This window comes from Borborobacter xinjiangensis (genome assembly GCF_047739745.1).
Taxonomy (GTDB): Bacteria; Pseudomonadota; Alphaproteobacteria; order Rhizobiales; family Rhizobiaceae; genus Pseudaminobacter.
Map to the genome: position 1 here is coordinate 56,536 of NZ_JBLLVA010000009.1, position 109,510 is coordinate 166,045.

Sequence of the window (109,510 nt, forward strand, 5' to 3'; positions counted from 1 at the left end):
TGGGCAAGGAGCCGTCCTGACGCGCTGCGTTCCCCGTTGCCAAGCCTCTCAGGCGCGCGAGACGTTCTGCATCACGAAACCGCTTCGAGGGACAGCCGGAAGCCGCCTCATGTCGATGCGCAGGTCCTGCTCCGGCACGTCGTAAGCAATTTCCTCGGTCAGCCCATCGCCGCTTTCATGATCTCTATGGAGATCCATTCGCCCGCGCAGCGGTGCCCAAGATCATGGTCGCCGCCGCCTTGGGGAACAAACGCCCATCCGAGGAATGGTCGCTTCGCTGCCGCGCTGGCCATCAGCGCGCGGCAGCACAAGCTACTCGTCACTGCCCGAATTCGGTCCAGGTGACTCCGCCATCATCGCTGGCGAGGATCTCGCCTTCATGCGACGCGACGAATATCCGCTCTTTGTCCGCCGGATCGACAGCCAGATGGAGTAGGATTCGGTCTCCCCAATCGGCCCCGACTGAAGCGAGGTCCAGTTGCTCCTCGGCTGACCGCATCAGTCCCTTCCCGAGCACGAAGGTATAGAGCGTGCCCTCGGGCGTGACCTCGACAAGGCTGACCGGAGAGCCTTCGACCGCCGCCGCCCACGTGCCCCCCGCATCCTTGCTGACCAGCAGCCCGGATTCGGTGGCGGCGTAGAGCGTTTCCGCGTCCCGAGAGGAGGCCGCGAGGTCGATCAGCCGCTCGGGCAACGGTCCGGCGACGGACCACGTCTTGCCGCCGTCGCGACTGACCTGCAGGCCACCGAATGCACCGTACACGACCATCGGATCAGCCGGGCTCACTGTCCTCTGGTGAAAATCGACAGGACCGCCCTCGCCTGGCGACACCTGTTCCCAATTCGCGCCGCCGTCGGTCGAGGCGATGAAGCCGAGGTTCCCTCCGTCCGCAGGATGGCCGCTGGCGTAGAGCGTGCCCGGATCCGAGGGATGCGGCGTGAAGCCCATGAAGTCCTGCACGACCGAGACGCGCTCCGCCTTGCCGTCCGGGCTGGAACGGAAAAGTCCGTGATGGGTGGCGATCAGGAGGTATTCCGGATTCTGGCGATCCACGGCGAGCCCGTGGATATGGGTCTGCTGCTGGAGCTCCGATACCGGGACAGACTCGGCCCGCGCAACCAGGTCCACTCCGACCGCGGCGGAGAGCGCCAGCCCCGCGAGCACGGCTGTCAATCGGAACCTATTTCGTTTCGTCATTGCTTTCTTCCTTTCGTGCATTCGCATTCGCATTCGGTTTCCGGTCTTCCGTCCCCGCGCCCGCACCCGCACCCGCAGCAGATGATCCGATACGCCTCCCCGGCGGCGCTTCCCTCGATGGCTTCACCACAAAGGCATTCCAGCGCGCAAAGGAGATGCTCGGCGACATCGAGCCTGCCAGCGTCATGCGCATGCCTGAACGCGGCCAGAATGGAACGGTCGAGAGGTTGGCTTGCCTGTCGCATCGCTGTCCCTTTTCTTCATCGCGGGCACTGTGCTCCTTCCAGCAGGTGGAAGGTCAAGGGGCAGTCCCGGCTGTCAGTCACTGTCTGTCCTTCTGGCGCTGGTGGAAGCGGCGGTTCATCTCGTCGTGGCGCTGGCGCACCTGCTCCGGCCATCGCGCCTTGATGAAAGACAGCACGGAAACGATGTCCTCGTCTGTCAAGACGCCTTCGAAGGCGGGCATCCTGGCCTGGTAATCATCGAGCTTGGCCGCTTCCGCTACGCCGAACTTCGTGATGTCGAACAGGAGCTTGTCCGGATGATGCCAGGTGTGTCCCGTCTCGTCGTGCGGCGGGGCCGGCAGATATCCCTGCGCGTCTCGCACCTGCCATTCCGCATGCCCCTCGAGGCTCCTGCCGTGACAGGATGCACAGTGCTCGGCGTAGATTTCGCCTCCTCGCGACACGAGATCGCTGTTTCCAGGATCGAGCAATGCACCCTCCGGGAGTCCTGGCATCCAGGACAGCAGCAGAAACGTCGCCATGCCCGAAGCCGCCGCCGTTCCCGCTGCGGCGATCACGAGATTCCGCCTACCCTGCTGGTCCTTCGCCATCGGTCTTTCCTCGATAGATGCGGTGGTGCGCTGTCACCCAATCCATCATCCTGGGGGCACGAAACCGTTCCTGTCACGAATAGTCCGACCATGATCGTGCCCCATACAGTATTCCGTTCGTACCGCCGAGGATCATTTCTGCCTTCCAACTGAGGAGATAGCGATGGCTAGGAGCTCCAGGCCCTATTCCGCAGCGATTTTCAGGGCTTGGAAGTTTCCAATCGGCGTCTCGGCTACTGTCTGCGTTGGCAACCCCCAGCCCTTCACGATTCCATAGACCGCCGGAATCACAACCAGCGTCAGGAGCGTCGACGAAATCATGCCTCCGATCATCGGCACAGCAATTCGCTGCATGATCTCCGAACCGGCGCCTGTGCTCCACAGTATCGGCAGCAAACCCGCCATGATGGCGACGACCGTCATCATCTTCGGCCGGACGCGCTCCACAGCCCCGTGCATGATCGCCTCATGAAGGTCGGCTTTGCTTATTGAGCGTCCATCGAGCCTGCATCTTTCCTTCACGTCTGCGAGCGCCTGCTCGAGATAGATGAGCATGATGACACCGGTTTCAGCGGCAACGCCCGCCAAAGCGATGAAGCCGACGGCGACTGCAACCGACATGTTGAAGCCTAGCCACCACATCATCCAGATGCCGCCGACCAGTGCGAAGGGTAGCGACAGCATCACGATCAGTGATTCTGTCAGGGCACGGAAGTTCAGGTAGAGCAGCAGGAAAATGAGAGCCAGTGTGAGCGGTACAACGATTTTCAGCCGCGCCTGGGCACGCTCGAGATATTCGAACTGCCCGCTCCAGGCAACCGAATAGCCCGGCGGCAGCTTCACCTCGCTCGCGACAGCTGCTTGGGCCTCGGCGACGTAGCCGCCCAGATCACGGCCGGCGATGTCGACGAAGATGTAGACTGCCAGTTGACCGTTCTCGGTTCGAATCGACGTCGCGCCGCGTGTCAGTTCCACCTTGGCTACTTCGCCGAGCGGGATGAAGCCACCGCCGGGCAGCGCGATCTGCACCTCCCGGGCGATGGCCTGCGGATCGCTGCGCAATGCTCGCGGGTAGCGGATGGACACTCCGTAACGTTCGCGGCCCTCCACCGTCGAGGTGACAACCTCCGCCCCCAGCGCCATTGAAATCACGTCCTGGATATCGGCGATAGAAAGGCCGTAGCGGCCGAGAGCCGTGCGCTCGGGAACGATATCGAGGTAATAGCCGCCGATGACGCGCTCCGCATACGCGCTGGACGTGCCGGGCACCGCCCGCAGCACGGCTTCGATTTGGCGGGCGACAACCTCCATTTCCCCCAGATCTGTCCCGTAGACCTTTACGCCAACCGGTGTTCGGATGCCTGTCGAAAGCATGTCGATGCGGGCTCGGATCGGCATCGTCCAGGCGTTGGAAACACCCGGAAACTGCAGTGCGGCATCCATCTCGTTCTTCAGGCTTTCGACAGTGACGCCAGGCCGCCACTCCGATTTAGGCTTCAGATTGATGATCGTCTCGAACATTTCCATGGGAGCGGGATCGGTCGCGGTTTGCGCCCGGCCCGCCTTGCCGAAGACGGACTCCACCTCCGGGAAGGACTTGATAATCCGGTCCTGCATCTGCATCAGTTCGGCGGCTTTGGTGACCGAGAGCCCGGGCAGCGTCGTCGGCATGTACATCAGCGTGCCTTCATCGAGATTCGGCATGAACTCGCTGCCGAGCTGACGAGCCGGCCAGACGGTGACCGCCAGAGCCACCAGCGCAAGCACGATGGTAAGCGTCTTCGCCCGAAGAACGCCCGCGATAATCGGCCGGTAGACGCCGATCAGCATCCGATTGATCGGGTTGCGATGCTCGGGCACGATCCGCCCCCGCACGAAAATCACCATCAGCGCCGGCACAAGCGTGACCGACAGCAGCGCCGCGGCGGCCATTGCAAATGTCTTGGTGAAGGCGAGTGGTCCGAACAGCCGGCCTTCCTGACTTTCCAGCGTGAAGATTGGCAGGAACGAGACGGTGATGATGAGCAAGCTGAAAAACAGCGCCGGACCGACCTCCGCCGCCGCCTCGATCAGCACCTCGGTGCGTGGTTTCTCGGGCGGGGCGCGCTCCAGATGCTTGTGCGCGTTCTCGATCATGACAATCGCGGCGTCAATCATGGCGCCAATGGCGATCGCTATGCCGCCGAGACTCATGATATTTGCACCGAGGCCCAGGAGCTTCATCGCGGCAAAAGCCATCAGAATGCCGACCGGCAGCATGATGATCGCGACGAGAGCGCTTCGCACATGAAGCAGGAAGACGATGGTGACCAGCGCCACTACGACGCTTTCCTCGATCAAAGTGGTCTTCAGGGTTTGGATCGCAGCCTCGATTAGCTTTGATCGATCATAGACCGGCACAATTTCGGTCCCTTCGGGTAAGCTCCTCTCCACATCCGAGAGAGCCGCTTTCGCATTCTCGATCACCGTCAACGCATTCGAGCCGACACGTTGAAGCACGATGCCGCTCGCGACCTCGCCTTCCCCGTTCAGTTCCGTAATGCCGCGCCGTTCGTCCGGGACGATCTCGATCTTGGCCACGTCGCCGAGCCTGAGCGGTACGCCGCCGACGGTCTTGAGCGCGATGCTCTCGATGTCGGCGACGCTCTTCAGATAACCGCGCCCCCGGACCATGAATTCGAACTCCGAGATTTCGACCGTGCGGCCGCCCGTATCCATGTTGCTTCTGCGGACCGCGTCACCAATCTCTGACAGCGTTATCCCTTGGGCGCGCAGCCGCGCGGGATCGACCACGATCGAATACTGCTTGACGAACCCGCCGACGCTTGCGACCTCCGACACGCCTTCCGCCTTGGAGGCTGCGAAGCGGACAACCCAGTCCTGCAGGGACCTCAATTCGGCAAGCGAGAGCTCCTTGGCGACGACGGCATATTGGTAGACCCAGCCGACGCCCGTCGCATCCGGTCCCAAGGTCGGGGTTACGCCGTCTGGCAGTCGGCTTGCTGCGGCATTCAGATACTCGAGCACGCGGCTTCTCGCCCAGTAAGGGTCGGTGCCATCTTCGAAAATGACGTAAACAAACGAAATACCGAAGAAGGAAAAGCCGCGCACGACCTCCGACTTCGGCACGGTCAGCATCGAAGTCGTGAGCGGATAGGTGACCTGGTCTTCCACCACCTGCGGCGCCTGACCGGGATAATCGGTGAAGACGATCACCTGAACATCCGAAAGATCAGGTATGGCGTCGAGCGGCAAGGTCTTGACCGCATAGGCCCCGGCAGCGGCGGCAAGCGCGGTCGCGAAGAAGACGAGGACGAGATTGCGAGCCGACCAGGCAATGAGCTTCGCAATCATGGCTGCGTCTCCCCGGGTGCGAGCGCGCTGAGCGCCGCCTTCAGGTTGCTTTCGGCGTCGATCAGGAAGTTGGCTGAAACGACCACGCGTTCGCCCTCGGCGACGCCTTCCATGATCTCGGTGACGCCCTCGCCCCGCTTGCCGACTTCGACTTCGCGAGGCTCGAAACGGCCCTCGCCCATGTCGACGATCACGACCTGGCGATCGCCGCTGTCGATCACGGCGCTGTCAGGAACGGCGACGACCGCCTCGCTCGAGCCGGCGACGATTTCCACCTCGGCATACATGTTGGCGAGCAGAAGACCATCGGGATTGGCCAGTTCGATTCGAACACGGGTCGTACGGGTCTGCTGATCGATTTGCGGGTAGATCAGATCGACCTTACCTTCGAAAGTCGTCCCCTGAAGACTCCTGACGCGGACAGTCGCCTTGGCCCCAGCCGTAACTGAGCCGAGTTCGTATTCCGGAACGTCGGCGAGAACCCACACCGAAGAGATGTCAGCGATCCGAAACAAGGCTTCTCCAGGGGCCGCCATCATGCCGTTGACTGCGGCGCGCTCAAGCACGACCCCGTTGCGGGGCGAGGTCATGGTCACCGTGATCGGAACCTTTCGGGTCTGTTCGATCTCGGCGATCGCCTCGGCCGGGACACCAAGATTGATCAGGCGTTGCCGGCTGCCCTTCATAGCATCGCCTCCCGCACCGCTCTTCAGGTCCGTCAGAAACTGCGCGCCGGCGGCGGCGATTTCTTTGGCGTAGAGCCGGACAAGCGGCTCTCCTTCGGCGACCTTGTCGCCCGTGGTCACGTCGGAAACCTCCTCCACGAAGGCCTCCGTACGGGTGGAAACGATATTTACCCGGCGCTCGTCGATCTCGATCTGGCCAGGAACGCGAACAGGGCGTGTAATGACAGCCCGCGTCGCGAGCCCGGTCTTGACGCCGGTGCGCTGCAGCTTCCCGGGCGAAACTTTGACCGTTGAGCCGGCCTCCTCCTCGCCTTTGTAGACGGGGATGTAGTCCATTCCCATCGAGTCCTTCTTGGGAACGGGCGACGTATCCGGCAGGCCCATGGGATTGCGATAGTAGAGAATGCGCCGCTCTCCATCGGCGGGGGGAGCGACAGTCTCAAGTGCGGCGGAATCGTCGAAACTGATGTCAGCGCTGGCGCGAACGGGGATGAACTCTCGCCCATCCTCCGCCCTGACTGGTTCGGCTGAATAGCGCGGCTCACCGTCCGGATGGCGGTAGTAGATGATAGGACCGGAGGGCGCCGGACCGGCTGGTTCCGCCGCTGGGTTGCCCTTCGCAAACGCGTAGGGGGCCACTTCCAAAAGAAAGGCTTCAACCATGGGCAGCTCAACGCCTTGCCGGCCGGCCCAATAAGCTCCGGCCCCGACGCCGGTGAACCCGGCCAGAAGGACCACGCCAAGAAAGAAATGCTTCATGGCGCCGCCCTCAGAACGAGCTCGTTCTCGAGCGTGCCTTCCTCACCTTGGACTTTCGCGGCGAGCGATAATCTCCAGCCGCCCTCCATCACCAGGTTTGTCTTGAAGTTGTAAATGCCCGGCTCAGCCGATGGAATGGCCTCGATGGGGGTCGTCATAGCCGCCATTCCATCCGGAGCCATATCCATCCGGGTTGCGAAAATCACGGCATCAGGCACCGGCTTCCCGGACCTTTTGTCGATCAGGCGAACAGCGACAGTTGCGCCGTCGCCTTTTTTGACGTCGGTTTGCACGAGCTGAAACTCGTAATCCTTGATGTCGGCATGGGCAGTGCCCGCCGCCATAAGCAGAGCTACGACAAGCGCTGCTCCAGCAGCGCGTTTGATGGTCGGAATCATTTTTTTCTCCAGGAACCCTAGGTGGATGGGCGCGCAGCCCATGACGTCGACCGCAGCTGATGCCGCGCGTCGTTGTCTGCGCAGTTCGATTGCGCGCAGACAGTCCAGCGATCTTCGCGCTGGCGGACGTCTTAGGGTTTAGGAGGAGGAGACGGTGGTGCGGAAGTTAGGTGGTCTGCGCTGTCGTAACGCGCGGGGAAGAGGAGATCGGACTTCGCTTGGGCCGTCAAAGTTGCCGACGAACGAGCCGTGTTGCCCAGAAAGCAGCTTCCTATGCAGACCTTCATCAGAGGGCAGGCTCTTTCGCAGTCGAAATCGACGGCCTTCCTTTCAGCCGGACACGGCACCTCGTCGGCCGCCGACATTGTGATTTCAGTTGCCATAGGTGCGGCGCTCATGGGAGCGGCGAACGTGCCAAGCACAAGGCTCAGCACCGTCAGCATCAAAACAAACCCGCGAAATGGAAACCGCTTCATGAAAACATGATCTCACATGTCGCTGCGCAGCGAAAGATCAGGCCCGTTCACCTGTTTTCCAACACACGTGAATTGCCAAGGCAGGAAAAACAAACCTCTTGACCCTTCACGAGACTGACGACCGACGACCTGAGGCGCATTACGCTGCTTGCCTGATGAAGCGTGGTCGGCGCAAGTAGGATTGGCTCCTGCGACGTTCCAACGCCGAGGCGGACCGGCTGTTTCGGCACCGGTTGTATACTGAGCAACGAAAAATTGAATTTGCGTTTCCTCCGGCTGCCGAATGCATGCAGCCATTTGCCGGTTTGGATCCCAGTTAAGCAATTTTCGGGGAATAGGCCATGAATGAGTCTGATTCAGGGCTGGTCCTGACGACAATTTCTCACCGTTGTCGGCGGCTCCTGGGAAGCGACGCTCCGAAGACCATTCTCCGTCGACCCATCAGCAACGCAGCAGCAATATCGGTATGTACGCCGGCGCGGCTTCCAGCTGACGCTCACGTTGCGCCTTCCGGGTGGGCTTACCCATGTCAATGCTGCAGCGACCGTGACTGTCAGCCGGTGCATGGAAAAATCAGTGAAGGACCGGATGGCTATGTCATAGAGGGGACTGGCGAAATCGTCGTTACCAGGGCACCCCGCTTGAAAAACTCTCCCGATGGAGCGTTTCACCTGTGCTCGGCCCCGGTCAACGGAATCGCGCGATTTGCCTGTTGGTGCCGCCGCGATCCTTCTAGCCTATGAACTAGCGCCTAGCCGGCCACCCTCGTCAGTCGAGATCATCCCGCAACGGACGAGCCGACGGCTTTAAACGATGTACCGATCCCAGCCGCCGTAATGTTCCTCGCTGCGGGTACCGCGCGGCAGACTGAGGCCGATCACGAGGAGACCGACAACCACGCTGTTCGCAGCCGCGATTCCATTCGCCCCGGCGAGAAGCCATGGCGCGGCGATCAGCCACAGACCGAAGGCGACGTTAATGAAGCGAAGCGGCCGCGCGACCTCGGCCATCGCGATCACCGCGGTTGTCACGATCAACGCCCCAATGAGATGATCGCTGTCGGCCATCGGAGGTTCCGAGCCGAAGACGAGGCGGCTGAACATGAGCCAGACGCCGAGAACCGCGCTGACGACGAGGGTCCAGGGTACGGTGACGCCGCGAGCCGCGTCCGAAACCAATCTGCGCGGTAGAAGATCGAAGCCGGGCCGCTTCTCGTCCTTGCCGCTCCCGGGCAGCGCGTCGCCCATGAAGAAGGAGCGCCAGAAAGGCTGCCCCCGACGGGTGTTCTGGACGAGGAACTGGCCCATAGCGACGAGCTCGTCGAGCGAGAAAGGAATCATTATCAGCATGGCGAGCGCCGCCAGCAGGCACAGCGTGCAGTAGGTGCCAATCATGATCGGCTGGATGATGATGAAGTAGATCGAGACCACGCCAAGCGGCACCACGACGATGCCGAAGAGAAGCACCATCCATGGCATGGTACGCCAGCGGGCCCGGCCGCCCATGACGCCCATGAGCACCTCAAATACATAGGTGGTGGCGCCCAGGCCGCCGTCAGCGACGGGCCAAGCCTTGGACACGTCGGAGGTAATGATGAATTCGGTGCCGTTCCGGACGGCGTCGCCTGCGAAGAACGGTTCCCACACCCCGTCGATATGCCCCAACTGGTATGCCGCCAGCACGCGCGAAATGACGAAGCCGATGGCGCCGAGTGCAATGATCGGAATCCGCTGCAGGTAGGTGGACGGCGAATAGGTCCATCCGGGCGGCATGTCTGAAGAATCCATCATGCCTTCCATGCTCATGCCCGGCATCATCGGCACGAGGATCGCAAAGGCGATCACCAGCGCGCCGACGAAGGTGTCGTTGGCATAGACGGCCGCGCTCGGAGTCCAGAAGACCAGCGGCGCAAAGAGCAGCCATACCCCGACCGCGGTGTTGGCCCATTGCGCCCAGTTGAACCGGGGCGACAGCGAAAGTGCGGAAAAGCCCATGATCAGAAGACCGCTGATCACGTCGCTCCAGGCGGTCAGGTTATTGCGCAGCGACGGCTCCCAGAGGCCCCTTTCCTCCGTCACGCGCATCACGGCGGCGCTGAACGTGTCCTCGCCGAACGTGCCGAACACGAACGGACTGGTCGCCAGCCACAGCCCGAGCAGCATGTTTAGGAAATGCACCCAGAGCATGTCGAAATGCATTCCCCGCATATCCTGCATGTGCTTCTGCATCATGCCGCGATGTTGTTTGGCGTCTTCCTTCTGCTCTTCCTCTGCGATCGCGACCGTTTCCGCTGCTACCTGCGCGGAGTTCAGCTTGTTGGCCTTGTACCAGCCGACAGGATCGGCCTTGAGCGCGGCGATCATCTTCGGCAGCGTCTCGAGGAGCGAATGCTTCGGTTCCCAGCCGAGCAGCTTCCTCGCGCGCGAAATATCGATCTCGTAGTGATCGTCCGAAATGTCGACCATGTAGGGCTTGATGAAGGGATCCTCGTCGAGAATCTCGCCCTGCACCCAAGCGCCGGTCTTGGCCAAAGCCTTCGGAATTTGCCGCGTCTCCCATTCCTCGCCATGGGCGAGACGGCCGATTTCGCGCTGCAGTTCATCAAAGCTCGGCGTCTCCGTCTCTCCGAGCAGGATGGGCACCTCCGGCGGCAATTCCTTCCGGCGCTCGACCACAAGCAGCAGCGCATCCGTGAGATCGTCGAGATGCAGAAACGGCTGCCCCGCATCAAGATCGCCCGGATAGACGTGACTGACGAGCTGGCGCTCATAGATACGGGCGATCTGCCGGGACAGGAATGCCGAGTGGCACATATCGTCATAGACGCCGGCCGGCCGCAGCATCACCGCAGGAATCGAACCCCGCTGCTCCCGGATTAGTTCTTCAGTGCGGACCTTCGAGGCGCGGTAGGGAAGCTTCGGATCAAGTGGCCAGTCCTCGTCGATCGGCACTCCCTTCCGGCCAGGCGCGTGAACGAGCATCGTGCTCGCGAACACGAACTGCTCCACCTCGAAGTCTTGAAGCCCGCGCAGCAGCCTTTCGGTGCCGCTCACCGTTACCTGCTCGTATTTCGGATTCGGTTCGCCGCTCAGGTCGAAATAGGCTGCGAGATGAACCACCGATGCGATCCGGTCGCCGTGTCCGTTGCGCAGCCGATGGAGCGCGGCTTTGACACTCTCGTCCGATGTCAGATCGATGCAGATGCACTCGGCTTCCGCAGGCGGATGTGGTGGCGTCTCGCGATCGAGGCCGACCAGCGTGAAGCGCGTGGCCAGCTTTTTTATGACGGCCGACCCAATGAAGCCGCTGCTTCCTGTAACGACGACAATATCTTTGGACACGTCCATCCCCTGCTCCGAATTCAGTAGGACCTCGGCCTCAGCGCCTGAGGAATTTGATGAGTGCGGCGATAGCCAGCACAAGCACAATCAGGATTAGAAGCCAGACCAAGCCCATTCCAGCCATCATCCAACCCATCCCCTGCATGCCCATACAATCCATCATCATGATCAATACCGTTTTGGTTCAAAATCCACTGCCGCCCAACAATGCTGCGACACCCTCTCAGAAACAGCGCTGCACCATTGGTGCCGGCTCGCACGAGGTTGTTCCCTGTATGCGAAGGGATCCTGGTCAGAACCTATTTCCCAGATGATGGTTCCAGACTTCGCTTCATTGCCGCCTAGGCAAACGGAAAGGACGAGCTTGGAATGCTCGACCGTGACAACTCTAGACAGATCTCACGTCCGGAAACCCGTGGTTGGCGAGCACGACAATGTGTTTAGAAATGACCTTTCATCACTGCAATTCTAGCTAAAGTGGACGCGGCTTTCTCTGCGTGCAAAACCCTGAAGTAGTTGTCGAGAACAATCCGATGCTGATCAGTCGCCCACCCTTCATCCGTCCCTCGGAAATCACGCCATACGACTGTTACGTCTCTCGTCGAGAACTGCTCATGGGAGCCGCTGCCATGGGATTGGCGGCAGGCTTGCCAAGCTGGAGCGCAGAGGCGGCAGCATTTGAAGCGATCCCAAGTCCGCTTTCTACCGCGGATGAGCCGACCCCCTTTGAGGACATCACCAGCTACAACAACTATTACGAATTCGGGGTTGATAAAGGCGATCCGGCTGCGAACGCCCACACCCTCACGACGAAGCCCTGGACGATTTCGGTTGATGGTCTTGTGGCGCGCCCAACCGAATTTCACCTGGAAGATGTTTTGAACTCGGTAACGCTGGAGGAGCGGATTTACCGGCTGCGCTGCGTCGAAGGCTGGTCGATGGTCATCCCTTGGGTGGGCTTCCCGTTGTCCGCGGTCCTCAGTCGCGTTGAGCCGCTCGGAAACGCTAAATTCGTGGCCTTCGAGACCGTGCTCAGGCCCGACGAAATGGCGGGCCAGCGCGGCTTCCTCCAAGCGCTCCAGTGGCCGTATGTCGAGGGCTTGCGGCTGGACGAAGCCATGCACCCCCTGACCATCCTCGCCGTGGGACTTTACGGAGAGACGCTCCCAAATCAAAACGGCGCCCCGATCCGACTGGTCGTCCCCTGGAAGTACGGCTTCAAGAGCATCAAGTCGATCGTGCGGATCAGCTTGGTCGAAAAGCAGCCGGAGACCTCGTGGAATCGTCAGAACCCGGACGAGTACGGCTTCTACTCGAACGTCAATCCTGAAGTCGATCATCCGCGCTGGAGCCAGGCCACCGAGCGGCCGATAGGCCAAGGAGGCCTGTTTGCGAAGCGAAACCCGACGCTGCCGTTCAACGGCTATGCCGAGCAGGTAGCGGACCTCTACGCCGGCATGGACCTGCGCGTGTTCTACTGACTGGAAGTGACGCAAGACTGAGCATGATGAAAGGCATCTCCGCTACCGCGCGTGTCCGGATCGCGCGCGTTGCCATCTACGGGATCGGTTTTGCTCCGGCAGCCTGGACCTTCTATCTTGGAGTGATCGATCAGCTTGGCGCTGATCCGATGAAAACGCTCGAGCAGACTCTCGGTCTCTGGGCGCTACGTTTCCTGATCGTCACGCTCGCCATCACCCCTGTGCGTGATCTCTTCGGGCTCAATCTCTTACGCTACCGGCGCACCGTCGGTCTGCTCTGCTTCTACTATGCTCTCATGCACCTTCTCACCTATGTCGTACTGGACCAGGGGCTCGATTTCGCGGCGATATGGGCGGACATTCTCAAACGGCCATACATCACTGTCGGAATGCTCAGCTTTGTCATTCTGGTGCCCCTGGCGCTGACATCGAGCAACATGATGATCAGGTATTTAGGGGGACCGGCATGGAATCGCCTCCACCGCTGGGTCTATCTCGCTGCGGCCGCTGCTGCGGTCCATTACCTGCTGGTGGTAAAATCCTGGCCCATGGAGCCGCTGGTCTATTTTGCGATCGTCACCACGCTTCTGGCCTATCGGCTGTTCAAGCGCCTGCGCGGCCGCAGGCGGAGCCGACTCGCTTCCGCCTGAGTCCCCTGCTCGGGAGCCGCAGCGCGATTCGGTTCACATTCAGCAGCATCCTGCGCGCGACGATTCTTCAGTGGGTCTTGAAACGTCGCGACCGACCTGCGCCGTATCGTGCTCGGAAGCATTGCGGGCGATATCCGCCTGCGACACCATCCCACAGCACGAGCCGCTCTCGTCCACGACCGGTACCCGTCTGATCTGGTTGTCCTCGAGGGTATTGCAGCAGTCGTCGAGGCTCGTCTCCGGCGTGACGGTCACGGCCGGGCTCGACATCACCTCGGATACGGGAGCGTCGGCGGCCTTGCCTTGAGCCATGCCCCGACAGGCGATGTCTCGATCCGTGACAACGCCAACCGGCCGGCCGCTGTCGTCAACAACGGGAATCTCGCCGCAATCATGGTCGGCCATCAACCGGGCAGCTTCCTTCAGGCTGGCATCAGCCGTACAGCAGGCAGGATTGCTGGTCATGATTTCCTGTACTTGCATGATCGGTCCTTTCGCTACGGGATGATCGTTTCCGCCGGCTACTGGCCGGCATAAGGGGAAACCATCAAAGAAAAACTCGGTTCCCCCTTTTACTGGGCTTGATGCGCTGCAGCGGCGACCCCCACCGGCGCCGCCGGAATGGGCTATCGTCAGGGGTCCTTACGGACCGAACAACGTCATCCAATGCGGATTCTCGCATCGCTCAGGAATGCATAGGGCGGGACATCCAGATTGCGCGGCGCAGGCCCTTTCCGTACCCGTCCGGAAGCATCGTAGATGGACCCGTGGCAAGGACAGAACCACCCGTTATAGGGGCCCCGGGCATCGTCCTCCTCTTGACCGAGGGGGATACAGCCGAGATGCGTACACACTCCAACCATGACCAGCCATTCAGGCTGCTCGACTCGCGCGCTGTCGGGTTGCGGATCAATGAGACCCGGATCGCCGTCGCCCGCCCGAGCCTGCTCGATCATGCTCTCAGTGCGATGGACGATGAAAACCGGCCGGCCGCGCCACTTTACGGTCACACGCTGACCAAGCTCGATGGGTGAAATGTCGATCTCGGTTGCGGCGAGAGCGCCGACATCCGCTGACGGTTGCATACTGTCGATGAACGGCCAGACGGATCCGGCAGCTCCAACAGCCGCGGCCGCGCCAGTGGCAATGTAGAGGAAATCGCGTCTGCTGCCGAGTGCCGGCGTGCTGTCATCAAACTGCTCGTTATTGCTGCTCATCTTGCGACTCCTTTTTCAGCCGCGATCCTCGATAAAATCGGCAGTGCGTCCGAAGCGCCGTAGCCCGGCCTTCATATCAATGCCCCGCGCAGGCGCTGCCAGTTGGGAACAAACTTCGGCACCTTGTCTCGATACCGCAGGTACCGATCTTCAAACCCTCGGATCAGAGCGACCTCCTCGCGTTTAGCCAGACGCACGTATAGCCACACAATGACCGGCGCGAGCGCCAAGGTGGGGATCGTCGGCCAGTGCACCAGCTGGCCGAACACGATCAGGAAAATGCCGAGATATTGAGGATGTCGAACAAGGCCGTAGACGCCGTCCGTCACGAGCTTCTCACGGGAAAAGTAAACCTTGATCCAGCCCTTGATGATGAGGAGCAGCCCGGTAACGACGAAGATAAAGCCCAGAACCATCTCGACCGCCGCGCCGAGACGGCCATAACCTAACAGGGTGGCCCACAGATGTCCGCTGGGGTGAACAAGTGGGATTTCGAGCGGCAAGACGCTGGTAAGCAAATAGATCGTTAGCGGAAATCCGTACATCTCCGCGTAAAGAGCGATGATGAAGGCCTGCACGAGTCCCGCGCCGGCCCAGTCGCGCCAGCTTGAAGGCGCGAGGAAATGATAGACAGCCCATACCCCCAGAGCGCTCAGGAGCACCGCATAGGGCCAGAGGGTGGTCCAGTTGCCGTAGCCGGCATCCATTGCTCGCTTCCTTGCTCTCAGCCTCCAGTTTTGCCTCTGCTGCAATCAGGAGAAGCATAGTTCAGGTATGGCTGTGGTCTTCGCCGCCGCCGCAGCCGTCCGAAAGGTCCCAGAGTTCCGCTATCTGCTCGCCGGTGAAGCCCTCTTCGCGGATCAGCTTTTTCGCCAGCCCGCCATAAACCTGCCAACGCCAGCACTGGCAGCAGCAGGGGCCCCGCTCGTCGGAATTCGCCATCGCATAATCATACGCAGCCTGCTCCGCCTCGTTCAGTTCCACCGCATAATAGGGCATCAGTTTCTGCGCGAGCCCCGCGGGAATGTCGTACGGATCGCTCGGGATCGCGGAGATGTCCTTGTATTTTCTCAGCCCGTTCACCTGCTCGACATAGCGGTGAGCGTCCATCGGGCTGCAGCACGAGCCCTGGATCAGCGCGGTCGCGGGCATATGCGCGATCGAGTCCATGAATTCGCGGGAACAATTGCTGTTGCCGTTTTCGCTCAGATATTCGAAACGACTCATGGGCGCTTCGTCGCCGGCTTCTTCACCAACCGCGCGGTCCTGAAAGAGCAGGCCGCCTCCGAGCGCAAGGGCAATAGCGACAGCTACTCCCAGCAGCTTGATCTTCAATTGGGATCCTCGATACATCTGGAGTCCTCCTCAGCCGATCTTCGTGAGAATGGGGAACTGCTCGAGCAGCCAGAACGAGAAGGTGGACATGGTGCCGTTGATCATCGCGACCCCCATCACGACCATGATCGCGCCGGCGCCGATCTGGAGAATGCGTCCGGTCCGCCGCATTCCCTTGAGCCGCTTCGCCAGCCCCTCGGTGAAGAGGGCGGACAGGAGGAAGGGCACGCCGAGCCCGAGCGAATAGATACTGAGCAGCGCGATGCCGTTGGAGGCGGACGAGGAAAAGGCGCTGACGGTCAGGATCGCGCCAAGAACCGGTCCGATGCAGGGCGTCCAGCCGAAGCCGAACGCGAGGCCCAGAACATAGGCCCCCACCGGACGGCCTCCGGCCAGATTACCGTGGAAGCGGAATTCGCGCTGAAGCCAGGGCAACCGCACAAGCCCGGTCATGAACACGCCGAACACGATGATAATGGCCCCGCCAACGATATTCGTTTCATAGCGATACGCGAGCAGAAGGCGGCTCAAGGCCGTCGCGCTGGCGCCAAGCGCTATGAAAACAGTGGAGAAGCCGAGAACGAACCAGGTGCTGAGCAGAACGGCCGAAAGCCGACTGCCCACCGGTCGTGACGGTCCACCGGCAACCGCGGCATTTCCTGCCACGTAGGAAATGTAGCCGGGAACGAGCGGCAGAACGCACGGCGAGAGAAACGAGATCGCCCCCGCCGCGAGCGCCGTCATGATGCCGATATTAGAGATCTCGAACACCACTTACCCCTCGGGTTGGTCTCTTGCCTCAGCAATGGAGCGTTGCAGCGTGGTTAAGTCGACGAGGCCGCGAATGATTTCATGGCCGACAACGAAAGTCGGCGTGCCCGTGATACGAAGCTCGTTGGCGAGAGCGCGGTTGTTCTCAATGGCCGCCATGATGGCCGGATCCTCCATGTCCTGTTCGAGCCGTTCAACATCCAGACCGACATCTGCGGCGATTGTCATGGTGGAGGTCTCGTCGACCGATCCGGAATAGGCCATCATGGCATCATGAAAAGCCTGGTACTTGTCTTGCTTCCGCGCGGCGAGCGCCGCTCGAGCTGCAAATTCAGAACCGGGGCCCAGTATCGGCCATTCTTTGTAGACGAATTTCAGGCCTGAATCGGCCGCCAGCGCCTGTTCGATCGTGGGCGCAGCTTTGCGGCAGTATGGACAATTGTAATCGAAGAATTCCACAAGCGTAACGTCGCCGTCCGGGTTGCCGGCGACGGGAGAGGCCGGATCATTAAATATCTCCTGGCCGCGTTCGGCAAGGAGCGTTTCCATCTCGTTTGCCTCCGTCGCCTGACGGCGTTCCTCCAGTTGCTGTAGCGCTTCGACCACAACCTCCGGGTTCGCGAGCAGATACTCGCGCGTCTGCGCTTCGAAGTCAGTCGAGACTCCCGAACTTTCCGCGTCGAGAAAGCCGGTCGCGAAGAGCAGGGCCAAGCCGGACAGAACTGCGGCCAAGGTGGAAAGGATAATCGAGGCGGCGAGGCCCGTATTAGCTTTTGACATGACTGCTCCTCCGGAGGGGAACGATCTTTGCTTGTGCAATCGTTGCCGGATGTTCGGACCTCAACTGGCGAGCCCACCAAAAGGCAATGAGCGGCACGACGACCCATTGCGCGACGGGCGAGAGGCCTGTGTCGATCACAGGAATGATGGGCATGAAATCGGAATAGGCCCAGCTCTCCCGCACAACGATGTTCAGCCATTCGCTGAAGATCGTATAGGAAATCCCAAAGATGATCGTGAGCGCTGCAACCGGTACGTAACGGCGGCTGGGCCAGTTCCGGGTGCCGAGCAGCATGAGAGACAGCACCAGCGATGAGAGGGCGATCAGCACATCGCCTCCGGTGCAATGGACGACGGCAAAGACCAGTTCGCCGGTCGTTCCCTCGCGCCAGATAGTGTAGAGCGGAAGGTGAAGAGTCTCCCAGATGAGCATCCCGCTGACAACGACAAGCAGGTAACGCCGCAGGGTGGAAAGCCACGGCGTGATATGCGGCTCCGTCGGATGCTCAATGAGGGAACCGTCACTGGACATTGATGTCGCTCTTGGCTTCCGCGGCCTTGGTTTCCTGCGAGGCCATATACTGCTTGAGCGCCTCTGGCCCCCTGTCGAAGAAGGTGTAGGAGAGCGTGATGGACTTGATGCCTGCAATGTCCGGATCCTCCAGGATCGCCGGATCGACGAAAAAGGTGACCGGGAACTCCTTTTCTTCGCCCGGCTTCAGCAGCTGTTCGGTGAAGCAGAAGCACTGGATCTTATTGAAGTACTGACCGGCCTGAAGCGGCACAACGTTGTAGGTCGCCGTGCCAAGGACCGGCCGGTTCGCCGGATTCCGACCCTTGTAAGCCACGAGACCCGTCTCGCCCAGTGCGAGTTCGACAGGTTTCGGGGCATCAAAGACCCATGGCATGCCGCCAGCGACGTTAGCATCGAACCGAACGGTGATCCGTTCTTCGGACAACGCTGCCGCCGCTTCGGCGACTTGGGTCGTGCCACCGTAACCCGTTACAGCGCAGAACAAGCGATAAAGCGGCACTGCGGCGAAGCTAAGCCCCACCATACCGAGGACGAGGAGAGCGAGAGTCGCTGCGGTCCACCGCTTTCTATGTTCCGCCGCGCCGGGTGCGGCGCGGCGGAGCAGTTGAGTGAACCGCTTTCGTTGGCTGACCTGTTCCAACACCAGCTCCTGTTGCGTTCGATGGAGTCGGCTATTCGGTGGCGTAGACCACCGGCGGCTTTGCGTCCGAAATCTCGTAAATCTTGAACGGCTCTGGCTTCGGCCCAGGCATACCCGGCGCGCCAGAGGGCATTCCCGGCAAAGCGATGCCCCTGATGTCCGGCCGCTCCGTCAGAAGACGGTTGAGCGTGTCGAGCGGCACCAGGCCTTCAACCACATAGTTACCGACGCGCATCGTATGGCAACCCCCCAGTTCCTCCGGAACGCCCGCCATTTTCTTGATGACCGACAGGTCTTCTGTGTTCTCCATTTTCACGTCGAAACCGTTCTCTTCCAAGTGCTCAGCATAAGCGTCGCAGCAACCGCATTGTGGGTTCTTGTAGAGAGTCGCCTCGATCGGTGGCGCGGCATGTGCCGCTGAGGCGGCCAATCCGGACACGGCGGCCAATAGGGTGATGAAATAGCGCATGATGCTTCCTTCCGTCTTGCTCATGTCAGGGGTTATGTTTCGTCGCAGCAGGAAAGGGTTCTTTGAGGCTTTCCTGCAACTGGTATCGCCGCTGTTCTTCGGTCCACAGCGATTTGAGATAGGTGACCACTGCCTCGATCTCCTCCGGCGCAAGAACTTCGCCGAATGGAGGCATCGTGAGGAGATCCGTCTCGTTGAACGGATCGCGCCACCCCTTGGCGATCATCTCGTACAAGTCGGCGTCCGAATGCCGCCAGGTATGCCCCTCCTGGTTGTGGGGCGGCGGGGGGAGGTCACCTTGCTCATTGGGCTCTCGCCAATCGGATGCTCCTTCGGACTTCGCGCCGTGGCAGGACGAGCAGTTCTGGCGGTAGATGGCCTGCCCCTCTTTGACCCGTTTCGGGTCAAGCACCGGCGGGCCGACCTGCGCCGCCAATACCGTCGTCGAAGCGGCGAGACTCATGCAGACCGCGAGCAAAAGCCTAGCCATTCACCAGCTCCCAGCTTCCGCCTCGATCGGTGCTCTTGAACAGCGCTCCGTTAGCGGTCGCGGCAAAAAGGGCGCCTGACGGCGACATCGTAAGCGCCATCGGAGAATCTTCAGGCGACGGCGCCTCCTTCCACTCCTGCCCGCCGTTTTCGCTTCGGAACAGCCCCTCCTCGGTTGAGGCGTAGAGTTCCTTCGGCTGCCCCGGGTCAAAAACAAGACTGTAGACCGGGCTGTTGAGATCGCCTGCGCCACGCCAGAGGCAGAAGCAGTCCATCGAGACCTTGGCGCCCTGCGCCGTGGCGGCGTAAAGCCACCCCGTCTCCATGCTGCCTTCCATATTGGTATGGATAAGCTGGCGGATGGCTTCCGGGCCGCTATCCATGAGCTGCCAGCTCGCGCCTTCGTCCTGCGTTCGGTAGATCCCCTTCGCAGGTATGTAGAGGTAGAGCGTCTCTGGCAGCGTTGAATGTGCGGCAAGTGAGATGACGTCGGTATTTGGCAGCCCCTCGTTCAGGCTCGTCCAGCTTTGGCCGCCGTCCTGGGTGCGGATCACCCCGATCCCCGGTCCAGAAATATATATGGTCTCGCCGTCCCCAGCCGGAGTGGCTACGCCAGTAATCGTCCCCTGCGCTGACGGCGGCAATGGAATGCTCTCCCAGCTTTCCCCGTCATCGCGGCTTCGGTGAAGAGCCCCCTCAACCACCTTCAGGAGCGCCTCGGTTGCGGCATCATAGGTCAGCACGACGCCGGCATCGCGCGACTGCTCCGATGAGTGCGCATTGTGAACTACGGCGAGCATGGGAAGCATCGTCAAAACGGCCAGCCGAGCCAGCCAAGCCGTCCAACTTTCCTTCGTTCTTTTCAGAGTGGTTTTCATGCTTTTCTTCCGTTTCCAGTGCCTAGAGCATCGAGCGCATCCGCGACCACAAGGAGGGCGCCTCGGGCTCCTTGTGCGGGACGTTTGCGTTGGTCAGGCCGTTAATGAAGAGGACAAGGTTCGTCGGTTCGAAACCGAGGCCGTGAAAGTTCGCGACCCACTGCCCCTTCTGATCGATGATGTGGGTGACGACGCTGTGGATTTGGAGGCCGTCGTCCGTCACCGTAAAGCCGTGGCCGAACTCCTCCGCGAGCTTGCGGGTGGTGTCCTCGGGCCGATCTGGACCGCTCGTCAGGAACATCCAGTTCGTCGTCGGGTCGAGGCCGTGTATAGGGCCATAGGGTTTCAAAACCTCTGGCGTGTCCCGCTCCGGGTCAGTGGTGATGGTGATGAACTGCACCCGGTCCTTCATCGGGGTGTCGTTGACCAGCCGTTGAATGTCGCCAATCCGTTCGGCGTGAAGCGGGCACACGTCGGGGCACCCCGCATAAAGAAAGTGCAGCACCACGACTTTCTCTGTGAGGTCCTGGAGGCGGACGGGATTGCCGTCCGCCTCCTGAAGCGCGAAATCCGGTGCGGGTTCGTCCTTCGTCTGAAAGTATTTTTCTTTTTCGAAGAGATCCTCCTGAACGTCTTCAAGCGAGTGGGCGGACGCAACTATGGGCGCTAAAAGCGCCGCGGCGGTTCCGGTCGCTAGCATTCGTCTTCTGCTAATCATGATGTCCTCTTGTCGCTGGACGGACGCGGGCCGGCCTCTTGCCCGGCCCGCGCTTGATCCATGGCTCAGCCGTTGTTCGGCTGCGCACCTTCGCCGGCAGGCGTTTCCTTGTCCGACTGCATGGCCTTCATCATCTCATTGCAGGTCTGCATCATCTCGTTCATCTGGGTCATCATGCCCATCATGTCGCCGCCCTGCATCATGCCTTGCATCTCGTCAGAGTTCATGGAGGGAGACGTAGGCTGCTCGGTCTGGGTCTGCGCGAATGCCACGGGAGCAGCCAGAATACCGGCAGCCACTAACGACATCGCGATCTTTCGGATCATCTTGTTCATCACATATTCTCCTTTGCTTGGTTGCGGACTCCACCGGATGATCCGGCTTCCGCGTCTTCAGCCATGCTCTGGTCTTGGACAGAGCTCGGGCTGAATGGGGTCGGTGCCGCGAGCGCGGGAACACTTGCGCTCTCGCGCGTCAGCACGTTTGAGGTTGTAGCTCCAGTTGTGTCATCGCTCCGCTCCGACTTCGAACAGGATCCTGCCCCGCCGGAGCCCGAGGACGAACAGGCCTTCATGGCGCAAAGGCCGAGGCCGCACATGATGGCGCAGGGCGCGAGCGCGATCAGAAGTGGCGCCAAGCCAGCGACCACCAGCCACGGCCATCCAAACCAAAGGGCGGGGATGCCGAGTGCGATTGCCGCGATTATTACGCCTCGCCTGCCGCGAAGCTGGTAGCGCACGTATCGCCCAATATCCTGACTCAGTGAGGTCTCAGAAACAGAAGTGCTCATCGAGGGGTCCTTTCATGTTTTCAAGTTGTCGGCTGTGTTGAAAAGCAACTGCTACCCGGAAGCGTTACCCGTCACTGTTGCGTGAACTCCGAGTTCGACCTTCGGATTTTGCGGATCGTTGGTGGCGAATTTGACATTCCGAGTTACGGAACCCTCCACCGGCATCAAGGACGGCTGGTAGATGACCGCGACCACTGCCGTCTCCCCTGGTTGAAGAATACCCTTCCAGCTGTTCGCGTCCGGGGAATTGTGCATCGCCATGTTGAACCTGGGACTCTTCCCGTCGGGGAGCGTAATCTCTGCAAACGTGCACATGCAGGAGGTGCCGACCTGGCTGATCTCCACCGGTTCGGTGCCGGTATTGGTCAGTTTGAAGTCGGCACTGCGCACGTCTTCGACCGAGATGGCGCCGAGCTCGGCTTCCTCCCTGTCGATTTTGAGAGTAGCTCCGGCGACAGGCTGGACCGGCTGAATGCCATTGGACGCGGCCGATGCCGTGTCAGCACGCGGCGCAAGCACGTTGAAAGAAGCTATTCCGAGTCCAGCGAGCATCACGGCGACGACGGCAATCGCGCCGATCGAAAATCTGCCCGCCTTGCGCCTACTGAAATTGGTCTTACTAGCCTTGGACATCGTCGTCCTCCACCTTGGTCCAGTTCGCGCCGGCATCGCTGCTGGAAACCAGCGTGCCGTCGGCACCCACCGCGTAAACTTCATTCGGTTTGGCTGCGTTCACGGTGACGACCGCGTCCTCCACCAGATCCGTGGCCTGCGCCCAGGTCTGCCCGCCATCTTTCGACTTGAAGACGCCTTGGCGCAGACCGGCGTAGAGGACCTTCGAATCGGAAGAATCCACCGCCAGGCTGTAGACCCGGCCGTCCGGCAGTCCAGCGTTGGACAGCCGGTCCCAGCCGCAGAAGCAGTCCGGGCTCTTCATCACGCCGGTATCCAGGGCCGCATAGAGCCAAATCCCGCCCATGCCGGTCGGGTTGTTGGCGGAAGCCAGCGCGCGGATTTCCTGCTTCTTCGGTCCGTCGTCGACTCGCTGCCATGAGGCCGCGGCGTCATTACTGCGGTAGAGACCTGTGCCCAGCACCCAGACATAGAGCTTGCTCGGGTCTTTCGCGTCTATGGCAAAGCCTTCGGTCGACATGCCGTCGAGACCTGCGCTGGCGGCCTCCCAGGTTTCTCCCCCATCGGTGCTTTTTACCACGCCGACTCCGTGGCCGGTCGCGTACATCACCTGCGCATCGGACGGGTCGATGGAGATGGAGGTGATGTTTGCCCGCTCCTCGGTCTTCGGAATGCCTTCGACCGCCTTCCAGGTCTTGCCGCCATCGCCGCTGCGATAGATCGGCCGGGCTCCAAGAAAAAGCTCGTTGGTTTTGGGGTTTACGGCGAGCGCGTGCACGTGTCCGCCAAAGCGGCTGGGAGCCAGCTCGCTCGCCGGTTTTTCGTTTTGCGCAACGACTAGGGCCGGGACAGCAGCGGGTTCCGCTAAAGCCAAGCCGCTGCCGGCCGCGACCAGAGCGACCGCCGAGATGAGAGAGTATCGTAGAGATTTTGTCATGGTGTTGGTTCCTTTGTCTTGATTGCTAGCGATTGCTCGCTGTGTTGATGGACTGAAGCTCCCGCCGCAGAAGCGAAATCATGTCCTCACTGTCCCACTCGGCCGGGCCGATCAGACGGCCCTGTTCGAGACCGGCGGCATTCACAAGCAGCGTCGTCGGAATGCCGACCGTGCCCAGCCGGTAGGCGGCGCTTGCCGACTTATCGACGTAGATGCCGAGCGCCTCGAGGCCGAGTTCATGGTAGAAGGCCTCAACCGCAGGCAGTCCCTCACGGTCGATCGAAAGCGGAACGACCTCGAAGTCGGGACCACCTAATTGTGCCTGCAGCCGGTCGAGGGACGGCATTTCCTCGCGGCAGGGGATGCACCAGGTCGCCCAGATGTTGAGCAGCACCGTCTTTCCCCGAAAAGCGTCGAGGCCCATGGCGCGGCCCTCGCCATCCACAAACTGAAGCTCAGGAACTTGCTTCGGCTGTTCATGCATGGTGAAGACACCCGCGCTCGTGGGTGTTTCCACGGCCTGAGACCGCGATGACGGTTGCGTCGCCGCCTCACGAGCGTTGGTCGTTGCGGAGTGATGATAAACGCCGCCTGCGATGAGGCTCGCCACGCCGGCCGCTGCGACAAGAGGGATGACTATCTTCCAGCGCATGACTGTTGCTCCCCTTACTTCCGCAGCTTTTCGATCAACGGGCCGATCTTTTCCCGATAGACTTCAGGAGTGACGGCGCCGACGTGCTTGAAGGCTATCCGGCCTTGAGCATCGATCACGAAGGTCTCCGGCACGCCGTAGACGCCCCAGTCGATCGAGACCCGGCCGTTCAGATCCGCTCCGGTTCGCGTGTAGGGATCGCCCATGCTATCGAGCCACTCCTCCGCGTCCTGAGGGCGATCCTTATAGTTGATGCCATGGATCGGGACGGTCCCTGTCCTCATGAGTTCCATGAAGACAGGGTGTTCTTCGCGGCATGCGACGCACCAGGAGGCGAATACGTTTACGAGCGACACTTCGCTTGAAAGATCAGCACTCGATAGCCCGAGCGCTCGGCCCTGCACCGGCGCCAGGCTGAACTTCGGCACTGGCTTGCCAATCAGGACCGAAGGTATGACGCGCGCGTTACGTCCCAGGCCCCAGCCGAGTACGACGGCGAGACCGGTAAAGACGCCAAGCGGTAGCAGCACGAGCGCGCGCCTGCGTGATGCGGACGGTAGGTCCCTTGCCTGTACCGCCTCACCGGCGGCACGGGTGTATAGTTCCGCGTCAAAACGAGCGGGTTCGGAAAGCATGATATCGCATCCTCATTCGTTCGCCCCAAAATCCATGACAGTTGGACTGTCGGCTGGGTGGTGCGAAAGGAGTCCCGATGCGCTTAACGCGCTTCGGACCGGACGAGACAGGGGCGTGACCGCGCCGCGGTCAGCCCCGTCTCACACGAGGATGTTCAGTCTGGGAGGGAAAGGTTCGGGATGCCCTACGAGGCCTCTGAACCGCTGTTGGAGCGCAACGATATGACCAGCTCTGCCGGCGTCGAGCTGGATGTTCTTTCCCCAGGCCTCCATAGAGGAGCCTGGGCAACTGAGAACACATCCCGACGCGGACATCGCCATGTCGCCGCCACCGCACCCATCACAGGTACCGGGCACCGACTGATCGGCCGTTGCTTCGATGGACTGCTGGGACATGTCGCCAGCCTGAGCCGAAAGCACTGGCGTCCCGAGGCCTAGGGCCAGGAGCAACAGAACAGCAAATAGGCGGCGCAGGTTTTGCATTGCACGTGAATATAGGGGCGCCGGGCGTGGTTGCCAACCCACAACATGGGCAAATTCGTCGCATCCCGTTCGACGGACCGTCTACTCACGGGTGACGAGTGATCCGGCTTTCGCCCGTGCCAGGGTACTCTTTCCCGATTTCTAAAATTTTTCTATGTACTATTGACCTTCCAGTGGGGGGAAGCCCCACTTTGAGAGGGCGACTTTGAATCGGAGGCAACGTTTGCGTGGTAGCACAGCCGCAGGAGCTGAGACGGGCGTGATGCGGTATAGCAGTTCACCCCATGTGTGGGGCGCGTCGAAAAGGCAATCCGCGCCGTGCTGGGCGTCGCCTCCGTCTCCATTAACCTGGCGACGAAGTGAGCAGACGTCGTCTTCGCGGGCGAGCCCGACGCGGTGGCAGTCGTGTGCGCGATGAATAGGGAGGCTGCGATGCACAGTCGAGACAACCGGACTTGCCGAGACAATGCCGAGCCAGGGACCTGGACCCGGCAGAGTGAAAACTGATGGAGAACCAAAAATGAATATAGGAGAAGCTGCCGCCGCCTCTGGAGTGACGGCTAAAACCATCCGCTATTATGAAGGTACAGGCTTCATTCCTTCGGCGGCTAGAACCGCCGCCGGCTACCGCATCTACAGTGAAGCTGACGTCCACACGCTTCGCTTCATTCGTCGGGCACGCGACCTTGGTTTTTCAACCGAGGAAATTCGCCGGCTTCTGGCCTTGTGGCAAGACAGGAGCCGTGCCAGCGCCGAGGTGAAACAGCTAGCCTTGGAGCATATCGAAGCGTTTCGCTTAAAAATCGCCCATCTCCAGGACTTGCGCAGAGCGCTATTGGATCTCGCTGCCAATTGCAACGGCGATCATCGGCCGGATTGTCCCATCCTGAACGATCTGGCGGGGCAGAAGGCGGCCGAATAACCCACATTACGCATCGGACGTGCGAGGCTGTAAAGCGTTCCATGCTGTGCGGGAGGGCGCCTTAACGGCTACAGCGACGCGAGCCCCGCCTTAGGTATTCCTGTAGGCCATCGTCCCGCACGTCGTGAGGCTATTCCGCACGCCTGACCGCAGATCGCTTGCTTTTTGGTGGAATGGCCATGGGCGTAATGCCAGCGCTGCCCATGAGCTCGTCGCAGCAGGTTCCTCCTCAGAGGGTTCGTGCAAAAACCGTTCAAAACTGAAACTTTTGCGATGATCTGCTGGGCCGCACATTTGCGCGTTGTTCCGCCGGCTTTGCAAACTGCGTCAGGTTGCGTGCGGTGTTGGCGAGCGCCAGATGCGAGAACGCTTGGGGAAAATTGCCGAGCTGCCGCTTGGCGCGTGGATCATACTGCTCGGCCAGCAGTCCGACATCATTCCTAAGTAGTAGCAGTCGCTCGAACAGCCGCCGGGCCTCATCATGCCGCCCGAGCAGGATCAGGTTATCGACCAGCCAGAAGCTGCAGGCGAGAAACCCGCCCTCGCCCGCAGGTAGCCCGTCATCGGCGCTCCTCGTGTCGTAACGTAGAACAAGCCCGTCTGGCATCAGGTGACGCTCGATTGCCTCTACTGTGCCCCTGACCCGGGGGTCCGTCGGTGCCAGAAATCCAACGAGCGGAAGTAACAGCAGGCTGGCATCGAGCTGCTTGGACCCGTAGGATTGCACGAATGAACCGAGTTCCGGGTCAAACGCGCTGCGGCAAACCTCATCATGAATACGTCGGCGCACAGCGATCCAGCGTTCCAGGGGTCCCTCGAGCCCAAATTCCTGAATGGTTCTCACGGCGCGGTCCATAGCCACCCATGCCATTACCTTTGAATGGGTGAAGTGTCGGCGGCCGCCTCGCACTTCCCAAATCCCTTCGTCCGGCTCGCTCCAGATCGTTTCGACGTGAGAGACGAGAGCCCGCTGCAAAGCCCAACCAGCATCGCTGGCGTGTATACCGGCTTGCCGGGCCTGATATAGCGCATCGAGAACCTCGCCATAAACGTCGAGCTGAAGCTGTCCGTAGGCGGCATTCCCGATCCGGACGGGAACAGAACCCTCGTAGCCTGCCAGCCAAGGCACCTGCCACTCGCTCAACCGTCGCTCGCCGCCCAGACCGTACATGATCTGAATCTGGTCGGGACTGCCGGCAACGGCACGGAGCAGCCATTCGCGCCAGTCTTGAGCCTCCTCGTCATAGCCGGCATCCATCAGAGATAAGAGCGCGAAGGTGGCGTCGCGCAACCAGCAGAAGCGATAGTCCCAATTCCGCGCTCCGCCCAACTGCTCGGGAAGCGATGTCGTAGGAGCTGCTACCATTCCCCCAGTTGGCCGGTACGTTAGCGCCTTGAGCACGACATGCGAGCGCACCACCGCTTCCGACCATTCGCCGTCATAGGCGCATCGGTTGGCCCACTCTTCCCAGAAGGCCTCCGTCTCGTGAAGTGCCTTTAGCGGGTCGACCGGATCTAGTTGAGGAAGGTGAGATGACGAGTAGGTGAGCACGAAAGACACCGTCTCTCCTGCAGAGACTGTGAACTCGCCTATTGTCTTGTGATTTTCGCCGTGAAGGCTCACCGGCGTTCGCAGGGTAAGCATGTCCGGTCCGGCAACCGCGCGCAAGGCACCGTCCTCTTGCCGGGTAACCCAAGGCACCACAATGCCGTATTCGAACCGGATAATCAGTTCCGTCCGCATAAGAACCTTGCCATGCTTGCCAGTGACTGTGCGGATTAGGTCCGAGGCTGCGCCGCGCAGAGGCATGAAATCTGTCACGGTGACGACGCCATCGGCGGTTTCGAACTCGGTCTCCAGGATCAGCGTCTGGCCACGATACTTGCGGGCCGTTCTCACCGGGGGACCCGCAGGTCCAATCTGCCACCGACCGTGCTCCGGCCCGCCGAGGAGGGCGGCAAAGCAGGCGCCCGAGTCGAAACGCGGCCAGCATAGCCAGTCGATCGAACCGTTGCGGCCGACGAGGGCTGCCGTCTCGCAATCACCAATCAGCGCATAGTCTTCAATCCGCAATGCCATGGACTATCCTGAAAGGGCCGTTATACGCATCATTTCCCTGAAACCGCGTGGAAAGCCGCGCCGCGCCGACGACAGATCGCGGGGCTAGCAACGCCGTCGCTAGCACACAGCGGTGCTGCCAAATCATTCTGCCGCTCTCTCCGACGTCAACCTTAGGGCGACATAAGCACTACACTGCACCCCTGCGGCACTGAAGCTGGAATAAATGGAACTGTTCCGCTGTCAAAATACCATCGCTACGCGCGCTGGGTGGTAAAATTGAATCCCCGATTCGATGCTTGCGTGCCAAGTCTTCTCCAGTGTCTCCGGTTTGGATGGAATCGGGGCGGGCGACTTGGCTTGGCGCTAATTGGCTTGACCAGGGCTCCGAAATCAACTGCGCCTGGTTAACAGAAACACTGCGGAGGCCAAGAAAGAAAAAACCACCGGCGACGAGTACATGTGAAGCATGATCAAGCTATCATGTTTGGTTATCTTGCAGACAAGCGAGAAGGCCATGTAGGTCACCGCATACGCGGCGGCCGCTCTGACTGCGACGCTAATTACCGTTTCCAACATTGTCAAAGCGCCGAGGGATTGAGGCCGGTTCGGGGAACGATAACCGATCCCCAACGAATGGCCGATCAAGATTCCTTTACCGAACGCCAACGCTGTTCCTGTCCGAGAGGTCGAGGCTCGCATTCGGCGAGTGGCCTAAGAAAACCGATGCCCTCACCGATCTCTATAGGAGATTACCTTTAGTTCCGGAGGAACAGCCCTATTTGGAACGCCGTTATCATTGCGGCACGACAAGGAGCGATTGGAGCGGCCCATGGAGGAAGAGGAAGTTCTTGGCGGCCGGAGGGTTCAGAAGCCTTCCGCGGCAGACAGTCTCTGGCAAGTGCCCGAAGTACCCGTAGTGATCCTTTCATTCGCATTCCACTTCATCTGGGAATTTCTCCAGGTACCCACGTTTGAAGGCATGTCTGAGCGTCCCCATTGGCAGGGCATCAAAATATGCACGGCTGCGACAGTTGGAGATGTCGGGTTTGCGCTTGTCGCGTTCTGGGCGACCGCCGCCGCCTCTCGCTCGCGCCGGTGGATTGCTTCGCCGCAGCTGTGGCAGCTAGGAGTTTTTGTTGGCGTCGGCGTCGGGCTCACAATCGGTTTCGAATATTATTACGTCGAGGTGACGGGCCGCTGGTCGTACTCCGAGCTGATGCCGCGTGTACCGCCCCTAGGCACAGGCCTTTCGCCACTCCTGCAGTGGATATTCGTCCCACTGCTCGTCGCAAACCTGACACGACGAATCATCTAGCATGGCTCTCAAACCGACGTGCATGAGGCCGATCGTCAGTTATGCCACCCACATTGGAGGTCAACGGAAGCGCCGGATCGCCGGATACGGTCACAGGGTCTTCAGCCCTGCTCCCTCCGTTCGATGAACACAGTCACGCGGCTTAACTGCCGCGCCGCCCTTACACGGGGCCAGAAATGACGGCTGCGGAACGCCGCTTTCGTCAAATCCAGAAGACAAGTCCAATCGCAGCTAGTGCGCAGATGATCAAAAGGCCCCACATCTGCCATCCTTCCATCCGGCGGAAGGTGAAGGACTCGCGCGAATACCTATCGTCACGTTTCGGTTTGATTGCCATCGGATCAACCTCGCTTCGGGCACATACCTATCTCCTTTTGGAGATCGGTGTAGGCTCAACGCAAGAGACAGGTCAAAGTTTCGGGCGACCTCGGCGACGGCTCCCCTAGCTACGAACTTACACAAAAGTTCCTAGGTGCCATCGTTCCGCGCTACCTCCAGCGCCTTCGGCCGCGCCAACCAGGAAGCCGGCTTTCCCACCGCTTGCGCGGCGTAAGGAAATGGGGCGGCCGCAAGGCCGCCCCTTCGCATTTTCCGTCGATTCAGCTGCCGCTATTCCCGGTTGCCCAGGAACTGCAGCATGAACATGAACAGATTGATGAAGTCGAGATAGAGCCTGAGCGCGCCCATGATGGCCTTGCGGCCGGTGGCGAGCACGTCGTCGCTTTCCCAATACATCTCCTTGATCTTCTGCGTGTCGTAGGCCGTGAGGCCGGCAAAGATCAGCACGCCGATCGCCGAAATGGCGAACTGTAGCGCCGAGGAGGCGAGGAAGATGTTCACCACCATCGCGATGATGAGGCCGATCAGGCCCATGAACAGGAACGAGCCCATGCCGGTCAGGTCGCGCTTGGTCGTATAGCCCCAGAGCGACAGGCCGCCGAAGGACGCCGCGGTGATGAAGAACACGCGCACGATGCTCTCGCCGGTAAAGACGAGGAAGATCGAGGCGAGCGATAGGCCCATCAGGGCAGCGAAGGCCCAGAAAGTCAATTGCGCCGCCGAAACGCTCATCTTCTCGATGCGCGCGCTCAGGAAAAACACGAAGCCGAGCGGGGCAAGCATGATCACCCAGCGCAGCGGGCTTGCGAAGATCAGTTGGCCGAAGCCGGTCAACTGCCCGTTGGAGACAGCCATCTGCGCGGTGGCGAATGCGGCGACGCCGGTGATTGCGAGGCCGAGCGCCATCAGGTTGTAAACCTTGATCATATAGGCGCGCAGGCCCTCGTCGATGCCGGCGTCGGTGCGGGTTCCCGCCGGTGCGACGCGCGCCTGGTAGTTGCGAAGGTCAGCCATTGTTTCCTCTACTTGCTTCTGTCCCGTCCGGTGTCAGGCCCATCATCCCGGAGGGAATGGCCCAGGCGCCGCTGGCGTGACTCCAGCATGCCTTGTGCGAGATATGATGATTATTGGATGAAGGACAAGGCCGGACGGTTTGGTTATCGATCTGGTTGCGCGGTTGAGCTGGCCACCCGAATCGGCTGACAGTTCTGTTCTGGTGGCCGAAGGCGAAATGCTCAAGCGCGACTGAAAGGCACGCCCGGGCTTCCTCTAAACCAGATCGCTGAACGCCGTGAGGACGAGCTGTCCCCGCCTGGTCTCCGGCGCGCGACGTCTTGGCAATGACTCATGCCGGGATCGCGAACTCTTCGCCAGCTCGCAGGCAGGACTTGGGTTCTTTGGGCGCCCACGGTGTTGACCTGGGCGGACCGGAAGGTTCAACGCTGCTAAGCGGTTCGCACGCTCCTGCATTGCGTGGATCCGAATTTTCGCTATCGTCCTCTGAGCCCCGACAGCCATTCGATCGGACCGCACCATGCCCTTTATTGCAACGTCGACCGACGAACCCGTCGGTGAAAAGACGGCGGAGATGTTCACGCGAGCTGTACGTTCATTTGGCTATCTCCCAAACATGGTGAAGGTCTTTGGCGACCGCCCGGAAGTGATGAGCGCATGGAACGCCTTGCTTGAAAGCATAAAGAGCAACATGGATCTCCGGCGGTATGAACTCGTCACGGTCGCCGCGGCGAAACAGCTGCGGAGCTCTTATTGCATGCTTGCGCACGGCTCCATCCTACTCCGCGACCATTTCACAGCAGAAGAGGTTCAAGCCATAGTTGAAGATGCTAACGCGTCCTCACTTGACGCGATCGATCGGGCCGTGATGCAATTCGCGGGCAAGGTTGTGCAGGACGCTACTTCGATCAGCTCGGGTGATATCGAAGGCTTGCGAAGCCATGGCTTGTCGGACCAAGAGATTTTCGACGTTGCGGCTGCTGCCGCTGCCAGGTGTTTCTTCAGCAAGATGCTGGATGCTTTGGGCGCGCAGCCAGACAGCACCTACAATGAAATCGAACCTGGCTTGAGGAAATCGCTGTTGGTTGGGCGTCAAATCGAGAGCGAGGCCGGCGGATCAAGATAGCTGAACAGCTATTCGCCTTCGCGCAAAACTTCCTGCAGTGCTACCTGCTCGTCTGCCGAGAGGCCCTCCGCCTCTTTTCGCTGCCGACCCCGCGCGTTCAGGAAAACGAAGAGCCCGCCCCCAAACAGCAGGATCAGAGGGGTTGACCAGAGAGCCAAGTTCCGCATGTTGAAGCGCGGACGCAGCAGTACGAACTCGCCATAGCGCGAGACCACGAACTCAACAACCTCGGCGTCCATGTCACCCGCGCTCAGACGTTCGCGCACCAGCAGGCGCAGGTCGCGCGCCAGCTCGGCGTCGGAGTCGTCGATCGACTGGTTCTGGCACACCAAGCAGCGCAGGCCGGAGGAGAGATCGCGGGCCCGCGCCTCGAGCGCCGGATCGGCCAGGACCTCATCGGGAAGTACTGCCCCCGCCGGCGGCGGTACAAGCGCAAGAACGAAGAGCGCAAGCAGCGCAGATATCCAGGGCCGTTTGCTCACGAGGATACCCCGGCCGGTTTGGCTTCGGCCGGCAGCTTCCGTTTGCCCGGCGCGCCGACAGAGGGATAGATGCTAAGGACCGCTGCTTCATAAATGGCGGCGCGAGTGGCGTAGCTTCGCATGGGAGACGGAACCTCGTCATCGGAGGGACAGCGACCTGAGCCTCAGCGCGTTCCCAATTACGGATACCGACGACAGGCTCATCGCCGCCGCGGCGATCATCGGCGACAACAGGGTTCCGAGGACCGGGTAGAGAACGCCAGCGGCGACCGGCACGCCGAGCGTGTTGTAGACGAAGGCGAAGAACAGGTTCTGCTTGATGTTCCGGATCGTGGCCTGGGCGAGCGTGCGCGCCCTCACGATCCCGTTGAGATCGCCCTTCACCAGCGTGATGCCTGCGCTCTCGACCGCCACGTCAGCACCCGTTCCCATGGCGATACCAACGTCGGCCGCGGCGAGCGCCGGCGCGTCGTTGACGCCGTCGCCGGCCATGGCGATGCTGGCCCCCCTCGCCCGCAGTTCATCGATGAGCGCCTTCTTGCTCTCGGGCATCATGTCGGCGCGGACTTCGTCGATGCCGAGCTTGGCCGCGACGGCTCTCGCCGTCCGTTCGTTGTCGCCCGTCGCCATGATGATCTTCAGACCGCTCTCGTGCAGGGCGCGGATTGCGTCGGCGGTTGTGGCCTTTATCGGATCCGAAACCGCGACGATTCCTGCGAGCTTGCCGTCGGCCGCAACGAACATAGCGGTCTTGCCCGCGGAACGGAGTTCGTCGGCACGGTCCTTCAGCGCTTCCACGGCAATGCCGAGATCGTCCATCATCGCGCGGTTTCCGAGCGCGACCAGGCGCCCCGAAACTCTGCCCGAAACGCCCTTGCCCGTCACAGCCTCGAAATCGATAGCATCGGAAACGGACGCCCCCCTGTCCCGCGCCCCATCGACGATCGCCTCGGCAAGCGGGTGCTCCGAGCCCTTCTCCAGGCTGGCGGCCAGTCCGAGCAACTCGCCCACGTCGAAGTCCTGCGAAGCGATGACGTCCGTCAGCTTCGGCTTGCCTTCGGTCAGCGTCCCGGTCTTGTCCACGATCAGCGTGTCGACCTTGGCGAATCGCTCCAGCGCCTCGGCGTCCTTGATCAGCACGCCGGCCTGCGCGCCCCGCCCCGTCGCCGTCATGATCGACATCGGCGTCGCGAGTCCGAGCGCGCAGGGACAGGCGATGATCAGTACTGAGACGGCCGAGACGATGGCGAAGACCATGCTGGGCGGGGGTCCGAACAGCGCCCAGACGATGAAGGCGACGACCGCGACCAACACCACGGTCGGCACGAAGTAGAACGAGACCCGATCCGCCAGGCCCTGAATGGGCGCGCGCGAGCGCTGCGCCTTGGCGACCATCTCGACGATCTGGGACAGCATCGTGTCCTTGCCGACCTTGTCGGCGCGCATCACCAGCGAGCCGTTCTTGTTGAGCGTACCCCCGGTCACCGCGTCGCCTTCGGTCTTCTCGACGGGGACTGGCTCGCCGGAGATCATGGATTCGTCTACCGAGGAGCGACCTTCGAGAACGATTCCGTCGACGGGAACGCTATCGCCCGGCCGGACGCGCAGCCTGTCGCCGGATTGCACCTCTTCCAGCGGCACATCCGCTTCCGTGCCGTCGTCGTGAAGCCGCCTTGCCGTTTTCGGGGCGAGGTCGAGCAGCGCCCGGATCGCGGAGCCCGTGCGCTCACGCGCCCGAAGCTCCAGTACCTGCCCGAGGAAGACCAGGGCGACGATCACCGCCGCCACCTCGAAATAGACCGGAACCGCGCCGCCGTGCGTGCGGAACTGATCCGGGAACAGGCCTGGAAAGAGCGTGGCGACGACACTGTAGGCATAAGCCGCGCCGACGCCGATTGAGATCAGCGTCCACATGTTCGGGCTGCGGTTGACGACGGAATCGTAGCCTCGGCGGAAGAACGGAACCGCGGCCCACAGCATCACCGGGGTGGCCAACGCGAGTTCGATCCAGGCCGCGGTCCTCTCTCCGATCCACTCCCGGGGCGACAGGCCGACTACCGGCCCCATCGTCAGGATGAGCAGCGGCACGGAGAGCACGGCGCTCACCCACAGCCGGCGCGTGAAGTCCACGAGCTCGGGATTCGGCCCCTCCTCGCCCGTCGGCACGCCCATTGGCTCCAGCGCCATGCCGCAGATCGGACAGGAGCCGGGTTCATCGCGAATGATCTCCGGATGCATCGGACAGGTGTACTGCGTCCCCGCCGCCATCACCTCGATCGCCGGTCGTGCGCTGACGAAGCTGTCCGGATTGCCCTCAAACTTCCTCTGACAGCCGGGCGAGCAGAAATAGAATCCTTGATCTTCATGCCGGGTGAAATGCCTCGCTGTCGCACGATCCACTTTCATGCCGCAGACGGGATCGGTCGACTGTAGATATGCTTCCGGATCCATCACGAACTTGCCGCGGCAGGACGCACTGCAGAAATAATAGGTGTGGCCGCGGTAAACCGCAGTCGGCTTGCCCGCTTCCGGATCGACGGTCATTCCGCACACTGGGTCACGGGTGACCCCGACCTCGGCGCCGGGCGCCGCGTGGCGGTGATCGATGGGTGATTGGCTGTGACCGCCGTGGTTCTCGTGACCTTGTTTCATGGCCGATGCTCCTGTGACCCGTGACCTGTAGACCTTCCACCTGCTGGAAGATCACGCTCCGTTGTTGCCCTCGAATCGTAGAGCCCGCAGGATGGGCATGATATCCACGCCGACGTTTACACTGGGGGCCGGGCTGAGCCCTCCAGCGTTTCATCAGCCCGTCGGTTCCCTCTCACCGCTGGACCGACCGTACGGACTTGTCAGCCGGCCCAGCATTGCTCCAGTCATGCGCGATCAATCGCATCCACGCACGGCGGTCCCTTGATAGAAGAAGGCGAACAGACGCGGCCCTGGACCGTACGCCGCATTCTGTGACAAAGCGCGAAGATCGCTTTCGGCCAATATCTTTGAGAAGGGCCGGTTGATGTTGCACCCGCCTGCGAAACGGCGCCAGGCGGGATTTAGGCGGTCTTGCCATCGTGAAACATTCTCGTCAGGTGATCGGCCGTGTTCAACGTAAAGGAAGCGGCCGCCGGGTTTCAGGACACGACCGATCTCGCGCAGAACAAGGTCGGGATCCAAAACAGAGCACAGCGTCCAGGTCGAGACAACACAGTCAAAGCTGCTTGGCTCGAAGGGAAGAGCCTCCCCTGCCGCTTGCAGCAGTGTTACGGGAGCGGTCGAATTCACGCTCCCCGCCCGGCGAAGCATCGCTTTCGCTAGGGTCGATGCCAGTTACGGATTCCACGGCGTGCCCATAGTGGCCGAGGTTTGATCCTGAACCGATTCCGATCTCCAAAATGCGTCCGCTCGCCTGCCCAGCGACAGTCTCACGATAGGGCCGCAGCCTATCGGCGCTCATGGCAAGGTGGGTCAGGCACGGGCATACTTTCTTGCGATAGAAGCTCATCCGCAAAATCTCTTCAACTCGCCAATACTCTGGCTTCCGGTGGCACGAACGACAACACCATGGCTGGGGTCAGCGCGTGTTGATCGTCACGGTCGGTTTCTCTCTTCCTGCCCTATGCTGTTTGCTAGTGGATGGCGCCGCGGCTCGCGAGATGCCCGAATTCGGCCCCACAGGATCAGGAGAATGCCGAGCAGCACCATCGGCAACGACAGGATCTGGCCCATGGTCAGCCTGCCGAACAGGAAACCGAGAAAAGCATCGGGCTCTCGGAACAATTCCGCGGCGATGCGGCTCAATCCGTATCCGAGCAGGAAGACGCCGGTGATCATCCCGGGCCGCCTGCGGATTGATGGTTTGTGCGCGAGTACGGCCAGAATTATGAACAGCACCAGTCCTTCGAGGAATGCCTCATAGAGCTGACTGGGATGGCGAGGCAGATCGCCCGCTCCCGGGAAGACGATAGCCCAAGGCGCGTCGCTGACGCGCCCCCACAGCTCGCCATTGATGAAGTTGGCGAGCCTGCCGAAGAAAAGTCCGATTGGGACAACGGGAGCAACAATATCGGTGAGCTTGAGCAGCGGGAGTTCGCGCTTCCAGGCAAAAATTACAATCGCGGCGGTGACGCCCAGAAGTCCTCCATGAAAGGACATGCCACCATGCCACACTGCCAGGATGCTCAAGGGATTCTGCAGGTAGGCTTCCCATTGATAAAATAGCACATAACCCAGCCGCCCCCCGAGAATGATGCCGAAGGTTACCCAGAGCACGAGGCTTTCCACATCGCTGGAAGTGGGTCGTCCGCCATAGAGCCGGGCGAGATAGACAGCATAGCGCCATCCAGCAAGGATTCCGACGAGGTAAGCCAGCCCATACCAGCGGATGGCAAGCGGCCCGAACTCGACCAGGACAGGGTCTATGGCGGGAAAAGTCAACGGGAATAGATCCATGATTGCTCCTGGGGTGATTCTTTTCAAGCTCGGGGGCAGGCATTGCGTGGACTGCGCACTTGGGGCAGCTGAATGGATGCGGCTTAGGCGAAGCGTCGCCACACGATCGATCATTCACGACGATTTTCGACACAGCGTAGTCGGGCAACAGCGGCAAATCGGGCGAACAGGTGTCGATCCTGGAAGAGGCGCGGCAACCGTTATTCGCCCAATTGCCGCTTCAACTTCAAACGATCAGTGAAGCAGGGCATATTTTCCCCCCTCTCCCGACAAGTCGTCCAGGATCGGCCATTGGGGACGATCGTCACCATTGCACCTGGCCGCGAGATGTAGGAGGGACTCCCTCAAGGCCTGAAGTCTGGCAGTCCTATTCTGAAGTTCCTCGATACATTCCAAAGCAATTGCCTTCACTTCAGCGCTGGTGCGGCTCTCGTCCTGCCATAGGGCGAGGAGGCGCCGCACGTCGTCCATGGAAAAGCCGAGTTCGCGGGCGCGGTGGATGAACCGAAGCGTGTTCACCTCCGTTTGGGAGTAGACCCTGTAACCCGCCTCTGATCTGGCCGCAGCAGGGATAAGCTCGATGCTCTCATAGTAGCGGATCATCTTCGCCGACACGTTCCAGGCGGCAGCTGTTTGTCCGATGTTCATTTTTTCATCTCCTTTTTGGTTTTCACTCCGCTGGCGCAAGATGGCCCCGTCCGTCCGGTGCGGCGCTCGCATCCGCCTTCATGGGCGGCTGGAAACCCCGCAGCCGTAGGGCGTTGCTGAGCACGAAGACGCTCGACAGGGCCATTGCTGCTGCCGCTAGCACCGGCGACAGAAGCACGCCGTAGACGGGAAAGAGCGCGCCGGCTGCGACCGGAATCAGGGCTGCGTTGTAGGCGAAGGCCCAGAACAGGTTTTGTTTGATGTTCCGCATCGTCGCCTTCGACAGCGCAATGGCGTTCGGCACACCCCTGAGGTCGCCGGAGATAAGCACCACGTCGGCGCTCTCGATGGCCACGTCGGTGCCCGTGCCGATCGCCAGCCCCACATCGGCTTCCGCGAGCGCCGGCGCATCGTTGATGCCGTCGCCCACGAAGGCCACGCTCCGGCTTCCTTCTCGCAGCCGTTTGATTGCTTCCACCTTGCCATCGGGCAAGACCTCGGCGACCACCTCGTCAATTCCGACACGCCGCGCGATCGCTTCCGCCGTTCGCCGGTTATCACCGGTGATCATCGCAACTTTGAGGCCCAGCGCGTGCAGCGCCGCGATCGCTTCTGGGGTCGTGGGCCTGATCGGATCGGCGACCGCGATGATGGCCGCCAGCCGGCCATCGACTGCCGCATAGAGCGGGCTCTTGCCCTCGTCGGCAAGCCGCGCCGCTTCGTCCGCAAAAAACGACACGTCGAGACCGAGCCTGCGCATCAGCCGGTCTGCGCCGACCGCGACTGTGTGTTCGCCCATGCGGGCCTCGACGCCGAAGCCGGGGATCGCTTCGAAAGCGGAGGGCGCGGTCACCTCAAGGCCCTGCCGCTGCGCGGCTTCCACGATCGCATCCGCAATCGGGTGCTCGGAACGGCTCTCCACCCCAGCGACGAGCGCCAGGATCTGGTCGCGGTCGAAGCCGTCGGCCACGGTCAGGTCCGTGAGTTCCGGCCGTCCCTTGGTCAGCGTGCCTGTCTTGTCGAGCGCGATCACCTGCGCGTCTCTCAGTGTCTGCAGCGCCTCGCCTTTACGGAAGAGCACTCCCATTTCGGCCGCACGGCCTGTTCCCACCATGATCGAGGTCGGGGTCGCCAGTCCCATCGCGCAGGGACAGGCGATGATCAGGACCGCCACCGCGTTCACGAGTGCGAAGGTGAGCGCCGGCGTAGGCCCAAAAGCGAGCCAGACCAGAAAGGTCAGCGCTGCAATGACCATGACTGCGGGCACAAACCAGGCCGTCACCCGATCCACAAGCGCCTGAATGGGGAGCTTCGCCCCCTGCGCACGCTCGACCATCTGAACAATCTGCGCCAGCACTGTGTCTGAGCCGACCTTTGTCGCCTGGAAGGAGAACGCGCCCGTCTTGTTGATCGTCCCGCCGACGACTTCAGCGCCCGCGCCCTTGGCGACCGGCACGGGCTCCCCCGTGATCATCGACTCGTCTACGAAGGACGAGCCATCGGTCACCTCGCCATCGACCGGGATCTTCTCGCCGGGCCTGACCTGAACAATGTCGCCGACCTTTACCTGGTCCAGCGGAAGCTCGACTGCGGCGCCGTTGCGTAAAACGCGCGCCGTTTTGGGTGCCAGGCTGATGAGGCGCTTGATGGCCTCGCCCGTGCGGCCTTTGTTACGAGCTTCCAGATAGCGGCCAAGCAGAATCAAGGTGATGATTACGGCGGAGGCCTCAAAATAAACATTTGCCGTCCCCTCCGGCAGGATGCCCGCCGCGAAGGTCGCCACGACCGAATAGCCCCAGGCAGCGCTCGTGCCGAGCGCGACCAGGGAATTCATGTCGGGCGCGCCGCGCATTAGGGCGGGCACTCCCTTCGTGTAGAAGCGTAGGCCTGGGCCGAACTGGACGATGGTTGCAAGCACGAAGAAGAGGTAGAGCATGTTGCGCTCGCCGAGCGTGCCGTGCATCCATGCCGCCACGCCCGGTACGAAATAAGAGCTCATTTCGAGGGCGAAGATGGGCAGCGACAACGCGGCTGCGAGCAGTACGCTGGAGCGCAGGCGGCGCGTCTCGACCTCCCGTTTTTGCGCCTGGACATCGGCCGTGCTCTCCAGTGCTGTGCGCCGGGCCTCGTAACCCGCCGCGCGCACGGCCGCCTCGATATCCGGCGCCTGCGTGACGCCGGCGATGGAGCGGATCGACGCTTTCTCTGTTGCCAGATTCACATTTGCCGTGAGAACGCCGGGCACGCTCTTCAGCGCCTTTTCGATGCGGCCGACACAGGAAGCGCAACTCATGCCCTCGATCGCGAGTTCGGTCGTGTCAACCCTCGGCTCATAGCCCGCCTGCTCGATCGCGTGCATGACAGCTAGCGGATCGGGTTCACTCGCGAAGGCAACGTCAGCTCGCTCGGTCGCCAGGTTAACGGAGGCGGAGGTCACGCCGGGCACGGCACGGATCGCGTTTTCGACGCGCCCCACGCAGGAGGCGCAACTCATTCCCTCAATTCCGATGCTAACGAGTAAATTCCCGCCCCGGGTCGCCCCGGCGCTGCTGTCTGCGGCGACCGTCGAAATCATATTGAACGCTCCTTGTTTCGTTCCAAGTCGCGCTTAAAGTGGGGCTTCCCACCGCTGGAAGGTCAATAGGGGAAATGAAAAATTTTCGAAGGCTCGCTCCGGCTCATCGTCGTCCGCGCATAAGCGAGCAGTCCGCTTGAGACCGCACGGCCGCTGGGTTGCATCTAGCGGCACGAAGCGACAGCCGCGGAAGATTGAGCGGTGGATCATCGCCTGGCACCTCCTTAACGGCATTACTCCGCGGACAGGTCGGCCGGCCCAAGATAGCTGATATCGATCCGGGTGACGTCTTGAGCCACCTGGGCGCGCACCAATCCCACCCGCGCTGGATTGAGCGCGGCCTGTACCGTCCCGAGCAGGACACCATCGGCCGAGAGTACTCGTGGCTGATCGGACCAACGGTGAAGCTGTACGGGCGTTCCTGGCTGCGGGGGGACGCCAAGCCATGACACGTTCGTCCAGTATCGACGGTCCGCCCAGGTGCGGTTTTCCGGGGGCGTGAAGCTTTGCGTGAATTCCGTCCACATCGCCTTCGTCTCGGCCGTCGGCCAATCGGCCTGTGCGCTCCACGCCGCGACGGCTTCCGAGTTGAGCCATTGCCGGAGCTCCTGACCCGTTTGGAAGGCCGCGCCGGTGTCGGTGACGGCCTTGATAGCCGCGAGCCTTGAGTTGAAACCCGCCTGGATCAAAATGGAGGCAGATCGATTTAACGTTCCGGTCTCGACGGCGGGAACGGCAAGACCGAGCTCATGGTCTTCGAGCGCGAGATCAAAGACGCCAACCGTATCGCCGTTCGCGGCCGCACGGACGCGGATCGCTTCCATGGCCCAGGGAAGACGATAGACCAGGCCTCCCTCGATGAACTGCAGCGTCTCCGACTCCTGACCGGCTGCGATGGCGGCAAGAGGCTGGCCGAGGAGCCAGGCGCGCAGGATGGCGCGCCAATTCGCCGGCATGGGATCAGGGATGAAGGGGTAGAAGGCGAAGACGCGCGCCGCCAACCCCGTAATCGCCGCAATTGCCGCCTCCGCATCGCCCTCGAGGATCCCGCCATTGGCTTGAATGAGCAGGAGGTTCGCATCCGCCGCGATGGCGTCCAGCGCATGCCCCGTCGTCAGTCCGACTCCGGCAAGGAAATAGCCTCGCCGGCGCGCTGCCGTCGATTGGCTCCAGATAAGTCGGCCGCGGGACACGAGGCCGGCCTTCAGAACCTGCTGCACCTGCTCGTTCTGACGCAGCAAGCGTCTGTGCCAGAGCGAGGATTGTAGGATGTCGTCCAGCGCGGCCTCGATGCCCTCGTCAGGAATGTCATTTTCACCGATGAGGCTGAGGATGGCTGTGTCGAGCGTTGCGACATGGCGCTCCCAATCGGCAAGCGCGCGCTCGCGGTCCTCGGGCTTTTCGTTTGCGATCTCGGGAAAGGTCCACGCGGCGGCATTGTTGACGACATATTCGACGAGTTGATCGAGGTCGCCACCGATGCGAGCGCGCATGCGCGACAGCAAAGCTGCGATCAGTTGAACAAGGCCGCTCTCCATATTGCGCGCGCCGAGATCGCTGATCAGAGCTTCCCAATTGCGACGCTTCTTCGCGATCTCGTCAAACATCGGAAAGAGCACGATGCCTTCCACGTCGACATAGGCGCGTCCGGCTCGCCCGATAACGTTCTTGAACTCGGAAATTTCGATCCGTTCGCCGGAGCGGTGGAGGGAATGCATCACCACCGCCGTCGCCGAGAGGTTGAGACCCTGCGCCAGAGTTGGCGACGAGATCGTGACCTTGAGGACGTTATCGCGCAGCAGCCGCTCAACCTCCTTACGATACGCCGTGGGCAGCGCCCCGTGGTGCAACGCTACGCCAAGGCGGAGGCATTTCAGGATGGCGCTATTCGGGCCGAGCCATTCTTCGCCCAGCGCGATCGCGGTGTTGAGCACCGCAGGATCAGCCTCAAGCAAGGAACTCAAGGCGCCGCGCTCGTGGAGATCGACAATCACGTCTGCGAATGGTTCCACACTGCGTCGCTGGGGACAGAAAATAAGGACAGTTTGCCCATCTTCAATCAGCCGCCAGGCCGTAGCCAGGCAGAGCTCGCGCTGGTCGTCGGGGAAGAGCCGGGTTCTGCGACGCTTTGGTGGCACCCAGTTCGGCGGCGCCGTTCCTGTGAGGAACCGCTGAACCCAAGGCCGTTCGTCGCCGATGCGCAGGTTCAACCGCGCGTTTGGGGACGTCCAGACAACCTCGCCGAAACGCAGCCGCGTCGGCCGCCAGTCGTGTTTGATGAGGCCCCCCGGATGATCTCGTCGCAGCCATCCGGCGAAGTCGTCGAGCTGGTCTCCGTCGGGGAGTATGGCCGAGAGGCACACGATCCGGCGGGTGTGGGCGTCGGGTCGGCGGAGCAGGCGCTGGATCTGCACCTCGTAGCGGACCTCGCGCTCATTGAGCCCGATCATGTGGCCTTCGTCGAAGACGAGCAGGCCAACATCATCGAGAAGGGACGGATCGTTGCGTAGCGCGAAGTCGAGCTTTTCCGGCGTTGCGACGACAATGTCGCGTTCCCGGATCGCGTCTTCATCGAAGCCGCTTACCCCGATGCTACCGTAGAGGGCCGAGATCGTCTTACCGAGTGGACCAAAAGTCCTCTGCAGGATTGTTTCCGTCTGCGCCGACAGCGCGCGAAGCGGCGTGATGAAGACCACGCGCCTGCCGCCGGCGAGGCAGCGCAGGATGCACAGCTCGGCGATCCGTGTCTTGCCGGCACTTGTCGGAAGTGAGACCACCAAGTCGTCGGACTGGTCAACCGCGCGGGTCGCCGCCTCGATCTGCGACGGCCACAGATCGACCTCGGCCCTCGGGCGCCGTTGCAATAGGGCGATGAACAGTTCACGGAGGCGAGGCCAGTCGGCCGCCTCGCCGCCGGCGGGCTGAAGTGGCACCTTTTCGTGGAAGGTATTCGACCAGAGATCCGACAAGAGGTGGAGCGCGATGCGATGGGCCCACCACTGCGGCAGCATGTTCATCTCGCTGCAGATGGAAAGGCTCACGCGGAGCCGCTCCAGCGCCTGGTCGAGCAGGGCGCGCTCGCCGCGTTCCAGAGCGAGAAGAAACAGGGACATGGACGCCATGAAGGCGTCAGTAAGCGCCGTGTCGAGGCCTTCGAAGAGGAACTCGTTGCCGCCGTCAACCGGGTCGGCTGCGCCCTCGAGCTCATCGAGGGTGGCCTGGATGGCGGCGGCGATCCCCGCGTCGCTTCCTTCGCCTGAAACCCGATAGTTAAGGACGCCGGCGCGGAGATCGTTGAAGTTCCGCCGCATCAACCGAGTGAGGCTGCGTTCGACAGGCGAGAAATTCTCGTCGGCTTCAACGATCGCAAGCAGAGAATAGGCGCGGGCAGAGAGATGCGCGAGATGATAGCTTGCGGCCGCCATTACAAAATGGAAATCGCGATCGGCCTCCAGGCGGTCGCCTTTGGCGATCGCCGCCTCAAGGGCCGTGGCAGCCTGTTCGAAGGCGATGCGCGCCTGTGCGGCGTCGCCGCCAAGCTCACGAAGACGAAGGCCAAGCCCGAGAAGGGCGTAACCATAGGAGTGCAAGTCGTAGCTGAGTTGCGGCGCAAAGGCTGGCGCGTCCAGCGGAAGCGCGCCGTCCCGCCAGATGATAGCTCGCGCCTGACCGCGTGCGATGAGACGGCCGCGAAAGCCGGCAGTCGCCGCTTCTGTAATGTCAGCCGCGATTGCTTCAGGCGTTGTTGGCATCGGCGATCACTCGATCATAGACCGCGCCGATAAAGGCGGCGTGTCCCTCCACACGCAGGCCTATACCCCACTGGTTGATGGGTCCCGGGTAGGCCTGGAGAGAGGCGGTTAGCAGGGCATCTGGCGCGTTGCCGGAAAACGTGAAAAGCAGATGTTTGACGTTCTGCTGGGGAATGCCGTGCTTGAGCAACGCGTCATCGATCGCGTCGGCTAGCGGTAGATTGTCCAGCTCCAGCAGGCGTGCCGAGATGAAGGACAGCGCGTGAGCGGACGGCAGCCCGCCATCCTTGTCCAAGCCCGCCCGGGCGTCGGTAAGGACCTGAGTGGTAAGCGCCACGCGGCTCTTGGCCTCGGTCTTCAGGAAATGCAAGCGCTCGGTGGCGGCATCCTGCAGGATGCCGATGACGTCCTCACCACGCATTGCCATGTTGCGATGATCCTTCCAGCGCAAGCGTTTGATCGGCGCGCGGTACCCGCCGCTGTGGGCATCGATCCATTCCGTTGCGAATATCTCGCCGAGATCACCGGAGCGGATCGCTTTGGTGGTCGGGAGTTTACCGTCTATCAGCGCTGCCGAGGCCGGCTTCCCAAGACGCGCGAGCGCGCGCGCCACCTGCTCCTCTGATGCATAATGCCCCGGCACGATGGCCGCCGTTGCCTGGATCCCCGTGGCGAAGCTCGCGGCCTGCCCGGTCATCACCTGACGGAAATGGTTCCCGATGGGCTCGTCGACCGAAATGCACCAATCATTGAACTGCGCCACGCTCTACCTCCCGGTCAGTGAAGAAAGAGATCGGGGACGCGAACGAAGGCGGAGCCGGTCTCGGCGGCTCGGCGAACCTTCCGTTCGAGAACCTGGGTAAGCGGAATTTCTCGCTCCAGCATCTCGTAGAGGTCAAGACCATCCATGCAGATGACGCGCTTGCCGCGCCCGAAGGCGACAAGTCCGTCATCGGTGAATCCGCTGTTGCTGACGAAGAGGCCCCGGGTCCAGGCTGCCTTTTGCTCAATCTTGCCATGGAAGGTATGAAGCTCGGCGACGCCGATGGGCTGGCCGTGCCACTTGGCCTCGAGCAAGTAAATGTCGCTTGCAAGCAGAAAGCTGCCGTCGATCTGTTCGCCCCGGAGCCGGAAAGGCTCCTGGGCGACCAGGCCGAACGCGTTGAACAGATCCTTGAGAAAGACCTCGAACGCATAGCCGCGAGCATGTGGAGCGAGCAACGTGACCTGCAAGAGGTTCGATTTGATCTTCGCGATCTTCTGCCGGTCCACTTCGCCGCCAGCAGCGCTGCGTGCTGCTGGTTGTGCAGCGGCACCGCCCGAAATCCGGTCGATCATCCCTTGATAGAGGGCTTGGGCATTGACGACAGGATCCTTGCTGCCAGTACGGGCGAGATATTCCGAGCGGTGCTCCCAGAGCGCTGAGAGCGTGCGGACCGCAGTGGCGTCGTCGCAGTTCTGCAGGAAGAAGCGGAGGCGCTTGCCCTTTGATCCCCCATTTACCGCATATTTCGGATCGTCGATGCTGGCCTTGATCTCCGAGGCGAAAAAGTCCGAGAAGCTGGCGTCGGAGAAGTCCAGCACAAAGCCAGGCCCTCGAACGAAGTCGACGAGGTCATCTACGAGACGCAGTTCGATGGATCGTATAGAGCTAATGAACTTCCCCTCCGCAGCTTATGGCTAAGTGCTAGCTATTGATTGTTTCTTGGAGCTTCTCAATTTTTGCAAGTATGTCATCGAAAGCGGGCGGGCTCTCATCGAACATCATCGGCGCCATGGCCCGATAGTCGGCGCGCAGGTCCTTGATCCGCGCCACGCTTGGCATCAGTCGCATCGTGCCCGGCCGCGCGGTGCCATAGCTGGCCCAGCCCGACCGGAAGAAGGTCGCTTTATGCTTTGCCACCGTTGCCAGAAGGTCGAAATCCTTGGCGGCGGCCTTGCCCTCGTCGGCGTCGAGAAGCATGGCGAGGTCGTAATAGTGCCGCGAGAAATACTGCGGTGTCGCCGTTTCTTTGGGACGATGTGCCTCCGCATGCAACGCGGTGGCCTTTTCCCAAAAGGTCCGTTGCGCCGAGAGAACGGTCACAACGCTGTCAGGGTCTTCGAAGAAGTTGGGATAGTCCTCCGCCGCGTAGGGGCGAATGACCTTCTCCTCGGTGGGCCATGGATCCCCGCGCGCGCCGAGTTCGAGCTTCACTCGTGGAGTGATGTAGGCCATGCCTTCATATTCGGAGGTGGGCAACACGGTCGGATAGTGGAAGTTCACCGTCTGTGCGTCGTTGGCGTCGATCTCCAGCGACCACTCGCCTTTGGTCGGTTCGCCGAGTTGCTGGACGATCGTGGCGCGGAGAGCTGGAAGTAACTTCTCGGCAATATGCTGCTCGACATCGCTCACCAGCGCCCCGATGAGTTTATCGGCTTTTTTCTTGCTGATGCCCTCCTTCTCGGGATCGCGATCACCTGTGTAGCCGAGGTCCGCTCGATCGAAAGACAGGTCGATATCTTCGGAAAAGCGGCGGATGGCGCCGAAGGCCTTGGAAAGGGACGTGCCGCCCTTGAAGACGAGGGTGGCAGCGTCCTTCTCCCGCAGGCCGAAAAGCCGCTTCAAGGTCCAGCAGACCCAGAAGTCCTTTTCAATGATCGTATTGGCGACCCCTCGGCCAGCGCCGGTCTCGCCAAAGAGAGCTGCCCTATCGTCGGCGGGAAGAAGAGCGACCTTATCCATCGATCCCACCCGACGTAGTGTTGGCGATCGAAACGAGCGTCGGCCGCATCCATGCGGGGGCTTGGACCACAGTGGATGCGAGCGTCTTCTTGTCGCTGGCCGACAGGCGACGCCCCGCGATCTGCGCAACGTCGGCGGCACGTACGGCTCCCAAGTGGCGAAGGGCCTGTACGACCGTGCCAACGGCGCTGCCCGGAGCAATCAGATGCTTGGGCGAGGCGTGACGCAGATCGACCACGCGCTTGCCCAATACGACACGGCGGGACGGGCCATCGGTTAGATAGGTACTCTTTGCCGGAACCTGAGCGGAGAGACCAAGCGCATTCGCCGCGCGCGCACCGGCGATCTGTACCTGGGATCCAGTCTCCCGCGCTAATGCTTGTGCGACATCGTCAGGTGTAGGCGCAAGGGGACCAAGTTGCGGATGAACCTTCGGGAAGTCGTACAAGCCCCGCGCCAGGCGCCGAAGCTTCCCGCTCTTAGCCAGTCGTGAGAGAGCCTGGTCGACTGCCGCGCGTCCGCCCACGTCCAGGAAATCACTGGGCGTGAAGACGCCGCCACGCCCGCCAGCGCGGGCGCGCCTCATGATCTGGTGTGGGACCGATGTGGTAACGGTTTTCATATGTCAGAAAATAGCACATCTTTTTCTGACACTCAAGGGCTGCGTCTAGCGCCAAGTATAGGGGACTGGTCGGAATACGACCCGGCAGTAGGATGGTCTATTTCGACGGTTAGAGAATTCCCCAAGCCCGATATCGGCCTCTTCCCGTCATTTCGCGCAGACCTAGCTCGCCGATCAGGTTAAGCGCCCCTCTTGGGGTCACCCCCGCTGCCTTTGCCACCATTGCCGCCGATATGATTGGCCGGGACAGCACAAGGGAGACGGTGACGGGCAAATTGCTTGATGAGCGTCGGCCGCGGAGCCGACGCTCCATCAACTCCCGCGCCTGTGAGAGACGGGCAATCTCCTTCATGCCCGCGTCAGCCATGCCCGACATCGCCTCGAGGAAGGCCAACAGCCGCATCGTCCGAGCCCCTGCTCGACGCCGCTCCCGCGGGATCGACTTCAGCCCAACATTAAACGTCGGCAGGTGAGACACCACCTTGCCGCGCGATCGCAGATAGGCGCTCACAAGCTGTCCGCCGAGCCAGTGTTGCCGCTGCATCGGATCGAGGGTTTCCCAGGCATCAAAGAGCAGTGCAGCAGCCAATCCCGGTGGGAAAGCTTCCACGGCCTTCAGGACATTTCGCCAAAGCGATAGTCGTTCAGTTTCGCCCCACTCTGAGTCTCGGATCACAAGGTCGCCCACGGCCAGAACCGGACGTTCCGGTACGGCAACGGTGCTGCCCGTGACGAACTTTTCCATCAGCCGTTGCGACCGCTCGAGGACGGCATCGATATGCGCAAACTCAACGGCTAAGGGATTGGACTCCGTCTCGCCCAGTTCCTCAGCCTCCTCCCCTCCCCGCTCGACGACGGCATGACTGACCGCCTCGACCATCGCTGACGTCGCGCCTGTCAGAGCGGCCATGCCAGCTTCGCCGATCGACCAAGCTGCGTCGGCGGCCGCGATCCGGGCCGCGATCGCAGGATGGCATGCGCAATGGTCAGCTCGTGGGTCGGAGTTCGAATATCCATGTGGGCGTCGTGCAGAACGAGGTCCTCGACATGGACAAGTTCTCCGGCCACCCACATGCTGGCCGCAGCATCGAAGAAATGCCCTCGCTCGATGTAGCCCTGTCCGGCTGGGTTCCGGCGCACCGCCTCATCGAGGCGCGCCAATTGATCCTCTGTGTCGCTTTCACTTCCCGATTTCAATCGTGAGAACGTCATGTGTTGTTTAGGATTGGTCGCTACGAAGACCACGATTTTTCGCTAATGATTTCACTGACCACTCGCTTTGCCGAACCGATTGCACAGCCTGAAACCGGCGCCTGCTGCGTCACATTCCGAAGAAGCATGGGCGACGGCGCGCTACGTTGCGCGCGAACTCGACAGGATTCTGGACGGCTCGGGTTCCCGGCGGACGGCAATCGCACGCGCGGCCGCCGAGCTGCGCCTTTCGACGCGACAGGTCTACAATCTGCTGGCACGGTACCGTGTCGATCGCACGGTGACGTCGCTCTTGCCCGGCGGAGACAGGACCCGGAAGAAGCGGCTCCCGCAGGACATTGAGGGGATCATCGCGACGACACTGCGAGAGCAGTGGTTGGTGCTGGAGGCTCCACCCCTTGCTCCGGTCGTGGCCGAGATCCGCGCCCGCTGCGAGGAGGCGGGCCTCACTCCTCCGTCCTATCTAACTGTCGCTCGTCGGATACCCGCCCTGTTTAGCGCAGAGGAAATCGCAAAGAAGCGATCCGCGAACCCGAAACATCTCCATCGGCTCAGGGCCAGGCCCGGGTACATCCACGCGGCGTACCCGCTGGATGTCTGCCAGATCGATCACACGCCGACCGACATCAATTTCGTAGAGGTTGTCGAAGGCGGCGGAACGTTCGTCGGCCGGGCCTATCTGACGATCGTCACCGACGTGGCGACGCGCTGCATACTGGGATTCTGCCTCACGCTCGAAAAGCCGTCGGCGCTGTCGGTCGCCTTGTGCCTGGCGCAGGCAATGTGCCCGAAGGACGAATGGCTGGTTGCGCGCGGCATCGAGCATGGGTGGCCCATGTTCGGTCGACCGCGAGTGCTGGTCACCGACTCCGCCAAGGAGTTCAAAGAGAATGCCTTTCAGCGCGGGTGCGAGGACTACGGCGTTCGTATCCGCTACCGGGATCGCGGCCGCGTGCATCAGGGTGGCGTGGTGGAAAGGCTGCTCGGAAAGCTCAACGGCGTTCTTGCAACGCAGCCTGGCTCGACGGGCCGATCCGTGGCGGACCGCGACCAATATCCCGCGGAGCGCCTGGCGCGTCTCAGCTTCGCCGATCTCGAGCGATGCGTCGCGCTCGCGGTGATCGACCACAACCTGCAGCAAAATGCCAGAACCCTGAGGGTACCGGCATCAGAATGGGATCGGCAGGCACATGAACTTGCACGCTTCGACGATGATCCCATGCGGGTCCTGCTGGCATTCATGCCCGGAACGGGACGACGCATCTCGCCGCAGGGCGTTAGTATGTTCGCACTCGATTATTATTCACCCTGGTTGAGCGAGTTGGTTCCGCAGCGGGATCGGCTAGGAAAGCTCGAGCTTCGATACGATCCACGCGATATCAGCCACGTCTATGCCCGCGACCCCGAGACCCGGGAGTTTCGATCGGTGGAGCGGCGCGACGGCATGCTTGCGCCGATGACGTTGTGGGAGCACGAGGCTGATCGGCTGTCGCGACGCACCGCGAATGCACGAACGGACGTGGAGAAGGTGATGCTGCGCCGCCAAATAGCTGAGATCGCAGGCGGACCGAAGCCGTCCAAGGCAGATCTGCGCAATGCCGTGCGCAAATCTCACGCGGCAGACGCGCCCAAGCCCTACGACGCGATGCGGCCGGCAACGCCGGTGCCTGCCGACCATCCCGTTCGCCCAAAGCGCCGCCTGCCGGTAGAGGATTGGTGACGTGGCGGACCATCTGCTTGATCACGTTCGCCCGTACCTTGACCGCAGCACGGAAGAGCGGATCGCCTACATCCAGGTGCCTCGGTGGATCGGACATCAGGTGGCGCTCATAGCGCACGAACGTCTTGCCGAGCTTCTGTCGCGGCCGCCATCGCTGCGGACCCGAGGACTGATGCTCGTCGGACCATACGCCAACGGCAAGACCATGATCGCCGAACGCTTCGCCGTCGGACATTTGAGAACAGCCGAACAGCAGCGGGTGTGGGTGGTGCAGACGCGCGAGGGCGCGGGCCTTGCACATTTCTACGGCAGTATCCTGCAGGCGTTGCGAGCACCGACGGGCAGCAGCCGGGATGTGGGTCGCAAAGCCGAGCAGGTCGATCATCTGCTCGAGAGGCTGAAGCCCAGGATTCTGATTTTCGATGAGTTTCACAATGCTCTCCGCGGCCGTGCACGCGACGTTGAGGCCGTGCTTGCCTTCCTACGGAGGATCGGCCGCCAGTTCGACATCTCGCCGGTTCTGATCGGCGAGGTCGCCGTCTATGACTTCGTGAATCAGACCGCTGAAATGGCGACCCGGTTTGATCTTCACGCCGTGCCGCGTTGGCAATATGGCGAGGAGTTTCTTGCGCTGCTTGACAGCCTTGAGAGCGCCTTGCCGCTCGCCCGCGCCTCCGATCTGTCGGATGAAACGCTAGCGCGAAGGATCTTCCAGCTCTCCGAAGGACTGATCGGTGAGGTCGTGGCGATCGTTACTGCGGCGGCCACGACCGCTGTGAGATCAGGCGAGGATCGGATCACGAAATCGAACATCGAGGCGCTGAGCTACGTCCCGGTCTCGAAGCGCCGCCGGGCGCCGGTTCGCGATGACCTGCTTTGAGGGTTGATACCGCACGGGCCGACTTCGCGATCGAAATCCGCGAGCGATATGGTGATGTCGCACGGGACTGTTGGCCGGTCTCCGTCGACCCGCTCGCGGACGAACTCCTGTCGAGCTGGCTACACCGTCTTGCGCTCGCGAACGGCATCGCGCCGCGGTCGTTCGCGGGTGTCTTCGGGCTCGACGAGAGGATGTGGTCGCCGCGCCTAGATCTTCAGCTACCGCGTCACGTCGCAGGGGTGCTTGCCGATGAGACAAGCGTTCCGCAGGGGGCGATCTCGGCAATGATGATTAGCGGCTGTTCGATGGCCACGCTCCTGCTGCCGCTGCGCGACAGCGCACACAGGAACCGTTCGACCTGGATGCAGTATTGCCCCCAATGCCTTGCAACGGACGAGGCGCCGTATTTTCGGCGGCAGTGGAGGCTGGCATCGCGCGTGTCATGCTTTGTGCATGGCTGCGGGCTTCGGGATCGATGCCCGGCCTGCCGCGCCGGCGTCGCGGCCTTCGACCACGGCGAACTCCTTCCGCAGCATATTTGCGCACGATGCGGGTTCGACCTGCGCGCTGCTCCGAAGGCCAAGGTCAATGCGGCCGCACGTCAGCTGGAACGCGCGATCGCAGACATATGCAGGGTGGAGGCGGTCAAGAGCTCGACGAAAACGAGTGACGCCGTCACGCGCGTGCAGCGCATGCCGATAGCCGCCGAGGTCCGGTCGGGGAGAACACTCACGAACCTGTCGACCGCCGCGCGCATTCGCTGCTTCGAAGCGCTCGCAGCAAAAACTCCTGACTGGCTTGTGAACGACATGGACGCCGCCGGGGCATACCGTCGCTGGATGATCGTGGCCGCGGGCGGCCATGAGCCCATGATCGCGCGCTTTGCGGATTTCCTGGACGCGCACCAACGTTCGCCACGACGGAAGCGCTCCCCACCTGTCGCCGGCCGATCCGCGCTGTTCGCCGCCTATTTCCAGATCATGCGACCTGGCGACGGCCATAGAGGGAGGCCGCCGGCTCCCACATTGACGATCGACAGCACAAAGAATGCAGGGAGCGACAGCAATACAATAGTCTCTTGTTCATAGTCTCCCTGAAATCAGACAACCATCGCGCCAGTCAGCACTCCCGTTGGGGGTGCTACCGCCGATCCGGTCCTGGAGCTCGGCGAGCTGATGCGCAATGACATTGTTCATTATCACGGCTTTCGCGGGGCCATGCTGGCGCGGCTCAAACCGGAAGCGTCGGGAACCAACATCCCGGCCGGCTGCTGATCGGCAGCTCCACTCTTATTGAAACAGTCGCATTCTCATGCCTGGCTGCCAAGTGACGGAAACGTCCGAAACGCTCCGTCAGGCGATTTGACGTTGTGCCGGGACGTCGTCGATCATGTGCAAACGTGCGGTTGGGGACACCTTGCGAACGATGTCGCACAAATGGAGATGGTGTGTGAGGTAGATCACCTGTCCGGCTTGCGCCATGTCCGCGAACAGGCGGAACGCCTCCTCCGCCCGAAAATCGTCGAAGGTCTCCATGATGTCGTCGGCGACGAACGGCACGGCGCTGCGTGCCCGCACGAACTCGTAGTATCCCGCGACACGCAGCGCCAGATAGAGTTGGAATCGGGTGCCTTTCGACAGCTCCGCGGCAGCCTTCGAACCCCCAGTCGCAGAAAGCGCGATGAGCGTCTCGCCGTCCTTTCCGGGCTGGGCGGCCAGACCCGTATAGGCGCCGCGGCTGATGGTGCAGAACGCCGCCGAGGCCCGCGCCATCATGGAGCTGCGATGGCGCTCGCGATAGGTGGCGAGTGCCTGCTCCGTTGCAGCGATACCTGCGCGTAGCTGCAGACAGCGCACCGCTCCATCCTCGATTTCGAGCAATGTCGTACGTCGGCGCTCATCGATGCCGGCAACCCGGGCGTCACCCCCGATCGCCTCCACCTGGTCGATAGCGGCCGAGCGCGTCGCAAAGAGCTCGTGACAACGCTTGTCCTGGTCCTCGAACCGGGCTCTGAGCTCGATCAGCTCCGCTTCCAGCGCCGGCCGATCCGCCGCATCGAGGGCAGCTTCGGCGCTCTGGAGATCAGGCGCGCGCACCGCGTCGAGGATCTCACGGCCGGCATCCTCGGCCTGTACACTGAACTCGGCCCGCCGCGCGATGTCAGAAAGCTTATCCGACACCTCAGCCAGAGACACGACCTCGAAGAACGCGGTCATCCGGTGCTTCTGCTCGTCGTGGATCGCCGACGTATCGGCAAGCGCGCGCTGCCGCCCCCTCGCCTGTTCCAGTCGTTCGAGCAGCTTCGCGCGCCTGTCGCGCTCGGTACCGGCTTCCCTGACCTTCTCGGCGATGCGCTGCGCCAATTCGATAACCGGCCCGGTTCCGACCGGGATCCCCAACCCGCCCGCGAGGCTCGCCACCTCGTCGCGAAACGCGGCCTGGTCTTTCTCCATCTTCTCGATGCGGTCGACGAGGCCTGCCCGCTTCTCGATCGCCGGCGCGAGGTCGACAATCGCCACGAGGATCTCGCGAACGACGCCGATGGTCGGCACCTCGGCGGTATCGGCGAGCCAGCAGCCGCGGCAAGTCGTGGACCATGCCTCGGTCCAGGCCCCCTCGCCCGCTCCTGCCTTCTCGGCCGCACGCTCCCGCAACGCGACGTCGCGCCGGCGCTCGTCCAGCTCGGCACGCAGGCGGCGCAGCTCGGCCTCGCGGTCGACTGCTGCCTGGGCATAGGCGAGCAGCGCATCAAAGCCCGCATCGGGCTCCCGGGGCAGGCCAGCCCGGCCGAGCGCAGCGCGCAGCCGCTCCGTCGCCGCAGCGGCATCCAGCTGCGCGGCGCGAAGATCCTGGTCGGCGGTCCGGACCGCCTCGCGCGCGTCGAGGGCGTTTTCCCGGCGGGCAAGCCAGTCCTCGATCGCCGGCAGGGATGGTGCAGAAGCGAGCGAAGGCGCGATTGCGTGAACTGCCTCGGCCACCTCGGCATCGAGACCATCCAGGGCAGCAGCCGCACGGTCCCTGAGCTCGACGGCCCGGTCTAGATCGGCTCGCGCGACGGCGAGCGCCTGCCCGTTCTGGTGCAGCTTCGCTAGCTCGGACATGTGCGAGAACCGCCCGGCGCCGATGATGTCGTCATGGCGCAGCACGGCCTCGAAGGCATCGGCCGACGCGGCATCGAGATCGCGCCGATGCGCGGCCCAGGCCTGCTCGCGGTGGGCCCGGATCTCGGCGGCCTCCTGATCCGTCACGACGCCCGTCGTGGACGAAAGGCTAGCGCGCTCTGCCTCCAGGTGGCGGACCAGTGTCGTCAGCCGTTCGGTCTCGCTCTGATGCCGGGCCAGCATGGCCTCAGCCTCGCCCCGCGCCGCCTTCCAGCGCCGCATGCTGTCGGGGCCGGGGCACGGCAGGACGACGAGATCATCCGCCGTGCCTTGCCAGGGGCGCAGCGCCTTCAGGCGGTCGGCGAGCGCCTCGACAGCGGCGGCGCGGGCCCGATCGGCCAGGCGATGCCGCACATGGTGATCGGCGGAACGCGTCTGCTCGACGGTTATCACCAGCGCCGCCATCGACCGCTCACGCTCTTGCGAAGCCTGCGGATCCACGCCGGGCTCCGGCAGCCGGGCCGCGGTTTCGTCGAGCCGACGGCGCGCCTCGATGAGTTCCGCGGCAGCGGTATGTATCGCGGCGTCGATGCCGGAGCGAGCTTCGATCAGTTCGCGCAGACGGCCGGCCGTCGCCGCCGTCAGGATGAGGCGGCGGGGCTCGACCTCCCCTTCCCGCTCGATCCGCTGGAGGATTGCCGAGATAGCGAGGTCCGCCTGCCGAAGTTGCAAACGCCTCTCGGGAATGTCCCGCTCCGCCGTCACATGGCGCGCTCGGAGTTCGCCAAGCCGCTCCACCGCTTCGCAAAGCCGCAGGGCGGCCTCGTCCACGACGATCGCTTCGACTTCATCCGCGAGTCGACGGACGTCTTCGGCGATCGACTGGGTCTGGACGCCGAGTTCGATCTCCTGTTTCTGAAGCCTCGACAGCTCGCTCGCCCAGCCGGGCGGGGCCTCGGGGACGTCCGCAAGGGGAGCAAGGCGCTCGCGTATGCCGCGCAGCGCCGCAAGTCGCGGCAGCGCTGCGAGATGGCGCTGGATCTCGTCCATGCGCGACTGGGTGCGGGTGCGCTCGGTAACCGCCTCATCATAGTGCGCCCTGGCCCGGTCCCGAGTCTCGACGAGCCGCGCATGGTCCGACGCCAGGGTGTCGAAGCGCTCCCGCTCCGCCTTCAGTTCCGTGAGCCGCGCCTTGAGGTCCGCAAGCGCGCCGCTGCGCGCGCGATACCGGTAGAATCCGTCCGCTTCTCCCCTCAGGTCGAGGAGCTTGTGGCTGAGATGCGCGAGACCGGCGCTGGCGGAGAACAGCAATTGCCCGAGATCGCCCTTGCTCGCCAGGATGCTTTCGCCACCCTTTTCGAGCGTCTCATCGTCGAGCGAGAACATAGTGCGATAGGCGTCGCGCTCGATGCCGCCGAGCTCGCCGCGGATGGCGCTTTCGGCGATCGGCCGGTCCTCGGCGTCAAGCAGACTGTTCTGCGGCCGCTTGATGCGCGCGAACTCCCTCGTTTCGGTGCCGAACTCCAGCGCTCCGCCGATCCGCATGGCGGAATAGGGATGGAGGAAATCGAACGGGCTCTGCGCGCCGATCCCGAACAGCAGGTCGAGAAATGCCGCGAACGCCGTCGATTTGCCCGCCTCGTTCGGCCCGTAGATGACGTGCAGGTCCGGTTGTCCTTCGACCCGCTCGCCGAAATCGATGCTGCGGTCGGTGAACTTCCCGTACCGGGTGAGGTCGAGGCGGCGCAGGCGCATGTCAGGCACCCTCCCCGGCGGCCTCGAAACGCGCCATCACATCCTCCGCGCCGTCGCGCGCCAGGCGCGTGAGTGCATCCCTGAAGGACGCCTCGTCGGAGCCGAAGGCATCACGGCATTCCTGCGGGAGCTGCGCCCTAAGCTCCTCGGCCATGCCGAGGAGCTCGGCCTGGAAGGCGTCGGAGCCGAGGATGTCGTCCCCGATAAGGCGATGGAGTTCGGACAGCGGATCCCCCGACGACTCCACCCTCTGCCCTGGCAGATGGCAGGCGATCTCCAGCTTCTCGACCCAGCTGGCCCCGATGACCGAAGCTCGCTGATCGGCTTCGGTCTTCAACAGATCCGCGTCACGCCGAAGGCGCCACGCCAAAGGCGTCGCCCCGGTCACCTGCAGGCGGGCAACGAGATGCTCGGAGCGGACTGCGTCCCGCTCCTTCTCCAGCGCGCGCGTCACCCCCGCCACGAGATCCCGCCAGTCTTCTAGTCCGGTGGCGTCGACGGCAACACGTTCGAATTGCGCGATGCTGGTGTAGCGCTGCTCGATATGGACGGAGCGATCGTCGTCGATGGCAACGAGCGTGACGGACTTAGCGCCGGCCTCGTTGATGTCACGCCCCTGCGGCATGCCAGGCATCACGACGGCGCCCCGCTCCTCGACGATCGAGCGCTTGTGCACATGGCCGAGAGCCCAGTAGTCGAAGCCGGTGGCCTGAAGCTCGGCGACGCTGCATGGCGCATAGAGGTCGTGGCCGGGCGCGCCGCCGAGGCTGGTGTGCAGCATGCCGATATTGACCGCCCCATCCACCGCGGGCCGGTACTTGGCAAGCAGGCTTTCGGGCGCATGCGGCTGGGCGAAGCTCAGGCCGTGGATCACGATGGGGAGGCCGCCGGGTGCGCGATCGACCTCCACCGCCTCGGCACGTCCGCTGAACAGCTTGACCGACTCCGGAAGCACGAGTTCCTTGGTGATCCTTGCGATGGCATCATGGTTTCCGCGGATGATGAAGACGCGGATACCGGCCTCGTGCAGGCGCCGGAGCTGCTCGGCCAGGAAGCGGGCCGTCTTCATCGAGGTCTGGTCGCCATCATAGAGATCGCCGGCGATCATCAGGGCATCGACCTGTTCGTCCAGGCACAGATCGACGATCCGCACGAAGGCGCGCCGCGTCGCATTGCCGATCAGCTCCGCCAGCTCGGCATCGCGCAGTGCGAGCGAGCGGAGTGGGGAGTCCAGATGAATGTCCGCTGTGTGGACGAAGCGGTACATGCTCTACCTCCCCTTCGCGCACAGTCCGCCGATGATAGTGTCGACTTCGATGTTTTGCTCGGCCCTCAATGGTACTTCTGACCTCTGTTGTCGAAGGCGGCCTTGGTGCCCTCGAGCACATCGACCACCGCTCGGTTTATGATGCCGTCTTCGATTGACCCTGAATGGTAGGAGATGCGTGCGCCGTTCTTCCTGTCGAACGTCGCGTGGATGATCTGCTCGGCATCACACACGACTGCCAAGTTGGGGTTGTGGGTGACCATGATGATCTGCCGAGACTTCTTCGCCTCATTGAGAACCGGCACAAGCAGGCTCACCACCGTCTCGTTGTCCAGATTTTCCTCCGGCTGATCGAGCACGATAGGGTTACGACCCTTGTCGACGAGTAGGTAAAAGATCAGGAGGAGTGCGCCACGCTGTCCCGGCGACAGCTGTTCGATCTGAGTATCTTGGAAGAGCAGCGTATATTTCGGCTCCAGGTACTGCAGACCGAATATATAGCTGTAAACGTCCGCGGGCTCCTTATCCTTGCGCATAAGCGCCCGGATGCCCGGAGTGTTGCTTGTCGCTTCCGCGCTTTCGGACAGCAGCGACGCCATGTCCTCGGCAAATCCTGTCGCATCAGTCGCACTCTCGAAACGGTACTTCTCGAATCGGCTACGCACGGCAGAGAAACTCTCGTCTTCGCCGCGAAGCTCACCTTTGCTCTGTTTGATGGCACTGAACAGATTCGTTGCAATCGCGTCAGGAGAGCCCAGCAGCTTTGCCTGGAACTGGAGCTTGTACTCCTCGCGGATCAGCGCGTTGCCCTGAATCAATCGCTGCAACGGTGCAAACAACGCCTCACGCGCCGCGCGCTGTTCTTCGAGAACGTCGAAAATCTGTGTGGTGATCTCCTTTCGGGACGCCCGCCGCTGATCCAACAGGGCGGGCAGTTCCTCAATTTGCGCGACGCGACGCTGCAGACCTTTGAGGCTTTCCGGCTCGGTAACCGAGCCCTCGATCGCTTCCAGGGCGGTTTGCCAATCCTTCAAAGCCTGTACATACGCTTGGTACTTCTGCTGTGGCTCGTTCAGCGTCTCTGCCAGGAGTTTTTGCTCGGCAACTAGTGCGGACTGCGTTGCCGTCGCGCTCTCGATCTTTGTCGCGATCTCTCCGTCATTGGCGACGAGAGCCTTTTGGTAGTCCACCAACACTGCACGGTTGACGGTAAGGGTGACGATCTCCTCGGGCTTCAGATTGACCAGAGCGAGATCATCGGCGATCTCGGATATGAACGTCGTGAACTGCTTCTCGAACAATCCTATGCGCTCGGTGATGCTGCGGATCGACCGCTGCTTTCTCCCGATCATCTGCCGGTCCTCGCCGGCCTTCTTGCCTTCCGCAGCCGCCGTCTCGAGCGCCGCCGCGATTTCCGCGAGGCGGGCACTCGCCCGCTTCTGATCGTCGGTGAGCTCTTCCGTGGGTTGTGCGACGGCAGGGGGCTTGATCGCCGTGTGTTCCTCGATCTGCTTCGCCTTCAGCTTGATCTGCTCATCGAGGTTTTTCCGGACGTTCGGATGGAGCTGGTCTTCTGTATCGACGATCTGCTCATTAAGTGCACGCAGCGATTTGCGAAGCTCGTTTACGCGAGCCCGGAACACAATCTCCTGCTTCTCGATGAGCTGGTCGAAACTGAGGGCGTCAAGACGCACGTCGGTTGGTACGTGCGAAAAAATGACCTCCCGGAGCTCCTTTTCGAACTCATCGGTCTTCCCCGACACGTGATCGTTGCACAGAGCTTCGAACCGCCCCTGCGGTATGTACCGCACCAGTTCGACGCGTTCGCCAGAGGGATCGTCGGACAGGCTCATCACGCAAGGATCGCCGGCGAGCCAAGTGAGCTCGCCGACGAACTGACGGGCCGGCTCTCCCGCCTTTCCGCGGAAGCGATCACGTTTCAGGAAGGAGAAATGGGCGCTTTGCTGGGAATTTCCCAAGAGCGCCACGATGTCGGCGAGCGCACTCTTGCCGCTTCCTTTGTTCCCGATGATCGCCACCAGATCGGGATTCAGAGGGATTTCAATCCCGTGCAACCACGCGTCAGACAGCGTGCTACCGGCGGCTTTCGTGATGCGAATGCGGTCGATGTAGAAGGTTTTGTGCTGATTGATGCGATCCAGCTTTGGCGGTCGTTCCCCCAGGAACGACCGCTTCGCAGGCTCCTTGAGCACCTGCAGCAACCCCTTCCAAGTCGGATCAGCCTTGATCCATGTGCGTTTCCCGGATGGGAAGTCGCCGTAACCACGCTTTTCGTTCGTACCGTTCCCCCGGAAACAGTGCGCATCGCTCCCCGAGATGGCGAGCCTGGGAACGCCTTTCAGAGCTGCCTGGAAATTGGCGATCCAATTCTTGTTGCCCTCCGTCTGTACACCGCAGAAAGCGGCCCACAGATCCGGCTTTCGCGTCTCGAATATGGGTGATGATTCAAATAACCCGAGCGCGTATGCGTAGTGGTCGGACCACTTGACCGAGGCGAGCCCATCATTCGTGGAGAAGGGCATGAAGCCGACGGCCCGACCGCCGGGCACCTGGCGGATCGCCTCCTTATAGGAATCGACGTTCACCTCAGCGACCATACAACCCGCTCGGAAAGCCTCTACTTCGTCTGAATCGATCTTGCTCTTTTCAAATCCATGATTTGCCAACTTGTCGGCGCCCACGTAGCGGGCGTACGCAATTAATGCGTCGCGAGAGAGCGGCTGATTGATAAGCTCGAGCTTCAAACGGGACAGAAAGTCCCTGAGATGCTGGTCGTTGATCTCGTTGGAGAAAAGGACGTGAGCGTTGAGCCGGCCATCCATGGGCGCCATGAGGCGCAATTCTATGCCGGGAAACACGGTCTTCTCGAGAGCCGGCGCGCCACCTTCCGTTTGCCGCCTCTTCAAGGCGAACCAACCGTCAAACGACCAGTAATCCATGAGGCCGAACGCGATCGGAGCAGCGTCATTGAGGGCGCGTATCATCTCGTCGACGAGATGATTATTTTGGGCTTGATCAAGGCCGAAGCGCTCTCCGTCCCAATGAAATGAGGATGGCGAGTGTATGTGCAGATCCCACTCCCGCCACAAAGACCCCCTCGAAAACATTCGTCCACTCCCTCCCGGCGCGTGCTCATTCATGGTCGAGCGCATACATTGATTTCAGGCTGCGAATGATCGGCCCTCTATTTACTGCTCGATTTCAGAAAGACACATCACCCTCGCGCCCTGTTTCCTATTTATTCGCTGAAATCTAAGCCCACGTCCTCGGCTTCACCCTCTTCTGCCGAGAGATCACTAGCTAAGATTGGTATGTCGCCCGCCAGCAGCCTGTCCTTACTGAGCAGGCCAGCATCTTCCAACGCCTCCATGTCGGGTAGATCACGCAGCGTGTCGAAGCCGAAGTGAGAAAGAAATCCCTTCGTCGTGACATAGGTGTAGGGCGCGCCCGGCTGCGGCGATCGCGGCCCGGCAGCGATGAATCCCAGGGAGCGCAGATGCCCAATCATGTCCCGGCTGACTTCCTTGCCGAAGAACTGGCTGAGCTCGCCGCGGGTGATCGGCTGGAAATAGGCGATGCACATCAGGATCAGAGCATCCGACTGTGACAGCGGCTTGGTCTCGGCCCCAAGGCCGGTTGCGGCACGGATGGCGTCGGCGAAACCCTTCTTCGTGCGATGCTGCCAGCCGCCGGCCACAGCGATGAGCTCATAGGGGCGGCCGCGCAGCTCGTCCCGGATGTCGTCGATGATCAGATCGAGGTTGCACTCGCGCCCGACGACGCGGGCCAGCACCTCCCGCCCGACCGGCTCGGGCGAGGCAAAGATCACCGCCTCGACCCGGCCCATCCATTCGCGCCAGCGCAGCTCGGCCGGCAATTCCGCGAGTTCGATATCGAGTCCCTCCTCGTGTCGCGCCCGCTTCGCCATGGTCTAAAGCCCGTAGAGCCGGAAGGCCGGCCGGCCGGAGAGCTCGCGCACCGCGCCGAGCGTCTCAAGGCGTTCGAACAGGCGCCGGGCACCCCAACGCGACAGGCGCGTGGTTTGCAGCGTGCCTGGCACGGCATCGTCGTCAAGCAACAGCCGGATCGCCTCCCCTGCTCCTTTCGCGCGCAACTTCGGCGCCACGGCATCGAGCCGCGCCGCGCGGCCAGCGAGATCGCCGGCGAGCCGGCAGGCCTCCCCCGCCGCCTGTGCGAGCGCCACGCAGACCGCGCGCTGGAACCCTTCTCCTCCCAGGCGAATGCGGCCACGACCGCCCTCGGCCCGGAAGGCGTTGCTGCGCGCCTGCGCGACGAGGATCGGCACCGGCCGCGGCCAGCGCAGCCGCAGCGCCATCACCTGGTCGGCGAGCCACCAGCCGAGCAACTCGGCGTCGGGCCGCAACGCCTGAACGTCGCCGGCGATCGTGGCCGCGGCAAAGGGCGGGGGAGCTCCGCTGCGGGTGAGATCGCCGACCCGATCCACCAGCGGCGCCAGCTCGTCGCCCCAGCGTAGGCCGAGCAGCCCTGCCGTCGATCGCAACGTGTCCAGATCGACCCCGGGCGAGCGAGCGGCGAGGCGCTTCCAGGCGGCGAGAATGGTTCCGGCGGGACCGGGATCGTCGCCCGCCTGGCGCAGGTGCCAGGCATCGCGCAGAGCGGCCTCGTCCTCCGTGCGGCCGACGACAGACACGGCTGCGGCCGCGCATTTCAGGGCGAGGCGCTGGCGCCAGGCGCCGGCCCAGGGCGGATCTGACCGCACCAGATTATCCAGGGAATTCAGGGCGGAGCCGGCGAGGAAGGCGGCCTCCGCTTCACTCGTCACCGGCCCGCGCGGCACAGCCCAGCCCGGCACGATCGGCGGCGCGGGGGAGCTGGCGGTCGCGGGATCGAGGCGAATCATGATTCCGAGGGTAAAATGCCGGTGCGCTTTGCGCCATCATTTTCGCCATAAAACGCACAGGCTGTAGGCGGACCAAAACGACCGATAAAATTGCATTATCCGTCGTTTTCGTCTTTATATAGAGAATGGCCTCTCTCGTCGATCAGAACCCCGACAAACGTGCTGGGCATCGCTCCGCTCGATCACAGGAAACGTCCCAGGATGTCGACCAAACCGCGCCGGCGGCCTCGGCCGAGCCCGAGGGATCGAGCGCCGACGACATGCCTGACATTATCGACGTCGTCCTGGAGATGGGTCGTGCACCGGAAGAGCCGGCGGTGGAAGCCGGAGCGCCTTCCCCTCCCCTTCCGGTCGTTTCGACCCCGCGACTGCCGGAGCATCTTGATGCGCTCGCGGACCGCGCCCGCGATTATGTCGAGGCGGCGAGTTCGGTCAACACGCGCCGCGCCTACGCTTCGGACTGGAAGCAGTTTGCGAGCTGGTGTCGTCGGCAGGGCGTCGAGATGTTTCCGCCCGATCCGCAGGTGATCGGGCTCTACATCACCGCCTGCGCTTCGGGAAAGGCCATCGGGGACAAGAAGCCGAACTCCGTGTCGACGATCGAGCGCCGGCTTTCGGCGCTGACCTGGAACTATGCGCAGCGTGGCCAGCCGCTCGACAGAAAGGACCGCCATATCGCCACGGTCATGGCCGGTATCCGCAACAAACACGCCGCCCCACCCCGGCAGAAGGAAGCGGTCTTGCCCGAAGACCTGATCGCGATGTTGGAAACGCTCGATCGCGGCACGCTCCGCGGCCTGCGCGATCGCGCCATGCTGCTGCTTGGCTTCGCCGGTGGCCTGCGCCGTTCGGAGGTCGTCGGCCTCGACTGCGGCCGCGACCAGACCGAGGATTCGTCCGGCTGGGTGGAGATTTTCGACAAGGGCATGCTGTTACGGCTGCGCGGCAAGACCGGCTGGCGCGAGGTCGAAGTCGGACGCGGCTCATCCGATACGACCTGTCCTGTCGTGGCGCTGGAAACTTGGCTCAAGCTCGCGCGCATAGCCCACGGGCCACTCTTCCGGCGTGTTACCGGCCAGGGCAACGCCGTGGGCGGCAATCGGCTCAACGACCAGGAGGTCGCCCGCCTCGTGAAGCGCACAGCGCTGGCAGCCGGCGTGCGCGGGGATCTGCCTGAAGGCGAGCGCGGGATGATGTTTGCCGGCCATTCGCTGCGGGCCGGCCTGGCGTCTTCAGCCGAAGTCGACGAACGCTATGTTCAGAAGCAGCTCGGTCACGCGAGCGCCGAGATGACGCGCAAATACCAGCGCCGTCGCGACCGCTTCCGCGTCAATCTCACCAAGGCGTCCGGGCTGTAGAAAGCCCCCTCCCCTCCCCCGTTTTCGGCCGCCGGACAGCGGATTGAGAGAGCAGAACTTTCACCTTAGCGTTTCAATTGAAATCGCGAAGTAAAACCGACACTCTGCCCGCGCAATGGCAGGAAGCAGCGCCTGTAGGGGCAAATCACCGATTTCGTAATCCATTGATTTCACTCGGTTCCACCGTCGTTACGGAAGTTAACATAACTTTGTCTTCCGTCACATAGACGAAATTTCCCGCGCGTGTACTGTATAGAAGAGACTAGGCCTTGCCGATTGAACAACGGTGCGACGGCCGTGGCTCTGATCAACGAGAAGCGCCATTTCCAACGGTTTCGGGCGTACGACGACCCATACAAAGAGCTCAAGAGACGTTTACAAACGATCGGTTATCCCTATCCTCTGTGTTTGGAATCCCATCGATGAATTCATTCTCAGGCACTTCAAATGGCTGCTGACACACGACCACAGGGCCGCCTGATCGGCTATGCGCGCGTCTCCACTGACGAACAGGCGACAGAAGCACAGGAGATGGAGTTACGCACCGCCGGCTGCGACGCGGTCGTCCAGGAACATGGTTCAGGCACATCCCGCGCCCGCCCTGCGCTGTCTAAGCTTCTGCGTGACATCCGTGCCGGCGACACCCTTGTCGTCGTCCGGATCGACCGCCTGGCGCGCTCCGTGAGCCATCTCCTCGAAGTGATCGAGCGCTTGACGGAGAAAGGCGTCCACTTCAGGTCACTGCGGGATCCAATCGACACCACGACCCCGCAAGGGATGTTTTCGCTGCAGGTCCTCGGCGCCGTGGCGCAGCTGGAGCGCTCGCTGATTTCCGAACGTACCAAGGCCGGGATAAAGGTCGCCAAGGCTAAAGGACGATTGCCAGGCAATCCTGGGATCCGTGAACGCCGGCCGGAAGCACTTGCCAAGATGACGGCCGCGCAGAAGGCCGCTTACGGCACACGCATCCAGGCTACGGCCAGTCAATGGCTTCCAATCGTTCGGCGTATGCGACCCGACCATACCTGGGATGATATCGCCCGCGTGCTGAAACAGCGCGGTCTCGACTGGACGCCGGAACGTCTCCGACGAGCTGTCAAATGGATGGTTTCCGAAGGCATGGCGGATGCGGCGCTGCTCCGCAAAGCGCCACCTCGCCTGCCTGAAGACCGGCTGATGACGCTGGTTGTCGGCATCCACTCATCGAACCAGAGCCTGACATTGCGGGAGATAGGCGGACAACTTGAGAAACTTCACGAGCGCACCCCACGCGGCGGGACCAAATGGTCTCCCTCTTCGGTCAAAAATCTTCTTGACCGCGCGAGACGATCCGGACTTCTCGCAAGCGAAGCTGTGTGACCATCCCTTGACCATCGAGGTGTCAGGAGCATATATAGTCATATGTGACCACTTTGCGGAGGCGCCTATGTCCACTGTCAGCTTAAAGGATGCGAAAGCCGGTCTTTCCAGCTATGTCGACGACGCCATCAAGGGCGAATTCGTGACGATCACCCGCCATGGAAAGCCTGTAGCTGCTCTGGTCCCCTTGCAGGCGGCGGAGATTGCTCAGCGTGCCCTGAAGCCTCGTCGATCCAGCTTCATCACCTACCTGAAGACATTCCCTGGTGGAGAATTTGAGCGCAACGCCTCGCCTTCGCGGGAAGTCGATCTTTGACGGCATACCTTCTTGATACGAATGTCGTCTCCCTGCTGTCGCCGTCGCGCGCCGGGCACGCCACGGAGCTGATCGCCTGGCTCGACAAGACGGAAAAGACGGCCGAGTTTTTCCTGTCGGTCGTCACGGTCCACGAGATCGAGCGCGGGATCATATTGCTCGAACGAAAAGGCGCCACCGCCAAGGCAAGCGGTCTCAGGCAGTGGATGGACGGCCTGTTCTCGACATACGAGGATCGGATCCTGCCAATAGACGCGGCGGTTTCAGCGCTGTCCGGCAAGCTCGAAGCAGAGGCGATCGCAGCCGGCCACAGTCCCGGCATGGCCGATGCGCTCATCGCGGGAACCGCAAAGGCCCATGATTTAACCGTGGTCACGCTGAACCTGAAGCATTTTGAGCCGTTTGGCATCGTGCTCATGGCGGCGCCTGTCTGACCGACATTAAAGCGTCCTGCGGTCTCGATACCGGACACCAATGCACTGACAGGTTTTTGCCCGATAGCTGCCATCGTGGTCACAGATTCCGTTTTCGCAAGCTTTTCAGGAGCGAATCCGACACTTCAAGCCGTGGACCAGCCTCAGATACCTCGTTTTCCGAGGTTTGGCGGTGCTTCCCGTCATCCAGCCGCGCGCGCAGCAGGGCCATGACCATTGGCCAGGTCGAGAATTTCCCTTCGCGTGCCTTGTCGGTCAGGCTGCGCAGATACCCGCCGGCGCTGTTGATCTGGTCTGCCCGCTGATAGATCGCTGCAAGCGCAATCGCCGCCTGAACCTCACCCATGACCTCGCTGGCCTCCTGCCAGGCGCTTGGACTGACGCCAAGCATCGTTCGGACCAGCTCCGCAGCAGCCAGAAAATCGCGCCAGTGGCGGATTTCACCCGACTGGGCTGTTTCCCGTAAGTTCGGGCAGGCGTCCAGTACGATGCTCAATGGCAAATCCCGTTTCGGTAGGCTCCGTACGTTGTCGGTTTCCGCAAAGCTGCCGCCCGCTTCATTCTTTTTTCGAAAGCCTTGTTCGGATTCAGAGATGGAGTCTGGATTTGAATTCTGTATGTGGCGTTCAGAATGAGACTCATTGGCGTTCGGATTCTGTGTTTTTGTGAAAGATTCCAATACGTCACGGATTTCCGCGTGCAAATCATGAAGCTCGGAGCAGATGTCCTCGATGAGTTGCCTCGAGGCCGTTCGAGGAAGCCTGGAGATAACCGTCTGATAGGTCTGAAGCACCCTGCCCCAGTTGCCGGGAACGCCTTCCTCGATGCCGGTGTCGATCATTTTCACGATGTCGCGTCGTAGCAGGGTAAGCCGCTCTCTCGCGACACGAAACGCCTTCTTTTCCGCCTGCACCGCCTCTGCCAGGTCCCTGAACTCCGCGGCGCGGGCGACGATCGGCGACAGGTCGAAGCCATAGGCCTGCTCAATCTCCCCTACCCTGCTCCGGCGCGCGAAGCGCTTGCCGTTCGGACTGTCGCGCCGGATGATCAATCCGCATTCAACCAGAACGGAGAGATGCCGCCGAAGCGTCGCCGGCGAAATTCCATTGGCGCGGGCGATAAGCTGCTCGTTCGACGGCCAGACGATGAGTTCGCCTTCGGCCGCAAGTTCCGTTTCTCTATGGAACGAAAGCAAGGCGTTGAGGATCGCCAACGCGCGATCTGTCGCGCCGAGCAATTCGCGGGCTTCACGAATGTGCTGGAAAACCTGCCATTTGTTGGCGATCGCCTCTTTCGGCATCGCCTTGGCTGCCGCTTGGCTTGCTATTTGACCAAGTGTCATCGCTCGCCGCCCAAAGGGCGTCGTCGAAATATGCGTCTGCATTGTCCTTCACCTATCACTAGGCAAAAGAAATCTGCTCGCCGAATCGACGCCTAACCCTCTTGACAGTGATTCGCGGAAATGGGATTCTCAACGTGCTTAGTGATGAGAAGGGCTTCCGCTACGGTGACGTTCGGGGGCCTTTTTCTTTTGCTGGTTCAAGTCTCCTATTTCGACTTCCTGAAAGCCTCGTAGAGGCTGTCCAGATTGTCAGTGATCCACGTCCCGAACTCTTTGCCGTTCGGGTTTGAAAACTCGACTGTGAGTGCCTTGGAGCGCGATTTGGCGACGACGCTAACCGAATTGTCTGCAGGAGCCCAGGATTGGGCCTCAGCCGCCATGCGCTCCTTGGGAGAGGCCTTCTTCAGTAGATCATAGACGGCCTGGAACCGGACATCGCTCTTCTCCGCGAGGAAATCCCGCTCCTGAACGAGCTTCAGGGCTTTGGCGCGTTTCCCCTTCTCCTCCAGCATGTCGGCCAGCTCTGCCCACCGCAGACGGCCGTATGAGGGAGCCGGGCCGACGGCCTCGATCAGCTCGGGCGGCAAACGCTTGATCAGAGCGATCATGCGGCTCAAGGCGGCCTTATCGATGCCCAGGGAAGCCATGATGACTTCTCGCGAGAACTTGCGATCCTCGAGACGGGCACCGAAAAACGATCGCTCGATGAACGTGAGATCGGTTCTGGAGTTGTTTTCCTGTCCCTGCGAGACAACGAGCTGTTCATCGCTGAGATCGCGTACAACCGCCCTCACCGGCCGCCCGAGTTCCTTCGCGGCCGCCAAACGACGATGGCCGTAGGCAACTTGATAGCGACCTTCGTTGTCGGGATGCGGGCGCACCAGGATCGGCACCTGCTGCCCGTGTTCCTTGATCTGGGCAACCAAAGAGGCCGTGTCCTCGGCATCGACACCGAGGCGATCGACGACGAACGAGCTATCGATCATAGAGGTATCGAGTTCGATGATTGTCTGGCCTTCTGCCAGCTTCTTTTCGATCCCTTCGGCCCTATGGGCGCGGGAATTAATGCTCTCCAAGGACTGCGAGATAGAACCGAGAGGGCTGGCAGGCCGGATCGGCCGCTCGAGGCCAAGCAATGGACGTCCCAGCTTCGGCTGTACGGGTGCAGGAGCGGCTTCTGTGTCCTCAGGGGCAAGATCGAATACGTTCTTGCGAGCCATGGCTTACTTCCTCCCCCACGTAGAGCGGATCAGGCATTCGATTTCGCCGTTCACCTGCGTCAGGGATTCTAAGGCACGGTCGTAGGTGCCTCGCGTAAAGGCCGATTTCTCGACTTCGTAGAGTGTCTGCTTGGTTAGTCCGGCGTCGGAGATCGCGGTGGATTTCAGCATCGCGTGCTCGAGAACCCGCTGACCGAAGATTGAGCGCATGAAGCCAGCCATCTGGCTTTGCGGTCCGTCATTCGGCTCGTAGCGGGTCACCAGATACCGCATCCAATCGTAATCGGTGCTTCCGCCTGCGTTCTCGACAACGGAAAGCAGGTCGCCCGTCATCGTCAAGAACTGGCTCATGGACATGACGTCGAGCATCTGCGGGTGAACAGTGATCAGAACCGCGGTTGCCGCACACAACGCAGACAGCGTCAGGAAACCGAGCTGAGGCGGGCAGTCGATAATCACGACGTCGTATGCACTCTCGATATCGGCAAGGCTCTCCCCGATTCGGGAGAAAAACATCGAGGTCCCGTCTGGCCTGTCGGCCAACGCCTTCGGGGTTGTATGCTCGAATTCCATGAGTTCGAGATTACCCGGCACGCAATGCAGGCCCGGCGTATAGGTCTCGCGGACGATCTCCGAGATGTGGCGTCGGCTCTCGTCGTAGCGGATCGCCCCGTAGATCGTTTCCCCATCACCGACATCGAGTTCGGGCTGATGCCCGAACAAGGCCGACAACGACGCCTGCGGATCGAGATCGATCGCCAACACGCGATATCCACGCAGCGCCAGATATTGGGCAAGGTGGGCGGACGTCGTAGTCTTCCCCGAGCCGCCTTTGAAATTCATAACGCTGATGATCTGCAGTTTCTCGCCGGGGCGGCGGTGTCGCACATATTTCGGTGTCCCTTTTCCTCCCTCGTCGAGTACCCGCCGCAGATCTTCGATATCGGTTACGGAATAGAGACGCCGGCCATTTGGCAAAGGCTCCGGTCCATGGCCATCGGCGACGATCTGGCGGAGATAACCCTCATGAATACCAATGAAGTCGGCTGCTTCGACCGGGGTGAACAGCCGGATTGTCTTCTGGGAAGTCGGGGGAAATGTCCGCTGCTGATGCGCTTGAAGTTGACGCGACAGCTCATTGGCGTCAGTCATGATCTGGCTGCGAAGGGTCGTAACGGCGGCGACAGTTTCGTTAAGAGTGGCGTTAACCAAAAATCTTGCCTCCAGATCTGCGCTTTTTTTGGTATCGGCAGCAAAAATGCGCTGATCCAATAAGCCAGATTCGGGGATCGATGGCAAATCTTTTAGTGCTAACAGAAAGTTAACGCCATCTCGCCGCTTCAGGGGTTCCGAGTTGTACATGTGCAACTCGATCCGGAGAGGTGTTCGAAGTCCCTCCCCCAACTTTCGTTCTGATTCACGTGAGCCAGCTTAGACCTGAAGTCGCCTCTGCCAAGGTAGATGACGAGGCGACGAGTTGTACGTGTGCAACTCGACTAGGTGCTTACATAAACAAGGCGACTACGGTCCAAACCATAAGCCCCTATCGGCACGATCGAGAACGGAGTCGCGACGACAAACTTCAGCACCTCGCCTGCCACTGTATCCTTCTCTGGAGACACCGTGTAGACGCACAAAATGCCGAGAGCCGACACGATAAGCGAACCAACCAAGGCAGCCTCCAGATATGCAGGGAATGACATCCTGAAGAAATCCCGCGGTGCTTGGCCTCCGGTAAAGTAGTACAGGCTAATTCCCGCCCAGATCATGACAGCAAAATTCGCAGCTGCGAGCAAAGTGTTGAGGAACGTCAAGGCGGAACCACCGAGCACCGCAATACTCTCCAGAGGCCCCCCTCTCCCTACTTGTACGGATAGCCGTCCTCGTTCAGATCGATGTATATAAATCGATCATTACGGAAAGTGACGCTTTCGATCTCGGCAGGCTGACCGTCTTCATCGACAGCGATCGTCATTGAAAAGTTGACATCAATCCGGACTTCGGTTTCACCGCTGATGTCTTCCATCACGGGGATCAAGGCTTTGTCTTCACTGTCATAGGTCGCTGTATCCCAGTCCGGGTGCGTGTAGCTTACGCCGACTTTCATATCGGCCGTTGCTACAACCAAAATTGACCGTTCCTCTCCAATTTGACCGAAGACGCTGAAGGAATGCAGGGTCTCCAGCTCGACCCAGCCTTGTTTGACGTAGGCATCTTCAACGTCGCTAGCTATCAGCTCCCAGTCGCCGAGCGTTTGACGTCATCGATCCACAACACCTTGGCTCTCAGCTCGAAAACATGTCCTCTGTTTGTCTGCGGTATTTGAGGTGGAGATCATCTCGAAGTTTTTCTTTGCTGATTTCCGGCAACTCTACATGCAATGTTTCCTGGATGAGCCTTCGGAAATGCGGCCGACCGACATCCTTTATGACGTTGAAGTCATTTTCTGCGTGTTTCTTTGCGATTTCGGCCATGGTCAAATTTGTATTCACCATCGAAACGAGATCGGCTTTTACAAGGTCTGCAACCCGCTCCATAATCGGACCGCCTGGTGGCCGACCAGCACGGACGATGACATTGGCATCCAGAAAGACTTTCTTGATCATCGGCCCTTCGCCCAAGGATTCCGGTTCTCACGACCTTTCTGGGCTACAATCTTTCACTACGCAATGAATACGAGGGTGGATTGAAAACGATGACCCGGCAGTACAAATACCCGCTAGCCCTTGCCATTGCTGCGTCGATCGCAACAGGACCGATCCTCGCGCAATCGGCTATCGAACACCATGTATGGCAGGACGCCCGGAAATTCGAGCCTTACAGCCGCACGGCGGAATCTATCACGGGCGCAATCCGGCTGTCCGGCAACAAGCAGTTCGCCACCCCAGGAAGCAAGATGACCATCACCTTCGGCACCGGGAAAAAGGCCCAGTTGACGTCCGTTGGCGCGTCATGGCGACAATGGGATGATGTCGACGGCAAGAGGGTGACGGCTGAGGTCTTTAAGTTGGATAAGGATCCCGGCACTCTTCTCAACCGCAACACTCTTTGCGGTAAGGCAGCAAGATATCTGGTCTTCCACGAATCCTTGTCTTTCGGGGTGTCGCTGCTCGGCGTAGCCGTCTTCGAGGGATCGAAAGAACCGGAGGACATCAACAGCCCCGGACTGTGTGGCACCTTCAATTATTCGGCCGACTAACCAGTTCGCCGCCGACAGGAACAATTTCCTGTCATCCTAATTGTCAGGAATCGATGTTCGTCGCAACCTTTCAGGCTCTTCCAATTTCCTATGAGGGCACGATCGTGCCCCTAGCCGGAAACCTTGTTCCGGCTGGGTTTTCTTCGCCCGCTGCTGACGACCTTGAAGACGAAATCGATCAATTGGATGGGTGGTCCGGCACCCGTCGGCGACATTTTGGTGGCGCGTGTCAGCTGGGAGCCTGATCTCATCGTATGATCACCAATACGCTCTTCAACGCCGAGGTGAATGCCAGGCTGCGTGCTGCGAAAAAGCGGGAAGCCGCGTAAGGGAGGTTTGGTCCTCCCTTTTTCTAGGCAATTGAGTGGGAAGCCCTCAGGGTGTCACGCCCGGACGCCCGGGCTTTTTTGCGTATAAGTCTTCTGCAAATTTCCTAGATTACGTTCTTGTAGGCATTTTCGCTCAATTGCCTACAATGATGCACCATGATAGGGTTGCAGGCAGGACTCTCAAATTGCCTACAACGAGACCAGTCATGGCCAAATACGAAGAACTCCCTATCGCCATCCAGACGATTTACGCCGATCTCGTACATCGTGCGTGGACGGGCAACATCTCCGCTCTGACGTCGCAGGGCGGTTCCGCCTACTCGCGCGAGGTGAAAGGCCGCCTCTACTGGTACTGGCAGCCGCCCACGGCCACTGACGGCAAACGGCCTTCCGCCAAATACATCGGTCCCGATAGCGAGGAAACGCGAGGCCGCCTCCAGGAAATGCAGGATAACGTCGAAAACCTGCGTCAGCGCCGGGATATGGTGAGGGCCCTTCGAGCTGCTCGACTTCCCGTGCCTGACGCGATGTCCGGCGACATTATGGCGGCCATGGCCGAGGCAGGCGTCTTCCGGCTGAGAGCAGCCGTAGTCGGTTCGGTAGCGTTCCAGACTTATCCTGGGATGCTTGGGGTCCACATGCCTGCCACTTTGAGCCGAACCGGTGATCTGGATATCGGTCAGTTCCAGTCTATTGCCATCGCCGTCGAGGACGAGATCGATCCCGACCTCGAGTCCGTGCTGAAGAACGTCGACAAGAGATTCGAGGCGATCTCGAGTCCCATGGACACCCGCCAAACCCTTCGATACGCGCTGCGTGTGGGTGGAGACGAGCGCTTCTCCGTGGACGTCCTCAGTCCGATGCGCGGCCCGGATCGGGAGAAAACCGGAAACTTGCCTGCGTTGCGAACGGGTGCTCAGTTCCTTAGGTACTTGGACTACCTGCTGTATCAGGAGGTCAACGGTGTTGCCTTGCACGGTGCCGGAATCCCCATCAACGTCCCCGATCCGACCCGATACGCGCTGCACAAACTGATCGTCAGCCAGATGCGCCGCATGGAGGATCCGAGAAGCGCCGCGAAATCCCGCAAGGACCTCGACCAGGCGCGGGCATTGATCACGGTGCTGTCAGTCCAGCGGCCGGGCGAACTCAAGGACTTGTGGCAGGAACTCTGCGGCCGCGGCCCGTCATGGCGTGAGAAGGCCATGACGGCCGTCAGGCAACTGCCTGCAGAGATCGCCGAGGCGTTGGGCGAGGAAACGCCAACGTTGAGCAGGGCACCGGGTAGATAGAAGAAGGGCAACCAGATAGCCGCCCTTCAAACCTCCGCTGCCTGGCAAGGCTAGAACCAACGTCTCCACCACTTCCAGCCCCTAGCCCCTCCGTCTCCAACTTCCTAGGCTGCCATCCGCAGCCCGGTATCCATGAGAAGGCCGGAGCAATCGGCCTTCGCCTCTGGCCTGCAACACCGATGAGATGGTCGCCGGGGCTGAGATCGCCGCCTTCGACGCGCTGATCGAACCGGCCGACCTTATCATTGCCCACAATGCCGGATTTGATCGGCCGTTTTGTGAAAAACTTTCGCCGGCCTTCGTTCCCAACGCATGGGCATGCTCGGTCACCAAAGTTCGTTGGGCCGATCTGGGCTTTGAGGGCAACAAACCTGGCTATCTTGTTGGACAGTCCGGCCTGTTCCACGAAGGACATCGTGCCACCAACGATTGCCAGCGCTTCTTGAAATGCTGGCGAAACCGACGGGCGAGGGCGGTGCGCTTCCTTTGCCGAACTGCTGCACTCAAGCGCCCACTGCAGGATTCACATTTTCGCCGAAAACGCGCCTTTCGACATGAAGGATCACCTGAAGGGGAGGGGATATCGTCGGTCTGACGCAGTGATGGTCGGCCGAAGGCCTGGTGGATCGAGGTCGATGAAGACCTGTACGGGGACGAACTGCGTATCTGCGCACCGAGATTTATCGCTGGGACGAGGCGTGGAACCGCCGACCGTTCGGCAGACGGCGCACGACCGGTTCAGAGCATGACGCGTTTGCGTGCCGCGTGAATGTCGGATGCAGCGGGAGGGCCACATCACCTTGTTCTTGCCGGAAGGGTGCAGCGGGCGGCTCCTCGGCCGAATACGAGAGCCTGGGGTGTCAAATTCGGACTGATCGCTGGAAGTGGAGCGCGCTCGGGTATATCGCTGCGACCCGAACGCAAAGGCAGAGACGGCATTTTGAGGTCGTTCTGGGCCGGATCGAAGTGCCGGATTGCAATGGCGAGTTTTTCGCCGCAGTCCGCGATCTCGACGGTCTTGCCCGGGAACGCATTCGATCAGCACTGCGCCGAGCTGGGCGCGGGCCCGCTACGAAGCTCACAGTCCTGTCGGATGGCGAAGACGCGATGCAACGCATGGCCGGGGACTGGTTGAGCGGCACCATGGAACACCGATTGGACTGGTTTCATCTCAATCGCCGTATCTCCTGGATGTGGAAGGCTGTCTATCACCCCCTCGGACTTGGTGATCTCGATGCTGAGACTCGATTCAGGCGATATGGCCGCGCCTCGCGCAGCGTTCGATGGAACCTGTAGCACCACGGTCGATCCCGGCATGCCCGATATCCCGACTGGCACGCCTTATCCTATCTCATCGTCTCGAAGCTGAGGCAGCCGGGCAAAACACAGCCAGAACCGACGATCTCTATAAACGCTTCCTGGAATTCCGAGGCTACGTCTATCGCAATAGCGGATCCTTAGCGGACTGACTGCCCATGAGGAATCGACCGCGAACCAACCGATCAATCAACGTATGCGCAAGAAGAGACAGATGCATTGGTCGCGAAACGGCGCCCAGTTCCTGCTCAATGTTCGAACCGCACATCTGAACGGTAGGTTGGAGCGATACACCGGCCTCTCTAAACCTACAGCAATAAACCGGTTCTCCCGAACGAAATTCCGTCCCCATCGCCACCTGACACCCCCAACTTCTTTCCGGTCTCCCGGTGACTGGGGCCGGCCTCTCGACCGAACGTACAGTCTGCCGACATTCTTGCCGCGGGACAGCGATCCGTCGAGGAAAGCGCTGTCGGTCCGGTGTCGACGGCTCCCGACCGCGTATCCGCGTTCTGCAACCTATTGTCGCGCCCCGAAAGCGGTCGTTCGTGAAGGCACCGTCTTCGGCTTAAAGGGCGATACTTGCGAGATCAAATGGAATCTAGTCCAATGCGGCGGGGGGACTCGATGCCATACTTCATAGACAATGATCTCGCACTGAACCTGATAGGTGCACCCAATACGGGTTTTCGTCCTGGACAGTTGGGCGCCTTGCATTCTTCGCTGGCGCATTTCTCGGTCTACGACGAACCGGCGATTCTTTCCTTGCCCACTGGCTACGGAAAAACGGCTCTCCTCATGGCGTTGCCTTTTTTGTTGAGGGCACGGCGGCTCCTAGTCGTCGAGCCATCCGACGCCCTGCGGCGGCAGACCACCGGCCATTTCAAAGAACTTTCCGTCCTGCGGCGGCTCCGGGTCATCGACGAGGCAACGCCAAACCCCAAGGTCCACGGTCAGAAGGGTGCACCTGCAGATGCGGCGGAGTGGTCGAAGCTTGCGGAACAGGACGTAGTGATCTCGACGCCTCAGAGCCTATCACCGGCCATCGCGCCACAGACACCGCCGGATCTTTTCGATGTCATCATCTTCGATGAAGCTCATCATGCCCCTGCAGAAACGTGGGTGGCCTTCCTCGCGCACTACCCAGACGCGAAGTTTGTCTTCCTCACCGCCACGCCGTTCCGCCGCGATCGAAAGGTAATCCCGGGAAGGATGGCTTACTATTACCCGGTTTTGAAGGCCGCCAAGGAGTTAGCATTCGGGCGGGTGACGTTTACGCCCGCGCCAGTGCGGAATGAAAACGATGACGAGGAGATCGATCGTTCGGTTGCTCGAACTGCGGTCACACGGCTCCGCGCTGACCAGGCAAATGGCTTTGACCATCGCATTTTTGCCCGAGCGGCGACGATTGCTTCAGCGCGGAAGCTGGTTGCGGTCTATGCCGAGGCCGGCGCCCGCGTCAGGACCATCGACAGCCACGCTTCCAAGCGCGCGCAGGACGCGGCCGAGGCAGAACTGCTCGCAGGGGAGATCGACGGCGTAGTCTGCGTCGACATGTTCGGCGAGGGCTATGACTTTCCCAAGCTAAAGATCGCTGCTCTCCACGCGCCCCATCGATCCTTGGTGCCTACATTGCAGTTCATCGGCCGCTTCGCACGGACAAACGATGCGGCTACCGGCGATGCTACGCTGGTGGCACCACTTTCGCGACTCAAGGCGGCGTCACTGCGGCTATTCAAGGAAGGAATAGACGTCGCTGAGTTGATCGACGACGTCGCTCGATCGCAGATCGCGGATGCTGAGGCGGATCGGGAGGTCTTGGACCTGCTCAAGATCAGCAAGCAGGCGGATTCAGACTACGATTCCGTGACGCCGCTCCTGTTAGAACTTTACGCACACGCGCAGATTTTCGATTGCCACGCGCAACCGGACTTCTCGCGCTTCGGAGATACCATAGGTCGCCATCTGAGGTTGGCGAAGCAATGGTCATCTGAAGATGGGCTGATATCCCTTCTCCTCACTGTCGATAACTCACCGCCGAGTTGGGCGACATCTGACGTTCTGGTCAACGTGCGCCATGATGCATTCCTCTTGGCCTACAACGAGGCCTCGCGTCTGTGCTTCATCGGCTCCACCCGCCGGACCGCGCGCATCTATCAGGACCTCATCCAGACCACGCTGCCAGACCAGCATCGGCCCATTAGCTATGAGCGAACGCGCCGTGCGTTGAGCGGGCTGAACAGCCTCCGGTTCTACAACGTCGGTCTGAGAAACACGGCGGTCAATTCTCAGGCTGAGTCTTACCGGGTGATGACAGGTCCGGCTGCGGAGCGCGCGATAACGAGCGGCGACGCCCGAGCTTATTCCCAAGGCCACTTCTTCGGCAGCGGTGTCAGCAATGACGACGTCCGCGAGACGATCGGCGCCAGCAGCAGTTCGCGCATCTGGTCCAATCAACGCCTGACAGTCGCGGAATACATTGAGTGGATCACCGAGCTCAACGGCAGACTTGGTGGTGGGGGAGGCATTTCGGCCTCGCAACTAGATATTATTCAGCACGCCCGCACCCTTCGACAGCTTCCCGAGCGGATCATCGCCGCTGGCTGGCACAAACAGGCCTACCGGCTTGCTCCACGGATTCGATGGAGAAACCGAGCGGGCGAGCCGTGGTCCTATGGCAACATAACAGACCTCGAACTGGCCAATTGGCAAGTGGACGTCACACGCTCCGTCATGACCTTCGACATCGTCTCCGACATTTTCAACGAGAGCTTCCGCTTTGGTATCGATGGTGGTGCGCTGTTCACGAAAGTTGGCACGAAGGATGTCGAGATCCATACTGGCTATGACGAATGGTCGGACTTAGCGTCATGGCTGTCCGAGCACCCGCCGGTTTTCTACGCGGCCGACAAGTCCTCCTTCGTCGGCGTGAACTTGATTGCAGCTGCAACAGCAGTCGTGAGCCAGCTGCGCGACGGCGACGCAGACGCTCTGGGCTGGGACAATTGCAAGATCGATTTGGAGTTCGGACCAGATCAACCGGACGGGAGGTTGAGCGTCCATCGATGGCTTGAGCGACACCTGATAGCCGTGCCCAACACCATTGCGCTGCTCTATGACCACCGAAGCGGTGAAGCGGCGGACTACATCGCCGTGGTGCGAAACCAGGATGGCACCGTCATGGTCAGGCTATATCACTGCAAAGGTGCCGGCGGTGCCCCGTCCGGCGGACGCGTCAACGACGTCTACGAAGTCTCGGGGCAGATGCTGAAATCAATCACCTACTGCGATGCCGCGGTGCTTGTCCAGCACATCGAGCATCGCACACATGTAGGACGCCATCGCAATCCTTCCCGGTTTGTGATCGGCGACCTCCAGATCTTGAAGCGGACATTAGAGGAGGCACCACCGACAGGACTGACCTTCGAAGTCTTCGGCGTTCAGCCTGGAATATCCAAAGGTGCGGTGAATGCACATCTTGCCGATCTTATGATCTACGGGTTGGATTACGCCCAGCGAGGCGGGGCCTCACGAGCCCAATGGCTCATCAGCGCTTGATCGGCGAGTGGTACTACGGCTCTTGGGAACGCATGATCATCCACGGTGCTGCCGCCCCTTTCCAGCCACGCCATCAGGCTGGTACGCACATCGCTGGTCAGTTCGAACTGACGGGGCGGCCTGTCTTTTGTTGAATGACCATCGCCCGCTTTCGTATCTCTGGACCGGTTACCAGATCCCTTGTCTTGATCTTGACCAGATCGCAGCCGCGCAGCTCCTCGGCCTTGATTGGCCCAGAGAATAACGGAATGGAGCCGGCTGCAGCGGGGCCGATTGCCGATCGACTGCTACTGGGACGGACACCATTACAAGCGGACAGAAAGCCGATTAAATTTGACACTTTGGAGATTGATTGCTCCAGTATGTATCCGACGGCATGACAACAACTCTGGGTGAATTCCTTTGCAAGTATCTAATCAATACAACGCATCCGGATCCCTGGCTGGATATCTTTTTCAGTGCAGGTTGGCTTTGCTTCTTGCGATCCGAGAAATGAAGGTCAAACCGAATTGTCATATCTCGATTGAGAAATTCGACGACATAGCGTTCCATGAACAAGATTTGGCGCATTGCGTCGTCCAGGCCAAGCATCATATAGGTCCGAAGGACGTCACCGATAACAGTGTCGATGTCTGGAAAACCCTTCGCATCTGGATTTCACAACTAAAGGCAGGCTTCTTCTCGAATGCCGATACACGACGGTTTCTGATTACGACCGCGACGGCACCTGACGATGGAGGCCTCGCCATGCTACGCGCCGGCTGCGGACCTGCGGAGCGTCAAATAGCAAGGGAGCGGCTGGTGACGGCCGCGCGTGCATCAACCAATAAGACATCGGAGGCGGGCCGTAGCGACTTCCTAGCCTTAACCGACGAAGAAGCCGACGTATTGCTCGCTACAATTACCGTGCTGGATGGCGCGCCAGATCTGCACAATGTTCTCGACGAGGTCGAAGGCGAGCTTCGCATCCTGTCGGCCAGTTCCGCCGACAAAGTCGCGCAATCGCTCGAAGGCTGGTGGTTTGGCGCAGTTGCGAAACGCCTCGTTGGCTTCGAGACATCCGATATTCCGGTCCAGCACATAGCAATCAAGGCACAGGAGTTCGCCGCACTGTACGGACCGGTCGGCCTTCCTGTGAGCGATCCCAGCGAGTTCGGTGAGCGGCCCTACTCGATCGAGGACGAAGACGAGACCTACGTCAAGCAGATGCGTCTAATCCAGCTGTCGGAGACGGCGATAAAACGTGGAATTCAGGACTTCTATCGGTCGAACACGCAGCGATCAAAATGGGCGAGAGAAAACCTGCTCCTCGATGGCGACGTCGCGCGATATGAGGCAAAGCTCCAGGATTCCTGGGAGCGCAAATTCGAGGAAGAGTGTGGCGAAGCCCATACGGCCGATGATGCTTCGAAGAACGCAATGGGGCGAAAAGTCTTTTATTGGGCAAGCCAGCAGCAGATCGAATTCCGCAATGTGATCGAGACGTGGATCACTGCGGGATCATTCCATGGATTGGCTGACCGGGTGAAGGTGGGATGGCATCCGAATTACATAGATCATCTTTCGGTCGGAACTGATGATGCCGCGGCTTGATATCTGGGCCCGGCGCCCTCCTGAGGAAGCAAATCTCTTTGGCCCCTCCTTTCTCTGTGCGCTTTCGCACGAATTTCTGCGCGACTTCATCAAGGACGGCCGCGATGGGACTTCGCTCTTCCTGCTGGTTATCGCGCTATCGACTGTCTTGCATCGAAGCAGCCGGGAGCGGCTGCCTTATTCGACGGTCACGTCACTCTATGCCTGGGTGCAGGATAACGAGGATCTCCTTATCGGATTTGCGTCGAGAGCTCAGAATCTGACGCCCTATTTGAAGGAGGCCGTGCTGTTCGGGCTGGCGACAAAGACGGTCATCATCAATGAAGCGGGCAACCTTCGACCCGGAAAGCACCGTGCAACCTTTCCAAAGTCGTTCTTGGACGACACCACTACGGAAACCAAAGAAATCATAGATAGATCGAAGTTCATGGGTAGATGGCTTGCAAAATCTGGATCTGAGACATCAGTGGCAGCGGCGTTGGGAGTACGCCCATGAGTTTCATCATCAAGGCAATCGTCGTCTACAGCCACGCGGGTGAACAGCAGATCTTGCCGTTTCGTGAAACCGGCCTGAATATCATCACGGGCAAATCCAAGACCGGAAAATCGGCGATCATTGATATTGTCGACTACTGCCTTGGTCGCGGCAGCTACAATGTCGCCGAGGGAACGATCCGCAAGAAGGTGTCATGGTTCAGTCTGCACATTGCAAAGGACGAGGACGAGGTATTCATCGCTCGTGATAATCCAGGCCCGGGTGCCAGCACGGGCTCCAAGGTGTTTTTCCGCCGCGGTAGGGACCTCACTTATCCCTCCCTCGAAGAGATCACAAAAAACACCACCGAGGAAAGCCTTAAGGAATTCGTGACGCGCTTTGCGGGGATCCAGGAGAACGAGCACCGACCGACTTCAGGCACACGCCCGCCACTGGAAGCTGATATCGGGCACGCGCTTTTCCTTTGCTTCCAGAAACAGAACACCATCGCCAGCCAGGACCAGCTCTTCCACCGGATGAACGAGCAGTTCCTGCCTCAAGCAATGAAGGACACCCTTCCTTACTTCCTTGGTGCCGTCGATGAGGATCACTTCCGACATTTCGGGGAGTTGGATGAACTGCAAAAGAAGCTGCGGCTTCTGGAAGCTCAACAGGCCAAGCATGTGCAGGCAGTCGACGTCAGCCGGTCACGTTTGACGAGAATTCTCAACGAGGGAAAGAAGGTCGGGCTAATCCGCCAAGACTATCAGGCAGTGGACGACAGTGTTTTCGCCTTTCTTGCAAGGATCGGGGAGAGCGCTATCGATCAACCTGACCTCATATCCGATTTTGGCGAGACCATTGCTCGCCTCCGCGATGAGCAGAGTACATTACAGGGACGTCTGGGAGACCTCAATCAGGACGTTCGAGCCGCTCGCGCATTCTTCTCCGACCAGACCGAATATTCCCGCGAGGTCAACGAACAGCGATCCCGCCTGAAGAGCATCGAGCTTTTCAAGAACGACATTGAATCGCCGGAACAATGCCCCTTCTGCGATTCACATCTGGAGTCCCCCATTCCACGCGTTACGCAGGTCCGGGACTCGTTGCGGCGGGTCAGCATCCAGCTTGATGGCCTCTATCGCGACAATCCCCATATCCAAAGGCATATTGTGGATCTCGAAAGCAAGATTGTCGAAGCGACTGACAATCTGAAGCTGGTTCAGAGGGAACTGCAGCGCGCTGTTCTCGATGATGAGGCTGCGAAGGCCCGTCAGGATCTAATCGTCTCGCGCGGCCGCTTTCTTGGTCGGCTTGCGGAATTTCTTGAATCGATGGCGCCGGATCGGGATGACATGGAGCTTTCAGTGGAGATCGAGCAGGTCAAGGGCCTGATTGCTGCTGTCCGTTCCCGCATCAACAGTGACGATATAGAATCGCGATTGCAGACGATCCTGAGCTTCATCAGCCAGAAGATGACGGACTATTCCGAGCTGCTCGATCTGGAACATAGTGGCAGCTCGTTGCGATTGGACGTCAAGAAGCTCACGGTGGTTGCTAATACTGTCGATGGACCGATCCCGCTCAACCGTATGGGAAGTGGCGAAAACTGGGTGGGCTATCACGTGCTCAGCCACCTCGCGATCCACTGGTGGCTACGCGAACGGGACCGTCCCGTGCCTGGCTTTCTCATTTTCGATCAGCCTACACAAGCGTACTATCCGCCGGATATCGCGGAAGGCGGACTCGAGCAGATTGAAAAGGATGCCGATCGAGCAGCTGTGAAAGCCTTGTTCAAGTTGATGGCTCACGCGAGCCAGCAGATCAGCCCTGCCTTCCAACTGATAGTTCTCGATCATGCCCATCTCACCGATGACTGGTTCGAAGACGCAATCGTAACCGAATGGCGGGGAGATAAAGCGCTCGTGCCATACCATTGGCCGGAGCGATAGTAGATGAACGGCGGGCCCTACGAGGCCCGAACCAATAAGCTTCCGTACGATATAGTTTGAGAACCGAGAGTAGGTGACAAATGGCAGTTTTGAGCAACGCGCAAACTCAACCCGAGAAAGACCGGAATGAGGGCGCGTTGCCGCCGAAGTGCGGCGGTAACTGAACGACCGCTTTCCCAGCTTGGCCGGACAGAAGCCGCCAGGCAGGAAACCACCCCGTTGCAGCCATTTGGACAGTGCCAATAGCGCTGACAATCAGTACCAGATAGCGATCAAAGTCACAGAACCGGTCCTGGAAGCGTTCCGCGACGGTTCCGTTTTTGCCGTATAGCTTCTCCATCACACGGTTTGTCTACGCGAAACGAATCAGTCTGCCGTGAGAGCAGGTGAGTCGCATCGCGAAGTATGCTTGCGCCTTTAGGCGCAATCAATACTGTGCGTTTTTGCCATGTAATGGAAGGCTTTTTCGACAGCGGACGATGCCGCAGTGTCGATCAGGCGCCGTAAACACCCTGAAGTTTTTCGAAGATTTCCGGAGCGATCTCATACTGGCGGGCCTTGCCGCGGCCGATCGAGGTCCGGCCCCAGGACTCCTTCAAAAGCCCGCGCACGACCAGCGGATCAATAGCTTCCTGCGCAGCCTTCCTTGTCATTCCAGTCACTTCCGTGACATTCGTGATCGTCAGAGCCGTGTCAGCCTTCTGCAAGGTATAGAGAAGATTCATCATGCCAAGCTGACGAAGACGCGAATTGGGCGTCTCGTCGGGCAGGGGCTTTGACATGATCTCATGCGTGGCCAAGGTCGCGAAAACCGTGTTGTGCCAGCGTTGGTTTAATGGGCTTGGCATCTCTTTATCTATTCGTTATCGTGTAGTATGACAAGGTGGTTTAGCCTCACGGACGGCTGGCCAATGGAGCGACCGACGGGAGTATTGGCATGAAAAATGCGGTCATTCGGGCACTTTCTGCCTTTTTACTCTGCGTTCCATTGTACACCTTTTCGTCCTCCATTGCGCGGGCAGATGACTGGGGTTGCCAGGTTCTCCTATGCCTCTCAAATCCCGGCGGCGCAACGCAGTACGCCGAGTGCCGCCCGCCGATTGAGCGGCTGTGGTCGCATCTGGCGAAAGGCCGATCCTTCCCGATTTGCAGCGGCGTTGGCTTCTCTGCGACGATGCCCCGTTACGAACCGTACTATTGCGATGCAGGGTTCCGGCTGGTCACCCGCTCGGGAGATCGCCGGAATGAAGTCGGCTGCGTCTCCACCGAGCCCAAAGTCGTTAGCAGCGCCATGTGCAGCTATCGTGACAATGGAGGAGCCACGGGCCACTGGCATTTCGAAGACGGCAAGCGGGTCTGCAAGGCACTGGTTACCCAACGTCCCCATGTGCGCGAACAGCCGAGATATGTCGACGTCACCATCGACGGCGCGGGCCGCCAGCGCGTGTGGTTCTAACCAATGCCAGTGGCGTTTCTCGATCTTGCCCAAAATTGTGCGCCGCAGGTCGCCACGGAAACAATCGCCGCTGTCGTGAGCGTCGAGAGCGGATTCCAGCCATTTGCGATCCGCATCAACACAGATCATCCGCTCACCGAGCAGCCCAAAACCAGAGCCGAGGCAATCGAGACCGCGACGATGCTGATCGCGGAGGGCCACGATATCGACCTGGGACTTGGTGGGATCAATTCCGGCGATCTGGGACGGCTGGGAATCTCGGTCAGCGACACATTCGATTTCTGCCTGAATATCAAGGCCAGCGCAGCGCTGCTTGAGGGTTACTACCGCGTAGCCCTCCAAGGCGGCGCGACGACGGGACAGGCGGAAGCCGTCATGCTGCGGAGCTATTTCGGCAATGGTGATGCCTCCGTCGGCGAAATGGTGGGCTACGACAAAAAGGTGCTGGCCGAGCGCGCGCGACTGTCCGACCAACTCGAAAGCATCGAGATCGTCGAGACCCAGGCGCTGCCGGCGCGCGAAAGGGCAGGGGAGCCTTCTGCCGCCACAGTCGAGAGCGGTCCGGCCGAAAAGGACCAGCAGCGGTCGCAGGCCTCAGTGCCGCGATGGGATGTCTACAACGCGGGGCGGCAATCCTCCGTCCTCGTCTTTTCCAACGAGCAAAAGGAGTAATGAGCCCATGAACCTATCGGCTCGCATAAGGCCGTTCGCGACGACCGCGACGATGGCGGCGGTATTTTCACTGACCTTGGTTGAGCCGAGCTTCGCGCAAGCGGGCGGCATCGAAAGCGTGCTGCAGAATATCGTCAACATGCTCACCGGCAATGTCGCGAGACTGCTGGCCATCATCGCCGTGATCATCGTCGGCATCGCATGGATGTTCGGTTATCTCGACCTGCGCAAGGCGGCCTTTGTCGTGCTCGGCATCGGAATCATCTTCGGCGCGACCGAGATCGTCAACATGATCTCAGGAGGCTAATGCGTGTCCGAGCGGATTACCCTTGAGGAAGACACGCTGTTTCTCGCCTGCACCAGGCCGGCGATGATCGGCGGCGTGACGATGGAGGCGATGGGGATCAATATGATCTTCACGACGATCCTCTTCATCGTCGCGGGATCGGTGGCCTACGCCCTTGTTGGCTTGGTGTTCCACGTCATCTTCAAGGCCATCGTCAAGCACGACCACAACATGTTCCGCGTGCTGCTCGGCTGGATCGAGACACGCGGAAGAACGCGTAACAGCGGATTCTGGGGCGGATCGAGCCTCACCCCGTTGAAGGTCGTCCGGCGCTATGACGAAAGGGACCTCGGCTTTGCCTAGTACCGCGACCGTCAGGAGCCGCGAGCTCGAACCCGAGACCTTCATCCCGTACGTTCGCCACATCGATGAACGGGTGATCGCGCTCGATTCCCGTGCCTTGATGGTGGTGATCGCGCTCGAAGGCGTGTCCTTCGAGACAGCTGACACGCTCGACCTCAACGCGCTCCATCGCGATCTAAACACGCTTTACCGCAACATCGCCGATGAGCGGCTGGCGCTGTGGACGCATATCATCCGGCGCCGCGACAACGAGTACCCCGATGGCGAATTCTCCAACGCTTTCTCGCGAACGCTGAACGACAAATACCGCAACCGGATGATCGGCGAGGACTTGTTCCGCAACGATCTCTATCTCAGCCTCGTCTGGCACCCGGGCAGGGATCCGGCCGAGCGTGTGGCGGCGTTCCTGTCGAAACTGCGTAGGGCGCGGCGGCGTGGGATCGAGCTTAATGAGGATGCCCTCAAGCATCTCGACGACGCCATCGTCGACGTTGCAGCCGGCCTGAAGCGGTTCGGCCCGCGCGTGCTCGCCCTGCAGGAACGCGAGGGGCTGATCTTCTCTGAGCCGAGCGAAATGCTGCACCAACTGGTGGGCGGCCGCCGTGAGCCAGTGCCGCTGACCGAGGGCCGTGTTTCATCCGCAATTTATTCCGATCGGGCTATTGTAGGCCGCGAGACGGTCGAGATCCGCCACGAAGGATCGAGCCGCTATGCCGGCATGTTCGGCTTCAAGGAATATCCAGCCCGTACACGGCCTGGAATGTTTGATGGATTGCTGACCGTCCCCTATGAGCTGATCCTGACCCAGAGCTTCTCCTTCCTGTCGAAGTCCGACGCGAAGACCGTGATGGGTCGCAAACAGAACCAGATGGTCAGCGCCGGCGACAAGGCCGGATCGCAGCTTGAGGAACTCGACGATGCGCTGGACGATCTGGAATCCAACCGGTTCGTGCTGGGCGATCATCACCTGACCCTCACGGTCTTCGCCGACTCGGTGAAGGAACTGACGGACAATCTGGCCAAGAGCCGGACCCATCTGACCAATGGCGGCGCCGTCGTCGCCCGCGAGGACCTCGGGCTGGAAGCGGCCTGGTGGGCGCAGCTTCCCGGCAACTTCCGCTATCGCGTCCGCTCCGGCGCGATCACCTCGAAGAATTTCGCGGCCTTTTCACCTTTTCATTCCTATCCGGTCGGACAGCGCGACGGTAACGAATGGGGACCGGCAGTCGCCATGCTGAAGACGGCGTCGGGATCACCGCTCTACTTCAACCTGCACTATGGCGATCTCGGCAACACCTTCATCGGCGGGCCGTCCGGCTCGGGCAAGACGGTGCTTCTCAACTTCATCCTGTCGCAGGGCGAGAAATTCGACGCCCATATCGTCTTTTTTGACAAGGATCGCGGCGCAGACCTCTTTGTACGCGCGGCCGGCGGAACCTATCTGCCGCTCAAGAATGGTCGGCCGACCGGCTGCGCTCCGCTTAAGGGCATGGAACTGACGCCAGAGAACAAGGTCTTCCTGGCGCAATGGGTGACAAAGCTCGTCGGCTCGAAAACCCGCGAACTCTCCGTCGCGGAGACCCGCGACATCGCCAATGCCATCGATGGGCTCGCCGACTTGCCGGTGGAGCGGCGCACGATCGGCGCGCTGCGGACCTTCCTCAACAATACCGATCCTGAGGGGATTGCCTCGCGGCTGCGCCGCTGGGAGAGGGGAGGGCCGCTCGGTTGGGTGTTCGACAACGTCATCGAGGACGTTGGCCTCGGCGACTTTGGTGTCGGTGGCAAGTTCGTCGGCTATGACATGACCGACTTCCTCGACAATGAGGAAATCCGCACGCCGCTGATGGCCTATCTCTTCCACCGCGTTGAGCAGTTGATCGACGGCCGCCGCATCATCATCGTCATCGATGAGTTCTGGAAGGCGCTTGCCGACGAGGGGTTTCGCGATCTGGCCCAAAACAAGCTCAAGACGATCCGCAAGCAGAATGGGCTCATGCTGTTCGCCACGCAAAGTCCGCGCGACGCGATCAATTCGCCGATCGCGCACACCATCATCGAGCAATGCCCGACACAGGTGTTCATGCCAAACTCGCGCGGCAGTCGCGCCGACTATGTCGACGGCTTCAAACTCACCGAGCGGGAATATGAGCTGATCGCCCGCGAGCTCTCCAATGAGAGCCGCCGCTTCATCGTCAAGCAGGGCCACAACAGCGTCGTCGCCGAACTCAATCTCGGCGGCTTCGATGACGAACTCGCCGTGCTGTCCGGGCGCACCGCCAATGTCGAACTTGCCGACACGATCCGGGCAGAGACCGGCGACGATCCGGAAGCATGGCTTCCCCTCTTCCAGCAGCAAAGGAGTGCAGGCTGATGCGTATGCGCGATTCGTTGATGGCCGCCGTCGCCATCCTTGCCCTGTCGGCCAGCGGCGCCGGCGCGCAAGGGATTCCCGTAATCGACCAAACCGCGATCCTGAAGCACATCGAGAGCATCACTCAGCTCAAGTCGCAGCTCGATGCGCTCAATCAGCAGATCACGCAAGCGGAGCAATTGTTCGGATCGCTCAACAAGCTGACGAATATGGCCGATGTCGCCTCGCTTCTGAACCGGCCGGAAATCCGCAAGGCCTTGCCGCAGGACTTTGCGGCAATAGAAAGCCTGCTCAGCGGCAACGGTTCGGGTGTGTTCGGCGATTCCGCATCGAAGTTCCTCGCAAGCAATTCGACCTATCAGTCCTCGGCTAATGATTTTTACGCTCAGGAACTGGCGCGCGTCCAGAACCGCAATGCCGGCCAGATGAGCCTTGGCCAGCAGATTTACGATGCTGCCACAAAGCGCATCGACGGGATCGATCAGTTGCGCCAGCAGATATCCTCGGCCAGCGACGCCAAGGATATCGCCGATCTCCAGGCCCGCATTCAGGCCGAAAGCGCCTTCCTGCAAACCGATCTCTTGCGCATGCAGGGACTGCAGATGGTCCAGCAGGCGCAGGCCCAGGTCGAGGATCAGCGCAAGGCGGAAGACTGGCGCAAGCGGATCGATACGATGAACACGGCGCTGTCGCAATGAAGCGTATCGCGGCTCTCGTCATGATGGCATTGCTGGCGGCGTGTTCGGAACCGCCGCCGGCTTCGGTCATCACCGTCAGCGAGTTTCTCGCCGACGAGAACCTGCGCGCTGATCATATCGGAAAATGCCGCGAGAACCCCGGCGAGCTGGGGCAGACGCCCAATTGCCGCAATGCCGAAGAGGCAGAGGGCAAGGCCCGGCTCGAGCGCATGAACAGGGCGCTGGGGGGATAGCGCCATGTACACCGTCTTCGACTTTCTCGATCGCCAGTTCACGACGCCGCTCCAGAACTTCATCAGTTCCGGTACGAGCGGGATCAGCGCGTGGGTGACGGGGCCGTTGACGGCGGCGCTGACGCTCTACGTGATCCTGTACGGATTTCTGATTCTGCGCGGATCGGTCCAGGAACCGATCATGGAGTTCGCCTTCCGGGCGATAAAGCTCGCCATCATCCTGATGCTGGTCAGGAATGCCGGCGAATACCAGACCTATGTGACCAACATCTTCTTCGAGACGCTGCCGCGGGAAGTCTCGGAGGCTCTGAACACCGGCGGCGCCCCAAGCGCCACGACCTTCGACAGCCTGCTCGACAAGGGTCAGAAGTCCGCCAACGATATCTGGGCGCAGGCGTCCTGGCCGGTCGATCCGCTGACCGGGTTTGCGGGTCTCGTGGTGATCGTTGTGACGTTCATTGTCGCCTCGATCGGATACGTCGTGTCGCTCTACGCACGCGTTGCGCTTGCAATCATTCTCGCGATCGGCCCGATCTTCATCGCGCTGGCCATGTTCCAGTCGACGCGGCGCTTCACCGAGGCATGGATCGGGCAGCTCGCCAACTTCGTCATTCTGCAGGTTCTGGTCGTCGCGGTCGGCTCGCTGCTGGTCACCAGCTTTGCGACAATGTTCACCACCGTCGAGGCTTACAGCGACGTACTTATGCGGCCGATCGCTGTCGGCGCCATCGGTCTGGCCTCCCTCTACGTCTTTTACCAACTGCCGGGCATCGCCTCGGCGCTGGCGAGTGGGGGCGCCTCGCTCACTTATGGCTTTGCGGCCGGTCGGGATGCCCATCAAAGCACCGTCACGAGAACGATCGGTTGGGGTTGGCGCAGGTTGACCGGCAGAGGAGCCTGACACCATCACCATGAGGGGTATTCCAGGGTGCATATAGTTCGAGTTGTAACAATGATGGGGCTGCTTGCCGCCGTTTCCGGCTGCGCGACGCTAAGTTACCCGCTGCCCAAATGCGACGGCTATGCGAAGCGGCCGCTCAATCGTTCGATGTGGGATTGGGATGCTGGCAAAGCACAGGGAACCCAACAGCAATCCTCGGTCGCTGATAGCAACGGGAGCGCATTGGCATTCGCCGAGCAGTCAGCCGAGCCAGATGTCACGATCGCGACCTTCGCCGGGTTCGACGAAGCCGGTTCTCATGCTGCTTGCCGGGCAGGGTAGGGGGCATGGTGACTACGGACAGTCTCAAGGATTATTTCGATAAGGCGCGCCGCTTCGACCAGGACCGGATGGTCTCGGCCGAGCGCTCGAAGCGGATCGCCTGGTTCGTCGCTATCGTCGCCAGCGTGCTGGCCTGCGTCTCGGTCGCCGCCGTGGTCGCACTGACGCCGCTCAAGACGGTCGAGCCCTTCGTCATCCGCGTCGACAATTCGACCGGCATCGTCGACGTGGTGTCGGCCATGACGTCGGCTGCCGGCAGCTATGACGAGGAAGTCACCAAATACTTTGCCGCGCGCTACGTCCGGGCGCGCGAAGGCTATGTCTGGTCGGAGGCGGAGGAAAATTTCCGCACCGCCTCGCTGATGTCGAACGCGGCTGAGCAGCAGCGCTTTGCAGCCGTGTATCGAGGCGGCAATCCGGAATCGCCGCAGAACGTCTATGGCCGATCCGCAACGTCCCGCATCGGGATCAAGTCGATCTCGCTCATCAACAGCAATGTCGTTTCAGTCCGCTATACGCGGACAATCACGCGCGGCGAGGATATCCGCACAACCCATTGGGTGGCAACGATCACCTATTCCTATGCCAATGCCCCAATATCCTCCAGCGACCGGTTGGTGAACCCCCTTGGGTTCGTGGTGAGCGAGTACCGGGCCGATCCGGAGGCCTTGAATTGAAAAATCGATCTCTTCTCGCGGCGGTCGTCGTCGCGGCACTAACAATGCACCCTGCTCAGGCCCTTGAGATTCCGGCGAGCGCGCAGCAGGACAATCGCGTGCGATTCGTCAATTACCAACCCTACAACATCACGCGGATCGTCGGCACGATCCGCTCGTCGGTCCAGGTGGAATTCGCGCCTGACGAAGAAATCGCCCATGTGGCGCTCGGCAATACCGTTGCCTGGGAAGTCGCGCCGGCCGGCCACATCCTGTTCCTCAAACCCCGTGAGAACCAGCCGGCCACCAACATCTCCGTGGTGACGACACGGCGAGACGGTTCCAAGCGCAGCTATCAGATGGAACTGGTCGTGCGCGACGGTTCGGTCGATGCCGGGCAGAACACCTATTTCTATGTGAAGTACCGTTATCCCGCCGATGAAGCTGAGCGACGACGCCTTGAGGAGGAAGCGCGCAAGCGTGCGGCCGAGGCCGGCTATGCCGACCAGGTCCTCGGCATCCATGAGCAATACGGCCCACGCAATTGGCGCTATTCGGCGCAAGGCTCTGCTGCGATCGAACCGCAGGCGGTCTATGACAACGGCAAGGTGACGACCTTTGCCTTCAGCGGCAATCAGGAAATGCCGGCGATCTATATCGAGAATTCCGACGGAACGGAAAGCCTGGTGCCGAAGACGGTACAGGGCGATCTCGTGCTCGTTCACGCGATCAGCCGCAAGTTCGTCCTGCGGCGCGGCTCCGACACACTCTGCATTTTCAACGAGGCCTACTCGCCAGTCGGCGTTGATCCTGGAACCAACACTACCTCGCCCTCGGTCGAGCGGGTGGTCAAGGTTCCGGCCGCCGGACAGTAAGGGAGCCGCCATGACAGACACGTCAGAAACAACGATCCCCGGGGAACGCGCACAAACCACAACGGCGCGCAAAGTCGACAACAATCCCTTGCTCAAGCGCGGGGCGGTCGTGCTGGCGGTTGTCGCCTTCATGGGTTTCGCCATGTGGTCCATACGGCAGGGGCCGAAAGAGGACGTCGAGCAGCCCGGATCAGGGGTGATCCGCCAGACGACGGAGTTCGAACCGGCCCGGGCCGAACCCGAACCCGTGGTGCTGCCCGTACCGGAGATCAAGCTACCGACCCCGGCCGTCGAGACGGCGGTGACACCCGCCGTCGATGAGCTGCTTGACGCGGCAAGAAGGGCGCCAGTGATGGCATTTGGTGGCGGACAATCCGGCAACAACGCAAGGCCTTCCAACACGGCCGAGACGACGACGGATCCGAACTTCCTTCCGGTCGATGGCCTCCTGGGCGGAGGAGGACAGGGGGAGAACGAGGATCAGCGCTTCAGCCGGATGCTTAAGCCAACCGTCTTGGTAGGATCGAAGGCGGGACATCTGGGCAACCGCAACTTCATTGTCGCGATGGGGACCTCGATCCCCTGCGCGCTTGAAACGGCACTGTCGTCGGATCAACCGGGGTTCACAAGCTGTGTGATTACCCGCGACGTTCTCTCCGACAATGGCCGCGTCGTGCTGATGGAGAAAGGCACTCAGGTCGTTGGCGAATATCGCGGTGGCCTGCGCCGCGGCCAAAGCCGGCTGTTTGTGCTCTGGAACCGTGCCAAGACACCCACAGGTGTCATCATCACATTGGTGTCGCCGGCGACCGATGCGATCGGCCGCGCTGGCTTTGACGGCTATGTCAACACGCACTGGTGGGAGCGCTTCGGCAGCGCTCTGCTTTTGTCGGTGGTCGGCGATGTCGCCACCTATGCCGGTCAGGAATTGCAGCGCAGCGATGTGCAGGCGCAAGGTACGACAAGTGCGGGCAAGGACGCTGCCGCAATCGCCGTCGAGCAGTCGATCAATATTCCCCCGACGTTGATGAAGCATCAGGGCTCGCTCGTTTCGATCTTCGTCGCGCGCGATCTCGATTTCTCAAGCATTTACGGCCTACGGGTAACCGAGCCCCGTAACACGATCTACGACCGCGCCGTGATGGGCGATTTCTATCCAAAATCCGATTTGGTCACGAAATAGGGCAGGGGATGACGGAAAATTCTGATGCCAGCGTCGTCCGCCAATTGCTTCTCCCTCTCGATCAGTTCCTGAAGGACAAGAGCCTCTATGAGGTTGTCATCAATCGCCCAGGAGAAGTGCTGACAGAAGGAACCGCCGGCTGGCAGCGTCACAAACTACCGGACCTGTCATTTGACAAGCTGATGCGGCTGGCGCGGGCGGTGGCAAGCTTCTCCAATCAGGGCATCGATGAGACCCGCCCGCTTCTGTCCGCCACCCTTCCGGATGACGAACGCATCCAGATCGTGATCCCGCCAGCGACGACACGGGACACCGTTTCCATCACAATCCGCAAGCCCTCATCCGTTTCGCTGTCTACGGCTGATCTGGAGGCGGGCGGCTTGTTCGAGAATGTCGTTGCGAGCACCGATCAGAAGTCTCGCGAGGATCCGCTGTTGGCGAGCTACCGCAGTGGACAGTATCGCGCCTTTCTCGAAGGTGCGGTTCTTGCCCGCAAGAACATCATCATCTCCGGCGCCACGGGCTCCGGCAAGACCACGATCTCGAAGGCCCTGATCCAGCACATTCCGCAGGACGAACGGCTGATCAGCATCGAGGACACGCCTGAGCTCACGATCCCGCAGCCGAACCATGTCCGCCTGTTCTATTCGAAAGGCGGGCAGGGCTTGGCAAAGCTCGGCGCGAAGGATCTGCTTGAATCATGCCTGCGCATGCGGCCTGATCGGGTCCTGCTGCAGGAGCTGCGGGATGGCACTGCGTTCTACTACATCCGAAACATCAATTCCGGGCACCCCGGCTCGATCACAACTGTGCATGCGGATTCACCGAGCCTGGCGTTCGAGCAGTTGACACTTCTGGTCAAGGAGTCCGAGGGCGGACAGGACCTCGACCGCGACGATATTCGCAACCTGCTCAAAATTTCGATCGACGTGATCGTCCAGTGTAAAAGGGTTGGCGGCAGGTTCCGCGTGACGGAAGTCTACTACGCAGATCATGCGCATACTGTACCCACCCGTCAGGTAGACGCGCTTCGCAAGAAAACGCCTGCAGCCGCTCTATGAGTCCGCTCTATCTTTGAACTAGAGCGCAGGGACGCGGGCGTACAATGAACCGCCCCTAATCAGCATGGCTTCTTGGAGAGAACCGATTAGTGACACGGGGGGCAGACCCCAGCAAAGTGCTGCGTAGTGGAAGGTCGGCGATGCGTCGCTTCTCAGGCATGCCGATTCAGCTGACGACAGAAACCACTCAACGGCCGCGCCTTAGTAACCGCTTCAAGCTCAAACCGGCCAACAAAATGTAAGGCGGCATGGCGAGCGAATAGTGACCACAGTTTACTTCCAAAATATTTGGCCTAGCCCCGGCGTCCTTCAGCCTCTGCATGAACCTCTCCGATAGCTCTGGCAACACCACTTTGTCTCTCTTAGCCAACACAACGTGAAGATCGAGATCAGGCCGTGCCAAACTATGTGCGTAATTCTCCAAATTAAGTGGACCCCAGGCCCTTCTGAGATCGGTCAGCTCAATCTCAGGCTCAAGGCTATCGCGTATCGATCGTGTCGCGCGGCCCGTCCAAACCATATCGGCCAGACTTCCCGCCGTCAGAAATAACGAGGCTTTTGACACAGCCAAGTCGTGTGCGGCGACTATGGCCGCAACCCAGGAACCCAAGCTCATTCCGAGAACCGAAATCTCTCGATAGCCTTTGCTTTTCAACCAACGTATGAGTTTTCGCCCATCCAACACTGCCTGCCTAACAGATTGGATCGTTCGACCGAGATTAGGGCTAAGCATATAGTCGGCGTGCGCGGAGCCGGGACGGCTGCGTTCGAAGTGATAAGGCATAGCAATCTCGACAACCGCGATGCCACGGCGCGCGAAAAAGTTAGCAATCTGACGATTCCGGGCGCTTGCATTCCAATGGTGAAAAATCACCATCGCCTGATCGAACGACCCGCTTTCTGTGATTTTCGCCGAGACGACATTGTTCTGTTCGATATCAGTAGAAATGTCCGATGGAAATTTGAGCCACCCATCTAGCCTTTCAAAACCCTGATCACTCACACTCGGCTCATCGAAAAAGGCTGGATCCGCCACGGCCTGGTCCGCAAGGGCACAGAATTCCTCGATACTTGTTATCTTCTTCGCACCTGGAAAGGCGCGTTCCGGATCAAGGACGAAATCCGTTGGTTTCTTCCCTTCCTCGCCGCGTCGCGCCCGCCGCTCATCCCAACGATCAAGCCAACTATGATACACTCTGATTGTTTCCTAACTTACTCACTCGCCATCGCCCCAACCCTGGATCAAACAGGCCGTATACTGCGAGCAGCACTCCAACGCCCAGAAGGATCGAAAAGCCAGCAGATGCATCGATCAACAAGTAGCCAGCGACGAGTACCGCTATAACTGCCGACATCCTCCACATAGGCATACAAAACCGGCGATCGACACCTAAACGGATGGAGCCATACAGAAATACAACACAGGTCGAAATAACGATAAGAAGGCTGCTGTAATGCGTCGGCATTCTATAGATAAATCTATTGCTCTCGTTACCACGTTCATACAAAGCCGATGACATGTCGCCGATCAACCATGATACAATATTCTTTCCATTCGACGCCAGGTAAGAGCTTTGAAGCTTCATGACAATGGCGATCAGAATGCCCAAAACAGTACACCGGAAAACCCACCGCATCACCTTGACGCTGGCTTCATTTAACTCGCTTTGGTAATCCACCTCCGGCTGGCCTTTCGATGCTTCACCAATTCTCCAAAGATCATCGACGACCGTATGCAGCAACATTAGACCTACGAAAAATAGATAAAAGCACAGGCACATATAAAGATAAGCGAGCCCCGTGAATACGACCGCTACTGGCACCGATATGACCTCCGGGCGTACAATCGCTAACGATCCCCAATCCGTCGCATAGTTGCCACCACCTTTGATCAACGGGATCAATGACACGCCGATCCACTGAAAAAGACCGGCGAACATCACACAAATCAAAAAAACCGCCCAATATGAATACGAAGAAGCCTCGACGTTGCGCGCCCAAGCATCGTCGCTTTCCATCTTGTCGCCATGCGCTACAAGCTTTGGGCGGCCTTCATCTTTCCAAAAGGTCACTAGCTCGGTCACGAAGGCAAAAAACAGTGGCAAAAATAGCATGAACACGAATGTCCAATTCGCTGCCCAAAGAAACCCAACCTGCTTGACGACGCCATCCGCCCGGCCATATGTCACGTTGTGAATCCCCGTCATATACGACAAAAACCCAAGAGCGGTGACACCCGAAAACACCGACGCCGGTAAATTCAGGGGAGATCCGTGACTAAAAAACGTCTCCGATTTCCTCGCCAAACTAAAACGCCGCCTCGGCCCCTTGGCGTCATTATCCCTTGCCAGCTCTGCCGGGGACTCTGACCCATCATCGAAGGTCGCAGTCCGTGTCATATCTGGAACTGCCAGCGCAACGCCGCTTCCCGCTCTCTTCCATTCTCGTCTCTTGGCCGTTAACCGCGATTGCGCCGCACTAAGCTCCATCTGCCATTCGCTAGTTGCCACGGGATCATCGCAGCCAAAAACCCTCGCCAGCCAACGAATGTTGGCAGCGCTAATTCCCTTCTCGTTCTCTTGAAACCAAAGCTGCACCGTTCGCAGATCAACCCCAATCCGGTTGGAATCAATCTGTGAAATCGCCTCTGCAAGAAGCTCGGGCGTCCAGGGGCCTGCAGGAAACCCGTCTTTGCCCGAGGGCCGACCCGCACCCGCAGCCGCCAATCGTTTGAATAATCCTTTGAAATCACTCCCGTCTCTCGGCGGAGGGAGAAATAACTTTCCGTTCCTAAACAATGACTTATAGGCTCTGGTTTCGTTCCGCTTCGCTAGGCTTCGTATCCTATCGTGCCTTCGTCCTCAATCAACGTATTTATCAGCTCGATTTTGGCCGCACGGGAGAGGATCGAATGACCGGCGACCCGCTGGAGAGGCTGAACACGGTTGTTGCGTGGGAGATGTTTCGCAAACCGCCGGCCAAGGCACTGAACTTCCAAGCGAAAAAATCAACAAAAGCAGGCGATTAGGGGGGCGCCCATAACCCCGATGGTTTCCGGATTGAACCAGTCGGCGCTTCGAAACGTCAAAAAGATCGCCCGTTCGGTGTTCGTTCGGTCTTATCGTTGCTGAGCCTCCTCTCTACGTGATGCCCTCATGAGGGCGCGGGCAAGACCTCGCATCGGAATTGGCAGACAGATACCGATGCTATCAACCGAAGGAAGTATAACATGCGGCTCATATGCGAAGCAAAGTTAAGACTAGCAAACGCCCCCTACGCAATTGAACACGCGATCAAAGACCTGACGATTCATTGTCGGTCCATCTCCCAAAATAATGGGCAATATGAGCTCGACTTCGAGGCAGCAACTGCAGCAATCCGCGCGCATGAGGAAGGTTTGTTGATCCGTGTCGAGGCAGAGGAGACTGTCATTTCTGATGGCACAAAAATGCTAATTGCAAGCCAGATTAGCTCCCATGCCATCAATATGCCTATGAATGTCTTATGGGTTGATGCGTCAGAGGAGCCGTTTGCAACTATCTTAGCTCCCGAAAAACTAGAGACACGTGAAAATAAGCAGGCAAATTCAACCAAGCGCTATCGTTGCTAGCTGCCTGCTATAGATCAGTCGACCAATCCTGCTGATGGCATTGAGCTGAAGCTATCTCTTAATCGAGATTGCAGCATTACGGCCGCGTTCCAATTGCTGTCGATGCTGCTGGGTCTGACCATGCACCGCCTGAATCTGAGACTGGACGCGTGCGAGCGCGATGGCGCGTTCGGGGGAGATGGCCAGGTTCTTCGAGAACCGGTCGATGTTTCCTGACGTCAACGCATTTCGGTCTGCGGGAGTCAGCCGCCGATTGATCGACGTCACGATGCCATCAAGTTCCCGTCGCAACTGCGGAGCGGCGTGCAACCTGCTGGCCTGCCCGTGAGCCGGGGCCTGCAGAATCGCCGTCAAACCCTCAGATGGCGCTCGGATTTCCTGACGCTGGCGATGCTGTTCCTCACGATGCTTGGTTTCGATCTGATACCGCTCAAAATCCACCGTGCGACCATAGTCTTCCATGGCAGCGGCGAGCTGTGGCAGATGCGCTTTCGCGGTCTGGCGTTCAGGGCTTTCGGCGCGCAGGAACCCGCTACCTTCACCAGCCATTGGCCCAAACCTTCCAGTCCGGATATCCTGGCCCGTGACGGAGCCCGCCATGGCTCCATCGATGCCCTCGACCGTCGCGGATGTGGCTGCGGCATTTCCATAAACGAGTCGCGATAGCCGCTCGATTTCCGAACGCTTTTCCTCCAGCCGTGTGGATTGCCGCAGCTTGATCCCTATCTCGGCCTCGCTCAGATCAGGCAAGTCGCGTCCGGGAATGAGGACCTCTCCCGGTCGAACATGGCGGTCCGGATTCTCCTCACCCCTATCCCCGATACCGGGGCGGGCGAATGAGTTTTCACCATCGACCGAAATGATCGAGCTTCGGTCGATGCCGATCCTCTGTTTGACCACCCGGGCGGTCTTCATGGCATCATCGTCATCTGACCGGCGGCGCTCCGCCAGGAACCAGGCGAGATCATCGCGTGAGTGGGTCTTCACTTCATCGATCAGCGCCGCGTTGGCGCTGCGAGCCTCCATACGGGCGATTACCCTGGTCCAGACATTTGCGAAGCCGTCAATTTCCTCACGGGATAATGGACGGCTGCGCGTCTCCTCAAGTACCTGGCGCGCCGTGGCGGCCGTCAACCATTGTCCGTTAGATAGAGTATTGTCATAGACCACTTCGCCATTGGGTCGTTGGATCACGACACGATCGGCGAGCTTGCGACGCTCGACGCGCTCCAGGCTTTCGGCGAGACCGGTGACGGCGGCATCATGGACAGCGCGCGGTGGGATCCGCGCGGCCGCTCCGGCATGATGCATTTCCTCAAAACGGTAGTGGCAGCCCTGCCAGCTGACACGAGGACTGACAGCCAGCACCCGCGCCTCGACGCGATAGCCGGCCGATCTTCCGGCCGTCATGACCTTCTCGACATTGTCTGGGGTCCGCATCGTAGTCTCGAACATCACATGGACACCACGTTCGGTGGCAGCAGTGAGCAGCTTTTCGCTCCAGATGCCGGCATCCACCTGGGTGAAGCGCGATGCAGTTGCCGGATCGGCTTTTTGGTGCGCGACAAAACCGGGATGGTAGGATCGCAGATCATCCCCGACGATGCGGATGGCGGGGCCCGTTTGCTCCAGCTCCGTGTGGCTCGCGGTCAGCACGGCAGTTTTGCCGGAGCCAGGCTGGCCGCCGAGCACGATCAGGGTCGGCGGCCGATCCGCCGTTCCTATATCGTCGGGGAGATAGTCGGGCAGGATCTCCGTGCGGAAGATGTGTTCGTTCTGGGCCTCTGACAGGCGGCTGATGACAGCTTCGTCTGCCATCGGTCAGAGCTCCTGCCAGAACAAGGCAGCGTCTTTGACCCGTGGCCCCCATTCCGCGATCACGGCTTCGATCTGCTCGGGATCGCCGACACGGATGCGGTTCTGCACCGTAAGCAGTTCACGCCGTTTTGCGCGCAGCGCCTCGGCGCCGACCGCGTCGTTCGCCTCGATGGCGGCGACGCGTTCCGATACCAGCCCACGCGCCTGATTCATGATCTCGATGGCGAGCTCGGCCCGCACGATCGCCTCGAGAGTTGTCGGCTGTCCGGCCATTATGTTTCCTTCCTGCTATCTGGTGATGCCCTTGGCCTGGCTGAGCGCCCGCATCTGGCGCTCGGCGATGATGTCCTGAGCCTTATCGGCGCGAACGGCATTCTGCAGCACCTTGAGGCGAGGCTGCATGGCCTCGAACACCTTGCGCTGCGCCGCCGGCACGCGATCGACGATGTCACCCTGTCCACGGCCGATCGCGTTCGGCCCGAACCGCTTGTCGAGGGCTTTGCTAACGGCTGCGAACTCGGCCCTGACTCTCGCGTCGAGCGAGCGGACAAGCTGCGATATGTCCTTGGGCGACTTATCGACCGCTGCCGTCAGACGAGCTAGTTCGGTCGTCGCCCGTGGCGACAGGCCAGGCACCGGCACGCTCATCCGTTCCCGATCGTTGGTAACGGCCGCCTTCTCGGCGTCGAATGCGCCCTGCCAGGCCTTGCCTGCCGCGACGATATTGGCGGTAACAACCACCACTGCCTCGATCGCTGCTTTGCGTTCCCGGCCGGTGGCGATGAACCTATCGATGACCCTGTCAGAGCCGCGCAATGGACCATAGGCGGCAGGGTCATTCTCGACGGCACGAGCGATACGCTCTGGCTCGACGCCCTTGACGACCAGATCCTCAATCGTCGCAAGGGCCGCAGCGGGATCGCGCCAGACGCGCTGGGTGGCCTCGCCAAGCGCCACGCGCTGCTGCCTATAGCGGGGAACCTCCAGCGCACGCGTTTTGGCTTCATCATCGACAGATGCTACGAACTCGGTGACAGCCGCGAGCATCGGTAAGGCAGGTGGTCTGGACATTTCTGGAGCCTCGGCCGGATCGTAGGCCGCCGGCGCCACGATCCGGGATGGATCGCGCCTCTCTGCCAGATATTGCTGCTCGTTGAAGCGGCGCACGGCCGAAAACAGCGTCGTAAGCTCTTCCCGTTTTGCCACGGAAGCTCCCTCGGGCATGCGCTCGACCATCTGCTTCTCGGCATACTGATCCGCCTTCCCGGTAAAGACGCTCCAGCCGAAGCGGGCGGTCAGCGCTTCGCCGACGGCCTTCATCTCCTGCACAAGCGAACGCTCTTCCGCGGCATAGGCAAAGGCGGTCTTGTAGGCACCCTCGCCGCCCTTCTCGCGCACGGCCTCGATCTCCGCGAGCCGCGCGACAGCATGCGGCGAGAGCGCAGGAACCGAAAGCGACATTGCAGCACGGCGTGCATGCTCGCGGTTCTCATAAGTGGCCCGATCGCGCTTGAAGTTTTCAGCGTGAGAGCGCGCCAAAGGCTCGAGCTCTGCAACAGCGGCGACTGCACCGGCCCGCTCGTTGCGCGCCATCTGCCCGTCGACTAGGCTGTCGCTGCCGCGCACGGCGCCAAGCATCGAGGGACTGCGAGCAAGATCTTCACCAAGCCGCCGCGGCTCGACATCGAAGTCCGACGCGTGCGCGTTCAACCGATCGAGGGCGGAAGCCGGATCACGATAGATACGCTCGAGCACAGGCAGCAGGATCGCTTCGCGTTCCTTCCACCGTGCCGACGCCAGATGTTCGATGCGCGCGCCTTCTTCCAGAGAGCGGACAAAGCTCGCCTGCGGCGCGAGCAGATATCGTGCCTCTTCGGCACCCGGCGCAATTGGTGCCGGGGCGACCGTTTGCGTCCGAACCGCCTGATCGTCATAGGAGACGCTGCGCTCCTTCTCGATTGCAAATCCAAGCGCGACGCTGGCGCGCTCCCAAAGCCGCGCCACGCGAACGCGTTGCGCGCCAATCCACGACAGATGCCGCTCCATCCCCTGCTCCATTCCGGCAGCAAGCTCGATGGCGTGATCCATGTTGCGACGGCGGGCGAAGTCGACAATCTGTGCCTGGTAGCCCGCTTCGGATTCGTAATCGAGCGTTGTCGACTTGGCGCCGGAGCGGGACAGGCGCTCGACCAACTGCTTGAACAGTTCCGGGCGATGGCTTTCCTGGTCGATGCGCTCCTGCCGGATTCCCGCCGTCTCGACCTGCTCGGCGGTCCAGACATTGCGCTCGACCTCCCGTTCCTCGAAGGTCTTCTTGCCGGTTCCGGGATCCACGACCGGTACCTTCACCGTGACATGCTCAACACCGTCCTTGCGCAAAGTGACCGTGTCGCGGGTTTCGACGCCGCCCTCTTTCAGTGCCTTTGGCAGGCTGACACCCCAGACGCGATGGACCACTCCATCATCTGTTTTCACGTCTGCATACGGGCTTTCTTTTGCATCCTCGTCATTGGGCCGGAATTTTGCTTCACCGGTCTCGACCAGTTCGCCGGTGACACCGCCCGCGTGGTCGATGCGCGGCGCCCTGCCCCATTTCTCGCGCGGCGCAAAATCCTCCTGCGCCATATAGAGATCGGCCCGATCACGATGACGCGACATCGCCACATAGGCGAGATGCTGGTCCATCATGCCGGTTGCGAGCACGAAGGTCCGGTCGACGGTGGCGCCCTGCGATTTGTGCACGGTCGCCGCATAGCCATGGTCGATATTGCGATAGGTGTCCTGACCGAAGGTCACCTCACGGCCCGCATCAAGCTTCACCGTGAGCAGCGTCTCGCCCCGATCGTTCGTCGCCCGAACTACGGTGCCGAGCATGCCGTTCTTGACGTGCTGCACGGCAAGATGCTCGGCCCGTTTCTCAAAGAAGCGGGCATTCTCGAGGAAGATCAGTCGATCGCCAATGGCGAACTGCCGCGCGCCCCGTTCGGTCTGGTATGCGCGCTCTTCTGTAAGCGCGCCCTGCCCTGCCATCACCGAGCGGATCGCCTGGTTGAGCTTCCCGACATCATCATTGGTTTGCGCCAGGACCAGTAGCTCGGAGCCGTTGAGTGTGCGGTCTTCGCTTTCGGCCTTCCTTCGATAGTCCTCCCTCGCCTGCCCCCAGTTCTCAACGATCCGCTCGATCACGGCATCGCGAGTTTCAAGCCGATGCATGCGGTCATGCTGCGCATAAGCATCGAGCGCCTCTTCGACCTTTCCACGCGCGAACAGTCGGGACGCATCGCGCGCCCACTGTTCGTGCTGGCGGCGCACGCCGGTCAATTCAGCAAAGCCGATGCGCTCGACAATCGCCCGGAACGCCGCGCCCGCCTGGATCGGCTGGAGCTGCATCGGATCTCCGACCAGCACCACTTTCGCGCCGGCGTCTTCCACGATTTTGAGAACGCGGGCCAATTGCTCCGACGACACCATGCCGGCCTCGTCGACAACCAGCACATCGCCCTTTTGCAGCGTATCACGCCGGTCCGCCCACGCCAGTTCCCATGCCGCGAGCGTGCGGGATCTGATACTGGAACTTTGCTCCAGACCTTCCGCCGCCTTGCCGGCGAGTGCAGCACCGACCACCCGGCGGCCATCCGCCTCCCAGGCAATACGCGCCGCATCGAGCAAGGTCGATTTGCCCGCACCGGCCAACCCGACCACGGCGGATATCGCGCTGTCACCGGTGACATGCCGGACCGCATCGACCTGTTCGGCGTCGAGCTTGAACGGCTTTTCCGGATCACGGCTCTCCACCATGCGAATGGCGTCACCGACCTTCTCGGACGTAACCTTGAAGCCGGATCGCCGCGAAAGCTGCTGCGCCGACTGCGCCATATCGTACTCGGTGCGCAGCATGTTGCGCGTGGTGAACACCGCGACGTCGCCAACCTTTCCGGTGTCCGGATCGATCTGTTGTGGCTTCAGCGTCACCAGATCCGACGACGCCATCAGTTGCGCACGGATATTGACGAAGACGGTCGGATCGTCGACATAGCGATGCAGCGCCTTGGCGATTTCGCGCTCATCGAATGTCGAGCGTTCGCGGCTCAGCTGCTTGAGCAATAGGCCGGGTTCGTCGGCAAGGCGGTCGGCCATTTCCTGCCGCCGCGCCAGAGCCGCTGGGGCAAAATACATCTCCCTGCCCTTTCGGGCGAGCGCGGCCTTTGCCGGACCGAGATGGCTTTGGGCGATGCCGTCAAGACCCTGCTCGGCATAGGAGCGCCCATCAAGGCAGATATCATGCCCGGCGAGCACCAGATGCTTGTTGGCCGTTTCCGCCCAGGCGATTTTCCAGGCCTTCATGGTTTCCTTGTCGCCTGCCCAGAGCCGGTAGACGATCTTGCCCTTCGGCCGATCAGGGGTCACGACACGCAGCGGCTTGCCGTCATCGCCGAGAACCGCGACCTTCTTGTTGCCGAAACCGCCTTCGGTCAAAGGCCGCAAGGTGGTCATCAGGTGGATATGCGGATTGCCGTTCTTGTCGTGATAGACCCAGTCGGCAATCATGCCCTTTGACGTGAGCTGGTCGCGCACGAATTCGCGCACCAGGGAAATGTTCTCTGCCTTCGACAGCTCCTCCGGCAGCGCAAAGATCATCTCGCGGGCAAGCTGCGCGTCCACCCGCTTCTCGAACGTATCGACGGCATTCCACAACACCTCGCTGACGCCGGCGACCGTTCGGCCATCGATCATGGTGCGCAACCACGCCGGGGTCTGATCCGGCAGCGCCAGCTCCTCGTGCACGAGCTCGGCCTTGCCGCCCTCATAGCGGAAGCTCAACCTCGTCTGCTCTTCCTCCATCCTCGTACGATGGCGATAGGCGGCGGCCGAGACGACGCTGCGTCCCGCTCCCCTACTGATCACCTGTGCCCGTACGAACATGATCGCCATGCGATCCAGACCTCTCCCAAGCATGTCGCGTTCCGCGACGTATATTGCGCCCTCGAACAGATCGGGCCGCAGGACCGATGCCGCTTCTCGGGATGCGCCCTTGCGGGCGCAGACCAAAAATGAACCTGACGGCTCGACAGAAACTAGCATCTTTTACTATGCGTTTCTACACGGTATAATCGCCGCGCAAAAGAAGGCGTCCGGAAGGAGAAAGGTATAAAATGCGCGCTAAATCATCGGTTTCAGAGATTGACGCTCAGATTGAGAAACTACGCGAAAAGCGCCGTGGAATTCTCGCCAAGGCCAATGAACGCTTTGCCCGCGCGGCCGCCAAGGCGGGGTTGGCCGAGATGGAGATACCCGACAACGAGCTCGACGCCATCTTCGAGGAGATCGCCGCGCGATTTCGCAAAAGCGGCAAGGGGTCTTCCGGCGCATCCGCTTAAACGCCTCGATCGGCGCATTCTGGCTCTGGAGCGAAGGCGGCGGCAGACGATGACCGAGGATCGCAAGAAGGACGCGCGGGAAAAGATCACGCTCGGCGGGTTGGTCGTGAAGGCCGGGCTGCGACAGGCCGATCGCGCATTTCTGCTCGGCGTGCTGCTGGAAGCCGCGACCGTCCGGGTCGGGTCGGCCGAGCATCATCGGCTGAAAGCAAAAGGCGGCATGGCCTTTCAGCGTGACCGCGTGAAGAGCGTGGAAGCGGCGGAGGCGGGATCGCCCACCTCGGCCGACCCCGGAAAGACCAACCGTGAGTAAGCGTAGCGAAGGGATGCCGGACATGGCGGGGAAGATGAAACTGAAGCCGGCGCTGCTATGGGTCATCGTACCCGCCGCCGTGACAGCGATGACGGTGGCGATCACATCGTACCGATGGCAGGCAATGGCGGCCGGTTTCTCACCGGCCAATGCCTACTGGTTCCTGCGCTCTGCCCCCGTTCCGAACCTGCTCTTCGGTCCGATCGCTGGACTGATCACCGTATTCGCCCTGCCCATGCATCGCCGCCGGCCGGTGGCGATGGTCAGCCTGATCTGCTTTCTCGGCGTCGTCGGTTTTTACGCTTTGCGTGAATATGTGCGCCTGTCCCCATCCATCGAGAGCGGCGCGGTGACCTGGGACGAAGTGCTGTCCTATCTTGACTTCTTCGCCGTCATTGCCGCGGCGGTCGGTTTCGTCATCGTCGCGATTTCGGCGCGGATATCGGTCGTGGTGTCCGATCCGGTGAAGCGTGCCAAGCGCGGAACTTTCGGCGATGCCGATTGGCTCACCATGTCTGCAGCCGCAAAGCTGTTTCCACCAGACGGCGAGATCGTCGTCGGCGAGCGCTGCCGCGTCGACAAGGAGACGATCCGTGACGTGCCGTTCGATCCGGCAGACCGCGAGACTTGGGGCAGCGGCGGAACCGCACCGCTCCTGACCTATAAGCAGGATTTCGATTCCACCCATATGCTGTTCTTCGCCGGCTCCGGCGGGTTCAAGACCACCAGCAATGCCGTGCCGACGGCGCTGCGCTATACCGGGCCATTGATCTGCCTCGACCCGTCAACTGAGGTCGCACCGATGGTGGTCGAGCACCGGACGCAAACACTCGGGCGGGAGTGCATGGTCCTCGATCCGACAAACCCCGTCACGGGTTTCAACGTGCTCGATTGGATCGAAACCTCAAAACACAAGGAAGAGGATATTGTCGCAGTGGCGCATATGCTCCTGTCGGAAAGCGCGCGGTTCGAATCCTCGACAGGCAGCTATTTCCAAAACCAGGCGCACAACCTTCTGACGGGATTGCTCGCCCATGTGGTGCTCTCACCGGAATACGCTGGACGGAGGAACCTGCGCAGTCTGCGACAGATCGTGTCTGAGCCGGAACCGTCGGTGCTCGCTATGTTGCGCGACATTCAGGAGACATCGGCATCCGCCTTCATCCGCGAAACGCTCGGCGTCTTCACGAACATGACCGAGCAGACATTCTCCGGCGTGTACTCGACGGCCTCGAAGGATACGCAATGGCTATCGCTTGACAATTATGCCGCTCTTGTCTGCGGCCGATCCTTCAAATCGAGCGATATCGTTGCCGGCAAGAAGGACGTGTTCCTGAACATCCCCGCCGCGATCCTGCGGTCCTATCCCGGCATCGGTCGGGTGATCATCGGATCGCTGATCAATGCCATGACGCAGGCCGATGGCGCGTTTCAGCGCCGGGCCCTGTTCATGCTCGATGAGGTGGACCTGCTCGGCTATATGCGCGTCCTCGAAGAGGCGCGCGATCGCGGCCGCAAATACGGCATCACCTTGATGCTGATGTACCAGTCGGTTGGCCAGCTCGAACGGCATTTCGGGAAAGACGGCGCGACATCATGGATCGACGGCTGCGCCTTCGCCTCCTATGCGGCGATCAAGGCGCTCGAGACCGCGAGGAACGTTTCGGCGCAATGCGGCGAGATGACGGTCGAGGTTCAGGGCAAATCCCGCAATGTCGGGTGGAGCAATTCCAACAGCGGTACGAGACGGTCGGAAAGCCTCAACCTGCAACGCCGCCCTCTGATCATGCCGCACGAAATCACGCAACAGATGCGCAAGGACGAGCAGATCATCATCGTACAAGGCCACGACCCTATCCGCTGCGGGCGGGCAATCTACTTCCGGAGAAAGGACATGGATGCCGAAGCTAGTCCAAACAGGTTCGTCAAGGCGAGCTGACCGCTTCATCGCTGCCCTGATCGAGCGCGTCGTATTCTGCGTTGCTCGGCCAATCGGTGCTTCGCATGATAGACAGCGCCGCCGCGATGGCCTTTTGTGCCTCGATCAAATCCGAGCGACGCATGGAGGGGTCGGAATAGATGCCGTATCCGTTGGCGATCCGGCCGTTGAATCCGCGTTGAAGCCGATCAATTGCGACGCCGACGTGGTCCTGAATCTGGTCCGTGGCGTGTGCCGCTTTGGTGATATTCGACATGCGGCCATCTCCTTGAGTGGTGTTTCTTTGAAGTCTGCCGGTGCGGTCTGCGCGCTAGCGACTATCGTGGGCCGTTGGCGATTGCCGATAGCGGTCGAACGGATCTTCTGCGCCGGGCGGCGCGAACCAGCCGAGGAACAGATTGTAGCCGAGCGCGAAAGCGAACATGCCGATCGCCGAAGACAAGAAGAACCACCACGGCATCGGAGCGGAATCGGGATTGACGAAGACCCCGAGCGATACTGGCAGCATGAGGATGCCGGCGAGAACGAGAAAGCCGGTGAAGGCCCGAAACGCGCAGGCGACGAAATAGAGCAGATGCCATGTGGCGTAGAAGCCGGCGCGCCCGATGGCCTCAAGCACGTTGAAAGGCAATGCGATCAGGAAGGGCATCGGGCGCACCGTCGCCTGCCCATCGCCAGGGGCAGCGTCGAGGGCTTGGCGATTGCCGTTTGTGGGATCTCGCATGCGTTGTCCTTTCACGGAGAGCTTCATTGTACCTGAAATTGGAAGAATGAGAATCGATAGAGGTCGACTTGCGCAACGGGAACACCAGCGAACGCCTCGAAGTGGACGCCAGGACGTAGCGTCTCCCAGGGTCTTGAACCGGATTCGATCGATGGCAGGTCGGCGAAAACTGCAGGAGCAAAGAACATCGGCGGGCGGCGCAAAGCCAGCTACGCATGAAGAGGAGAATATTCTGATGATGATCGCTGGAACCCAAAGACCATGAGCCGGCATATCCGCATGGGCGAGATTGATGTTGATGTCGGAGATGGCGCGTTTGACGCGCGGCTGGCGGACGCCTTTTCGCGTCGTGAGCATCCGCTTTGCCTCTGCCAGGCGGAAGGCGTGCCGATATATATCGCGCGGTTCGGCGACCGCCATATCCTGAAACGGATGCCGGGCACCGGGGCGCAGCACGCGCCCGACTGCGAGTCCTACGAGCCGCCATCCGATCTGTCGGGCCTGAGCGCAGTCGAGGGCGAGGCAATCATCGAGAATGTGGAGGACGGCACGACGGCCTTGAAGCTTGGGTTCAGCCTGTCCAAGCTCGGCGGACGGACCGCGCCTGCAATCGGTGACAGCGCTGATCCGGGCGACGTCAGGACCGATGGTGCCCGATTGTCGTTAAAGGCGATGCTGCATTTCCTGTGGGACCGGGCGCAGTTCAATCGCTGGCGTCCGGCGATGGCCGGCCGGCGCAATTGGGCGGTGGTCCGCAAGTTCGTGATCGACGCGGCGACGAGCTCGAACGCGAAGGGAAAGCCGCTTTCGGACACGATCTATATCCCGGAGATGTTCGACCCGGAGCGCGTGGACGGAATTGTCCAGCGCCGGCAGGCATTTCTCAGCAGAGCGGTTCAGTCGCAGGGCAATCGCCGTTCACTCGCGATCCTGATCGGCGAGGTGAAGGAGATACAGCCGGCTCGGTCTGGTTCACGGCTGATCGTCAAACACGCCCCGCGCTATCCTTTCATGCTGGCCGAAGATGTCACGCGCCGCATGAACAAGGTCTTCGCTCGCGAACTCGCGCTTTGGGACGCGAGCCCGGAATCGCATCTCATCGCAGCGGCAACATTCGGGGTCGGGGTCTCAGGCATCGCAGCGATCGAGGCGATCGCGCTGATGATCGTTAGCGAACGGTGGATTCCCTTCGAGAGCCAGTATGAAGGCATGTTGCTTGACGCGCTCACGAAGCGCGGTTCCATATTCACGAAGGGACTGCGCTACAATTTGCCGCCCACAGAGCCGATGGCGAGCGTCGTGCTGACACGGGACGGGGGGCAACCTATCGCGATGTACATCGTTCCCGATGACGCGGATGGCGCCTATCGCGAAACCCTCGACCTGCTTGTTTCGGAGAGCGGGATGGACCCCTGGATATGGGACATCGCGGAGGGACCAATGCCCGATCTTCCCCGATAAGCGGTGCGTGAAGGCCATCATCAGCCAATGGCCCCGAGCCTGCGAGAGGATCGTCACGCGACTGCGCGGAGACCGCCTGCGGGCTCCGGGAGCACCGATCTTACGGTGCGAGTAGAGCCGTCCCCGAAGGGGCTCGCCCATCATCTTCCCTACCAGAAGCCTTGGGTCCCTTGACCAAAGAGGCAACTCTCCCGCTTCCTTGATACACCCCCGATATCGACGCAGGGCGCACATGGTCAGGGGGCGAGACCTCGATCAGGAAGGGCTTGCTCATCGACGGAGTGGAACACGAGAGAACTGGTGGCGCTGATCCATCACCAAAATGAATCGCCCGTGGGCAACCGATTCAAAGAAGTCGTTGGACCTTGAAATCGAAGAGCGCGACTCTGCCACCATGATCGCGCAACCCTACCAGCTTTACGTCGAACGGATGGATCCCACGAAGAACATGGCCCGCTACTACGCCATGTCGATCGAGGCGACGCTATTCGGAGACGTCTGCCTGACCCGCAGATGGGGGCGCATCGGCGCGCGTGGCCAGGCCATGCAACATCATTTCAACAAAGAGGAAGAGGCCGTGCAGCTCTTCCTGGAGCTGCTTCGCAGCAAACGCGGGCGCGGTTATGGTCCGCGAACGGGGGGCCAGCAGTACAGTCGCCGGACCCGGCGAACCCCATAGGCCGGTCGATCCGGCCTATGGGATTTCGTGTCAAGGCGAAAGCCTCCTAGAAAGGAGGCTCGGCGTTCATCAGCGCCTCCTGCTCGGTCCAGATGACTTCGCGCTCGGCAAGGGCGAGCTCCAGAGCGGCCTCGATTTCGCGGCGCTCGTCGCGGTAGACAGCGTTCCGCAGCTCGGCGCGCAGTTCCTCAATGTGTTGATCGATCGACATGTTCGTCTCCTTGACGTTGGTGAAAGACGACGCCGGCGGTCATGGTGGGCCGGAGGGGTCAAGGAGCGCGCAGCGGCCGGCGGAGCCGGCGAGTGGGGGAGCCGAAATGCGTCAGCATTTTGGGGGTACCACGAAGTCCTTGGGGCCTTCGAATCGCCATGGCATCCTCGGACGATCTGAGCAGACTTCCCCCACCCGTTTGGCGGCAAAAAAGCCGGAGCCAGGCTCGATGCCTGGTTCCGGCTTCTCGATACGCAGGAGGAACCCCGCCTGTGCGGCGGGGTCCTCTGTCGGGGGATCAGTCCCGGTTGGGGCGGGACCAGATCAGCTGGAGGCCTTCCTCGCCTTCCACCTCGATCAGGGTGGCGTAGATCGGAGCGGGGAAGCTCGGGTCGTCCAGCTTCACCGAGAGCTAGTCGCGGCCCTCTGCGGAGACCTTCTGCCAGGCAGCGCCGAGTTCGACATTATGTGGAGCTCCACATAATGTCGATTATGCATAGCGTGTCGTTATGCGGAGTGGGTGGTCTGGAGTGCCCGGTTTCCGG

The 109,510-nt window shown here is 60.8% G+C and carries 95 protein-coding genes and 3 pseudogenes (1 of these 98 cut by a window edge); 39 read left to right on the forward strand and 59 right to left on the reverse strand.

All coding sequences use genetic code 11. From position 1 onward, the window contains the following. Nucleotides 1–20: the end of a signal peptidase II gene (lspA, locus tag ACLKMW_RS11955; protein WP_415724692.1), read on the forward strand. Its footprint begins 469 nt before the window's first position; 20 of the gene's 489 nt are visible here — the last part of the coding sequence; the start codon falls outside the window, past its left edge; it ends in the stop codon at nt 18–20. 28 nt (nt 21–48) lie between these two features. On the opposite strand, the gene ACLKMW_RS11960 is transcribed toward lspA, so the two are convergent. The 7 genes from ACLKMW_RS11960 to ACLKMW_RS11990 form a co-directional block, all read right to left on the reverse strand. Then, a complete protein-coding gene (locus tag ACLKMW_RS11960) occupies nt 49–198 on the reverse strand; it encodes a hypothetical protein (protein ID WP_415724693.1) in 150 nt (49 codons plus the stop codon). 121 nt (nt 199–319) lie between these two features. After that, nucleotides 320–1,165 (reverse strand): WD40/YVTN/BNR-like repeat-containing protein, encoded by an 846-nt coding sequence (locus ACLKMW_RS11965; protein ID WP_415724776.1) that lies wholly within the window; start codon nt 1,163–1,165, stop codon nt 320–322. A gap of 355 nt (nt 1,166–1,520) precedes the next feature. Continuing rightward, nucleotides 1,521–2,033 carry a c-type cytochrome gene (locus ACLKMW_RS11970; protein ID WP_415724694.1) on the reverse strand — a complete coding sequence of 171 codons (513 nt, stop codon included), beginning with the start codon at nt 2,031–2,033 and terminating at the stop codon, nt 1,521–1,523. A gap of 183 nt (nt 2,034–2,216) precedes the next feature. After that, nucleotides 2,217–5,387 carry an efflux RND transporter permease subunit gene (locus ACLKMW_RS11975; RefSeq protein WP_415724695.1) on the reverse strand — a complete coding sequence of 1,057 codons (3,171 nt, stop codon included), beginning with the start codon at nt 5,385–5,387 and terminating at the stop codon, nt 2,217–2,219. Further along, entirely contained in the window at nt 5,384–6,832 is a 1,449-nt protein-coding gene (locus ACLKMW_RS11980; protein WP_415724696.1) for an efflux RND transporter periplasmic adaptor subunit, read from the reverse strand. Before ACLKMW_RS11980 ends, ACLKMW_RS11975 begins: the two co-directional genes overlap by 4 nt. Beyond that, entirely contained in the window at nt 6,829–7,272 is a 444-nt protein-coding gene (locus ACLKMW_RS11985) for a FixH family protein (RefSeq protein ID WP_415724697.1), read from the reverse strand. The genes ACLKMW_RS11980 and ACLKMW_RS11985 overlap by 4 nt, the downstream gene beginning before the upstream one ends. 1,240 nt (nt 7,273–8,512) lie before the next feature. After that, nucleotides 8,513–11,053: an SPW repeat domain-containing protein gene (locus ACLKMW_RS11990; protein ID WP_415724698.1), complete on the reverse strand. Its 2,541-nt coding sequence runs from the start codon at nt 11,051–11,053 to the stop codon at nt 8,513–8,515. Nucleotides 11,054–11,580: 527 nt separating this feature from the next. On the opposite strand from ACLKMW_RS11990, the gene msrP reads away from it, so the two are divergent. Next, nucleotides 11,581–12,528: a protein-methionine-sulfoxide reductase catalytic subunit MsrP gene (gene msrP, locus ACLKMW_RS11995; RefSeq protein ID WP_415724699.1), complete on the forward strand. Its 948-nt coding sequence runs from the start codon at nt 11,581–11,583 to the stop codon at nt 12,526–12,528. 23 nt (nt 12,529–12,551) lie between these two features. Next, nucleotides 12,552–13,178: a protein-methionine-sulfoxide reductase heme-binding subunit MsrQ gene (gene msrQ / locus ACLKMW_RS12000; protein ID WP_415724700.1), complete on the forward strand. Its 627-nt coding sequence runs from the start codon at nt 12,552–12,554 to the stop codon at nt 13,176–13,178. A 39-nt stretch (nt 13,179–13,217) separates the two neighbouring features. Here the strand turns inward: msrQ and ACLKMW_RS12005 are convergent, their stop codons facing one another. The 17 genes from ACLKMW_RS12005 to ACLKMW_RS12085 all read right to left on the reverse strand — a co-directional run bounded on the left by ACLKMW_RS12005 (nt 13,218) and on the right by ACLKMW_RS12085 (nt 24,657). Beyond that, nucleotides 13,218–13,643: a CBS domain-containing protein gene (locus tag ACLKMW_RS12005; protein WP_415724701.1), complete on the reverse strand. Its 426-nt coding sequence runs from the start codon at nt 13,641–13,643 to the stop codon at nt 13,218–13,220. A gap of 194 nt (nt 13,644–13,837) precedes the next feature. After that, nucleotides 13,838–14,395 carry a ubiquinol-cytochrome c reductase iron-sulfur subunit gene (petA, locus tag ACLKMW_RS12010; protein WP_415724702.1) on the reverse strand — a complete coding sequence of 186 codons (558 nt, stop codon included), beginning with the start codon at nt 14,393–14,395 and terminating at the stop codon, nt 13,838–13,840. A 71-nt stretch (nt 14,396–14,466) separates the two neighbouring features. Beyond that, nucleotides 14,467–15,102, reverse strand: a complete 636-nt coding sequence (locus ACLKMW_RS12015) for a methyltransferase family protein (protein WP_415724703.1) — start codon at nt 15,100–15,102, stop codon at nt 14,467–14,469. Between the two features lie 61 nt (nt 15,103–15,163). Continuing rightward, nucleotides 15,164–15,748, reverse strand: a complete 585-nt coding sequence (locus ACLKMW_RS12020) for a hypothetical protein (protein ID WP_415724704.1) — start codon at nt 15,746–15,748, stop codon at nt 15,164–15,166. Between the two features lie 12 nt (nt 15,749–15,760). After that, nucleotides 15,761–16,504: a cytochrome c biogenesis CcdA family protein gene (locus tag ACLKMW_RS12025; protein WP_415724705.1), complete on the reverse strand. Its 744-nt coding sequence runs from the start codon at nt 16,502–16,504 to the stop codon at nt 15,761–15,763. Further along, a complete protein-coding gene (locus ACLKMW_RS12030) occupies nt 16,505–17,212 on the reverse strand; it encodes a DsbA family protein (RefSeq protein ID WP_415724706.1) in 708 nt (235 codons plus the stop codon). A gap of 55 nt (nt 17,213–17,267) precedes the next feature. Beyond that, nucleotides 17,268–17,813, reverse strand: a complete 546-nt coding sequence (locus ACLKMW_RS12035; protein WP_415724707.1) for a hypothetical protein — start codon at nt 17,811–17,813, stop codon at nt 17,268–17,270. After that, nucleotides 17,803–18,456: a cytochrome c oxidase assembly protein gene (locus ACLKMW_RS12040; protein WP_415724708.1), complete on the reverse strand. Its 654-nt coding sequence runs from the start codon at nt 18,454–18,456 to the stop codon at nt 17,803–17,805. Before ACLKMW_RS12040 ends, ACLKMW_RS12035 begins: the two co-directional genes overlap by 11 nt. Nucleotides 18,457–18,487: 31 nt before the next feature. Then, nucleotides 18,488–18,925: a DUF411 domain-containing protein gene (locus ACLKMW_RS12045; protein ID WP_415724709.1), complete on the reverse strand. Its 438-nt coding sequence runs from the start codon at nt 18,923–18,925 to the stop codon at nt 18,488–18,490. A 25-nt stretch (nt 18,926–18,950) separates the two neighbouring features. Continuing rightward, nucleotides 18,951–19,415: a c-type cytochrome gene (locus ACLKMW_RS12050; protein ID WP_415724710.1), complete on the reverse strand. Its 465-nt coding sequence runs from the start codon at nt 19,413–19,415 to the stop codon at nt 18,951–18,953. After that, nucleotides 19,408–20,214: a sialidase family protein gene (locus tag ACLKMW_RS12055; RefSeq protein ID WP_415724711.1), complete on the reverse strand. Its 807-nt coding sequence runs from the start codon at nt 20,212–20,214 to the stop codon at nt 19,408–19,410. The genes ACLKMW_RS12050 and ACLKMW_RS12055 overlap by 8 nt, the downstream gene beginning before the upstream one ends. Before the next feature lie 100 nt (nt 20,215–20,314). Next, complete coding sequence (locus tag ACLKMW_RS12060) at nt 20,315–20,992, reverse strand: SCO family protein (protein WP_415724712.1); 678 nt, start codon at nt 20,990–20,992, stop codon at nt 20,315–20,317. An 83-nt stretch (nt 20,993–21,075) separates the two neighbouring features. Further along, nucleotides 21,076–21,345, reverse strand: a complete 270-nt coding sequence (locus ACLKMW_RS12065; protein WP_415724713.1) for a hypothetical protein — start codon at nt 21,343–21,345, stop codon at nt 21,076–21,078. Between the two features lie 506 nt (nt 21,346–21,851). Beyond that, nucleotides 21,852–22,433, reverse strand: a complete 582-nt coding sequence (locus ACLKMW_RS12070) for a DUF1573 domain-containing protein (RefSeq protein WP_415724714.1) — start codon at nt 22,431–22,433, stop codon at nt 21,852–21,854. Next, nucleotides 22,420–23,370, reverse strand: a complete 951-nt coding sequence (locus ACLKMW_RS12075; protein WP_415724715.1) for a WD40/YVTN/BNR-like repeat-containing protein — start codon at nt 23,368–23,370, stop codon at nt 22,420–22,422. Before ACLKMW_RS12075 ends, ACLKMW_RS12070 begins: the two co-directional genes overlap by 14 nt. A gap of 25 nt (nt 23,371–23,395) precedes the next feature. After that, a complete protein-coding gene (locus ACLKMW_RS12080; protein ID WP_415724716.1) occupies nt 23,396–24,022 on the reverse strand; it encodes a TlpA family protein disulfide reductase in 627 nt (208 codons plus the stop codon). Nucleotides 24,023–24,036: 14 nt separating this feature from the next. Further along, nucleotides 24,037–24,657, reverse strand: a complete 621-nt coding sequence (locus ACLKMW_RS12085; RefSeq protein ID WP_415724717.1) for a DsbE family thiol:disulfide interchange protein — start codon at nt 24,655–24,657, stop codon at nt 24,037–24,039. 1,003 nt (nt 24,658–25,660) lie between these two features. Here ACLKMW_RS12085 and cueR (ACLKMW_RS12090) point away from each other — a divergent pair. Continuing rightward, a complete protein-coding gene (gene cueR, locus ACLKMW_RS12090; protein WP_415724777.1) occupies nt 25,661–26,062 on the forward strand; it encodes a Cu(I)-responsive transcriptional regulator in 402 nt (133 codons plus the stop codon). Nucleotides 26,063–26,315: 253 nt separating this feature from the next. Here cueR (ACLKMW_RS12090) and ACLKMW_RS12095 read toward each other — a convergent pair whose 3' ends face one another. Continuing rightward, entirely contained in the window at nt 26,316–28,142 is a 1,827-nt protein-coding gene (locus tag ACLKMW_RS12095; protein WP_415724718.1) for a glycoside hydrolase family 15 protein, read from the reverse strand. 811 nt (nt 28,143–28,953) lie between these two features. Here ACLKMW_RS12095 and ACLKMW_RS12100 point away from each other — a divergent pair. Next, entirely contained in the window at nt 28,954–29,439 is a 486-nt protein-coding gene (locus ACLKMW_RS12100; RefSeq protein WP_415724719.1) for a hypothetical protein, read from the forward strand. Between the two features lie 609 nt (nt 29,440–30,048). Here ACLKMW_RS12100 and ACLKMW_RS12105 read toward each other — a convergent pair. After that, nucleotides 30,049–30,792, reverse strand: coding sequence for a Bax inhibitor-1/YccA family protein (locus ACLKMW_RS12105; RefSeq protein WP_415724720.1), 744 nt, complete (start codon nt 30,790–30,792; stop codon nt 30,049–30,051). Nucleotides 30,793–31,312: 520 nt separating this feature from the next. Here ACLKMW_RS12105 and ACLKMW_RS12110 point away from each other — a divergent pair. Then, entirely contained in the window at nt 31,313–31,918 is a 606-nt protein-coding gene (locus tag ACLKMW_RS12110; protein ID WP_415724721.1) for a carboxymuconolactone decarboxylase family protein, read from the forward strand. 8 nt (nt 31,919–31,926) lie between these two features. On the opposite strand, the gene ACLKMW_RS12115 is transcribed toward ACLKMW_RS12110, so the two are convergent. The 12 genes and pseudogenes from ACLKMW_RS12115 to ACLKMW_RS12170 form a co-directional block, all read right to left on the reverse strand. Next, nucleotides 31,927–32,400: a cytochrome c-type biogenesis protein gene (locus tag ACLKMW_RS12115; protein ID WP_415724722.1), complete on the reverse strand. Its 474-nt coding sequence runs from the start codon at nt 32,398–32,400 to the stop codon at nt 31,927–31,929. 138 nt (nt 32,401–32,538) lie between these two features. Continuing rightward, nucleotides 32,539–35,052, reverse strand: coding sequence for a heavy metal translocating P-type ATPase (locus ACLKMW_RS12120; protein WP_415724723.1), 2,514 nt, complete (start codon nt 35,050–35,052; stop codon nt 32,539–32,541). A gap of 234 nt (nt 35,053–35,286) precedes the next feature. Then, a complete protein-coding gene (locus tag ACLKMW_RS12125) occupies nt 35,287–35,682 on the reverse strand; it encodes a class I SAM-dependent methyltransferase (protein ID WP_415724724.1) in 396 nt (131 codons plus the stop codon). 306 nt (nt 35,683–35,988) lie between these two features. Next, entirely contained in the window at nt 35,989–36,849 is an 861-nt protein-coding gene (gene lgt, locus ACLKMW_RS12130) for a prolipoprotein diacylglyceryl transferase (protein ID WP_415724725.1), read from the reverse strand. Between the two features lie 234 nt (nt 36,850–37,083). Beyond that, on the reverse strand, nt 37,084–37,497 hold the full coding sequence (cueR, locus tag ACLKMW_RS12135) for a Cu(I)-responsive transcriptional regulator (RefSeq protein ID WP_415724726.1): 414 nt from the start codon (nt 37,495–37,497) through the stop codon (nt 37,084–37,086). Nucleotides 37,498–37,519: 22 nt separating this feature from the next. After that, complete coding sequence (locus tag ACLKMW_RS12140) at nt 37,520–39,991, reverse strand: heavy metal translocating P-type ATPase (protein ID WP_458575171.1); 2,472 nt, start codon at nt 39,989–39,991, stop codon at nt 37,520–37,522. A 314-nt stretch (nt 39,992–40,305) separates the two neighbouring features. Continuing rightward, nucleotides 40,306–43,824 carry a DEAD/DEAH box helicase gene (locus ACLKMW_RS12145; RefSeq protein WP_415724728.1) on the reverse strand — a complete coding sequence of 1,173 codons (3,519 nt, stop codon included), beginning with the start codon at nt 43,822–43,824 and terminating at the stop codon, nt 40,306–40,308. Then, entirely contained in the window at nt 43,808–44,587 is a 780-nt protein-coding gene (locus ACLKMW_RS12150) for a Hachiman antiphage defense system protein HamA (protein ID WP_415724729.1), read from the reverse strand. Before ACLKMW_RS12150 ends, ACLKMW_RS12145 begins: the two co-directional genes overlap by 17 nt. A gap of 14 nt (nt 44,588–44,601) precedes the next feature. Beyond that, entirely contained in the window at nt 44,602–45,408 is an 807-nt protein-coding gene (locus tag ACLKMW_RS12155; RefSeq protein ID WP_415724730.1) for a restriction endonuclease, read from the reverse strand. A 103-nt stretch (nt 45,409–45,511) separates the two neighbouring features. Next, complete coding sequence (locus tag ACLKMW_RS12160) at nt 45,512–46,549, reverse strand: nucleotidyl transferase AbiEii/AbiGii toxin family protein (protein ID WP_415724731.1); 1,038 nt, start codon at nt 46,547–46,549, stop codon at nt 45,512–45,514. Further along, a complete protein-coding gene (locus tag ACLKMW_RS12165) occupies nt 46,542–47,135 on the reverse strand; it encodes a DUF6088 family protein (RefSeq protein ID WP_415724732.1) in 594 nt (197 codons plus the stop codon). The genes ACLKMW_RS12160 and ACLKMW_RS12165 overlap by 8 nt, the downstream gene beginning before the upstream one ends. Before the next feature lie 145 nt (nt 47,136–47,280). Further along, nucleotides 47,281–48,383: pseudogene (locus tag ACLKMW_RS12170) on the reverse strand (RHE_PE00001 family protein). 67 nt (nt 48,384–48,450) lie between these two features. On the opposite strand from ACLKMW_RS12170, the gene ACLKMW_RS12175 reads away from it, so the two are divergent. Genes ACLKMW_RS12175 through ACLKMW_RS12185 form a run of 3 tightly spaced genes read left to right on the forward strand, consistent with a single transcriptional unit; the run spans nt 48,451 to nt 52,071 of the window. Beyond that, entirely contained in the window at nt 48,451–50,103 is a 1,653-nt protein-coding gene (locus tag ACLKMW_RS12175; RefSeq protein ID WP_415724733.1) for a transposase, read from the forward strand. Between the two features lies 1 nt (nt 50,104). Further along, nucleotides 50,105–50,983 carry a TniB family NTP-binding protein gene (locus ACLKMW_RS12180; RefSeq protein WP_368804627.1) on the forward strand — a complete coding sequence of 293 codons (879 nt, stop codon included), beginning with the start codon at nt 50,105–50,107 and terminating at the stop codon, nt 50,981–50,983. Then, nucleotides 50,980–52,071, forward strand: coding sequence for a TniQ family protein (locus tag ACLKMW_RS12185; RefSeq protein ID WP_368804626.1), 1,092 nt, complete (start codon nt 50,980–50,982; stop codon nt 52,069–52,071). The genes ACLKMW_RS12180 and ACLKMW_RS12185 overlap by 4 nt, the downstream gene beginning before the upstream one ends. 264 nt (nt 52,072–52,335) lie before the next feature. On the opposite strand, the gene ACLKMW_RS12190 is transcribed toward ACLKMW_RS12185, so the two are convergent. The 5 genes from ACLKMW_RS12190 to ACLKMW_RS12210 all read right to left on the reverse strand — a co-directional run bounded on the left by ACLKMW_RS12190 (nt 52,336) and on the right by ACLKMW_RS12210 (nt 62,009). Beyond that, nucleotides 52,336–55,839, reverse strand: a complete 3,504-nt coding sequence (locus tag ACLKMW_RS12190; protein WP_368804625.1) for an AAA family ATPase — start codon at nt 55,837–55,839, stop codon at nt 52,336–52,338. A gap of 1 nt (nt 55,840) precedes the next feature. Continuing rightward, a complete protein-coding gene (locus ACLKMW_RS12195; RefSeq protein ID WP_368804624.1) occupies nt 55,841–57,106 on the reverse strand; it encodes a metallophosphoesterase family protein in 1,266 nt (421 codons plus the stop codon). A gap of 65 nt (nt 57,107–57,171) precedes the next feature. Continuing rightward, nucleotides 57,172–60,234: a TrlF family AAA-like ATPase gene (locus tag ACLKMW_RS12200; protein WP_415724734.1), complete on the reverse strand. Its 3,063-nt coding sequence runs from the start codon at nt 60,232–60,234 to the stop codon at nt 57,172–57,174. A gap of 131 nt (nt 60,235–60,365) precedes the next feature. After that, on the reverse strand, nt 60,366–61,055 hold the full coding sequence (scpB, locus tag ACLKMW_RS12205) for an SMC-Scp complex subunit ScpB (RefSeq protein WP_368804622.1): 690 nt from the start codon (nt 61,053–61,055) through the stop codon (nt 60,366–60,368). A 3-nt stretch (nt 61,056–61,058) separates the two neighbouring features. Continuing rightward, complete coding sequence (locus ACLKMW_RS12210; protein WP_368804621.1) at nt 61,059–62,009, reverse strand: DUF1403 family protein; 951 nt, start codon at nt 62,007–62,009, stop codon at nt 61,059–61,061. Nucleotides 62,010–62,134: 125 nt separating this feature from the next. Here ACLKMW_RS12210 and ACLKMW_RS12215 point away from each other — a divergent pair, with 125 nt between their 5' ends. From ACLKMW_RS12215 to ACLKMW_RS12230, 4 genes are all read left to right on the forward strand, one after another. Beyond that, entirely contained in the window at nt 62,135–63,367 is a 1,233-nt protein-coding gene (locus ACLKMW_RS12215) for a site-specific integrase (protein ID WP_415724735.1), read from the forward strand. A gap of 447 nt (nt 63,368–63,814) precedes the next feature. Next, the gene (locus ACLKMW_RS12220; RefSeq protein WP_415724736.1) at nt 63,815–64,726 is read left to right on the forward strand and encodes a recombinase family protein; all 912 of its coding nucleotides are present in this window, start codon (nt 63,815–63,817) and stop codon (nt 64,724–64,726) included. Between the two features lie 67 nt (nt 64,727–64,793). Further along, entirely contained in the window at nt 64,794–65,042 is a 249-nt protein-coding gene (locus tag ACLKMW_RS12225) for a type II toxin-antitoxin system Phd/YefM family antitoxin (protein WP_415724737.1), read from the forward strand. Further along, nucleotides 65,039–65,476, forward strand: coding sequence for a type II toxin-antitoxin system VapC family toxin (locus tag ACLKMW_RS12230; protein WP_415724738.1), 438 nt, complete (start codon nt 65,039–65,041; stop codon nt 65,474–65,476). Before ACLKMW_RS12225 ends, ACLKMW_RS12230 begins: the two co-directional genes overlap by 4 nt. Nucleotides 65,477–65,555: 79 nt before the next feature. On the opposite strand, the gene repC is transcribed toward ACLKMW_RS12230, so the two are convergent. From repC to ACLKMW_RS12260, 6 genes are all read right to left on the reverse strand, one after another. Beyond that, nucleotides 65,556–66,860: a plasmid replication protein RepC gene (gene repC, locus ACLKMW_RS12235; protein WP_415724739.1), complete on the reverse strand. Its 1,305-nt coding sequence runs from the start codon at nt 66,858–66,860 to the stop codon at nt 65,556–65,558. Between the two features lie 164 nt (nt 66,861–67,024). Then, a complete protein-coding gene (gene repB / locus ACLKMW_RS12240) occupies nt 67,025–68,038 on the reverse strand; it encodes a plasmid partitioning protein RepB (protein ID WP_415724740.1) in 1,014 nt (337 codons plus the stop codon). A gap of 3 nt (nt 68,039–68,041) precedes the next feature. Further along, on the reverse strand, nt 68,042–69,190 hold the full coding sequence (gene repA, locus ACLKMW_RS12245; RefSeq protein WP_415724778.1) for a plasmid partitioning protein RepA: 1,149 nt from the start codon (nt 69,188–69,190) through the stop codon (nt 68,042–68,044). A gap of 344 nt (nt 69,191–69,534) precedes the next feature. Then, nucleotides 69,535–69,852: a hypothetical protein gene (locus ACLKMW_RS12250; protein WP_415724741.1), complete on the reverse strand. Its 318-nt coding sequence runs from the start codon at nt 69,850–69,852 to the stop codon at nt 69,535–69,537. Between the two features lie 47 nt (nt 69,853–69,899). Next, on the reverse strand, nt 69,900–70,166 hold the full coding sequence (locus tag ACLKMW_RS12255; RefSeq protein ID WP_415724742.1) for a hypothetical protein: 267 nt from the start codon (nt 70,164–70,166) through the stop codon (nt 69,900–69,902). A 157-nt stretch (nt 70,167–70,323) separates the two neighbouring features. Next, nucleotides 70,324–70,644: a hypothetical protein gene (locus tag ACLKMW_RS12260; RefSeq protein WP_415724743.1), complete on the reverse strand. Its 321-nt coding sequence runs from the start codon at nt 70,642–70,644 to the stop codon at nt 70,324–70,326. A gap of 80 nt (nt 70,645–70,724) precedes the next feature. Between ACLKMW_RS12260 and ACLKMW_RS12265 the strand changes: the two genes are divergently transcribed. The 7 genes and pseudogenes from ACLKMW_RS12265 (at nt 70,725) to ACLKMW_RS12295 (ending at nt 81,753) form a co-directional block, all read left to right on the forward strand. After that, nucleotides 70,725–71,237 (forward strand): hypothetical protein, encoded by a 513-nt coding sequence (locus tag ACLKMW_RS12265; RefSeq protein ID WP_415724744.1) that lies wholly within the window; start codon nt 70,725–70,727, stop codon nt 71,235–71,237. 535 nt (nt 71,238–71,772) lie between these two features. Further along, nucleotides 71,773–72,858 carry a nucleotidyltransferase family protein gene (locus tag ACLKMW_RS12270; protein ID WP_415724745.1) on the forward strand — a complete coding sequence of 362 codons (1,086 nt, stop codon included), beginning with the start codon at nt 71,773–71,775 and terminating at the stop codon, nt 72,856–72,858. A 175-nt stretch (nt 72,859–73,033) separates the two neighbouring features. Continuing rightward, nucleotides 73,034–73,607: pseudogene (locus tag ACLKMW_RS12275) on the forward strand (3'-5' exonuclease); the annotation flags it as partial. A gap of 1,195 nt (nt 73,608–74,802) precedes the next feature. Beyond that, nucleotides 74,803–77,733, forward strand: coding sequence for a DEAD/DEAH box helicase (locus ACLKMW_RS12280; RefSeq protein WP_415724746.1), 2,931 nt, complete (start codon nt 74,803–74,805; stop codon nt 77,731–77,733). 402 nt (nt 77,734–78,135) lie between these two features. Then, nucleotides 78,136–79,326: an ABC-three component system protein gene (locus ACLKMW_RS12285; protein WP_415724747.1), complete on the forward strand. Its 1,191-nt coding sequence runs from the start codon at nt 78,136–78,138 to the stop codon at nt 79,324–79,326. Then, on the forward strand, nt 79,310–79,822 hold the full coding sequence (locus ACLKMW_RS12290; protein WP_415724748.1) for a three component ABC system middle component: 513 nt from the start codon (nt 79,310–79,312) through the stop codon (nt 79,820–79,822). Before ACLKMW_RS12285 ends, ACLKMW_RS12290 begins: the two co-directional genes overlap by 17 nt. Then, nucleotides 79,819–81,753 (forward strand): DUF3732 domain-containing protein, encoded by a 1,935-nt coding sequence (locus ACLKMW_RS12295; RefSeq protein WP_415724749.1) that lies wholly within the window; start codon nt 79,819–79,821, stop codon nt 81,751–81,753. The genes ACLKMW_RS12290 and ACLKMW_RS12295 overlap by 4 nt, the downstream gene beginning before the upstream one ends. A 494-nt stretch (nt 81,754–82,247) precedes the next feature. On the opposite strand, the gene ACLKMW_RS12300 is transcribed toward ACLKMW_RS12295, so the two are convergent. Continuing rightward, nucleotides 82,248–82,535: a MarR family transcriptional regulator gene (locus ACLKMW_RS12300; RefSeq protein WP_237684365.1), complete on the reverse strand. Its 288-nt coding sequence runs from the start codon at nt 82,533–82,535 to the stop codon at nt 82,248–82,250. Nucleotides 82,536–82,690: 155 nt separating this feature from the next. Between ACLKMW_RS12300 and ACLKMW_RS12305 the strand changes: the two genes are divergently transcribed. The 13 genes from ACLKMW_RS12305 to virB11 are packed head-to-tail and all read left to right on the forward strand — an operon-like array spanning nt 82,691 to nt 92,832. Continuing rightward, nucleotides 82,691–83,209: a hypothetical protein gene (locus tag ACLKMW_RS12305; RefSeq protein ID WP_415724750.1), complete on the forward strand. Its 519-nt coding sequence runs from the start codon at nt 82,691–82,693 to the stop codon at nt 83,207–83,209. A 3-nt stretch (nt 83,210–83,212) separates the two neighbouring features. Then, nucleotides 83,213–83,881: a lytic transglycosylase domain-containing protein gene (locus tag ACLKMW_RS12310; protein ID WP_415724751.1), complete on the forward strand. Its 669-nt coding sequence runs from the start codon at nt 83,213–83,215 to the stop codon at nt 83,879–83,881. 7 nt (nt 83,882–83,888) lie between these two features. After that, the gene (locus ACLKMW_RS12315) at nt 83,889–84,188 is read left to right on the forward strand and encodes a TrbC/VirB2 family protein (RefSeq protein WP_292768146.1); all 300 of its coding nucleotides are present in this window, start codon (nt 83,889–83,891) and stop codon (nt 84,186–84,188) included. Between the two features lie 3 nt (nt 84,189–84,191). Further along, nucleotides 84,192–84,530, forward strand: coding sequence for a VirB3 family type IV secretion system protein (locus ACLKMW_RS12320; protein ID WP_415724752.1), 339 nt, complete (start codon nt 84,192–84,194; stop codon nt 84,528–84,530). Then, the gene (locus ACLKMW_RS12325; RefSeq protein WP_458575172.1) at nt 84,523–86,904 is read left to right on the forward strand and encodes a VirB4 family type IV secretion/conjugal transfer ATPase; all 2,382 of its coding nucleotides are present in this window, start codon (nt 84,523–84,525) and stop codon (nt 86,902–86,904) included. The genes ACLKMW_RS12320 and ACLKMW_RS12325 overlap by 8 nt, the downstream gene beginning before the upstream one ends. Continuing rightward, complete coding sequence (gene virB5, locus ACLKMW_RS12330) at nt 86,904–87,602, forward strand: P-type DNA transfer protein VirB5 (protein WP_415724754.1); 699 nt, start codon at nt 86,904–86,906, stop codon at nt 87,600–87,602. The genes ACLKMW_RS12325 and virB5 overlap by 1 nt, the downstream gene beginning before the upstream one ends. Next, entirely contained in the window at nt 87,599–87,835 is a 237-nt protein-coding gene (locus tag ACLKMW_RS12335) for an EexN family lipoprotein (RefSeq protein ID WP_415724755.1), read from the forward strand. Before virB5 ends, ACLKMW_RS12335 begins: the two co-directional genes overlap by 4 nt. 4 nt (nt 87,836–87,839) lie before the next feature. Continuing rightward, complete coding sequence (locus tag ACLKMW_RS12340; RefSeq protein ID WP_415724756.1) at nt 87,840–88,736, forward strand: TrbL/VirB6 family protein; 897 nt, start codon at nt 87,840–87,842, stop codon at nt 88,734–88,736. 51 nt (nt 88,737–88,787) lie between these two features. Beyond that, nucleotides 88,788–89,057 (forward strand): type IV secretion system protein VirB7, encoded by a 270-nt coding sequence (locus ACLKMW_RS12345; RefSeq protein ID WP_415724757.1) that lies wholly within the window; start codon nt 88,788–88,790, stop codon nt 89,055–89,057. Between the two features lie 5 nt (nt 89,058–89,062). Further along, nucleotides 89,063–89,734, forward strand: coding sequence for a VirB8 family type IV secretion system protein (locus ACLKMW_RS12350; RefSeq protein WP_415724758.1), 672 nt, complete (start codon nt 89,063–89,065; stop codon nt 89,732–89,734). Then, nucleotides 89,731–90,588, forward strand: a complete 858-nt coding sequence (gene virB9 / locus ACLKMW_RS12355; RefSeq protein ID WP_415724759.1) for a P-type conjugative transfer protein VirB9 — start codon at nt 89,731–89,733, stop codon at nt 90,586–90,588. The genes ACLKMW_RS12350 and virB9 overlap by 4 nt, the downstream gene beginning before the upstream one ends. 10 nt (nt 90,589–90,598) lie before the next feature. Next, on the forward strand, nt 90,599–91,771 hold the full coding sequence (virB10, locus tag ACLKMW_RS12360) for a type IV secretion system protein VirB10 (RefSeq protein ID WP_415724760.1): 1,173 nt from the start codon (nt 90,599–90,601) through the stop codon (nt 91,769–91,771). A gap of 8 nt (nt 91,772–91,779) precedes the next feature. Beyond that, complete coding sequence (gene virB11, locus ACLKMW_RS12365) at nt 91,780–92,832, forward strand: P-type DNA transfer ATPase VirB11 (protein ID WP_415724761.1); 1,053 nt, start codon at nt 91,780–91,782, stop codon at nt 92,830–92,832. A 187-nt stretch (nt 92,833–93,019) separates the two neighbouring features. On the opposite strand, the gene ACLKMW_RS12370 is transcribed toward virB11, so the two are convergent. Beyond that, nucleotides 93,020–94,027, reverse strand: coding sequence for an alpha/beta hydrolase family protein (locus ACLKMW_RS12370; protein ID WP_415724762.1), 1,008 nt, complete (start codon nt 94,025–94,027; stop codon nt 93,020–93,022). Then, the gene (locus ACLKMW_RS12375) at nt 94,017–95,630 is read right to left on the reverse strand and encodes an RcgA family putative transporter (protein WP_415724763.1); all 1,614 of its coding nucleotides are present in this window, start codon (nt 95,628–95,630) and stop codon (nt 94,017–94,019) included. The genes ACLKMW_RS12370 and ACLKMW_RS12375 overlap by 11 nt, the downstream gene beginning before the upstream one ends. A gap of 431 nt (nt 95,631–96,061) precedes the next feature. On the opposite strand from ACLKMW_RS12375, the gene ACLKMW_RS12380 reads away from it, so the two are divergent. Beyond that, nucleotides 96,062–96,442, forward strand: coding sequence for a hypothetical protein (locus ACLKMW_RS12380; protein ID WP_415724764.1), 381 nt, complete (start codon nt 96,062–96,064; stop codon nt 96,440–96,442). Between the two features lie 51 nt (nt 96,443–96,493). Here the strand turns inward: ACLKMW_RS12380 and ACLKMW_RS12385 are convergent, their stop codons facing one another. The 3 genes from ACLKMW_RS12385 to traA are packed head-to-tail and all read right to left on the reverse strand — an operon-like array spanning nt 96,494 to nt 103,192. After that, nucleotides 96,494–98,260 carry a zeta toxin family protein gene (locus ACLKMW_RS12385; protein ID WP_415724765.1) on the reverse strand — a complete coding sequence of 589 codons (1,767 nt, stop codon included), beginning with the start codon at nt 98,258–98,260 and terminating at the stop codon, nt 96,494–96,496. A 3-nt stretch (nt 98,261–98,263) separates the two neighbouring features. Further along, nucleotides 98,264–98,533, reverse strand: a complete 270-nt coding sequence (locus ACLKMW_RS12390; RefSeq protein WP_415724766.1) for a hypothetical protein — start codon at nt 98,531–98,533, stop codon at nt 98,264–98,266. A 15-nt stretch (nt 98,534–98,548) separates the two neighbouring features. Beyond that, on the reverse strand, nt 98,549–103,192 hold the full coding sequence (gene traA, locus ACLKMW_RS12395; protein ID WP_415724779.1) for a Ti-type conjugative transfer relaxase TraA: 4,644 nt from the start codon (nt 103,190–103,192) through the stop codon (nt 98,549–98,551). 221 nt (nt 103,193–103,413) lie between these two features. Between traA and ACLKMW_RS12400 the strand changes: the two genes are divergently transcribed. The 3 genes from ACLKMW_RS12400 to traG are packed head-to-tail and all read left to right on the forward strand — an operon-like array spanning nt 103,414 to nt 105,890. Continuing rightward, nucleotides 103,414–103,638: a TraC family protein gene (locus ACLKMW_RS12400; protein WP_415724767.1), complete on the forward strand. Its 225-nt coding sequence runs from the start codon at nt 103,414–103,416 to the stop codon at nt 103,636–103,638. A gap of 49 nt (nt 103,639–103,687) precedes the next feature. After that, the gene (locus ACLKMW_RS12405; RefSeq protein WP_415724768.1) at nt 103,688–103,951 is read left to right on the forward strand and encodes a conjugal transfer protein TraD; all 264 of its coding nucleotides are present in this window, start codon (nt 103,688–103,690) and stop codon (nt 103,949–103,951) included. A 22-nt stretch (nt 103,952–103,973) separates the two neighbouring features. Continuing rightward, nucleotides 103,974–105,890, forward strand: coding sequence for a Ti-type conjugative transfer system protein TraG (traG, locus tag ACLKMW_RS12410; protein ID WP_415724780.1), 1,917 nt, complete (start codon nt 103,974–103,976; stop codon nt 105,888–105,890). On the opposite strand, the gene ACLKMW_RS12415 is transcribed toward traG, so the two are convergent. Beyond that, nucleotides 105,877–106,146 (reverse strand): hypothetical protein, encoded by a 270-nt coding sequence (locus ACLKMW_RS12415; protein ID WP_415724769.1) that lies wholly within the window; start codon nt 106,144–106,146, stop codon nt 105,877–105,879. The genes traG and ACLKMW_RS12415 overlap by 14 nt on opposite strands. A 54-nt stretch (nt 106,147–106,200) precedes the next feature. Then, nucleotides 106,201–106,614, reverse strand: coding sequence for a hypothetical protein (locus ACLKMW_RS12420; protein ID WP_415724770.1), 414 nt, complete (start codon nt 106,612–106,614; stop codon nt 106,201–106,203). Nucleotides 106,615–106,875: 261 nt separating this feature from the next. Here ACLKMW_RS12420 and ACLKMW_RS12425 point away from each other — a divergent pair, with 261 nt between their 5' ends. Then, the gene (locus ACLKMW_RS12425) at nt 106,876–108,075 is read left to right on the forward strand and encodes a DUF1173 domain-containing protein (RefSeq protein ID WP_415724771.1); all 1,200 of its coding nucleotides are present in this window, start codon (nt 106,876–106,878) and stop codon (nt 108,073–108,075) included. Nucleotides 108,076–108,469: 394 nt separating this feature from the next. Further along, entirely contained in the window at nt 108,470–108,754 is a 285-nt protein-coding gene (locus ACLKMW_RS12430; RefSeq protein WP_415724781.1) for a WGR domain-containing protein, read from the forward strand. Nucleotides 108,755–108,800: 46 nt separating this feature from the next. Here the strand turns inward: ACLKMW_RS12430 and ACLKMW_RS12435 are convergent, their stop codons facing one another. Both ACLKMW_RS12435 and ACLKMW_RS12440 read right to left on the reverse strand, forming a co-directional pair. Continuing rightward, nucleotides 108,801–108,965 (reverse strand): hypothetical protein, encoded by a 165-nt coding sequence (locus ACLKMW_RS12435; protein WP_415724772.1) that lies wholly within the window; start codon nt 108,963–108,965, stop codon nt 108,801–108,803. Nucleotides 108,966–109,263: 298 nt separating this feature from the next. Further along, nucleotides 109,264–109,431: pseudogene (locus ACLKMW_RS12440) on the reverse strand (DUF736 domain-containing protein); the annotation flags it as partial. Between the last annotated feature and the right edge of the window lie 79 nt (nt 109,432–109,510).

Coding starts and splice junctions, on each gene's coding strand:
- ACLKMW_RS11960 (WP_415724693.1), bottom strand. CDS start 198: ATGGATCTCCATAGAGATCATGAAAGCGGCGATGGGCTGACCGAGGAA.
- ACLKMW_RS11970 (WP_415724694.1), bottom strand. CDS start 2,033: ATGGCGAAGGACCAGCAGGGTAGGCGGAATCTCGTGATCGCCGCAGCG.
- ACLKMW_RS11975 (WP_415724695.1), bottom strand. CDS start 5,387: ATGATTGCGAAGCTCATTGCCTGGTCGGCTCGCAATCTCGTCCTCGTC.
- ACLKMW_RS11980 (WP_415724696.1), bottom strand. CDS start 6,832: ATGAAGCATTTCTTTCTTGGCGTGGTCCTTCTGGCCGGGTTCACCGGC.
- ACLKMW_RS11985 (WP_415724697.1), bottom strand. CDS start 7,272: ATGGGCTGCGCGCCCATCCACCTAGGGTTCCTGGAGAAAAAAATGATT.
- ACLKMW_RS11990 (WP_415724698.1), bottom strand. CDS start 11,053: ATGGACGTGTCCAAAGATATTGTCGTCGTTACAGGAAGCAGCGGCTTC.
- msrP (WP_415724699.1), top strand. CDS start 11,581: ATGCTGATCAGTCGCCCACCCTTCATCCGTCCCTCGGAAATCACGCCA.
- msrQ (WP_415724700.1), top strand. CDS start 12,552: ATGATGAAAGGCATCTCCGCTACCGCGCGTGTCCGGATCGCGCGCGTT.
- ACLKMW_RS12005 (WP_415724701.1), bottom strand. CDS start 13,643: ATGACCAGCAATCCTGCCTGCTGTACGGCTGATGCCAGCCTGAAGGAA.
- petA (WP_415724702.1), bottom strand. CDS start 14,395: ATGAGCAGCAATAACGAGCAGTTTGATGACAGCACGCCGGCACTCGGC.
- ACLKMW_RS12015 (WP_415724703.1), bottom strand. CDS start 15,102: ATGGATGCCGGCTACGGCAACTGGACCACCCTCTGGCCCTATGCGGTG.
- ACLKMW_RS12020 (WP_415724704.1), bottom strand. CDS start 15,748: ATGTATCGAGGATCCCAATTGAAGATCAAGCTGCTGGGAGTAGCTGTC.
- ACLKMW_RS12035 (WP_415724707.1), bottom strand. CDS start 17,813: ATGTCCAGTGACGGTTCCCTCATTGAGCATCCGACGGAGCCGCATATC.
- ACLKMW_RS12045 (WP_415724709.1), bottom strand. CDS start 18,925: ATGCGCTATTTCATCACCCTATTGGCCGCCGTGTCCGGATTGGCCGCC.
- ACLKMW_RS12050 (WP_415724710.1), bottom strand. CDS start 19,415: ATGGCTAGGCTTTTGCTCGCGGTCTGCATGAGTCTCGCCGCTTCGACG.
- ACLKMW_RS12055 (WP_415724711.1), bottom strand. CDS start 20,214: ATGCTCGCCGTAGTTCACAATGCGCACTCATCGGAGCAGTCGCGCGAT.
- ACLKMW_RS12060 (WP_415724712.1), bottom strand. CDS start 20,992: ATGCTAGCGACCGGAACCGCCGCGGCGCTTTTAGCGCCCATAGTTGCG.
- ACLKMW_RS12065 (WP_415724713.1), bottom strand. CDS start 21,345: ATGAACAAGATGATCCGAAAGATCGCGATGTCGTTAGTGGCTGCCGGT.
- ACLKMW_RS12070 (WP_415724714.1), bottom strand. CDS start 22,433: ATGTCCAAGGCTAGTAAGACCAATTTCAGTAGGCGCAAGGCGGGCAGA.
- ACLKMW_RS12075 (WP_415724715.1), bottom strand. CDS start 23,370: ATGACAAAATCTCTACGATACTCTCTCATCTCGGCGGTCGCTCTGGTC.
- ACLKMW_RS12080 (WP_415724716.1), bottom strand. CDS start 24,022: ATGCGCTGGAAGATAGTCATCCCTCTTGTCGCAGCGGCCGGCGTGGCG.
- ACLKMW_RS12085 (WP_415724717.1), bottom strand. CDS start 24,657: ATGCTTTCCGAACCCGCTCGTTTTGACGCGGAACTATACACCCGTGCC.
- cueR (WP_415724777.1), top strand. CDS start 25,661: ATGAATATAGGAGAAGCTGCCGCCGCCTCTGGAGTGACGGCTAAAACC.
- ACLKMW_RS12095 (WP_415724718.1), bottom strand. CDS start 28,142: ATGGCATTGCGGATTGAAGACTATGCGCTGATTGGTGATTGCGAGACG.
- ACLKMW_RS12100 (WP_415724719.1), top strand. CDS start 28,954: ATGGAGGAAGAGGAAGTTCTTGGCGGCCGGAGGGTTCAGAAGCCTTCC.
- ACLKMW_RS12105 (WP_415724720.1), bottom strand. CDS start 30,792: ATGGCTGACCTTCGCAACTACCAGGCGCGCGTCGCACCGGCGGGAACC.
- ACLKMW_RS12110 (WP_415724721.1), top strand. CDS start 31,313: ATGCCCTTTATTGCAACGTCGACCGACGAACCCGTCGGTGAAAAGACG.
- ACLKMW_RS12120 (WP_415724723.1), bottom strand. CDS start 35,052: ATGAAACAAGGTCACGAGAACCACGGCGGTCACAGCCAATCACCCATC.
- lgt (WP_415724725.1), bottom strand. CDS start 36,849: ATGGATCTATTCCCGTTGACTTTTCCCGCCATAGACCCTGTCCTGGTC.
- cueR (WP_415724726.1), bottom strand. CDS start 37,497: ATGAACATCGGACAAACAGCTGCCGCCTGGAACGTGTCGGCGAAGATG.
- ACLKMW_RS12140 (WP_458575171.1), bottom strand. CDS start 39,991: ATGAGTTGCGCCTCCTGCGTGGGGCGCGTCGAAAACGCGATCCGTGCC.
- ACLKMW_RS12145 (WP_415724728.1), bottom strand. CDS start 43,824: ATGCCAACAACGCCTGAAGCAATCGCGGCTGACATTACAGAAGCGGCG.
- ACLKMW_RS12160 (WP_415724731.1), bottom strand. CDS start 46,549: ATGGATAAGGTCGCTCTTCTTCCCGCCGACGATAGGGCAGCTCTCTTT.
- ACLKMW_RS12165 (WP_415724732.1), bottom strand. CDS start 47,135: ATGAGGCGCGCCCGCGCTGGCGGGCGTGGCGGCGTCTTCACGCCCAGT.
- ACLKMW_RS12190 (WP_368804625.1), bottom strand. CDS start 55,839: ATGCGCCTGCGCCGCCTCGACCTCACCCGGTACGGGAAGTTCACCGAC.
- ACLKMW_RS12195 (WP_368804624.1), bottom strand. CDS start 57,106: ATGTACCGCTTCGTCCACACAGCGGACATTCATCTGGACTCCCCACTC.
- ACLKMW_RS12200 (WP_415724734.1), bottom strand. CDS start 60,234: ATGTTTTCGAGGGGGTCTTTGTGGCGGGAGTGGGATCTGCACATACAC.
- scpB (WP_368804622.1), bottom strand. CDS start 61,055: ATGGCGAAGCGGGCGCGACACGAGGAGGGACTCGATATCGAACTCGCG.
- ACLKMW_RS12210 (WP_368804621.1), bottom strand. CDS start 62,009: ATGATTCGCCTCGATCCCGCGACCGCCAGCTCCCCCGCGCCGCCGATC.
- ACLKMW_RS12215 (WP_415724735.1), top strand. CDS start 62,135: ATGGCCTCTCTCGTCGATCAGAACCCCGACAAACGTGCTGGGCATCGC.
- ACLKMW_RS12220 (WP_415724736.1), top strand. CDS start 63,815: ATGGCTGCTGACACACGACCACAGGGCCGCCTGATCGGCTATGCGCGC.
- ACLKMW_RS12225 (WP_415724737.1), top strand. CDS start 64,794: ATGTCCACTGTCAGCTTAAAGGATGCGAAAGCCGGTCTTTCCAGCTAT.
- repC (WP_415724739.1), bottom strand. CDS start 66,860: ATGCAGACGCATATTTCGACGACGCCCTTTGGGCGGCGAGCGATGACA.
- repB (WP_415724740.1), bottom strand. CDS start 68,038: ATGGCTCGCAAGAACGTATTCGATCTTGCCCCTGAGGACACAGAAGCC.
- repA (WP_415724778.1), bottom strand. CDS start 69,190: ATGACTGACGCCAATGAGCTGTCGCGTCAACTTCAAGCGCATCAGCAG.
- ACLKMW_RS12260 (WP_415724743.1), bottom strand. CDS start 70,644: ATGATCAAGAAAGTCTTTCTGGATGCCAATGTCATCGTCCGTGCTGGT.
- ACLKMW_RS12270 (WP_415724745.1), top strand. CDS start 71,773: ATGGCCAAATACGAAGAACTCCCTATCGCCATCCAGACGATTTACGCC.
- ACLKMW_RS12280 (WP_415724746.1), top strand. CDS start 74,803: ATGCCATACTTCATAGACAATGATCTCGCACTGAACCTGATAGGTGCA.
- ACLKMW_RS12290 (WP_415724748.1), top strand. CDS start 79,310: ATGATGCCGCGGCTTGATATCTGGGCCCGGCGCCCTCCTGAGGAAGCA.
- ACLKMW_RS12295 (WP_415724749.1), top strand. CDS start 79,819: ATGAGTTTCATCATCAAGGCAATCGTCGTCTACAGCCACGCGGGTGAA.
- ACLKMW_RS12300 (WP_237684365.1), bottom strand. CDS start 82,535: ATGTCAAAGCCCCTGCCCGACGAGACGCCCAATTCGCGTCTTCGTCAG.
- ACLKMW_RS12305 (WP_415724750.1), top strand. CDS start 82,691: ATGAAAAATGCGGTCATTCGGGCACTTTCTGCCTTTTTACTCTGCGTT.
- ACLKMW_RS12310 (WP_415724751.1), top strand. CDS start 83,213: ATGCCAGTGGCGTTTCTCGATCTTGCCCAAAATTGTGCGCCGCAGGTC.
- ACLKMW_RS12315 (WP_292768146.1), top strand. CDS start 83,889: ATGAACCTATCGGCTCGCATAAGGCCGTTCGCGACGACCGCGACGATG.
- virB5 (WP_415724754.1), top strand. CDS start 86,904: ATGCGTATGCGCGATTCGTTGATGGCCGCCGTCGCCATCCTTGCCCTG.
- ACLKMW_RS12335 (WP_415724755.1), top strand. CDS start 87,599: ATGAAGCGTATCGCGGCTCTCGTCATGATGGCATTGCTGGCGGCGTGT.
- ACLKMW_RS12340 (WP_415724756.1), top strand. CDS start 87,840: ATGTACACCGTCTTCGACTTTCTCGATCGCCAGTTCACGACGCCGCTC.
- ACLKMW_RS12345 (WP_415724757.1), top strand. CDS start 88,788: ATGATGGGGCTGCTTGCCGCCGTTTCCGGCTGCGCGACGCTAAGTTAC.
- ACLKMW_RS12350 (WP_415724758.1), top strand. CDS start 89,063: ATGGTGACTACGGACAGTCTCAAGGATTATTTCGATAAGGCGCGCCGC.
- virB10 (WP_415724760.1), top strand. CDS start 90,599: ATGACAGACACGTCAGAAACAACGATCCCCGGGGAACGCGCACAAACC.
- virB11 (WP_415724761.1), top strand. CDS start 91,780: ATGACGGAAAATTCTGATGCCAGCGTCGTCCGCCAATTGCTTCTCCCT.
- ACLKMW_RS12380 (WP_415724764.1), top strand. CDS start 96,062: ATGCGGCTCATATGCGAAGCAAAGTTAAGACTAGCAAACGCCCCCTAC.
- ACLKMW_RS12385 (WP_415724765.1), bottom strand. CDS start 98,260: ATGGCAGACGAAGCTGTCATCAGCCGCCTGTCAGAGGCCCAGAACGAA.
- ACLKMW_RS12390 (WP_415724766.1), bottom strand. CDS start 98,533: ATGGCCGGACAGCCGACAACTCTCGAGGCGATCGTGCGGGCCGAGCTC.
- traA (WP_415724779.1), bottom strand. CDS start 103,192: ATGGCGATCATGTTCGTACGGGCACAGGTGATCAGTAGGGGAGCGGGA.
- ACLKMW_RS12400 (WP_415724767.1), top strand. CDS start 103,414: ATGCGCGCTAAATCATCGGTTTCAGAGATTGACGCTCAGATTGAGAAA.
- ACLKMW_RS12405 (WP_415724768.1), top strand. CDS start 103,688: ATGACCGAGGATCGCAAGAAGGACGCGCGGGAAAAGATCACGCTCGGC.
- traG (WP_415724780.1), top strand. CDS start 103,974: ATGGCGGGGAAGATGAAACTGAAGCCGGCGCTGCTATGGGTCATCGTA.
- ACLKMW_RS12415 (WP_415724769.1), bottom strand. CDS start 106,146: ATGTCGAATATCACCAAAGCGGCACACGCCACGGACCAGATTCAGGAC.
- ACLKMW_RS12420 (WP_415724770.1), bottom strand. CDS start 106,614: ATGCGAGATCCCACAAACGGCAATCGCCAAGCCCTCGACGCTGCCCCT.
- ACLKMW_RS12425 (WP_415724771.1), top strand. CDS start 106,876: ATGAGCCGGCATATCCGCATGGGCGAGATTGATGTTGATGTCGGAGAT.
- ACLKMW_RS12430 (WP_415724781.1), top strand. CDS start 108,470: ATGATCGCGCAACCCTACCAGCTTTACGTCGAACGGATGGATCCCACG.
- ACLKMW_RS12435 (WP_415724772.1), bottom strand. CDS start 108,965: ATGTCGATCGATCAACACATTGAGGAACTGCGCGCCGAGCTGCGGAAC.